General features: G+C 56.7%; 90 protein-coding genes and 1 tRNA gene. 31 read left to right on the forward strand and 60 right to left on the reverse strand.

The features are described 5' to 3' along the window. Window positions 1–171: 171 nt before the first annotated feature. The 18 genes from JRJ26_03385 to JRJ26_03470 all read left to right on the forward strand — a co-directional run bounded on the left by JRJ26_03385 (window position 172) and on the right by JRJ26_03470 (window position 22,638). Window positions 172–1,305 carry an ABC transporter ATP-binding protein gene (locus JRJ26_03385; GenBank protein MBW2056520.1) on the forward strand — a complete coding sequence of 378 codons (1,134 nt, stop codon included), beginning with the start codon at window positions 172–174 and terminating at the stop codon, window positions 1,303–1,305. A gap of 8 nt (window positions 1,306–1,313) precedes the next feature. Next, entirely contained in the window at window positions 1,314–2,750 is a 1,437-nt protein-coding gene (locus tag JRJ26_03390; protein ID MBW2056521.1) for a monomethylamine:corrinoid methyltransferase, read from the forward strand. A gap of 87 nt (window positions 2,751–2,837) precedes the next feature. Continuing rightward, window positions 2,838–3,878: an ABC transporter substrate-binding protein gene (locus tag JRJ26_03395; protein MBW2056522.1), complete on the forward strand. Its 1,041-nt coding sequence runs from the start codon at window positions 2,838–2,840 to the stop codon at window positions 3,876–3,878. A gap of 149 nt (window positions 3,879–4,027) precedes the next feature. After that, the gene (locus tag JRJ26_03400) at window positions 4,028–4,858 is read left to right on the forward strand and encodes an ABC transporter permease (GenBank protein ID MBW2056523.1); all 831 of its coding nucleotides are present in this window, start codon (window positions 4,028–4,030) and stop codon (window positions 4,856–4,858) included. 29 nt (window positions 4,859–4,887) lie between these two features. Further along, on the forward strand, window positions 4,888–5,709 hold the full coding sequence (locus JRJ26_03405) for an ABC transporter permease (GenBank protein MBW2056524.1): 822 nt from the start codon (window positions 4,888–4,890) through the stop codon (window positions 5,707–5,709). 64 nt (window positions 5,710–5,773) lie between these two features. Next, window positions 5,774–6,352, forward strand: coding sequence for a cupin domain-containing protein (locus JRJ26_03410; GenBank protein MBW2056525.1), 579 nt, complete (start codon window positions 5,774–5,776; stop codon window positions 6,350–6,352). Window positions 6,353–6,445: 93 nt separating this feature from the next. Further along, window positions 6,446–7,924, forward strand: a complete 1,479-nt coding sequence (locus tag JRJ26_03415; protein MBW2056526.1) for a trimethylamine methyltransferase family protein — start codon at window positions 6,446–6,448, stop codon at window positions 7,922–7,924. A 53-nt stretch (window positions 7,925–7,977) separates the two neighbouring features. Further along, a complete protein-coding gene (locus JRJ26_03420; GenBank protein ID MBW2056527.1) occupies window positions 7,978–8,640 on the forward strand; it encodes a corrinoid protein in 663 nt (220 codons plus the stop codon). Window positions 8,641–8,703: 63 nt separating this feature from the next. Further along, a complete protein-coding gene (locus JRJ26_03425; GenBank protein MBW2056528.1) occupies window positions 8,704–9,594 on the forward strand; it encodes a xanthine dehydrogenase family protein subunit M in 891 nt (296 codons plus the stop codon). Then, window positions 9,575–10,048, forward strand: coding sequence for a (2Fe-2S)-binding protein (locus JRJ26_03430; GenBank protein MBW2056529.1), 474 nt, complete (start codon window positions 9,575–9,577; stop codon window positions 10,046–10,048). The genes JRJ26_03425 and JRJ26_03430 overlap by 20 nt, the downstream gene beginning before the upstream one ends. A 15-nt stretch (window positions 10,049–10,063) precedes the next feature. Continuing rightward, window positions 10,064–12,379, forward strand: coding sequence for a xanthine dehydrogenase family protein molybdopterin-binding subunit (locus JRJ26_03435; GenBank protein ID MBW2056530.1), 2,316 nt, complete (start codon window positions 10,064–10,066; stop codon window positions 12,377–12,379). 56 nt (window positions 12,380–12,435) lie between these two features. Then, on the forward strand, window positions 12,436–14,892 hold the full coding sequence (locus tag JRJ26_03440; GenBank protein MBW2056531.1) for a molybdopterin-dependent oxidoreductase: 2,457 nt from the start codon (window positions 12,436–12,438) through the stop codon (window positions 14,890–14,892). After that, a complete protein-coding gene (locus JRJ26_03445; GenBank protein ID MBW2056532.1) occupies window positions 14,889–15,644 on the forward strand; it encodes a 4Fe-4S dicluster domain-containing protein in 756 nt (251 codons plus the stop codon). Before JRJ26_03440 ends, JRJ26_03445 begins: the two co-directional genes overlap by 4 nt. Before the next feature lie 130 nt (window positions 15,645–15,774). Further along, window positions 15,775–17,880: a molybdopterin-dependent oxidoreductase gene (locus JRJ26_03450; GenBank protein ID MBW2056533.1), complete on the forward strand. Its 2,106-nt coding sequence runs from the start codon at window positions 15,775–15,777 to the stop codon at window positions 17,878–17,880. A 35-nt stretch (window positions 17,881–17,915) separates the two neighbouring features. After that, window positions 17,916–19,004, forward strand: a complete 1,089-nt coding sequence (locus JRJ26_03455) for an ABC transporter ATP-binding protein (protein MBW2056534.1) — start codon at window positions 17,916–17,918, stop codon at window positions 19,002–19,004. Between the two features lie 51 nt (window positions 19,005–19,055). Further along, the gene (locus tag JRJ26_03460) at window positions 19,056–20,081 is read left to right on the forward strand and encodes an ABC transporter substrate-binding protein (protein MBW2056535.1); all 1,026 of its coding nucleotides are present in this window, start codon (window positions 19,056–19,058) and stop codon (window positions 20,079–20,081) included. 87 nt (window positions 20,082–20,168) lie between these two features. Continuing rightward, complete coding sequence (locus tag JRJ26_03465; protein MBW2056536.1) at window positions 20,169–22,052, forward strand: ABC transporter permease subunit; 1,884 nt, start codon at window positions 20,169–20,171, stop codon at window positions 22,050–22,052. A 157-nt stretch (window positions 22,053–22,209) separates the two neighbouring features. Beyond that, entirely contained in the window at window positions 22,210–22,638 is a 429-nt protein-coding gene (locus tag JRJ26_03470) for a PilZ domain-containing protein (GenBank protein ID MBW2056537.1), read from the forward strand. A gap of 6 nt (window positions 22,639–22,644) precedes the next feature. Here the strand turns inward: JRJ26_03470 and JRJ26_03475 are convergent, their stop codons facing one another. Next, window positions 22,645–23,376 (reverse strand): radical SAM protein, encoded by a 732-nt coding sequence (locus tag JRJ26_03475; GenBank protein MBW2056538.1) that lies wholly within the window; start codon window positions 23,374–23,376, stop codon window positions 22,645–22,647. Window positions 23,377–23,703: 327 nt separating this feature from the next. Here JRJ26_03475 and JRJ26_03480 point away from each other — a divergent pair, with 327 nt between their 5' ends. Next, the gene (locus tag JRJ26_03480; GenBank protein ID MBW2056539.1) at window positions 23,704–25,437 is read left to right on the forward strand and encodes a glutaconyl-CoA decarboxylase subunit alpha; all 1,734 of its coding nucleotides are present in this window, start codon (window positions 23,704–23,706) and stop codon (window positions 25,435–25,437) included. On the opposite strand, the gene JRJ26_03485 is transcribed toward JRJ26_03480, so the two are convergent. From JRJ26_03485 to JRJ26_03545, 13 genes are all read right to left on the reverse strand, one after another. Next, a complete protein-coding gene (locus JRJ26_03485; protein ID MBW2056540.1) occupies window positions 25,427–26,047 on the reverse strand; it encodes a helix-hairpin-helix domain-containing protein in 621 nt (206 codons plus the stop codon). The genes JRJ26_03480 and JRJ26_03485 overlap by 11 nt on opposite strands. A 28-nt stretch (window positions 26,048–26,075) precedes the next feature. Beyond that, on the reverse strand, window positions 26,076–27,644 hold the full coding sequence (locus JRJ26_03490) for a citramalate synthase (GenBank protein ID MBW2056541.1): 1,569 nt from the start codon (window positions 27,642–27,644) through the stop codon (window positions 26,076–26,078). Next, window positions 27,631–28,884, reverse strand: coding sequence for an aspartate kinase (locus JRJ26_03495; protein MBW2056542.1), 1,254 nt, complete (start codon window positions 28,882–28,884; stop codon window positions 27,631–27,633). Before JRJ26_03495 ends, JRJ26_03490 begins: the two co-directional genes overlap by 14 nt. A 3-nt stretch (window positions 28,885–28,887) precedes the next feature. Next, entirely contained in the window at window positions 28,888–29,373 is a 486-nt protein-coding gene (tsaE, locus tag JRJ26_03500) for a tRNA (adenosine(37)-N6)-threonylcarbamoyltransferase complex ATPase subunit type 1 TsaE (protein ID MBW2056543.1), read from the reverse strand. A 200-nt stretch (window positions 29,374–29,573) separates the two neighbouring features. Beyond that, window positions 29,574–30,053, reverse strand: coding sequence for a bifunctional nuclease family protein (locus tag JRJ26_03505; GenBank protein MBW2056544.1), 480 nt, complete (start codon window positions 30,051–30,053; stop codon window positions 29,574–29,576). Between the two features lie 184 nt (window positions 30,054–30,237). Continuing rightward, a complete protein-coding gene (locus JRJ26_03510; protein MBW2056545.1) occupies window positions 30,238–30,624 on the reverse strand; it encodes a holo-ACP synthase in 387 nt (128 codons plus the stop codon). Continuing rightward, on the reverse strand, window positions 30,621–31,970 hold the full coding sequence (locus tag JRJ26_03515) for a phosphoglucosamine mutase (protein MBW2056546.1): 1,350 nt from the start codon (window positions 31,968–31,970) through the stop codon (window positions 30,621–30,623). The genes JRJ26_03510 and JRJ26_03515 overlap by 4 nt, the downstream gene beginning before the upstream one ends. 258 nt (window positions 31,971–32,228) lie before the next feature. Beyond that, on the reverse strand, window positions 32,229–33,092 hold the full coding sequence (folP, locus tag JRJ26_03520) for a dihydropteroate synthase (GenBank protein ID MBW2056547.1): 864 nt from the start codon (window positions 33,090–33,092) through the stop codon (window positions 32,229–32,231). Window positions 33,093–33,745: 653 nt separating this feature from the next. After that, window positions 33,746–35,548, reverse strand: a complete 1,803-nt coding sequence (gene ftsH, locus JRJ26_03525; protein MBW2056548.1) for an ATP-dependent zinc metalloprotease FtsH — start codon at window positions 35,546–35,548, stop codon at window positions 33,746–33,748. A gap of 84 nt (window positions 35,549–35,632) precedes the next feature. Further along, entirely contained in the window at window positions 35,633–36,568 is a 936-nt protein-coding gene (locus JRJ26_03530; GenBank protein ID MBW2056549.1) for a Ppx/GppA family phosphatase, read from the reverse strand. A gap of 261 nt (window positions 36,569–36,829) precedes the next feature. Continuing rightward, on the reverse strand, window positions 36,830–37,723 hold the full coding sequence (menA, locus tag JRJ26_03535; GenBank protein MBW2056550.1) for a 1,4-dihydroxy-2-naphthoate octaprenyltransferase: 894 nt from the start codon (window positions 37,721–37,723) through the stop codon (window positions 36,830–36,832). Beyond that, entirely contained in the window at window positions 37,724–38,662 is a 939-nt protein-coding gene (locus JRJ26_03540; GenBank protein ID MBW2056551.1) for a hypothetical protein, read from the reverse strand. A gap of 11 nt (window positions 38,663–38,673) precedes the next feature. Further along, window positions 38,674–39,261, reverse strand: coding sequence for a D-sedoheptulose 7-phosphate isomerase (locus JRJ26_03545; protein MBW2056552.1), 588 nt, complete (start codon window positions 39,259–39,261; stop codon window positions 38,674–38,676). 115 nt (window positions 39,262–39,376) lie between these two features. On the opposite strand from JRJ26_03545, the gene JRJ26_03550 reads away from it, so the two are divergent. From JRJ26_03550 to ruvB, 5 genes are all read left to right on the forward strand, one after another. Continuing rightward, window positions 39,377–39,448, forward strand: a tRNA-Val gene (locus tag JRJ26_03550). A 303-nt stretch (window positions 39,449–39,751) separates the two neighbouring features. Continuing rightward, the gene (locus tag JRJ26_03555) at window positions 39,752–40,504 is read left to right on the forward strand and encodes a YebC/PmpR family DNA-binding transcriptional regulator (protein ID MBW2056553.1); all 753 of its coding nucleotides are present in this window, start codon (window positions 39,752–39,754) and stop codon (window positions 40,502–40,504) included. Window positions 40,505–40,547: 43 nt separating this feature from the next. Further along, window positions 40,548–41,045 carry a crossover junction endodeoxyribonuclease RuvC gene (locus JRJ26_03560; GenBank protein MBW2056554.1) on the forward strand — a complete coding sequence of 166 codons (498 nt, stop codon included), beginning with the start codon at window positions 40,548–40,550 and terminating at the stop codon, window positions 41,043–41,045. 61 nt (window positions 41,046–41,106) lie between these two features. Beyond that, a complete protein-coding gene (locus JRJ26_03565) occupies window positions 41,107–41,745 on the forward strand; it encodes a Holliday junction DNA helicase RuvA (GenBank protein ID MBW2056555.1) in 639 nt (212 codons plus the stop codon). Continuing rightward, entirely contained in the window at window positions 41,742–42,800 is a 1,059-nt protein-coding gene (ruvB, locus tag JRJ26_03570) for a Holliday junction branch migration DNA helicase RuvB (GenBank protein MBW2056556.1), read from the forward strand. Before JRJ26_03565 ends, ruvB begins: the two co-directional genes overlap by 4 nt. Before the next feature lie 103 nt (window positions 42,801–42,903). Here the strand turns inward: ruvB and JRJ26_03575 are convergent, their stop codons facing one another. The 11 genes from JRJ26_03575 to JRJ26_03625 form a co-directional block, all read right to left on the reverse strand. Further along, window positions 42,904–43,755, reverse strand: coding sequence for a helix-turn-helix domain-containing protein (locus JRJ26_03575; GenBank protein MBW2056557.1), 852 nt, complete (start codon window positions 43,753–43,755; stop codon window positions 42,904–42,906). Window positions 43,756–43,942: 187 nt separating this feature from the next. After that, on the reverse strand, window positions 43,943–44,833 hold the full coding sequence (gene era / locus JRJ26_03580; protein MBW2056558.1) for a GTPase Era: 891 nt from the start codon (window positions 44,831–44,833) through the stop codon (window positions 43,943–43,945). A gap of 110 nt (window positions 44,834–44,943) precedes the next feature. Next, a complete protein-coding gene (gene lon, locus JRJ26_03585; GenBank protein MBW2056559.1) occupies window positions 44,944–47,190 on the reverse strand; it encodes an endopeptidase La in 2,247 nt (748 codons plus the stop codon). Window positions 47,191–47,902: 712 nt separating this feature from the next. Further along, window positions 47,903–48,835 (reverse strand): phosphotransferase, encoded by a 933-nt coding sequence (locus JRJ26_03590; GenBank protein ID MBW2056560.1) that lies wholly within the window; start codon window positions 48,833–48,835, stop codon window positions 47,903–47,905. 68 nt (window positions 48,836–48,903) lie between these two features. Beyond that, on the reverse strand, window positions 48,904–49,740 hold the full coding sequence (locus tag JRJ26_03595) for a M55 family metallopeptidase (protein ID MBW2056561.1): 837 nt from the start codon (window positions 49,738–49,740) through the stop codon (window positions 48,904–48,906). A 16-nt stretch (window positions 49,741–49,756) separates the two neighbouring features. Then, complete coding sequence (locus JRJ26_03600; GenBank protein ID MBW2056562.1) at window positions 49,757–50,725, reverse strand: ATP-binding cassette domain-containing protein; 969 nt, start codon at window positions 50,723–50,725, stop codon at window positions 49,757–49,759. Window positions 50,726–50,744: 19 nt separating this feature from the next. Then, complete coding sequence (locus tag JRJ26_03605; GenBank protein ID MBW2056563.1) at window positions 50,745–51,719, reverse strand: ABC transporter ATP-binding protein; 975 nt, start codon at window positions 51,717–51,719, stop codon at window positions 50,745–50,747. 26 nt (window positions 51,720–51,745) lie between these two features. Next, window positions 51,746–52,615, reverse strand: coding sequence for an ABC transporter permease (locus tag JRJ26_03610; GenBank protein ID MBW2056564.1), 870 nt, complete (start codon window positions 52,613–52,615; stop codon window positions 51,746–51,748). Between the two features lie 36 nt (window positions 52,616–52,651). Next, on the reverse strand, window positions 52,652–53,590 hold the full coding sequence (locus JRJ26_03615; protein MBW2056565.1) for an ABC transporter permease: 939 nt from the start codon (window positions 53,588–53,590) through the stop codon (window positions 52,652–52,654). Window positions 53,591–53,685: 95 nt separating this feature from the next. Next, on the reverse strand, window positions 53,686–55,122 hold the full coding sequence (locus JRJ26_03620) for an ABC transporter substrate-binding protein (GenBank protein MBW2056566.1): 1,437 nt from the start codon (window positions 55,120–55,122) through the stop codon (window positions 53,686–53,688). A gap of 733 nt (window positions 55,123–55,855) precedes the next feature. Further along, window positions 55,856–56,797 carry an acetamidase/formamidase family protein gene (locus JRJ26_03625; GenBank protein MBW2056567.1) on the reverse strand — a complete coding sequence of 314 codons (942 nt, stop codon included), beginning with the start codon at window positions 56,795–56,797 and terminating at the stop codon, window positions 55,856–55,858. Window positions 56,798–57,795: 998 nt separating this feature from the next. Between JRJ26_03625 and JRJ26_03630 the strand changes: the two genes are divergently transcribed. Continuing rightward, on the forward strand, window positions 57,796–58,206 hold the full coding sequence (locus tag JRJ26_03630) for a single-stranded DNA-binding protein (protein MBW2056568.1): 411 nt from the start codon (window positions 57,796–57,798) through the stop codon (window positions 58,204–58,206). Between the two features lie 137 nt (window positions 58,207–58,343). On the opposite strand, the gene JRJ26_03635 is transcribed toward JRJ26_03630, so the two are convergent. The 7 genes from JRJ26_03635 to JRJ26_03665 form a co-directional block, all read right to left on the reverse strand. After that, window positions 58,344–59,255, reverse strand: coding sequence for a LysM peptidoglycan-binding domain-containing protein (locus JRJ26_03635; GenBank protein MBW2056569.1), 912 nt, complete (start codon window positions 59,253–59,255; stop codon window positions 58,344–58,346). Next, on the reverse strand, window positions 59,252–60,508 hold the full coding sequence (locus tag JRJ26_03640) for a serine/threonine protein kinase (protein MBW2056570.1): 1,257 nt from the start codon (window positions 60,506–60,508) through the stop codon (window positions 59,252–59,254). The genes JRJ26_03635 and JRJ26_03640 overlap by 4 nt, the downstream gene beginning before the upstream one ends. Before the next feature lie 344 nt (window positions 60,509–60,852). Continuing rightward, complete coding sequence (gene rodA, locus JRJ26_03645; GenBank protein ID MBW2056571.1) at window positions 60,853–61,959, reverse strand: rod shape-determining protein RodA; 1,107 nt, start codon at window positions 61,957–61,959, stop codon at window positions 60,853–60,855. After that, complete coding sequence (gene mrdA / locus JRJ26_03650) at window positions 61,943–63,814, reverse strand: penicillin-binding protein 2 (GenBank protein MBW2056572.1); 1,872 nt, start codon at window positions 63,812–63,814, stop codon at window positions 61,943–61,945. Before mrdA ends, rodA begins: the two co-directional genes overlap by 17 nt. Window positions 63,815–63,827: 13 nt before the next feature. Continuing rightward, window positions 63,828–64,304, reverse strand: coding sequence for a rod shape-determining protein MreD (mreD, locus tag JRJ26_03655; protein MBW2056573.1), 477 nt, complete (start codon window positions 64,302–64,304; stop codon window positions 63,828–63,830). A 36-nt stretch (window positions 64,305–64,340) separates the two neighbouring features. Then, window positions 64,341–65,171 carry a rod shape-determining protein MreC gene (mreC, locus tag JRJ26_03660; GenBank protein MBW2056574.1) on the reverse strand — a complete coding sequence of 277 codons (831 nt, stop codon included), beginning with the start codon at window positions 65,169–65,171 and terminating at the stop codon, window positions 64,341–64,343. Between the two features lie 3 nt (window positions 65,172–65,174). Beyond that, the gene (locus JRJ26_03665; GenBank protein MBW2056575.1) at window positions 65,175–66,212 is read right to left on the reverse strand and encodes a rod shape-determining protein; all 1,038 of its coding nucleotides are present in this window, start codon (window positions 66,210–66,212) and stop codon (window positions 65,175–65,177) included. A gap of 426 nt (window positions 66,213–66,638) precedes the next feature. Between JRJ26_03665 and JRJ26_03670 the strand changes: the two genes are divergently transcribed. Next, window positions 66,639–68,549, forward strand: a complete 1,911-nt coding sequence (locus tag JRJ26_03670) for a SurA N-terminal domain-containing protein (GenBank protein ID MBW2056576.1) — start codon at window positions 66,639–66,641, stop codon at window positions 68,547–68,549. Between the two features lie 18 nt (window positions 68,550–68,567). On the opposite strand, the gene JRJ26_03675 is transcribed toward JRJ26_03670, so the two are convergent. Together JRJ26_03675 and JRJ26_03680 are read right to left on the reverse strand one after the other, a co-directional pair. Beyond that, window positions 68,568–68,912, reverse strand: coding sequence for a PilZ domain-containing protein (locus tag JRJ26_03675; GenBank protein MBW2056577.1), 345 nt, complete (start codon window positions 68,910–68,912; stop codon window positions 68,568–68,570). Window positions 68,913–69,288: 376 nt separating this feature from the next. Continuing rightward, window positions 69,289–70,011 carry a sulfite exporter TauE/SafE family protein gene (locus tag JRJ26_03680; GenBank protein ID MBW2056578.1) on the reverse strand — a complete coding sequence of 241 codons (723 nt, stop codon included), beginning with the start codon at window positions 70,009–70,011 and terminating at the stop codon, window positions 69,289–69,291. 367 nt (window positions 70,012–70,378) lie between these two features. Between JRJ26_03680 and JRJ26_03685 the strand changes: the two genes are divergently transcribed. The 3 genes from JRJ26_03685 (at window position 70,379) to JRJ26_03695 (ending at window position 72,021) form a co-directional block, all read left to right on the forward strand. Further along, the gene (locus JRJ26_03685; GenBank protein ID MBW2056579.1) at window positions 70,379–70,825 is read left to right on the forward strand and encodes an Hsp20/alpha crystallin family protein; all 447 of its coding nucleotides are present in this window, start codon (window positions 70,379–70,381) and stop codon (window positions 70,823–70,825) included. A 26-nt stretch (window positions 70,826–70,851) separates the two neighbouring features. Next, the gene (locus JRJ26_03690) at window positions 70,852–71,259 is read left to right on the forward strand and encodes an Hsp20/alpha crystallin family protein (GenBank protein MBW2056580.1); all 408 of its coding nucleotides are present in this window, start codon (window positions 70,852–70,854) and stop codon (window positions 71,257–71,259) included. A gap of 87 nt (window positions 71,260–71,346) precedes the next feature. Then, the gene (locus tag JRJ26_03695) at window positions 71,347–72,021 is read left to right on the forward strand and encodes a J domain-containing protein (protein MBW2056581.1); all 675 of its coding nucleotides are present in this window, start codon (window positions 71,347–71,349) and stop codon (window positions 72,019–72,021) included. Here the strand turns inward: JRJ26_03695 and JRJ26_03700 are convergent. Then, on the reverse strand, window positions 72,018–73,406 hold the full coding sequence (locus JRJ26_03700) for an aspartate aminotransferase family protein (protein ID MBW2056582.1): 1,389 nt from the start codon (window positions 73,404–73,406) through the stop codon (window positions 72,018–72,020). The two genes, JRJ26_03695 and JRJ26_03700, sit on opposite strands and share 4 nt — an antisense overlap. A 655-nt stretch (window positions 73,407–74,061) precedes the next feature. Between JRJ26_03700 and JRJ26_03705 the strand changes: the two genes are divergently transcribed. Continuing rightward, complete coding sequence (locus tag JRJ26_03705; protein MBW2056583.1) at window positions 74,062–75,264, forward strand: MFS transporter; 1,203 nt, start codon at window positions 74,062–74,064, stop codon at window positions 75,262–75,264. Here JRJ26_03705 and JRJ26_03710 read toward each other — a convergent pair. The 25 genes from JRJ26_03710 to JRJ26_03830 all read right to left on the reverse strand — a co-directional run bounded on the left by JRJ26_03710 (window position 75,191) and on the right by JRJ26_03830 (window position 104,560). Beyond that, window positions 75,191–76,102 carry a 4-deoxy-4-formamido-L-arabinose-phosphoundecaprenol deformylase gene (locus tag JRJ26_03710; GenBank protein MBW2056584.1) on the reverse strand — a complete coding sequence of 304 codons (912 nt, stop codon included), beginning with the start codon at window positions 76,100–76,102 and terminating at the stop codon, window positions 75,191–75,193. The two genes, JRJ26_03705 and JRJ26_03710, sit on opposite strands and share 74 nt — an antisense overlap. Next, the gene (locus JRJ26_03715) at window positions 76,072–77,178 is read right to left on the reverse strand and encodes a bifunctional UDP-4-keto-pentose/UDP-xylose synthase (GenBank protein MBW2056585.1); all 1,107 of its coding nucleotides are present in this window, start codon (window positions 77,176–77,178) and stop codon (window positions 76,072–76,074) included. Before JRJ26_03715 ends, JRJ26_03710 begins: the two co-directional genes overlap by 31 nt. Further along, on the reverse strand, window positions 77,175–78,110 hold the full coding sequence (locus JRJ26_03720; protein ID MBW2056586.1) for a formyltransferase: 936 nt from the start codon (window positions 78,108–78,110) through the stop codon (window positions 77,175–77,177). Before JRJ26_03720 ends, JRJ26_03715 begins: the two co-directional genes overlap by 4 nt. Next, a complete protein-coding gene (locus JRJ26_03725; protein MBW2056587.1) occupies window positions 78,107–79,072 on the reverse strand; it encodes a glycosyltransferase in 966 nt (321 codons plus the stop codon). The genes JRJ26_03720 and JRJ26_03725 overlap by 4 nt, the downstream gene beginning before the upstream one ends. Before the next feature lie 113 nt (window positions 79,073–79,185). Beyond that, on the reverse strand, window positions 79,186–80,382 hold the full coding sequence (locus JRJ26_03730) for a DegT/DnrJ/EryC1/StrS family aminotransferase (GenBank protein MBW2056588.1): 1,197 nt from the start codon (window positions 80,380–80,382) through the stop codon (window positions 79,186–79,188). Between the two features lie 120 nt (window positions 80,383–80,502). Then, complete coding sequence (locus JRJ26_03735; GenBank protein MBW2056589.1) at window positions 80,503–81,741, reverse strand: DegT/DnrJ/EryC1/StrS family aminotransferase; 1,239 nt, start codon at window positions 81,739–81,741, stop codon at window positions 80,503–80,505. A gap of 10 nt (window positions 81,742–81,751) precedes the next feature. Further along, window positions 81,752–83,179, reverse strand: a complete 1,428-nt coding sequence (locus tag JRJ26_03740; protein ID MBW2056590.1) for a radical SAM protein — start codon at window positions 83,177–83,179, stop codon at window positions 81,752–81,754. A gap of 14 nt (window positions 83,180–83,193) precedes the next feature. Continuing rightward, window positions 83,194–84,180, reverse strand: coding sequence for a flippase-like domain-containing protein (locus JRJ26_03745; protein MBW2056591.1), 987 nt, complete (start codon window positions 84,178–84,180; stop codon window positions 83,194–83,196). Between the two features lie 60 nt (window positions 84,181–84,240). Continuing rightward, window positions 84,241–85,917, reverse strand: coding sequence for a glycosyltransferase family 39 protein (locus JRJ26_03750; GenBank protein ID MBW2056592.1), 1,677 nt, complete (start codon window positions 85,915–85,917; stop codon window positions 84,241–84,243). Between the two features lie 12 nt (window positions 85,918–85,929). Continuing rightward, the gene (locus JRJ26_03755) at window positions 85,930–86,661 is read right to left on the reverse strand and encodes a polyprenol monophosphomannose synthase (protein MBW2056593.1); all 732 of its coding nucleotides are present in this window, start codon (window positions 86,659–86,661) and stop codon (window positions 85,930–85,932) included. Next, on the reverse strand, window positions 86,612–87,862 hold the full coding sequence (locus tag JRJ26_03760; protein MBW2056594.1) for a glycosyltransferase family 9 protein: 1,251 nt from the start codon (window positions 87,860–87,862) through the stop codon (window positions 86,612–86,614). Before JRJ26_03760 ends, JRJ26_03755 begins: the two co-directional genes overlap by 50 nt. Before the next feature lie 338 nt (window positions 87,863–88,200). Continuing rightward, entirely contained in the window at window positions 88,201–89,544 is a 1,344-nt protein-coding gene (locus JRJ26_03765) for a phosphatase PAP2 family protein (GenBank protein MBW2056595.1), read from the reverse strand. Window positions 89,545–89,590: 46 nt separating this feature from the next. After that, window positions 89,591–90,271, reverse strand: coding sequence for a DedA family protein (locus JRJ26_03770; protein MBW2056596.1), 681 nt, complete (start codon window positions 90,269–90,271; stop codon window positions 89,591–89,593). Window positions 90,272–90,382: 111 nt separating this feature from the next. Then, a complete protein-coding gene (locus JRJ26_03775; GenBank protein ID MBW2056597.1) occupies window positions 90,383–91,573 on the reverse strand; it encodes a flippase-like domain-containing protein in 1,191 nt (396 codons plus the stop codon). Between the two features lie 898 nt (window positions 91,574–92,471). Then, window positions 92,472–93,203 (reverse strand): isoprenylcysteine carboxylmethyltransferase family protein, encoded by a 732-nt coding sequence (locus tag JRJ26_03780; GenBank protein ID MBW2056598.1) that lies wholly within the window; start codon window positions 93,201–93,203, stop codon window positions 92,472–92,474. Between the two features lie 324 nt (window positions 93,204–93,527). Beyond that, window positions 93,528–93,950 (reverse strand): hypothetical protein, encoded by a 423-nt coding sequence (locus tag JRJ26_03785; protein ID MBW2056599.1) that lies wholly within the window; start codon window positions 93,948–93,950, stop codon window positions 93,528–93,530. Next, the gene (locus JRJ26_03790; GenBank protein ID MBW2056600.1) at window positions 93,917–95,611 is read right to left on the reverse strand and encodes a glycosyltransferase family 39 protein; all 1,695 of its coding nucleotides are present in this window, start codon (window positions 95,609–95,611) and stop codon (window positions 93,917–93,919) included. The genes JRJ26_03785 and JRJ26_03790 overlap by 34 nt, the downstream gene beginning before the upstream one ends. Before the next feature lie 87 nt (window positions 95,612–95,698). After that, window positions 95,699–97,129, reverse strand: a complete 1,431-nt coding sequence (locus tag JRJ26_03795; GenBank protein ID MBW2056601.1) for a heavy metal sensor histidine kinase — start codon at window positions 97,127–97,129, stop codon at window positions 95,699–95,701. Further along, the gene (locus tag JRJ26_03800; protein ID MBW2056602.1) at window positions 97,107–97,781 is read right to left on the reverse strand and encodes a heavy metal response regulator transcription factor; all 675 of its coding nucleotides are present in this window, start codon (window positions 97,779–97,781) and stop codon (window positions 97,107–97,109) included. Before JRJ26_03800 ends, JRJ26_03795 begins: the two co-directional genes overlap by 23 nt. 74 nt (window positions 97,782–97,855) lie before the next feature. Continuing rightward, the gene (locus JRJ26_03805) at window positions 97,856–98,821 is read right to left on the reverse strand and encodes a dipeptide ABC transporter ATP-binding protein (GenBank protein MBW2056603.1); all 966 of its coding nucleotides are present in this window, start codon (window positions 98,819–98,821) and stop codon (window positions 97,856–97,858) included. Window positions 98,822–98,828: 7 nt separating this feature from the next. Beyond that, window positions 98,829–99,803, reverse strand: coding sequence for an ABC transporter ATP-binding protein (locus JRJ26_03810; protein ID MBW2056604.1), 975 nt, complete (start codon window positions 99,801–99,803; stop codon window positions 98,829–98,831). 89 nt (window positions 99,804–99,892) lie between these two features. Next, window positions 99,893–100,795, reverse strand: coding sequence for an ABC transporter permease (locus JRJ26_03815; protein MBW2056605.1), 903 nt, complete (start codon window positions 100,793–100,795; stop codon window positions 99,893–99,895). A 15-nt stretch (window positions 100,796–100,810) separates the two neighbouring features. Next, complete coding sequence (locus JRJ26_03820) at window positions 100,811–101,827, reverse strand: ABC transporter permease (protein MBW2056606.1); 1,017 nt, start codon at window positions 101,825–101,827, stop codon at window positions 100,811–100,813. A 178-nt stretch (window positions 101,828–102,005) separates the two neighbouring features. Beyond that, complete coding sequence (locus JRJ26_03825; GenBank protein ID MBW2056607.1) at window positions 102,006–103,574, reverse strand: ABC transporter substrate-binding protein; 1,569 nt, start codon at window positions 103,572–103,574, stop codon at window positions 102,006–102,008. 125 nt (window positions 103,575–103,699) lie between these two features. Further along, the gene (locus JRJ26_03830) at window positions 103,700–104,560 is read right to left on the reverse strand and encodes a carbon-nitrogen hydrolase family protein (GenBank protein ID MBW2056608.1); all 861 of its coding nucleotides are present in this window, start codon (window positions 104,558–104,560) and stop codon (window positions 103,700–103,702) included. Window positions 104,561–104,807: 247 nt separating this feature from the next. Here JRJ26_03830 and JRJ26_03835 point away from each other — a divergent pair, with 247 nt between their 5' ends. After that, on the forward strand, window positions 104,808–105,383 hold the full coding sequence (locus JRJ26_03835; protein MBW2056609.1) for a flavodoxin family protein: 576 nt from the start codon (window positions 104,808–104,810) through the stop codon (window positions 105,381–105,383). Window positions 105,384–105,867: the final 484 nt, after the last annotated feature.

The raw sequence follows: 105,867 nt of genomic DNA on the forward strand, positions 1-105,867 counted from the left end.
AAATCCGGCTCTTGACAAACGACAGAGGATACATTATAAGAAGCATACTTCCGAATTTGTTCTATATATCGAACAATCCCTATATCCCATCTTGGGGGTAGGCTTGAGTCCAGCCGGAAAGCCCCGGAGTCTTTCTCAAGGGGAAGGGCCGATCGCTGTGACGGGGGGTCGATGGGCGGAAAGGAAGACAGGAAAGATTCTCCCAGGGAGGTCGTGGCCAGCAAGGCTTCCGCGATCGAGATAAGGGGCCTGACAAAGGAGTTCGGCAGTGTAGTTGCTGTGGCCAACATTTCTCTGGAGATCAAAGAGGGTGAGTTCATTACCCTCCTGGGGCCGAGCGGATCGGGAAAGACTACGACACTGATGATGATCGCAGGATTTCTCTTTCCGACCGCCGGGGACATAAGGATCGGCACCGAGTCGATCCTCTCCAGGCCCGTCCATAAGCGAAATCTCGGGATCGTCTTTCAGAACTACTCTCTCTTCCCCCACATGACCGTATACGACAATATCGCTTTTCCCCTGAAGATGAGGAGGCTGGCTCCAGGAGATATCGAGCGACGTGTCAAGGGTTTTCTGGAACTGGTAAAACTCTCAGGTTTTGAAGAACGCTACCCCAAACAGCTTAGCGGCGGACAACAGCAGCGTGTGGCCTTGGCACGGGCCCTGGTCTTTGATCCGCCCATTGTGCTCATGGACGAACCCCTGGGGGCGCTGGACAAGAATCTGAGAGAGGCCATGCAACTGGAGATCAAGGACATCCAGGAACGCCTCAGGATTACGACCATCTATGTGACTCACGACCAGAGTGAGGCGCTTACCATGAGTGATCGAATCGTTGTCATGAACAACGGGAGCATAGAGCAGGTGGGATCGGCCGAAGAACTCTACGAAAGCCCCGCCAACCGATTCGTGGCAGGCTTCATCGGAGAGTCGAACTTTCTGGAGGGGCAGGTAACGGGTCGGGATGGAGACTCCCTGGAGGTCACCTCGGATAGGGGGATCACGTTCAATACCGTTGCCAGAGGGTTTGAGGCCGGGATGGGGAAGAGGGTCTGCACGGTTCTGAGGCCGGAAAAGCTGACCTTTCTCGCCGGGGGTGAAACCCCTAGAGGCTGGAACATGGTCGAGGGAATCATAGAAGAGGAGATCTATCTGGGCGAGATCCGTCGATACAAGGTCAAGACGGTCGAAGGTCAGGTCCTGTCACTGAAGATCTCCAACATGACAGGGATCGAGCACCACCGCAGGGGCGACAGGGTGAGGGTCGGATGGCGCTGGACTGACGGAATCGTCGTGGAGTAGTTGGGGCCATGAACGGCAATGAACAGGAGTGTGTGGCTGTCGGAGAGAGGGGGCTTGACGAGATGATTGACTTCTGGGATGTGGTGGAACGTTGCGATAAGGGCCAGAGGATGAAGGAGTCCGACTACGATCTTCTTCTCTGGCAGAAGGTTTCAGACCTCATAAAGCGGTACGATATCCATTTTGATCGGGATCGAATAGTTCCGAGCGATGACGGGCTCGCCGACAGGGCTTTTGAGGCAGCCATGGATCTCTTCGTCGACCTCGGCTTCTATTGCCTCGATACGGGGAGAGTGGCCCGATTCAGCCGGGAGGAGGTGGAAGAGGTTCTGAGCAATGCCCCGGATTACTATGTCTGGGGTGAAGGTAAGGACCAGAGGGTTTCCAGGGCAAGGAAAGTGGAGGACGGTCGTGATCCCTCCTGCACTTTTTCCGCATTGGGTGTCCCGGTGCCGGAAGAGCTCTTTGTCAAGGTCTGCCAGAGTCTGGCCATGGAACCCCTGGCCGACAGCTTCTGTGGCCCTTCCCTGCTCTCTTCCTTCCGGGGGATTCCCATCAGGGCGGGACATCCTATCGAGGTGGCAGCCGCCATCTGGGACGTCTCCAAGAGGCGTGAGGCGGCACGGCTGGCAGGGAGACCCGGGCTCGGCATATACGCCCTTATCTCCTGTGCGGAGAGTACGGCCGCCATTCTTGCGGCTGCTCGGCGGGAGTTCGGGGCCCTGAGAGGCGATGTCACTCAGAACGGGGTCATCGCAGAGCTCAAGGTCGATTTCGCGAGAATGAACAAGGTTCCCTTTCAACTGGAAATCGGTGCCGGCATTGCAGGCCTCTATGGTCCGCTGATGGGCGGATACGCAGGTGGACCCGAGGGAACGATGGTGACCCTGATCGCCCATTTCTTCCTGGGGTTGCTCGCCTTCAGAGCGGACTACCATATACCCTTTCCCATCGACATCCACCAGGTGTGCAACACCAGCGCCGGGATGCTCTGGCTGGTCAGCGTCTATTGCCAGGCGATCGCCAGGAACACCCATCTTGTCAACCTCTCTGTGGCCATGGCCGCTGCCGGCCCGGCGACGGACATGCTCTTTTATGAGATGGCCGCCCACGCCCTTGTTTCCACGGTTTCCGGAGGTAACCTCGTGCTGGGAGGAATCGCCAGGGACAAGTACCCGGAGCGGGTCTCCTCATTGGAGATAAGAACGGGTGCCGAGGTGGGGCACATAGCGGCACGAATGGGCATGTCCAGGGATCAGGCCAACCGGATCGTGAAAGACCTCTTGTCCAGATACGAGAAGGAAATACCCCGGGCCCCTCTGGGCAAGAAGTTCGGGGAGATCTACGACCTGGAGCGGGTCAGACCGACCGAGGAGTACCAGGAGATTTACGAGAGAATAAGGAAGGAGTTGGTGGAACTGGGGTTGGATTACTCTCTGTTGTGATCCGGCGGCTGAAGGGGCTGCAAGGAAAGGGGGTGAGAGACAAGAGGAGCGACTCCTTAATAGATCTGTAGGAGAAAGGAGGATGAAATGAAGAGAGATGCGAGAAAGTGGGTTGTTTGTCTTTTCGTGGCTGGGGTCTTCCTGGTTGCGGGATCTGCCTATGGGGCGGCCAAGCAGATCGTCCTCTCATCGTGGGGGGGAACCTACGAGAAGAACGTGATCAAAGCCATGGTAGAACCTTTTGAAAAGGAGACGGGCATCAAGGTGGTCGTGACGTCCTATCCCAATTTCGCAAAAATAAAGGCCATGGTGGATACGGGGAATATCGAGTGGGACGTGGTTGACATCGAGGACAGGATGCTGCGGCGGGGGCTGAAGGCAGGCCTTTTCGAACCTCTCGACTACTCGGTGATCGACAAGACCGACTTACTCCCAGGGGCGGTTCATCCCTATGCAGTGGGCATAGAGTTCTGGGCAGGGGCTCTGGCATACAGCACCGAGAAGTACCCTGGAGACAACCACCCGAGGAACTGGGCGGATTTCTGGAATGTGAAGAAGTTCCCAGGCGCACGGGCCCTTTTCAACGGTCCCTACGACATGCTTGAGATAGCCCTGCTGGCCGACGGGGTGCCCATGGACAAGCTCTATCCCCTGGACGTGGACAGGGCTTTCCGGAGCCTGGACAGAATCAAGAAGTACGTCACGGTCTGGTGGAAGAAAGGCGCCCAGCCGGCACAGCTCTTGACCGACGGCGAAGTGGACATGACCTATGCCTACAGCGGGCGGATAGCAAACATCATAAAGGACGGGGCCCCGGCAGGCCTCAGCTTCGACCAGGCGAGCGTGAATATCGAATGGCTCGTGATTACCAAGGGCACCAAGAAGGTCAAGGAAGCCATGAAGTTCCTGGCCTTCTGCACAAGGCCGAAGCCGCAGGCCATGTTCAATGCGGCCATGCAGTACGGTCCCATCAACAGGAGGGCCTTCGACTATATCAAGCCGGAGGTGGCGGCCCTGCTTCCCACGGCTCCCCAGTACGAGGGGATGACCTGGATACCCGATGCGGAGTGGTGGGCGGATCGAGCCGAGGAACTCCAGCAGAGATGGGAGAGCTGGCTTCTCAAGTAGGTCGTGAGTAGAGAGGCAACCCTTCGGGCAGTTTCCCTCCGGCCGTCTGCCGGATGCTGCCCGAAGAGAGCCTCCTGGAGGTCGAAACCGGTGTTGTCTCTTTCTGATCGGCCAGAGCCCTCGGGCCCGGCAGGCAGGTGATCTAACGGATGGGGACTTCAAGAGAGCCGACGCAATACGGATGGGCCTTTCTGTTGCCGAGTGTCATTCTCCTCGGCCTGGTCTTTTTCTATCCGATCGTCGTTTTTCTTTCAAAGACCTTTCTCGATCCTGGTCCTACCCTGAAGAACGTTATCGATCTTTTTCGCACAGACGTCTATCTCAAGGTGCTCTGGATCACCTTCAGGATAAGTTTTACGGTGACCGTGGTCTGCGTTCTCTTGGGTTATCCTATTGCCTACCTTCTCTGTGAGGTTTCGGAGGGAACTCGAAATCTCTTGATGATCATGGTCATTATTCCTTTCTGGACCAGCCTCCTGGTCAGGACCTATGCCTGGATGGTCCTGCTGGGGAGGCGCGGGGTGTTCAACAGTATACTCATGAGTCTCGGGATTCTGCACTCCCCGGCTAGGTTGCTCCATAACTCTTTTGCCGTCAACGTGGGAATGATACAGATGATGACCCCCTTTATGGTCTTGGCCATGTACAGCGTCATGAAAGGAATCGATCGCGGACTGCCCAGGGCTGCCGAAAGCCTCGGAGCCAATAAATTCCAGGCCTTTATTCGTGTTTTTCTACCTCTCAGCCTACCTGGAGTGGGCGCGGGCTCGCTCCTGGTTTTCATATACTCCCTCGGTTTTTTCATTACACCGGCTCTTCTCGGGGGAAGAAAGAGCATCATGATCTCGATGGTAATCGAGCAGCAAGTCAGCACCCTTCTAAGGTGGGGGTTTGCATCGGCTCTGGCCCTGTTGCTCCTCGCGGCAACACTGGTTTTTTTTCTGATATACAGTCGATTTTTCAAGATCGAGCAACTCTGAGGGTGCGGAGGCTCGAAAGGGCTCAGGCCATGATGGGTAGTGCAACAGGAAGGCATCGATTCTTACCGGGGAAGTGGGTCTTCTACTTTCTCTGCGCTTCGATCTTCACTTTTTTGGTCCTCCCTGTCTTCGTGATCATCCCCATATCCTTCAGTGCGGCGAAATTCCTCCAGTTCCCCCCGAGAAGCTTCTCTCTCCAGTGGTATGCTGACTACTTCGGGAGCCGAAACTGGATCTACGCAACCATAAAGAGTTTCCAGGTGGGTATCCTGACAATGATCGTGGCCACGGTTCTCGGAACGCTTGCCTCCTTTGCCATCGTCCGGGGTGATTTCAGGGGCAAGAGGTTGGTCTATGGGCTGCTTTTGTCTCCTCTTATCATTCCCGTCATCATAACCTCGGTAGCCGCCTATTATTTCTTCGCGAGACTTCACCTTGTCGGAACCGTTTGGGCCCTGGTTCTTGCCCACACCGCGCTGGCCATTCCCTTTGTGGTGGTGAATGTGACGGCTACGCTCCAGGGCTTCGATATCACCCTTGAGCGGGCCGCGCTCAGCCTGGGCGCCAACCGGTTGGTCACCTTCATCAAGGTCACCTTCCCATTGATATGGCCGGGCATCGTGAGCGGGTCCCTCTTTGCCTTTATCACCTCCTTTGACGAGGTGGTCGTTGCCATGTTCTTGTGCGGAAGCAAGCCGACCTTGCCCAAACAGATGTGGGACGGCATTCGGATAGCTATAAACCCGACGATCTCTGCGGTGGCCTCGCTCCTCATAGCCTTCTCCGTCTTGCTTTTGCTGTCGCTCCACTTCCTGACGAGGCGGACCGAGAGGATAAGGGGGGCAGGATAGCCGGTCCGGGACCCGTGATGTGCGGCATGCGGACGTGGTCGACGGGTGGAAACGGAATGGAGAGATGAAGATTGGCGAGAAGGTGAAAGCTCTGCGCAGGGAGAGGCGAACGACCCTCAATGAACTATCCCAGAGGTCAGGGGTTTCCAAGAGTCTCCTGAGTCAGATAGAGAGGAATATCTCGGTACCTACCGTGACGACCCTCCAGAGGATAGCCGATGCCTTCGGCATTCCCATATCGAGAATGTTTGCTGAGAACGACACCGACGCCTCTGCGGCGTCCATAAACAGAAACGACGTGAATTCGGGTGGAGTCATGGTCGTTCGTCAGGGGCGCCGGAAGAAGCTGATCATGCCCTGGGGGGCCAACTATGAGATGCTGTGCCCGGATCTGCAGCACAGGATCGAGTTCATCTATCTTCGCTATCCGGTGGGTGCAAAGGCGGAGGAATCCTATTCGCACAAGGGCGAAGAATGCGGGATCGTGTTGGAGGGTAGATACAAGGGTACGATCGGCGGCAAGGAGATTATCCTGGAAGCAGGAGACAGTATCTACTACGACAGCTCGATTCCCCACCGGTGGGAAAACGTGGGCGATACAGAGGTGAGGGCGATCTGGGCGATTACACCTCCCTCTTTTTGATTCGGGAATCGAAGGTCCGGCGGTACCTGTGTTGGTGTTGCTCTAAAGTCGAAGAGGAAATCCTGTTTGAACGAAAAGCGAGAAGGAGGCACTATGATGAAGGGCTTTACGGGAAAGCTGGTGGGATCGACGTATCCCATCACGGATGACGAGTGCAAGATGATCCATGCGGCAGCCGTACGTGTGCTGGAAGAGGGGGGGATGCGCTGCGACGATCCCAGGGCCGCAAAGATGTTCGAGAAGGTGGGCTGCAAGCTGGAGCAGGGCGGGAAGATGGTCAAGATCCCTGAAAAGGTGGTGATGAAAGCCTTTGAAACCTGCCCGAGCCAGTTCACCATCTACGGCCGGAATCCCCAAAATGACGTGGTCATAGGCAACGGTGAGGTGCACTTCGCGACAGTCACCGGGCGCTACCTCCGGGATATCCGGACCGGGGAGAGGCGAAAGGCCACCCGCAAGGATGCGGTGGAGGGGGCTCTGATGGCGGACGCCCTTGAGAACGTCCACGGCCTCTACAAGTCGGTCATGTGGCTCTTTGACGAGCCCAAGATATGCAACTCCCAGATGCTGGTGGGGGAGATGCTGAAAAACACCGAAAAAGGGATGACATGGGTCTACAATACCGGAGCAGAGCATGAGGTCTCGGATCTGATCAGGCTCTGGGAGATCGCTGCTGGCGGGGCCGACCAGCTGAAGAAGAAACCCCACGTTCTCGGCCATGTAATCATCAACCCTCCCCGGGTTGTGGACGTGAATTACACAGACTGGCTTATAGGATTCTGTGATGCCGGTATTCCGGTGACGGTTTACAGCGCTCTCATGGGTGGGGCTACCGGCCCCGCCACCCTGGCCGGGATGCTGGTTCAGGCTGTGGCGGAGACCCTCTCCTTGGTCGTCCAGGTTCAGGCTTACCGGCCCGGCCACCCTCTGTGTTTCTGCAGCTTCAATCCATCCATGGACATGCGGACAGGCCTCTGGTCCTTTGGGAATCCCGAATACGGGACCGTGGGGGGCGGGATCGCCGCAATGGCGAAGTACTACGGGGTGCCCTGCGTGGGTTTCACCATCAACGACTCGTGCGAGGCTGACGAACAGGCGGCCTATGAGAGCGCCCTCAAGAACTACAACTATGCCTTGAGTGGAATCAGTCTGATTTGGGACATAGGCGGGATGGCCGGGTTCAATTTCGTGGACTGGGCCCATATGTGCATAGACAACGAGGTGGTCTCCTTCATCGGCCAGTATCTCAAGGGCATCAGGGTGGATGAGGAGAGGATGGCCGTGGATGAGATTCTCAAGGTGGGCCCCCTGCCTGGCAGCTACCTCAAAGAACCCCATACCCGGAAATGGTACAGGGAGGAGTTTCTGATTCCCGAGCTCAGCAACAGGGATTTCTTTGAGACCTGGGAGCGGGGGCACACCGAGCTGCTGGAGAAGGCCAGGCAGAAGGCTCTCGAGATTCTCGACACCCACCGGTCTCCGGTGCCCGTGGAGGTGAGAAAGGAGATCGACGATTATCTCGATTTCGTCAAGAAGCGGGATGTGGGAAACTCGGACAATCCACCAGAATAGCGATATGACCGACGGACTCCCGAGAAGGGGAGTTGCGTACCAGGAGGACTGAAATGGCTGAAGCAGTGGGAAAGGAGTATTTCGACAGACTCGCCGAAACGATTGTGAATGGAGAGAAGGACGAATGTATCCGCCTGGTCAACGAGGGCCTGGCCAAGGGGATGGATCCCATCGAGGCGATCGAGAAGGGTCTTGGAAAGGGGATCATCCAGGTTGGAGACGATTTTGGCGAAGGCCGGGTCTTTCTCCCGGAGCTGATCATGGCGGCGGATGTCATGAAGGAGGGCGTGGCCATTCTGGACGAAAGGATCAAGGCCCAGGGGGGCGTGAGAAAGAGCCTCGGCAAGATCGTTATGGGAACAGTGAAGGGAGATATCCACGATATCGGCAAATCCGTGGTTGCTGCGGTTCTTCAGGCCAACGGATACGATGTGATAGACCTGGGCATCGATGTGGATGAGGGGACCTTTGTCAAGGCCGCCAGGGAGCATGATGCCGACTGTGTGGGCATGTCGAGCCTTCTCACCCTGGCCATTCAGGAGATGGGCACGGTGATAGAGAAACTCAAAGAGGAGGGGCTCCGTGACAGAGTCAAGGTGATTGTCGGTGGATGCCCTGTGACCCAGGAATTTGCCGATGAGATCGGGGCCGATGCCGTGGGATTCGATGCAGCAGATGCGGTGAGGAAGATGGAGGCCCTTCTCGGAGGGAAATAGATGAGACCGGAAGTTAAGATCTCAGGGGGGGCCTAGGCCTCCCTGGGGAAGGGGAAGATCGCTATGACAGAGGTACTATATTTCGGGCCGAGAGGCGTGAGAGAGGCGATCGAGGTCATGGGCAAGTGGAAGGGACGTGCCCGGCTGATCGCCGGCGGAACTAATCTCATACCGGACATGCGTTCGGGCAAGGTGGAGCCGGAGGCCATTGTCGATTTGAGCGGGTTGGACGGTGACCTCAGAATCATGGGTGAAGAGGACGGCCGGGTGAGAATCGGTGCCCTCGTTACCATATCGGAGATCGCCTCATCCGGGTTCATTCGGCTCGTAAGCCCGATACTCTCATCGGCTGCCCGCCGACTGGGCAACCCCCTGACCCGCAATCGTGCAACCATCGGGGGCAATCTGGCCGACGCCTCGCCTGCTGCCGACACGGCACCTCCCCTGCTGGCCCTGGGGGCTTCGGTTCGCACAGAGGGCGGGAGGTCAAAGGGGAGAGAGATCCCTCTGGACCGTTTTTTTCTTGGACCGCGCAAGACCGCGTTGGATGAGGATGAGCTGATCACGGAGATCTCTTTTCCCAAGCCGGAAGACCCCGGCAGGGGGAGTTTCATAAAGCTGGGTCTCAGAAACGCCATGGCCATATCAGTGGCGAGTGTGGCCGTGATGATGGAGATGGACGGCAATGTCTGCCGGAGGGCCCGTGTGGCCCTGGGAGCCGTGGCACCTACGCCGATTCGGGCCTCTCGAGTGGAGGAACTGCTTTCGGGCAAGAAAGTCGACACCGAGGTGATCAACCGATGCTCTGAACTTGCCAAGGAGGAGATCTCCCCGATCAGCGACATTCGGGCCTCTGCCAGGTACCGGGAGATGGTCGTTTCGGTGCTGATCAAGAGGGCGATCGAGCAGGCCCTGTTACAAGGAGGAAGAGGCGATGAAAACCTATCCGATTGAGATTGAACTCAACGGCGAGCAACACCGGCTGGAGGTGGAGGCCGGGGAGACCCTGTTAGAGGTCCTCCGTGAGAAGCTCGGGGCAACAGAGGTGAAAAACGGCTGCGGAAAGGGAGACTGTGGGGCCTGTGCCGTCCTGGTGGACGGCAAGGCGGTAAACGCGTGCCTTACCCTGGCCATCCAGGCGGACGGAAAGCGGGTCACCACGGTTCGAGGGATCGGCACGGAGCAGAACCCCCACACCCTCCAGAGGAGTTTCGTTGAACACGGGGCCATTCAATGCGGGTTCTGTACACCGGGCATGATCATCTCGGCCAAGGCTCTTCTCGATCGAAATCAGAGGCCGAGCCGGGAAGAGGTTCGAGAGGCGATTTCAGGAAACCTGTGCCGTTGCACGGGATACAAGAAGATCGTTCAGGCAATCGAAGATGCCGCCCTCAAAGGGCAGCCCTAACCGGGGGGGAGGACCATGTCGGATATACGCGTTACAGACAGGCCGTTCCGGTCTGATTACGAGATTATCGGTAAACCTATGCCTCGGCATGATGCCTGCGACAAGGTCTATGGAAAGACGAAATACGCCGAGGACTACGCCTTGGCCGGGATGCTCCATGCAAAGGTCCTCAGAAGCCGCTATCCTGCGGCACGGATTCTTTCCATAGACACGACCGAGGCCGAGAAGCTCGAAGGCGTCGTGGCCGTGATGACGGCCAAGGACGTGCCCAACAACGAGACGGTTACCCGTTTCGGACAGACCCATGAGGTGGGCGGGTTCGAAGGGCTTTACCGGGTGCTGGCGGACAAGAAGGTCAGGTTCATGGGCGAGGGTGTGGCCCTGGTAGCGGCGGAGACCCTCAAGACAGCGGAGGAGGCCGTCAGGCGGATCAAGGTCGAGTACGAGCCTCTGCCCGGGGTGTTCGACCCGATCGAGGCGATGAAACCCGGCGCCTACCAGGTGGGTGAGTCGGAGAACAACGTTATCTGCAGCTACAAGGTGAGAAAGGGGGACATCGAAGAGGGGTTTTCCAAGTCGGATGTCATCGTAGAGAACACCTACCGGGTTCCCTTTGTTGACCATGCCTTCCTGGAACCGCACTCGGGTGTCGCCTGGATGGACGACAGCGGCGTCATCACCATCCGGGCTGCCACTCAGGTCATAGAGCACTTCCGGGGCATAGCCGAGGTGCTGGGGCTCCCCCACAACCGGGTCCGGGTGATAGCGCCAATGGTGGGGGGTGGATTCGGCAACAAGGAGGACATCACGGTGGAGACCTATCTGGCCCTTCTCGTGTGGAAGACACAGAGGCCGGTGAAGCTCACCTACACGAGAGAAGAGGCGATTCTCTCCACGAGCAAACGCCATCCCTATGTCATGAGATACAGGACCGGAGCGACAAGGGATGGGAAGCTCATGGCCCTTGAGGCGGATCTCGTCTCCGACGCGGGAGCCTATGTCTATCTCAGTCCCTGGGTGTTGCTCTATTCCACGGTCAGTGCGACGGGACCTTATGACATACCCCATGTGAAGGTGGATACCACGACGGTATTGACAAACAACACCTTCACCAGTGCCAACCGAGGATTTGGATGTCCCCAGATCTGTTTTGCCTATGAATCGCAGATGGATGAACTCGCCCACCGGCTCGGTCTTTCCCCCCTGGAATTCAGGAGGAGGAACTATCTCAAGAAGGGGGAAGCCATGGCCACAGGACGGGTGTTGGATCACTATGTGGCGTTTCCGGAGACCGCGGAAAAGGCCCTGGAAGCCCTGGGCAAACCCTCCGAGCCGGCGTCTCCCACCGAAAAGATCGGCCAGGGAATAGCCTCGGGCATGATGAGCTACGGCAGGATGGTCTTCCTCCATGATACCTCCAGGTCTTACGTGAGCATCGAAATGGACGGGAGCGTCACGGTCCGCTGCGGCGTTCAGGACATAGGCGGAGGGCAGGCCTCCTCTCTGGCGCAGATTGCGGCCGAGGTCCTGGGTGTTCCCATGGAAGAGGTAGAGGTGTTTATCGGCGATACGGCCCTGACTCCCATAGCGGGCACCACCACGGCTACCCGCCAGCTTTACATGTCCGGAAACGCTACCTTGAAAGCCGCCACAGAGGTGAGGAAAAACCTGCTCGGTAAGGCGGCGGAGCTGCTGGAGGCTAGACCCGAGGAGCTCGATCTCAAAGAGAAAAAGATCTTTGTAAAAAACGAGCCGGACCGGTCTCTCGCGCTGGCCACGGTGGTCAAGGCATGTGCCGCCGCAGGGATCCCCCTCTTCAATGCAGCCCAGTTCAACGCTCCCTTCAGAGAACTGATGGATTTCAAGACTGGCCAGGGCCAGGTATTCCCCGACTTCACCTTCGGGACGCACGGAGTCGAGCTTGCAGTCGATACGGAGACCGGGAAGGTGAGAGTGCTCAAGCTCGTCTCGTGCTACGACGTCGGCCAGGCCATCAACCCCCTGAGCGTGGAAGGCCAGCTCGAGGGGGGTGCTCTGTACGGTTTGGGCTATGGGCTGACAGAGGAGATCATCCTTGAGAATGGTATCACCCTTACCCCCTCTTTTTCTGAGTTTATCATTCCCACTTCTCTGGATGCACCGGATGTGGAGACGATCGTTCTCGAGTCAGGAGACGGGGCCGGTCCGTTCGGGGCCAAGGGCATCGGCGAGCCTTCGTGTGTTTCCGTGGCGCCTGCTGTTGCCAACGCCGTTCGTGACGCCCTTGGTGTCAGGATCACGGAGCTTCCTCTGACACCGGAGAGAATCGTCAAGGCCCTGAAGAGAATTTGAAATGGAGTGGCTTTTCCCGGACCGGTTCGATTGATCGGCCCGCAGGAGGGAACTCGGTGGTGCCTGCCGACGGTGCGGCCTCGCTCAAGGGAGAAAGGGCTGTCTACACGACCTGCCTGTGCAACTGCGGCAGTACCAGTCAGTGTGTCTTCAAGGCCCATGTCAAAGACGGCGTGGTTGTTGCTGTTGAACCCGACGATCGGTACAACACGGGCATCGGCCGGGAAGACGAGGTCCTCTCCGAGGAGGATCTCGGGAGGGTCCGCCTCCAGCGAAGGCCGTGTACCCGGGGTCTGGTTTTTCACAAGTACATCTACTTCCCCGACCGGGTTCTCTATCCCTTGAAGCGCGATCCCTCGAGCAGACGGGGGGAGGGGAAGTATCTCAGGATCTCGTGGGAGGAGGCCCTATCGATCATCGCCCGGAAGATGACCGAGATCAGGGAGCGATACGGCCCTTACTCCATCATCACACCATACATGCCAAACGAGACCGCGGCGCGGCTCTTCTCCCTTTGGGGCGCGGGGGTGGACAGCTGGGGCTGGTGTTCCTTCGACGCCGCCAGAATGATGGCCCACGTCATGGCAGGAGAGAAGGGGTGGGACTATGCAGGGTATGCCTCCGGTTCGGCGCCTGATATGCTGGCCAACGCAAAGCTGATCGTGATCTGGGGGTTCGACCCGGCGGTGGGTTCGTGCGGCCCTGGTTATCAGTTTGCCTGGTTTTTGAAGCTCGCCCGGGAGAGGGGCAAGCGCGTGATCGTCATCGATCCCAGATACACGGTGGCCGCTGCGGTCCTCGCCGACCAGTGGATACCGATCAAGCCCGGCACGGACGGCGCCATGTACATGGCCATGGCCCATGTCCTGTTCAAGGAAGACCTGTGGAACAGGGAATTCGTGGAGAAGTACGTCGAGCCTTTCGGGTTCGAAAAATGGCGGGATTACATCCTGGGACGGGAGGACGGCGTGGAGAAGGCGCCGCGGTGGGCGGAGACGAAATGCGCCGTCCCTGCCGAGACGATCGAAGCCCTTGCCCGACTGGTGGGCAGGGTGAAGCCCTCCTGGCTCTACAGCCACTGGGGGGTGAGCAGAAAGAGCCGGGGTGAACAGACGGTGAGAGCCTTTGTGGCGCTGCAGGCCATGATGGGATACTGGGGTGTGCCGGGTGCGGGGCCGCCGATTCACATGGGCCCTTACCGGGCGATTCCATGGAGGATCCCATGGGGGCCGAGCGGAGAGTACACGGCTCCCACCATGTACCGCAGCCACTACTGGGCCCAGGCCGTCCTGCTCCTGGACAAGGTGAAGGAGGGCGAACTCACCGCGGAGCAATACATGAGGATGGTGGGCTACAGAGCGGATCCTTCTCTCCTGAAGGATTTCAATCCCAAGATGCTCTTCTGGGGCGGGGGAAACAAACCTCACGCCTCCGACCACCTGGTTACTGCATGCGACGCTTCCAAGGCCCAGGTGGAGGCCATGGAGCGCATGGAATTCGTCGTCACCATGCACAGCAGGATCACCCCTACGGCGAGCTACGCCGACATCATCCTCCCGGCGCGGGACTGGATGTGGGAGGAGAAGAACATCACCCAGAGCCAATACGGCGGTTTTGAGTCCATAAATTACTGCCCTGGAGTGGTCGAGCCGCCCGGTGAGGTCAGACCGTGGGTGTGGGTCTATACCAAGCTGGCCGGGAAACTCGGCATAGAGCCGAAGAGATTCTTCAAATACTATACGACGGATGAGAGCTGGGACAGGGATTGGGAGAGGTATCTGAGAGACTGCTACCACGTGATCGAGAGCTACTACAGGGAACGGAACAAACAGGTCCCATCTTGGGAGGATTTCACGAAGGGGAGGTTTATCAACTGCGATGAGCTCGATGACGAACCCTTCACAGGGTGGGATGAACAGATAAAGCAGGGCAAGCCTTTCAAGACCGGATCAGGGAGGATAGAGCTTTACTCCACATACATTGCAGACCGGGCGAACAGGGGCAAAGGCACGCACTACGACTCCTTTGGCCGTCTCTACGACAACCTGCCCAGCGACTGGGGGGATCTTACCCCCTCCGCAGTCTACCGGTCTCCTGTGAGGGGGATGGACGACCCCCTTGTAAAGCGCTATCCTCTTATGCTCGTGTGCCCCCACTGCCGGTACCGGGTCCACTATCTTTTCTGGGATCACCCATGGCTCAGGGGCCACCTCTACCAGCACAGGATTTGGATTAGCCCGGCCGACGCAAAGGCCAGGGGCGTAAAGGACGGAGACCTCGTCGAAGCTTACAACGACCGGGGCAGAGTGATCATGGCGGCCTACGTGACCTCGAGAATGATGCCCGGGGTGGTTGCAATACGCCACGGCGGGAAATTCATACCCCACCGGTCGGGCGCGGACATTGGCGGATCCCCCTCCACGCTGCTTGGCGGCGATTTTGAGAGCTGTATCACTCCGGCCAAGGCGAGTGGTCTCGTCCAGGTACGGAGATTCCGAGGAACACTGGAATGACCCAGTACGGCTTCTTCATTGACCAGAGCCGTTGCATAGGTTGCAACAGTTGCACCATCGCCTGCAAGGAGTGGCATGATATCCAGCCGGGTCCGGTCAAGTGGATGCGGGTCCATCAGTGGGAGAGGGGGACCTTTCCCAGAGTGAGGCTGTATATGCTCCCCGTCATGTGCTACCACTGTGAAGACCCCGTCTGCGTGAAGGCCTGCAAGGAGGGAGCGCTCCGCAAGGAGGAAAGGTACGGCGCGGTCCTGGTAGATACCGACAGATGCCGGGGCTGCAGGAGGTGCTGGCGGGCCTGTCCGTACGGGGCTCCCCAGTATGCAGACGATAGGCCGGGCACGACAATGTCGAAGTGCAACATGTGCGTCGATCGGCTCGATCAGGGGTTGAAGCCCATCTGTGTGCTCAGCTGTTCGATGAGGGCCCTCGAGTTCGGTCCTCTGGATGAGATCACTAAGAAGTACGGTAACCTGAAGAGACTTGACGGTATGCCGGAGGATTCCATTACCAGACCGGCAGTGGTCTTCAAGCCAGCAGACCCGCCCAGAGAGGTCGTTCCCTGGGATCCGGACAGGGCCCTAGCCCTGTGGAGGAAGAGAGAATCAGAAGGGGGTGAACCCCTGCCCGACCTGTTCGCGGAGGCGTCTGATGTGAAAGAGGTGCCTGACGGAATGGTGGGGAGGGGGAGGCTGGTTCTGAAACCGAAGAATACGGTGGAACTCATGTACTATACCATGGACGATGAATAGAGAATCGGTTGTTTGAGGGATGGCTGCTTGAGGATCAGACCTGACTTACTGGTTTTGAGTGTGGGAGAGGAGATATCTTCCCTTCACTGGCGCCTGAATCGACGCTACCGGAGCATCGGAGGGATTTTCTATGACAGAGGTCTTGAAAAACGGTGTGGTGAGAAGCACGTGTCGGATCTGTTACAACAGTTGTGGTGTGCTCATACACCTGAAGGGCGGGAAACCGGTCAAGGTGGAGGGGGACCCCGAAAATCCCATGAGCAAGGGGAGGCTGTGCCCCAAGGGATTGGCATCCCTGGAATACCTGGATCATCCGGGGCGCCTCAGGTATCCCCTGAGGAGGACCGGCAGGAGGGGGGAGGGCAAGTGGCGGAGAATCGGATGGGATGAGGCCCTCGGGCTGGTGGCGGAGGGACTGGAAAAGACAAAGGAGAGATACGGGGTCCTTTCCGTGGCCTTTCTCAGGGGGGCCTCAAAAGGGCTTTCCGACGACTACATGGCCAGGTTTGCCAACATATTCGGGTCGCCCAACATTTCATCGCCTGCTCCTGTCTGTTTTGTCCCGGGGGTCAATGCATCGAGGCTCACCTACGGTTTCTATGCGTACCCTGACTATGTGTTCAGGCCCCGGTGCATCATGCTCTGGGGTACAAACCCGGAGGCCACGAACGTGGCCGAGTACGAGGAGATCTCGAACGCAGCCCAAAGGGGCACGAAGATTATAGTCGTCGACCCCTTGGAGAACGGATTGACAAAGAGAGCCGACCTCTGGATCCGGCCCAGACCCGGTACGGATCTGGCCCTCTGCCTGGGGATAATCAACGTGGTGATCAACGAGGGACTGTACGACAGGGATTTCGTGGATACGTGGACGACGGGCTTTGCGGAACTGGAAGCCCATGTTCAGGAATATCCGCCCCGGAGGGTCGCGGAGATCACCTGGGTGGCTGAAGAGGCGATTCGGCGGGCAGCACTCCTCTATGCAAAGGAGAGGCCGGCATACATCGCCTGGGGAAACGGAATAGAGACGACGCTCAACAGTTTTCAGACCTGCCGGGCCATCGCCATACTGAGGGCGATTACCGGCAACCTGGGTGTTCCAGGGGGAGAGGTGAAGTGGTCTCTACCCGGGGGTCTGCCCAAGGGCGACCCTGTGTTTGTCTGCCAGGACAACATCCCGCCCGAGGTGAGGGCACAACGGCTCAGCATGAGCGACAACCTCATGCCCATCATCTACTACGCTCTCCCCCAGAGAGTCACAAGGGCGATCCTGGAGGATGACCCGTACCCGGTTCGCGCGGTCTATCAGCAGGGAGGCAACCTGCTCACCGCGTATACCAACGCGAAAAGAACTTACGAGGCGGTCAAGAGGTTGGATTTTCTTGCCGTGGCGGACATGTTCATGACGCCCACGGCCGTGCTCGCCGATGTGGTTCTGCCTGTGGGGTCCTACCTCGAGTTCGACAGTGTGGAGCAGCCATGGCACTTTCCCATCGCCTCGGTCCAGCAGAAGGTGGCCCAGGTGGGTGAGAGCCGGTCTGACGGAGAAATCCTCAACGAGCTCACCAGGAGGCTCGGATTTGCCCGATATGCCTGGGGAGACATGGAGGAGGCCCTGGATTACGTGCTCAAGCCCGCGGGGGTGACCTTCGAGGAATTCAGGAAAATCGGAACCTTTGTGGGGACCAGAATATACAGGCATTACGAGAGGGATGGGTTCGACACCCCTTCGGGTAAGGTGGAGATCTACTCGAAAAGGCTCGAAGACTGGGGGTTCGATCCCCTTCCAAGGTACTATGAAGCCCCTGAGACGCCCCTGAGCGAACCTGGGAGAACCAGTGAATACCCCTTTGTGCTTACATCGAGAAAGGCGGAGGTCTACCGGCATTCCGGAGGCAGGCAGATCCAATCGCTCAGGAGTGCAAAGCCCGAACCTGTAATGAAGATACATCCTGAGCCGGCCAGGAGACTGGGAATCGAGGACGGAGACTGGGTTCGTATCTCCACGGATAGGGGGGAGATAAGACAGAAGGCGAGCCTTGCCGACACCTTGGATCCCCGGACCGTGGAGGTAGACTATGCGTGGTGGTTTCCCGAAAGGGAGGAGGCGGATCTGTTCGGTTGGGATGAATCGAACATCAACGTTCTCACCGACGACGGCCCACCCTTCAACCGGGAGATGGGTTCGGCTATAATGAGAGGGATGTTCTGCAAGGTCGGGAAAGAGGAGAGATAGGAGCAAGACAACAGGGGAGCCGAAACGGGGGAATTATGGGTGCCCATGTTTCTCTGGAGAGAATAAGCAAGCGGTACGGGGAGGCTGTCGCGGTGGATGATGTCAGCCTGGATATTGCCGAGCATGAGTTCGTGACTCTCCTCGGCCCCTCCGGGTCCGGCAAGACGACCACCCTCATGGTGGTTGCCGGGTTTGTAAGGGCTGATAAGGGACGGGTTTTGATCGGCGGGAAAGATGTTACGGAGATTGCCCCGTATCGCCGCAACATAGGCATGGTGTTCCAGAACTACGCCCTCTTCCCCCATATGACCGTCTATGACAACATAGCCTATCCCTTGAAGATGAGGCGGGTCCCCAGGGCAAAGGCCCGGCAGATGGTGGAGGAGATCCTCGAGGTTGTACAACTCCGGGGTCTGGGTTTCAGGCGGCCCGCTCAGCTTTCCGGCGGACAGCAGCAGAGGGTCGCCCTTGCCAGGGCACTGGTTTTTCAGCCGCCGATCCTGCTGATGGACGAGCCTCTGGGCGCACTGGACAAGAAGCTTCGGGAGCACATGCAGCTTGAGCTCAAACACATCCAGGAAAAGCTCGGGATAACCATTCTCTACGTGACCCACGATCAGGAAGAGGCCCTCACCATGTCGACTCGAATCGCCGTGATGAAGGACGGCCGAATCGAACAGATCGGAACGGCGCTCGCTGTCTATGATCGTCCGACCAACGAGTTCGTGGCTGACTTTGTCGGGGAAACTAATTTCTTCGAGGCCGAGATCCTCGGTGTCGAGGAGGGGGCTGTCTATGTCTCCGGTCCCTGCGTCCGAAGAATCCGGGCTAATGCAGCCAGGCGGTTTGAACCCGGACAGAGGGTTCACCTTGCAGTCCGGCCCGAGAAAGTGATGTTCGTCGAAGAGGGGGTTCGGGGCATCTGTTCGTATGAAGGGACCGTTGTGGACACAATATTTCTGGGTGACATAACCAAGTACTATGTCCGCCTATCCCACGTCACCCATGACCGGAGGGAGGGGGTGATCGTCATGAAGGTGCAGAACCGCCTCGGAAGTGTGAGACACGGACGAGGCGACCATGTCAGGATCGGTTGGAATGAGATGGATGGAACCGTCGTATGACGGGCTGGAAGGAGAATGCCAACAACCCTGAAAAGGAAAGGAGGTACGGGAATGAGACGCAGTATGTTTTTCTTGTTTTTTCTATGCATCGTATTTGCTGCCACGAGCGCCGTGGCGGGGACTACGATCACCGTCTGCAGTTACGGTGGAACCTACAACAAGGGTCTTGAGGAGACCATCGGGAAGCCCTTTACCAAGGCAACCGGGATCAACGTGATTTTCACCACCTTCCCCACCTATGCCCAGATGGAGGCCCAGGTAAAGAGCGGTAACATCGAATGGGATATCGTGGAGTGCGAGAGCCGGATGTACGCCAGAGGGGTGAAGAACGACATTTTCGAGCCGCTGGACCTGAGCATGATCAAGAAGGACGATTTCGTCGAGGGATCGGCGACCCGGTACGGGGTGGGCTTGATCTACTATTCTTACAACATCAGCTACAACACCGAGAAGTGGCCTGCAGGGAAGGGACCGAGGTCGATGAAGGACCTCTGGGATGTCAAGAGGTTTCCGGGGCCGCGTACCATGAAACTCACCGCCGTCTCGAACCTCGAGGCCGCCCTTCTTGCCGACGGCGTTCCCAGGGACAAGGTCTACCCCATCGACGTTGATCGTGCCCTGAGGAAGATGAGCGAGCTCAAGCCCAATATCCGCGTATTCTGGAAGAGCGGAGGGCAATCACAGCAGATCATGCGGGAAGGAGAGGCGGACATAGGCCTGGTGCCGGGAGGCAGGATGATCCAGCTGGCCGACCAAGGCGTCCCTGTCACCTGGGAATGGAACGACCAGCTCGTGGTTTTGGATTACTGGACGATTCTCAAGGGATCCAAGAACAGGGATGCGGCGATGAAGTTCATCGCCTTTGCATCTGATCCGAAGCGGCAGGCGGCCTTTGCGGAGTGGACCAACTACGGCCCTGCAAACAAGAAGGCCTATGACCATATCCGTAAGGAAAAGGCCGTTCTCATGCCTACCTACCCGGAGAATCTGGCAAAGGGGCTGATCGTTAGCGGAGAATGGTATGCTGAACACGAGAAAGACGTGGAGCGCAGGTGGGAAGCCTGGAAGATGGAGTAGGGGACGTCGAGATGGGGCCGAGGTCGGTTGCTTCTCGGAGACGGCCTCGGCCTGCTGTGTCCCTGAAAATGAGAAAGGGATTCTGAGATGGATGGCCTGGTAGCTGGGCTGGCCGCGGTTTTCCGGTCAAGGAGGGGTAGGTGGGGCCACCTGCTTCTCCTTGGGCCGCTCGTGGGGTATTTGCTGGTTTTTTTCCTTTACCCCCTCTGGGGCGTGCTTATTGAGAGCGCATTCGACCCGGAGTTGACCGGTGAGCACTACCTCGCCATCCTGAAATACCCTGTCTACATGAGGGTCTTGTGGAACACCTTGCAAATAAGTATCCTGGTCACGTTGCTCTGCGTCCTTCTTGGTTACCCCATTGCCTACTATCTCAGCTCCTCCAAATCGAATTGGGCCGCGGTTCTCCTGATTGCGGTGGTACTTCCCTTCTGGATCTCGGTCCTGGTCAGGACCTATGCATGGATGATGATACTCGGCAGGTACGGTGTGATCAACAACATGTTAAAGGGCCTGGGCCTGGTTGATCATCCCATTCGCTTGATGTACAACCGTATCGGCGTATGCGTGGGAATGGTATATGTGATGCTTCCCTATGCAATCCTCCCCATGCTGAGCGTGATGCAGGGGATCGACCGGCGTCTTGTACAGGCGGCCGATAATCTGGGGTCTACTCCCTGGCAATCCTTCAAGAATGTTTTCTTTCCTCTGAGTCTTCCAGGAGTCGGAGCGGCACTTCTGCTCACCTTTATCGTCTGCGTGGGTTTCTTTGTGACCCCGGCCCTCATGGGTGGACCCAGGGATACGATGATCGCAATAAGTATCCAGACCCAGTTGGAGGAAGTGTCCAACTGGGGATTTGCCAGTGCACTGAGTGTCGTGCTCCTCTGCGTGGTTCTGATCCTCTTTTTCATATACAACCGTTTTCTCGGTCTTGATATGCTGCTCGGGGGGAAGGGAGTGGTAGGTTCCGGCACAGGCCAGGCGGATTCGGTCGAGGAGAGGGCAGAGGCGGCGGGTTTTTTTTCGCGGGCGTGGGGCTCTTTTTGGACCGAGGAGCGGGCTTCGGCCTTCGAGCAGGGATTCTGGAGACTTGAGGATCGACTCGCGCGGATTTGGGGCCTCGTCTCGCGCATGAGTCCCGGATTTCTGAGGAGACTCCGGTGGAGCAATCTCGGAATCCCGGGGATATGTTCACTGGTATTCGTATTCATGATCATGCCTGTGGTGATTGTAGTGCCCATCGCCTTTTCCAATGAATTCGTTCTCCACTTTCCCCCACGAGAGTGGGGATTGGCTCTTTTCAAGGGGTATTTCTCCTCAGAGGCGTGGATGCGTGCGACGTGGAACAGTTTCCGTGTGGCCGTCCCTGTGATGATACTGGCAACTTTCCTGGGGACCCTCGCCTCTCTGAGCCTGGTTCGGGGTCATTACAGGGGCAAGCAGCCCCTGTACGCCCTCTTCCTCCTACCCATGATCGTGCCCTGGATCATAAGTGCCGTCTCCTTCTACTTCTTTTTCGCCAGGCTCAAGATGATCGGGACGGTCTGGGGACTTGTTCTTGCACACACTGTTCTGGCAGTTCCCTATGTGGTGGTTGTCATGACCTCCACACTCAAAGGGTTTGATGAGCGTTTGGAACAGGCCAGCATGAGCCTTGGAGCAGGAAGGGTACGGACGTTCCTCAACGTGACCCTCCCCATAATCAGGCCGGGTATCCTTACGGCCGTACTTTTTGCCTTTATAAGGAGTTTCGACGAATTGATCACCGCCATGTTCATTTCAGGCGTTCAAGCAAAGACTCTGCCGAAGCAGATGTGGGACGGAATCCGGGACGAGATCAACCCTACGATCGCCGCCGTGGCTGCACTCTTGATCTTTCTGACAGTCTTGCTCATGGTGGTCATGGTCCTTTTGCGGCGGCGGCAGGAGAGACTCTATACCCGGGGAAGTGAAGCAGCCCTCCCCTGAACCGCCCCCCACGGGATCGTGCCTGGCAGGTCCTGGGTGTCTTTACCGTTTCGCAAATCAACCGTTTGACTGATTCCCTGATTTAATTTATAGTTCCCTTGACGGCACGGGAGCCGAAGGCCTTCGCGTCTCGGGCCGATTCGGAGGGAGAGAAGGCATGTCTGAAAAGGATTTTTGCGAGCGGAGGAAATATCCCAGATACCCTGTATCCCTGAATGTTTCTTTCTCCTTTAGAGCGGGCAGGAGGAAGAGCCTCGAAGATCGGAAGATCTCGGGAAAGGGGAGAAACATAAGTGGAAGGACAGGGGACATCTCTTTTGAGGGCCTTCTGGTAAAGGCGACACCTCTCCACGCTGAACTCTCTCCCCTCTTTGCAGACGGCGAGAGTGAGAGACCGGAGTTCGGGGTGGACCTGGAAATCGAAGCCGATGGAAAGACCATCCGGGCCGAAGGAGAGATGCGATGGTTCAAGCTCTGGTTCACCGGTCAGGAGCCGTACCAGATGGAGGCTGGAGTATTTGTCAGCAGAATGGGGTCTGAATCGAGGAAACTGTGGGACGAATTTTTCGAGAAGCTGAAACTCTGAGCTCGATCAGCCAGGCCGATACCCCCAGCTCTCCGTTACCTTCAAGCCGGCTCTCTCCAACTCTTTCTGTACTCTCGGATAGCAGATGACCTCCTCTATCTCGAGATCGCAGAAATCGGGTTCGAGAAGCTCGAGCCGTCTTCTCAGGGCCTCGATGTTTCTACGAGTGGAGAAGCTGGCCATTACTGCCGGGTAACACCTCACTCCCCACCGGAGGAGATTTTCCAAGGCTCTTAGCTGGAGGTCGAAGGCCTCGGGCCTTGCTCCTGTCAGCTTCTGAAATTCCTCGCGTGTGGCTCCTTTCAGGCTCACCCTCACCTCGAGGTTGGAGAAGTGGGCGAGCATCTCCGCGTATCCAGGATCGGCTCCGATGGGGATTCCATTGGTTTCGAGGACAAATAGCAGGTCCTGAGGCACTGCTTCGAGGATTCCCCGGAGGTGGTCGGGGCAGAGGGTGGGTTCATTCCCGCTCACCCGGACCTGGTGGTAGTCCTTGCTGCGGGCGATGCGGACGAGACGGGCGGCTACCTCTTCCGGAGAGTAAAGGCGGCCGACCTTTCCGGGGCGGTCCGTGATATTGAGAGCCCAGCAGAAGCGGCACCTGAGGCAACACCCCACACAGTCCGCAGTTGCTATACCGCCGTAGAATCCGGCGGGGCGGTAGCGATAGTATTTGCGAAGGCTTCCCCTGCAGACTGCCGATTCGATTTTCCCGGCGAGACGTATCGGGTCGTACATAGCAGGATTCAAGAGTCAGTTCCGTATCCCTCCGGCTGCGCGGCTTTGGCGAGCGAAGGGATGGGGCTGTTGCCCGGAAGCGGAGGGGCCCAGGGTCTTATTCTTGCTTCCTGGATTCGGGTTCCCGTTTCGTTTCGAGTGATCGGGAGATGCCGGGCGCCGGAGGTTCTGCAAGTGCCGCTCATTCTGCTTGAAGTTTCGGTTCAGGTATGATAAACGGGTTTGTGACAAATGTAACAAGCTTCTTAGAGCCTGTCAACGCTGCGAGGGTTTTGGGAAGGATTTTCCAGCAAGACCGGGCAAGAAGCCGGAGGGGAGGAGTGTCAGATGAGACCCTATTTTGAACGGATGAAGGAGTTTGGAAGGCCCCTGAGCGATGCTCAGATCAAACAGAGCGAACAGAGTGTGACGCAGATCAGAGAGGTCGAGAAGTCTCTTGCAGGTGAGGTGGATCGGGTCAGAAAGGCCGGCCTTCCCGAAGAGAGACTCCACGGGAGGGGAGAATGGACTGTCTACGAAAGACTGGAATATCTCGTTGATCCCGGCACGTGGTGTCCCCTCCATACCCTATTTGATCCCATGGAAGAGGAATCGGGTACCACAGGGGTGGTTGACGGATTGGGAAAGGTCAGTGGGAGGTGGGCCGTGATTATCGGCTTTGATAACAAGGTCATGGCAGGGGCATGGATTGCGGGCCAGGCCGAGAACATCCTCCGCGTGACCGATCTGGCCAAGCGCCTCCATATCCCCCTGGTCTGGCTGGTCAACTGCAGCGGCGTGAAGTTGACCGAACAGGAAAAGGTCTATGCGAACCGGAGGGGAAACGGAGCTACCTTTTTCAGACACGCCGAGTTGGAGAAGCTGGGCATCCCGGTGCTTGCAGGGATCTGGGGTACTAACCCGGCTGGCGGCGGGTATCAGGGGATCAGCCCGAGTCTGCTCATCGCCCACAGCAGATGCAATATCGCCGTGGGAGGCGGCGGTATTGTGAGCGGCATGAGCCCGAAGGGCTATTTTGACGAGGAGGGTGCGGAACAGATCATCGAGGCGACCAAGAAATTCAAGGCTGCCCCCCCGGGGCGAGTGGAGATCCACTACAATGAGACGGGGTTTTTCAAGGAGGTATACGAGACCGAGGAGGGGGTTCTCGATGCTTTGAAGGAGCACATGAAGGATCTGCCCGCCTACAACCCCAGGTTTTTCAGGGTGGCCGAACCGAAGGAGCCGAGATTCTCGCCAAACGAGATAGAGCGGCTGGTTCCGTTCAATCAGAAGGCGGCCTACGAGTTCGAAGAAGTGCTAGCCAGACTCACAGACAACAGTGAGCATATGGAGTTCAGGCCCGACTATGGTCCAGAGGTGTATACGGGTCTGGCAAAGCTCGACGGCTTCCTCGTGGGGATCATCGGAAACCGGCAGGGGTTCCTTCCTCGTGGTTACCCGGAATACGCCCCCTATCCGGGCATAGGGGGAAAGCTCTATCGCCAGGGTCTCATCAAGATGAACGAATTCGTGACCCATTGCGGCCGGGATCGAATTCCCATTATATGGTTTCAGGACACCACGGGGATCGATGTGGGCGATCTCGCTGAGAAGGCCGAATTGCTGGGCCTTGGCCAGTCCCTCATCTATTCCATAGAGCAGACCGACGTGCCTATGATGCTCGTCGTCTTGAGAAAAGGAACGGCGGCGGCTCATTACATAATGGGAGGCCCCACTGCGAACAACCACAACGCCTTCACGCTGGGGACGCCGACTACGGAGATCTATGTCATGCACGGGGAGACCGCAGCGGTGGCTTCTTTCTCGCGGAGGCTGGTCAAGGAGAGGGAAGCCGGTCGTCCCATTGGGCCCATTATCGTGAAGATGAATGCCCTGGCAAAGGATTACTACGAGAAGTCCAGGCCGGTCTACTGTGCCAAGAAGGGCTTTGTGGACGAGATCGTCTCCTTTGCCGATATAAGGAGATATATGGCCGCCTTCGCAGGCGCGGTCTATCAGAATCCGAAGTCCATCTGCCCCCACCATCACATGATGCTGCCCAGAATTATCAGGGGATAGGAGGTTGAACCCTCGTAACGGAGAGGTATGGCCGGAGTGCCTCGAGTCTCTTTCTGCCCACGCCCGATACATTGAGCAACTCCTCGAGGTCCGTGAAATTCCCGTGCAGATTCCTGTAATGGAGGATTCTCCCGGCAATGGTGGGGCCGATACCCGGAACCAGTGTCAGCTCGTCGGCCCCGATGGCGTTGAGGTCGATGGGGATCCCGTAGAGAATCCTCTTCTCCGGACCCATAGGTTTCGTCCGAATCGTGAGTCGGTCGCCGGATCGGGACACAGCGACGGTGGTGCCGGTTGCCAGCGGTATGGATCCGGGTAGCATGGGAACGAACTCTCTTTTCATTCCTGCAGTGACGAGGGCTCTTTCAAGGGTAACGGGGGAAGGAAAGGTGTAGATGCCGGATCGTACGAGGGGTCCCTCGATTTCGAGAACAAAAGGATCGGGCCGCACACCTGGATCGACCCGATCCTGTCGCCACGGGAGAAAGCCGGGTCGACCCCTGGTCCACCAGAAAAGGGCCAGGACGATGAGGAGGGCGGCGAGGAGACCCTTCTGTTCCGGCAGCAGAGTCCAAGCCGACCTTTCCGTGCCGTGCAGAGGGCCTTTCACAGACTGAACCTCTCTGTTTGTCGGTTCTCTACTTTTCTTCCTTCAGCAGTTTGTATTCGATGCTGTCTACCAGAGCCTGCCAGCTGGCCTGGATGATGTTTTCAGAGACACCGACCGTCCCCCACTTGTCCCGGCTGTCCTGGGATTCGATGAGAACCCTTGTGGCGGCTCCGGTTCCCTGAATGCTGGAGAGGATCCTCACCTTGAAATCCACGAGCTTTACCTCTTTGAGCTCTGGATAGAGCTTCTCCAGGGCTTTGCGAAGGGCGTTGTCAAGGGCATTCACCGGGCCGTTCCCCAGGGCCGCTGTGTGTTCGATTCTGTCACCCACCCTGATCATGATAGTGGCCTCTGAGATGGGGGGTTCGTCTTCCGCTCTCTTCTCAACGATAACGCGGAATCCGACCAGCTCGAAGAACCGCCTGTGCTTTCCGAGGGCTTTTTTCATGAGGATCTCAAAAGATCCCTCCGCTCCCTCGAACTGAAACCCCTGGCTCTCCAGTTCCTTGAGTTCGGAGAGTATTTTCCTGATGACCGGCTCCTTGCTCTTCAGGTCTATCTTGAATTCTGCCGCCTTGGCGAGGATCGTGCTCTGTCCCGCCTGATCGGAGATGAGAACGCGCTCCCGGTTTCCCACCAACTCAGGACGGAAGTGTTCATAGGCTCTTGGGTTTCTCCGGACCGCGCTTACATGGATACCTCCCTTGTGGGCAAAGGCACTGTCTCCCACATAGGGTTGGTGCTTGTCATGAGGAATGTTGGCGAGTTCATTCACAAACCTCGAGACCTCCCTCAACCTCCTGAGTTGGTCGTCGGATATACATTCATAGCCGAGTTTCAACTTGAGGGCCGGGATGATGGAACAGAGGTTGGCGTTGCCGCAGCGCTCACCGTATCCATTGATCGTTCCCTGGACGTGGGAGATGCCGTTTCGAACCGCCAGGAGTGTGTTGGCCACGGCGGTTTCGGAATCGTTGTGGACATGGATCCCCAAGGGGACCGAAATGTGGGGTTTGATCTCCCTGATGATCCCTTCCAGCTCCCAAGGTAGGGTTCCCCCATTCGTGTCGCACAGAACGATACAGTCAGTTCCGGCTTCCTGGGCACGCTTCACCGTGGACAGGGCATAGGTCGGGTTGGACTTGTAGCCGTCGAAGAAGTGCTCGGCGTCGTATATGACTTCTTCGACTCTCTTCTTCAGGAACTCGACAGACCGGGAAATCATGTCGAGATTCTCCTCAAGGTCGATTCTCATCACCTCCCTCGGGTGGATGTCCCAGGACTTTCCGAAGATCGTGATGACCGGTGAATTCGTTTGGAGGAGGGTCTGAATATTACTATCCTCTTCGGGCCGCTTCCCGGGCCTGCAGGTACTGCCAAAGGCGGCGATTCTTGCTCCGGTGAGTGAAACACGACTGATTTCGCGGAAGAACTGGAAATCCTTGGGGTTCGCTCCTGGCCACCCCCCCTCGATGTAATGGATGCCGAGTTCGTCGAGTTTCCTGGCGATCCTGACCTTGTCCTCCACCGAAAAGGCTATGTCTTCGGCCTGGGCCCCGTCGCGCAAGGTGGTATCGTAGATCCTAATGGCTTCCATCGGGTGGGATCTCCTCTCTTACCTGTCCTTTATCAAGCTCGAAGGCGTCGTGAAGAGCCCGAACCGCCAATTCCGTGTATTTGGACTCGATGACGCAGGAGATCTTGATCTCCGACGTGCTGATCATCTGGATGTTGATGTTCTCCCTGGCAAGTGCATTGAACATCAAGGAGGCCACTCCCCAGTGGGTCCTCATCCCTGCACCCACTATGGAGACCTTGGCGATATCCGTATCGAGAAGTACATCACCTGCCCGAATCTCTCGGGCCACGTTCTTTGCAACCGTAAGGGCCTTGGCCGCTTCGGTCTTCAGGACCGTAAAGGTCACGTCCGTGTAACCTTCCCGGCTCACGTTCTGGATGATCATGTCCACCAGAACGTCTTCCTTTGCCAGGGCTCCGAAAAGCCCGGCTGCGATCCCGGGTCTGTCGGGGACCCGGGTGACCGTGATCTTGGCCTCCCCCTTGTCGTAGGTGACCCCTGATACGAGTACCCTCTCCATCTCTTTGTCCTCCCTGCAGACCCAGGTTCCCTCATGATGGTTGAATGATGACCGGACATGAAGCGGCACACCATATCTCATGGCCAGTGCCACGGAGCGAATCTGCAGAACCTTGGCGCCGAGGCTCGCCATCTCCACCATCTCTTCGTAGGAAATTCTATGTAGTTTCCGGGCCTTTTCACAGACCGCAGGGTCTGTGGTATAAACCCCGTCTACATCCGTGTAGATTTCACATACGTCCGCTCTCAGGGCTGCCGCGATGGCTACGGCGGTCGTATCCGAACCGCCCCGGCCGAGAGTGGTGATGTTGCCCCTGTCGTCTATTCCTTGGAACCCGGCCACAACGGGAACCTTTCCCGCCTCAAGGGCTGCCGTGATTCTGTCCGCCTCAATCTCCCTGATCCTCGCCTTCCCGAAGAAACTGTCGGTGAGGAGCCTTATCTGAGATCCCAGGAAGGATTGGGCCTCCTGGCCCATCGATTTGAGAGCCATGGCCAGAAGGGCAACGGAGATCTGCTCTCCCGTGGAGAGGAGAACGTCCTGTTCCCTCTTGTCGGGGGAGTTCCCGATCTGTTGGGCGAGGCTCAAGAGCCGGTCGGTTTCCCCCGCCATGGCAGAGACCACGACAACGACCCGGTCCCCCTTTGTCCTGGTCCCCATCACCCGGCGAGCCACACTTCGGATCCTTTCCGCATCACCCACAGAGGTCCCACCGTATTTCTGGACAACCAGAGCCATGAGTCATATTCTCCTTCGGAAACGGACCGGCCCGAGTCCTCCGAGGGCAGCCCTGAGAATCTCCGCGTTCGCCTTTCCCGATGCCTTGAAGACCAGCCTTCGGCCGCTTGGGCCGGCCCACTCGATGTCGATCCAGATATGCTGGGGCGGCAGAAAAGGGCCAGCCTTCTCCGCCCATTCGATGACGGTCACGCCGCTTCCATAAAGGTATTCGTCCAGTCCTATCTCTTCCAGGTCTCGACTCCCGGACAGCCGGTACAAGTCGAGGTGGTAGAGGGGAAGCCTGCCTGGATACTCATTGACCAGGACAAAAGACGGGCTCGAGACGGGAGAGCTCTTCTCGACACCTAGTCCGCAAGCCAGCCCCTTGACAAACTCGGTCTTTCCTGAGCCCAACTCTCCCCGGAGTGCAACCACACATCCCGGCTGGAGCAAGCGGCCTAGGAGTCTCCCGATTTTGCGGGTCTGTGCAGCCCCATGAGACTCGATAACGAACTTTCGCTTCAAAGGATCGTGTCTTTTTGCTCGTCCGACCTGTAGAGACCCTGAACGAGAGATAATGCTTTTACCACGAGAGCGGAGGGAAATCAAGCCTCTCCAGCGGAGCAGGCAAGAATCAAGGAGCCAGCCTGGGAAACAAAAGAGAGGCAGCGCTTTCAAAGAAGGGTTTTCAGGAGGGGGCCTGGCGGTCAAGCCTTGTACTTGAAGTCTTCAGGATTGAGACTCTCGAGCCACTCTTTCAACTGGTCCTCCTCCATGCCTCGATCCAGTTCGATCGTCCTCGCCTTGGAAAGGACCTCTTCGGTTACGAAAATCGGTGCCCCTGCTCCCAAGGCCACAGCAATAGCATCGCTCGGCCGGGAGTCTATGGTTATTTCCTTGCCCTTCGCCTTCAGGTGAATCAGGGCGTAGTAGGTGTTGTCCTTGAGATCCATAACCTCGATCTTCAGGACCTCGGAATGAAAGAGCTTCAGAATGTTTCGAATGAGGTCATGGGTCATGGGCCGGTGAGAGTATACGTCCTTCAACTTCAGGGCGATGGCGTTAGCCTCAAAGGGGCCGATCCAGATGGGCAGAGCATGTCTGTTTTCGAGATCGGCCAGCAGCACCACGAACCCGTTTGAGGAAGGATCAAAAGTCAGAAACTTTACCTTCATCTCTATAGCCATTTGCAACCCCTCTCTCGCGTCTATTATAACAACTCGATTTGTTCATATCAACCGGCATATCTGTTGAGTTCCCAACCTTCCGATCGAGGATGCTTGCGAGTTGTCGCCTCCTCCTCGACGGGCGGGTGCGCCACGGCTGCCGTACCGGCGAGTCTAACCACTCAGCGCAGGAATCCACGGACCTTCAAGAGGACTCTTTCTCCAAGACGACCTGGGCAAGCCCACAGGTTCCGTCATGGCTCATGGAGACATGGGTCCTGGTGATTCCATACCGCTTGCAGAGCGCCTTTGCGTGGTTCCGGAGTCGAATCACCGGCCGTCCGGAGGGGTGGCGTGTGACCTCGATATCCTTCCAGCGGATTCCTTGGCTGTAACCCAGGCCCAGAGCCTTCAAGAAGGCCTCCTTCGCAGCGAAGCGGACTGAAAGATGGGGCGACGGATTTCTCTGTGACCGGCAGTACTCGATCTCCTCTTCAGTAAATACTCTCCGGACAAATCGCTCTCCCCAGCGCTTCGTGATGGAATCCATTCTCGGGATGTGAACCACGTCGACTCCTATCCCAAAGATCACCCCAGGTTCCTTTCGATGGCTTCAGAGAGATCACGGCCCATCTCTTGGATCCGATCCTCCCTTTCTCCTTCCAGCATGAGTCGGATGACCGGTTCTGTGCCGGAATAACGAAGGACCATCCTCCCGTTCTTCCCAAGCTCCTGTTCGATGGCTTTGATTTTCCGGTCTATCTCCGCTATCTCAGACAGATTCTCCCTCTTCCTGACACCTATATCGAAGCTAACCTGTGGGAAGGGCGTCATAATGGTGGCAAGATCGGCCAGGGGTTTCCCCCTCTTGACCATGATGGCGAGCACCTGCAAGGCTGTAACCACACCATCGCCGGTCGTGTTATGGTCTAAGAAGATGGTATGGCCGGATTTTTCCCCCCCCATATTGTAACCGCCCCGTCTCATTTCGTCGACCACATAACGGTCGCCCACGGCGGTTCTCACGACCCTACCTTCATAGACCTCGAGGGATTTCTCCAAACCCATGTTGCTCATGATGGTGGTTACCAGAGTCTTCTTTTTCAGCCTTTTTTCCTGGATCATGTCGGTTGCGCATATGGCCATGATGTGGTCGCCGTCCACCACATTTCCCCGGGCATCAACGAAGACGATCCGGTCGGCGTCTCCGTCGAGGGCCATTCCCAGATCAGCGCCGCTCTCGAGGACCCGTCCGGCCGCCACCTCGGGGTGGAGGGATCCGCAGTTGAGGTTGATGTTTTCACCGTCTGGATCCACACCGATAGGGATCACCTCGGCGCCAAGTTCCTCCAGAACAGTCGGAGCGACCCGGTAGGCCGCTCCATTGGCGCAATCAAGGACGATCTTCAGGCCGTCCAGGCTCAGGTGGGAAGGAAAGGTGTTCTTGAGATAGACGATGTATCTGCCCCGTGCGTCGTCTATCCGGAAGGCCTTGCCCACATCCCTTGCCGTCGGCCGCAGTGAACCGATCGAATTGGAAGAGATCAGAGATTCGATCCTTTCTTCAACCTTGTCGGGGAGTTTGAACCCGTCATGGGAAAAGATCTTTATCCCGTTGTCATAGAAAGGATTGTGGGAGGCTGAAATCATTACTCCTGCATCCGCCCTCATCGATCGGGTGATAAAGGCTATAGCAGGGGTCGGCATGGGTCCGACCAGGAGTACGTCGACCCCCATGGAACAGATGCCCGAAGCAAGGGCGGTTTCGAGCATGTACCCTGATACACGGGTGTCTTTTCCTATGACGATGCGGTGGCGTCCGCCCTTGTTCTTGAAAAGGTGAGCCGTCGCCCTCCCGATCTGCATGGCCATCTCTCCTGTCATAGGATGGACATTGGCGACACCCCTGACTCCATCTGTACCGAAGAGCTTTTCCATTGCCCTCTCCCCTTGGAACACCTCGTCCTCCCCCGTTCTCCGGTGTCACTTATGATATCCCCTCATCTCTGTTTGTCAAGCAAAGGGCAGGCCAACACTCGCTGAAGCCCCGTGAGGGAATGCACCACATTGAAAGGTACTGCACCACAAAGGCTGGCCCGGTGCAAGAGCCGGAACACACAGGACGTGTGCATTCAAGAACTCGGCAATGGAGTGAGCGAGAAGGACTTCTCGGTGACGAGGAATCGAGACCCTGTGTCATGCTTCCGTGAGAGAGACCGCTTTTACGGCGTCTGTGATACGTGCGGCTCTCACGGCGTTTCTCACGTTATGGACGCGCACTATATGTGCTCCGCTGAGAATCGAGGCTGCAACAGAGGCGATGGTTCCCTCTTCACGCTCTTTGACATCCAGATCGAGGATCTTTCCTATAAAAGATTTTCTGGAGGTTCCAATAAGGATGGGCCTGCCCAGGACCTTGAAACGGGAGAGATGTTTTATGATGGCCAGGTTATGCTCCACGGTCTTGCCGAAGCCGATTCCCGGGTCGACGATAATCCGCTCGGGATCGACTCCGGCCTTTTGCGCGATATCCATGCTCTCTCTAAGGTACTCCATGATTTCTGAGAAAAGGGAGACATAGTGTATGTGCTGTTGCATGGTTTCCGGCGTTCCAAGCATGTGCATCAGCACGACAGGTGCACCGTAGGCGGCTGCAACCGGCCCCATCTCGGGATCGAAACGCAGTGCGCTCACATCGTTGACGATTCTTGCACCGGCCTCGAGTGCTTCCCGGGCGACCCGTGCCTTCCTCGTGTCCACGGAGATGGGGATATCGGTCCTTGAAGCTACCTCTTTGACAACGGGAATCACACGGGCCAGTTCCTCTTCGATGTCCACGGGCCTTGATCCAGGCCTGGTGGATTCTCCTCCGATGTCGATCAGATCCGCTCCCTGGTCGACCATTTCCAGAGCCCGGGCCACGGCCCGCTCGGGTTGCAGGAAGGTGCCCCCGTCCGAAAAAGAGTCGGGCGTCACGTTGACGGCTCCCATGACCAGGGTTCTCTCCCCGAGATGGAGCGTCGTGCTCCCGCATGGGATGGCGAATCGGGTCTTCCCCATATTGTGCAGGAGGTTTTGGATCTGTCTGGATATCCCACGGAGTTGGGGCGATTCCTCCTCAATCTCCCCTGCGAGCCTCTTTATCTGGGAGATCGATCCTGACAGGAGAATGCCGTATCTTCCCGGATGGCCCGATGAAACAGGGGGAACGGCCAGGCGCATGCCGAGAGAACGGGCCGAGCGCTCCAGGGAGGGCACGGCCTCACTGTCCAATTGTTCGATCTTGAGATGGAGATAGGTCGCCTCACGGGCAAACCTATCCGCGTCGGAAGAGGGGACGCCGATCTTCTTCAGCTCGGTGACCGCCTCTTCCAAGGCGGCGATTGAAACTGGACTCACACAGACCATCGTTTTTTCTCCTCGGCCTCGGTCGCATCCCCCTGTCCAAACGCCATCCCGAATGGCCCTTCCGTCACAGGGCCGTAAATGCGACCCGATAAGCGGATGACGCCGACAATGGTCTCTCTCGCCTTGATACGTCTGCAGGGTGTCGGGGGTATTCGAGAATGGACCGCCCCGCTGCCGACCGGGCAGCTAGGTCCTTCGACTAACAAATCAGGGGCCAAACCCGTTCACTCAGGACTCACTGCTGAGTGAGCATCGGCATTCATGATGATTCTAGGAATCGGTCACGGTATTTACAAATCGACGTGCTAAGCCTGGGCAGTGCTCTCCTTGATAAGGAGTTGAATTTGGTGGCCGTCGAGGACCTCCTTCTCGAGCAGGGTGCCGGCCAGTTTGTGAAGGAGGTTGATATTCTCCTTGAGGACCTCTCTTGCCCTTGCGTAACACTCGGAGACGATGTTCTTGACCTCCTTGTCGATCTCCTGAGCGGTATTTTCGCTGTAATCCCTGTGTTGCGATATTTCCCTGCCGAGAAAGATCTGTTCCTCTTTCTGTCCGAAAGTCAGCGGCCCCATCTTCTCACTCATTCCCCACTCGCAAACCATTTTCCTGGCCAGATCGGTGGACTCTTCAATATCCTGCTTGGCCCCGGTGCTCTGCTGCTTCAGCACGAGTTCCTCGGCGACCCTGCCTCCCAGGAGGATGGAAATCTTCTTGATCAGGTAGTCCTTGGAATAGTTATACCTATCGTCTATGGGAAGCTGCTGGGTGAGACCGAGGGATCTTCCCCTGGGGATAATGGTCACCTTGTGGATGGGGTCGGTGCCCGGTGTCAGCATAGCTACAAGAGCATGGCCAGCCTCGTGGTAGGCCGTGTTCCTCTTCTCCTCCTCGGTTATGAGCATGCTTTTCCGCTCGGTTCCCATCAGGACCTTGTCCTTGGCCTCCTCAAAATCCTTCATCTCGATCTTCGACTTGCCCGAACGAGCCGCGAGAAGTGCGGCCTCGTTCACCATGTTTTCGAGATCTGCCCCCGTAAAGCCCGGGGTCCCACGGGCCAGGATGTCGAGCTGCACGTCCTTTGAGACCGGGGTTTTCCTTGTGTGAACCCGGAGGATCGCCTCCCGCCCTTTGATGTCAGGGATCGGGACCACAACCTGCCGATCGAACCGTCCCGGACGGAGAAGAGCCGGATCCAGCACGTCAGGACGGTTGGTTGCAGAGATGAGGATCACCCCTTCATTGGACTCGAATCCGTCCATCTCAACGAGCAGCTGGTTCAGGGTCTGTTCCCTCTCGTCGTGTCCCCCCCCGAGACCGGCTCCCCGGTGCCGCCCCACCGCATCGATCTCGTCGATGAAGATCAGACAGGGGGCGTTCTTCTTTCCCTGGATAAACAGATCACGGACCCTCGATGCACCGACTCCGACAAACATCTCCACGAAATCGGATCCGCTGATGCTGAAGAAGGGCACATCAGCCTCTCCGGCAATGGCCTTGGCCAAGAGGGTCTTTCCGGTCCCCGGAGCCCCCACCAGCAGAACACCTTTGGGAATCCGCCCTCCGAGTTTAGTGAATTTCTTGGGGTCTTTGAGGAAATCGATGATCTCCTTGAGTTCTTCCTTGGCCTCGTCGATACCCGCAACGTCCCTGAAGGTGACCCGATTGTGTTCCTTGTTGAGGATCCTGGCCCGGCTCTTACCGAAGGCCAGTGCTTTTCCTCCCCCAACCTGGACCTGACGCATGAAGAAGATCCAGACACCGATGAGGAGGATCATGGGAAACCACGAGATCAGGATCGACTGCCAGAAAGGGGACTCGGCCTTTGGCCTTGCCTCGATGCGGACCCCGGCCTCTCTCAGGGTCTTGACCAGATCAGGATATTCGGGGGCGTAGGTCTTGAACCGAGGGCCCTCGACATACTGGCCCGTAATACTATTTCCCTGGATGCTCACCTTCGCCACATTTCCATTCTCCACTGCCTGTAGAAAGGTGGAGAAGTCGATCTCCTGTTCTCTCTTTATGCCCGGTCCCTTTACCAGCTGGAACAGTAAGACCATGATCAGGCAGATAACAAGCCAGAAGGCAAGGTTTCGATAAAAGGGGCTCAAGACACGATCTCCTGGATTTCCAAATTTCTATACCTGTGCAGATTACCTAAAGAATGTTTAACACGATTCTCCCGTTTTTTCAACTCAGTGTCCCTGGAGAATCGCATATACAAGGCCATACCGCAGGCCGTGGCAGCTCACTTTGAAGGATGCAAACCCCAGGAAACGCATTGCCTCCAAAAGAATCGCCGCTCCTGCCAGGATTATATCGGCCCGCTCCTCGGGAAGACCCGGGATCCCAAGTCTTCCCTCCCGCGTCATCATCCTGTAGAGAGAGACCTGGCGGGCCACTTCCCTATAGGACAGGAGGGAACCGTGAAGAAGTGATGGATCGAATCCCCGTGCTCCGACTCGAACGGCAGCAAGGGTGGTTGCCGTTCCTCCGAGGCAGACCACGTCTTCTGGGGGAGTAAAGGTGAGACGACGAAGGTTCGAGGCGATATGGTCCGTCATCTGCCGGAACTCCTCTTGACTCACCGGATTGGAAAGGAGGAAGGTCTCGGTCAACGCCACCGCTCCCAGGTGGAGGCTCTCAAGGTGGGAAATCCTTCCCCCTTCTCCCAGGACGAATTCGACGCTTCCGCCACCGATATCGATAACCAGGATAGGGGCGCCTCTGCCCATTTCCTTATCAACCGCCAGAAAGGAGAGCCTTGCCTCCTCAAGACCCGAGATGATCCGAATCTCAAGCCCGTAGAGATGCTCCACGGAATCGACGAGATCGCCGGCATTGTCGGCCTGGCGCAAAGCACTGGTACCGACAATGAGAATCCGGTCCACCCCCAGGACCTTGCTCATTGCCAGATAATCATCGATCACCCCGAGGCTTTCCTTCAGGGCCTCTGGATGGAGGTGTCCTGTCTTGGCGAGCCCGCGGCCGAGCCGGGTGGTTCGTTCCACCTCCCTGACAGGATGGACTCTCCCATCCTCACCCACATCGGCTACCAAGAGGAGAATGGTGTTGCTTCCGATGTCGATGGCTGCAATACGGGTTCCCTGTTCTGCTTCTGTGCGGTCCAAGACAGACGACTTTTGGGCTCAGCAGAACCGAGCCGCTCCAGGAGGCGGTGGTTCGATATGACTTCCGGCTCCTGGTGCACCGGTGGATGCACGAGAGTTAAAGCGCCCCACGATACATGAGAGTTCATCAGGGAGGTCCCTGATTTTCCCCTCCGGTAAGACCCATCCTCGGAACAAATCGCAGCTCAGGGCCGCCGTCCGAGATAAGGATCGCAATGAGAAGGCTGGGTCGTCAGGACCAGGCATTGGCAGAGGATACTCTCATAGCAACGAGGAAACCATCAGCCCGGCAATCATGAGCCCTCCCACCTGGAGGTGGAGCTGAGCGCTCACCACGTCGATGGCAGCCAACTCATCGGCCTTCTCCTCCTTGACGCTCAGGACTCGGCGAAGGGCCTTATGGGCTGTGGGCAAAGCGAGAAAAGCCGCAAGCAGAAAAGGAAAGCCGAGCCCCGAGAAGACCAGGACGGGGAGGACGGAAAAGGCACCTATAACCAGATACTCCCATTTTGCCCGCTCGAAACCCAGCAGGGTCGACAGGGTCTGTATGCCGACTCCCCTGTCGTGCCTGGTGTCCCGTATGTTGTTGGATACGAGGATGGCTGCAACCAGAAATCCCACGGGGAGTGAGAAGATCAGGGGATAGAAACGGTATAGTCGGGTCTGTACGAAATACGCCCCCCAAACCATGAGAGGTCCCATGAGAAAGAAGACGAAGAAATCACCCATGGCATGGTACTTGTACTGGAAGGGCCGAGCCGTATAGAAATAACCGCCTAAGATCCCAATAATTCCCAGGATCAGTATGGTGATCCCGATCTCGACGACGAGGTAGAGGCCTATCGCCGTGGCCATGCAGAAACAGAGAATCCCTGCCCTATGGACCTGCCTTGCAGTCAGGATTCCTCCGGTGATCATCTTGCTCGAGCCGTATGAGGCCGGGGTATCGACGCCTCTGAGAAAGTCGAAAGAATCGTTGACCAGGTTGGTTCCGGTGTGCAGCAGGACCGATGAGACCAGAGCCAGGACAAAGAGGAGCCAGTCGAAGCTGCCTTCCTGAAAGGCGAGCACGGTACCCAGGACCACCGGGACAACTGAGGCGGAATACGCAAAGGGGCGCACTGCAGTGAGCCAGATCCTGAAGGGGGAGCTCATTTACAGGCCTACCTCCTCTAAAATCGCCGCCGCCAGAAGGGGGAACATGATCTCGTGGTGGCCTATGAGGGTTATGCCCTTGCCACCCATCCGGGTGGGTCTCTCCACCACATTGACCGTCGGGCGGTAATGGCGGATAAAATCCATGTTGATGGCGGTAAAATGTTGGACCTGGTGGCCAAGGTTTCGTACAACGGCCAGGGCTTTGAGAAAGACCTCTGGCAGGATCACGGCAGAGCCCAGATTGAGATAGACGCCTCCTTCCAACCGGGAGACGACACCGGCAAAGATCCTGAAGTCCAGGTGGCTGCCCGCGCCGATGGCCGCTCCGTCGGCTGAGGGATGCATGTGGTTGATATCGGTGCCGATGGCAACGTGGACCGTGATGGGAATACCCAGCCTCTGCCCGGCTGCAAGGATACTCATACCGGCAAAGGGATAATCTCCATTGAGAATTTCCATGCCCAGGGATTTGCCTATTCCCCACCCTCTGGTTATGCCCCTGGCTATGGCCCTGTTGATGACCGAGGAAGTCTCCTCCACCATCCCGAAGGTTCCCTGATCAAGCTCCCTTTCCACGTCTTCGGAGGTCTCTCCCACCATGGCGACCTCCAGGTCGTGGATCGTTCCGGCGCCGTTCATGGCCACGGCGGTCAGGATCCCCTTTTCCAGGAGCTGGATGATAACCGGATTCAGCCCCACCTTGACGGGATGGGCTCCCATGGCGAGGACGGCCATCCTGCTCTCTCTGTGGGCCCTCGCGAATTCCCCAGCCGCCTGCCTCAGTTCGGAAGAGGCGAGGATGCGGGGAAGAGACTCGAGAAAATCCCTGAAAGAACCGCCCACTACGAAAGGTCTTCCAAAGACCCGGCTTTTGACCCTTCTTTTCTGGGTGTAAAGAGAAGTCGTTTTGATACGGGTCAGATCGATGGGGTCCATTCCTCTTGCCGCTATGTTGGGAGCCTGAAAAGGAGATGCTCCACCATCTCGCAGATCACATGACCGACGGTGATGTGGGCTTCCTGGATTCTAGGAGTCTTATCAGAGGGCACGATCAGGGCATAATCGACCATTTCGGCGATGGCCCCTCCGTTGTTCCCTGTAAGAGCGACGGTGACGAGTCCGATTTCCCGCGCGGCCTCAAAGGCACGGACCACGTTGAGGGAGTTTCCGCTTGTACTGATGCCCATGGCGATGTCTCCACTCCTGCCCAGGGCCTTTATCTGTTTTGCAAAGACCTCGGCGAAGCTGTAATCATTGGAGATGCTGGTAAGGACCGACGCATCCGTCACCAAGGAGACTGCGGGCAGCGGAGGTCGCTCCATGGAGATACGGTTGACAAACTCTGCTGCTATGTGCTGGGCGTCCGCAGCGCTCCCCCCGTTGCCGAAGAGGAGAATCTTGTTTCCCGCCTCAAGAGCCTGGGCTATTGCACGGATAACCGCTGTCAGAGGGACGAGACTCTCCCTCACGAACCGCTCCTTTATCTCACCGCTTTCCCTAAAGAAGTTGAGGATTTGCTCTTCCACGCCGTTCATCTTATATGGTCTCACCAGGCGTGTCAAGGCGGCAGGGGCGGCCCACTCCAGGGAGGGGAACTCCCCGGTTCAGGGCCATTGACATTTCCACAAAACTGTTATAAACATCGAATGCGGGCTCATAGTTCAGGGGGAGAACGCCTGCTTCACACGCAGGAGGTCACTGGTTCAAATCCAGTTGAGCCCACTCTGATCTGTATCGGGTATATGAAGGAGAGATTTGAGGCCACTTCGCGTGGCTTTTTTCTTATTTCCGGCAGGGGGAGACCGCGGTCCCGTGGATGTCCGTGAAAGCGGAGGAGCTCGGCCGCGGAGGAGTTGTCGAAGCGGTGAGAATCCTTTATACTCCACTTGGGCATCGGCCCGGCCCGCCCGGGAGTTGGGCCGGTGGGCGGATTCTGCAGGGAGAGAGGGGCTGTATGTTGTAAAGCTCTGCTTGAAAAACACCAAATATAGCGTTAGATTAGGATTGTTTCGGAGGATACGGGATATGTCGGGTCATTCCAAATGGAGTTCCATCAAACACAAGAAGGGCGCAGCCGATGCAAAAAGGGGAAAGATATTCTCCAAACTCATCAAGGAGATCATGGTTGCGGCCCGGTTGGGCGGGGGTGACCCGGCGGGCAACCCCAGGCTCAGGCAGGCGATCCTTGCGGCCAAGGCCGAGAATATGCCCAAAGAGAACATTGAACGAGCGATCAAGAAGGGCACGGGCGAACTCGAAGGAGCCCGGTATGAGGAGATTGCCTACGAGGGGTACGGCCCTGGGGGAGTGGCTGTCTTGGTGGAGACACTGACGGACAACAAGAACCGGACAACGGCCGATGTGCGACATATCTTCTCCAAACACGGCGGCAACCTGGGGGAGTCTGGTTGCGTCTCATGGCTGTTTGATAAGAAGGGGCTCATCGTTTTTGACAAAGAGAAGGTGGAGGAGGAGGCCCTCATGAACGTCGTTCTCGATGCAGGGGCCGAGGATATTCACGAGACAGACAGGGAGTTCGAGGTGATCACCCCCCCCGAAGCTCAGGAAGAAGTCAGAGAGGCCGTGGAGAAGGCCAACCTGCCGTACAATCTGGCCGAAATAACCATGTATCCCCAAAACACGGTGAAGCTCGAAGGCCGGGATGCGGAAAGGATGCTCAAATTGATGGAGGCCCTCGAAGATTCCGAGGATGTTCAGAAGGTCTATGCCAATTTTGACATCCCCGATTCCGTGATGGAGGAACTGGAAGGCTCCTGACCGGGGGAGATGGGGATGTGATCTGTGGGGAAAGAATCCAGGGATGGCTGATACGAGAAGGGCCATGGGTATCGATCCCGGCCTGGCAGCGACGGGGTTTGCCGTGGTCGAAACGCTCGAGAGGGGGGGGCACCCCTGTGAGTGGGGAGGAATCAGAACCGATTCTCGTGACTCCATGCCCTCTCGTCTTTGCAGGCTTTTCGACGGGGTGAGCGAGATCATGAGGAGGTGGGCCCCGGATCTGGTGGTTCTTGAGGATGTTTTTGTGGTACACCGATTTCCCCGGACCGCCATTCAGCTTGGCGCGGTGCGGGGAGTGGTCTCACTGGCTGCCTGGAAACAGAACATCCCCATAGCCGAGATCAAACCCACGGAGATCAAGAAGGCTCTGACCGGTAACGGCCGGGCCCCAAAAGACCAGATAGAGAAGTGTCTTAGACGAATCCTCGGAATCGAAGGCCGGATCACTCCCAACCATGCCTCCGATGCCATGGCTTTGGCGTTGACAGGCCTAACGAGAAGCGGCTGGCTCCGGTTGTAACAGGAAGCAGGGTTCGCATCGGAGAGACCGGGTCGGCCATCGAAGTCCTGGGTGCGGCGAGTTGATTTGTTACATAGAGGGGAAACTCCTAAAAAAGGAAGATGACCGGGTCGTCGTGCTCGCCCATGGGGTGGGCTACGAGATACTTCTCCCCTCCATCGTTCGGCAGAGCTTCAACGGGACCAGAGCAGGCGAGGAAGGAGAGACGGTCCGGCTCCACATCTCCTACCAGCAGAGCGAGCGCCAACCAAGACCCCTGTTGATCGGTTTCAATACCGAACCCGAGAAGGAGTTCTTCGAGAAGCTCATTACCGTGGGCGACATAGGCCCCACCACTGCCGTGAAGGCCCTGACGGTGAACATATCCTACATCGCGGCAGCCATCGAGAACCGTGACGCAGGCACGATTCAACGGCTCAAGGGCATAGGTCCCAGGACTGCGGAAAAGATTATCGCCGCCCTCCACGGCAGGGTGGGGAAATTCGCCCTCATGCGGGAGGAGAGGGGGCGCCCGGTGGTGGAGACCGAGGACCTGAGCAGTCAGGTAGAGAAGGTTCTGGTGAGGGATCTGGGGCACAGAGTGACCGAGGCCCGCCGGATGGTGGAGGAGGCCCTCAGGCGAAATCCTTCGATCACGACCCCTGAAGAACTCTTCGAGGAGGTCTACAGGGGAGAGAAACGACCAGGAGAATCTTCATGAGCCGGAACACCCCGGAGGAGAAGACGTCTGGCCATGGGGCTGACGAAGGGGCAGAGGAATTCCAGGACCTGCGGCCGAAACGTCTGTCCGAGTATATCGGCCAGGCCCGTGTTCTGGAATCTCTTCGGATCGCCATAGAAGCCGCCAAGGAGAGAGATGAACCTCTGGATCATGTGCTTCTGCATTCCCCTCCGGGGTTGGGCAAGACGACGCTTGCCCATATCATTGCAAGGGAGATGGGGGTAAACATCGTATCCTCGTCCGGACCGGCAATAGAGAGAGGGGGGGATCTCATCAGTATCCTCACCAACCTGGAGCGGGGCGATGTCCTGTTCATCGACGAGATCCACCGCCTGCCGAAAGTGGTCGAGGAGTTCTTCTATCCCGCCATGGAGGATTTCTCCATCGATTTCATCTTCGACAAGGGTGCCCACGCGCGCAGCCACCGTTACCGTCTGGAGCCGTTCACTCTTGTGGGGGCCACGACTCGATCAGGGCTCCTTTCCGCTCCACTCAGGGAGCGCTTTGGAATCTTCAGAACACTGGAGTTCTATACGCCGGAGGAGTTGAGCCGGGTGGTGGCCCGTTCGGCACGGATTCTCAATGTCTCCATCGATGACGGAGGCAGGGACGAGATCGCGAAACGGAGTCGTGGGACTCCCCGGATCGCCAACAGACTCTTGAAACGGGCCCGTGACTATGCTCAGGTCATGGGGGACGGGGTAATCCGCCGTGAGATCGCCCGAGAGGCCATGGCTCTGGAGGGGGTTGACGAAATCGGTCTGACCGATCTCGACCGCCGACTCATAGAAGCCATCATCCGGTTCTACGACGGAGGGCCCGTGGGTATAGAGGCGATTGCCGCCACCCTCCAGGAGGAATCAGACACCCTTGTCGACATGGTGGAGCCGTATCTGCTGAAAATCGGGTTTGTGACCCGAAGCCCGAACGGCAGAAAGGCAACCGAGCAGGCGTACCGACATCTCGGCTTGCAGAACCATCTGGGCCATAGGAGGCAACTCTCTTTCGGGAAGCTCAAGAAGATGGACCGCTAGTCTTTGTCGAGTCCAAAGCGGAGAGTAGGGCGATGTCTGTAGGGCCTGGGGGGAGGGAAGGCTGGAAGGGGCCTTTTGATTCTGGTCCGCTGCGGGGTTGCTCTCATGGTTCTTGGGCAGGCGGGTTCCGCGGCCGGCCCAGCTTGGCGCCTTCCGGGGTGAGGGAGAGATAGACTACCCTCCCCGATTCTCCGAGCTTCCCCAGATTCTTGCCGTTGTGGACTATCTCGACGCCCCCCGCATTGCCGATCTTCATGAGGATGTCCCGTTTCCCCTGCCTCGAAACGGTCTCCCCGGCTCTGAGGAGCATTTCTCTGGGCTCTCCCTGGTCGACCTGGATTCGAATCCATGCATCTTCAAGAGCCGCGATCCGTACTCTGACACCCGCTGTCTCCTCTGCTGGGCCACGTGGCTGGGGGGGCAGCGGAAAGGGCGGCGGAGCATAGACAGGTATCTTGGTCCGGTCAGGGTGATTCGGATAGTAGGAAGCCGCCTCCCCTGTCGGACGGTCCGGGGTGGAGAGAGCCCGTGGCGGCTCCTGCTTGCGGGCATGAACGACCGGTTTCTCTCCCCTCTCTTGCCGGTTTTGTTGAGGCTGGTGAAGAACCAAGGAGAGAAGGATCCCGGAAGCGAGTAGAACACCCACGGGGAGGACGATGTATCGGAGAGTCCGTTGTCTGGGAGTCTCTCTCTGGGCATTCCCTCCTGGGGGCTCCTCCTCTTTCAGGGATGCCTCATACCGGAGGACCAGATCGTCAGGGTCCAGGCCCACGTAGGAAGCATAGGCCCTCAGAAACCCTTTGATGAAGACCGGTGAGGCCAGCGAGTCCAACTGGTCCTCCTCGAGACGGATCAGGATATCTTTCCGGATTTTAGTAGTCCGGGATATCTCCTCGAGAGAGACCTTGCGGAGTTCCCTTTCCCTTTTGAGATAATCCCCCAGCGATCCCATCATGGTCTTACTCTAATTCGGAGATTGTGGGTGTTCAAGGCCTGCAAGCTTTTAGCATTACCACCAGATGGAGTAAGAGTCAAGATCGAGCCGCCGAGCATTCCCAACCCGGCAGAGCCACTGCATTGAATCACCGAGGATCGGGAACGGTCCCAGAATGGGTTCATGATTGCCGTCACCAGCCCCGGTCTCACCCGTATCCCATCTCACCGAGCAGCCTGGGGTTCTCGCTCCACCCCTTTATGACCTTTACCCACAGCTGAAGGAATACACGGGTGCCGAAGAAGAGCTCCATCTCCTGTCTGGCCTCGGTGCCTATCCTCTTCAACATCCCGCCTCCCCTCCCTATGAGAATCGCCCGCTGAGAAGCCTTCTCGACCACGATCACGGCGGAGATGGAGAGAATCCCCTTGTCTGGTTCGTCCCTGAAGCTCTCAACGGTGACCCCCACAGAGTAAGGGACCTCCTGGTAGGTGTGTTGAAAGATCTTCTCCCGGATCATCTCAGCGGCCAGGAACCTCTCGGATTGATCGGTGGTGATGTCTTCGGGGAAATACCTGGGGCCCTGGGGGAGGTATTTCTCGATCGTTTCAACGAGCCGATCGACCCCCTCCCCGTTGAGTGCCGAGATAGGGATGGTCTCTTCAAACCGGTGAATCCCCTGGTATCTCTCTATGAGGGGGAGGAGTTCGGCCTTCTTCACGAGGTCGATCTTATTGATGATCAGGAAGAGGGGAGTATGACAGGACCGCAGGCGTTTGACGATCCCCTCGTCCTCCTCCATCCTGGGACGGTGTGCCTCTGTCAGAAGGAGGAGGAGATCCGCGTCTCTTCCCGCCTGGAATGCGGCACGCACCATGGATTGGTGAAACCTCGAAAGGGGGCGGTGTATACCCGGGGTGTCGTAGAAGATGAGTTGGGCGTTTTCCAGATTCTTTATGCCCAGGACACGGGTACGGGTCGTCTGAGGCTTGTCGGAAATGATGGCGATCTTTTCACCGAGAATTCGGTTGAGGAGGGTTGACTTTCCCACATTGGGTTTGCCGAGGATCGATATGAACCCGGATTTAAAAGAATCCATTGAGAGGCAGTGAATCGTTCAGTCGGTTCTATTCGGGGCTCCGGAAGACCGCCGAGCCGGTTTATTCAAGGACCCGGGCAAACGCCGAGCCCCTGAGCCCACCTGATCCACTAATCTACCAGAGCCTCTTTCAGAACCTCTCGGATGTGGCTCGCGAAGACGATCTCGATATTCTTGAGAAGCTCCCCGGGCATCTCCTCCAGGTTGGCCTGATTCTTCTTGGGAAGAATCACCTTCTTGACCTCTGCCCTCAGAGCAGCGTGGATCTTCTCCCTTATTCCTCCTACAGGAAGGATCTTCCCCGTAAGGGTGAGCTCCCCTGTCATGGCAACATCGTGTCTCACCGGATTCCCTGTCAGGAGCGAGATCAGGGCCACGGCGATTGTCGCCCCTGCGGAAGGGCCATCCTTGGGCACGGCGCCTGCAGGGAAATGGACATGAAAGCCATGGTTGGGGAAAAGGCTCTGCGAGATGCCGTGATCTCCTGCATGACTCCTGATATAGCTGAGAGCAGCCTGAGCGGACTCCTTCATGATGTCTCCCAGGGATCCGGTCAGAAGGAGACCCTTTTCCCCTTTTATTCTGGATACTTCCACGAACATGATCTCCCCGCCGTTTTCCGTCCAGGCGAGACCGGTGGCAATGCCGACACAGTTCTTTTCCTCCTTCACCTCGCAGAAGATCCGGGGGGGTCCGAGGAATTCTTCCACGGTATTCTCGTCGATGACGTCCCTCTTTTCCTTTCCCTGAGTCAGCTCGCGGGTGACCTTGCGGCAGATCGCGGCGATTTCTCTCTCCAGGTTCCTAACCCCTGCCTCCCGTGTGTACTCGCGTATGATTTTCTGGATCGCCCCGGGCCTGAAAGTTATTGGGTTTTGGCTCAACCCGTTCTCTTCGATCTGATGGGGAATGAGGAAATCACTGGCGATCCTCTCTTTCTCTTCGTCGATGTAGCCTGGGATGTGGATCACTTCCATCCTGTCCCTCAGGGCAGGAGGGATAGGAGAGACGCTGTTTGCCGTGGTGAGGAACATGACCCGCGAGACGTCGAAGGGGACATCAAGATAGTGGTCGGTGAAAAAGGAGTTCTGCTCGGGATCCAAAACCTCAAGGAGAGCGGCTGCCGGATCTCCACGGAAATCCTGGCCGATCTTGTCGACTTCATCCAGCATAAAGACCGGGTTGCTCGTTCCGCTCCGCCTGATCTCCTGTATGATTCTTCCGGGGAGGGCCCCCACATAGGTTCTCCTGTGCCCCCTGATCTCGGCCTCGTCTCTCATGCCTCCCAGAGATATGCGAACGAACTTCCTTCCCAAAGCCCTGGCAATCGATTTGCCGAGGGATGTCTTGCCGACCCCTGGAGGGCCCACAAAGCAGAGGATAGGACCCTTCATGGTCTTTTTCATTTTCTTGACAGCCAGGTACTCGAGAATCCGGTCTTTCACTTTCTTGAGATCGTAGTGGTCTTCATTCAGAATCGCTTCAGCGCGATTGATGTTGAGGTTGTCCCGGGTGCTTCGACTCCAAGGGAGGGTGACCAGATAGTCGACATAGGTTCTGGAGACGGTGTATTCAGCCGACGTGGGATTCATTCGCTCCAGGCGGCTGATCTCTCTCTCGGCAACCTCTTCGACCTTCTTGGGCATCTCGGCGGACCGGACCTTTTCCCTCAACTCGTTGATCTCGGCCGCATGAGGATCCTCCTCCCCGAGCTGCTTTTGGATCGATTTGGTCTGCTGCCAGACCATAGGGTTTTTCTGGGTTCTTGCCGGGTCTCTTGCTGATCCGGACCCGGGAGCAGTACGGGCTTCGAGGTTCTTAATCTCCTTGCTGAGAATGAGAAAGACCTTCTTGAGCCTTTCCAGAGGATCAAAGCATTCGAGGATCTCCTGCCTTTCCGCCAATCCCAGGCTGAGGTGCGTAGCGACAAGATCGGCCAGCCGTCCCGGGGTGTCCACCTGATCGAGAAGCAGGTCCGCCTCTTCAGAAAAGGGCTTTCCCAAAGAGACCGAGAGTCTGAAGAGAGAACGAGTGCTTTCCAGGAGGGTGTCTGAGATCATCGACTTCCTGTCGTGGTCCTTTACTTCTTCCACATGAGCCAGGAGAAAGGGTTGGTGGGAGACCAACCTGCCCATGAGGATGCGGCATAGACCTTCGACCAGGACCTGGGCACCGCCTCCAGGCAGCCTGACTACCTGGAGTATGGTTCCCGCCGTTCCCACAGAGTAGAGATCATTGAAGTGCGGGCTTCCCAGGGTCTCTATTCTCTGAGAAAAGAAGCCCCCCATATAGTTGGGTGAGATCGTCTGGAGGAGATCAACGATACTGTCGGACCGGAGGAAAATGGGCAGGACCATGTTGGGGAAGAGGACGAGCCCCTGCAGTGGAATAACAGGAAGCTTCTTCGGAATGGGAAACACCTTTGCCTTGGTTGCGTACCTCACGTGGAGATCCTCGGCTCCATACGTCCTCTCAGCACAATGGATGTTGAATCTTATATGATAATGGTTTTTCTGTCAACATACCGGGACGTGGAGTTTCCCGAGTTTTCGGCCGCGGATTCTTGCAAGTATATGACTTCACGATTTTTTTTCTGTTTCGGCAGGAGAACACCCTTGTCCCCTCGCTCCTGAGCTCACGGGGTGGCCCTATCGGGGTTGGCGGGTGGGCAGTTCCTGCCCCCTCCCCACGAACACGACCCACGAGCACGAACACGCCCCACGAGCACGACTCACGAATCACGAATCACGACCACGCCCCACGACCACGACTCACGAATCACGACCACGAATCACGAACACGACTCACGAATCACGACCACGAATCACGAACACGAATCACGCCTCACGACCACGACCTTTCCCCTCCCCGCTCACCCCTGATGGGTACCCCACCGCTTCCGCAATGTCGCCCGGAGGCAAGGGTGTTTTCCAAAAGTCAGGAAACTCCACACCGGGAGGGGAGTCCCGCCCCTCACGTGAAGCATCTCTGACCCTGATCCGGACCGGTTTGGTAAGTCCGTGGGAAGGCGGCCGACGAGGATCGTCCTCCCACGGGCTGCTCGAACGTCTAGGACGGCAGGCTCAGGCCGTAGCGCTCCCTGAGATACCGGATATTCTTCTGGGCGTTGTCGTACTTGGCCTTACCGTAGCTGTAGAAATCAAAATCGATCTTCGAAACCCTTGATTGTATCAGACTCCAGAGAAACCAGTAGATGTCCGGAAAGGGCTTGAAGAGATCCGTCATGTAAATGTGATGGTCGGTGTTCGCTCCTTGCCAATAGAGATCCAGAATCCTCGCCTCCGTCTCCCTGGGGACAAGGATCTCTTGAAACATATCGGCCAGATCGTAGTAGGGGGTACTCATCCCCGCGTATTCCCAGTCAATCACGTAGATTGAGCGTCCGGATTCGTCTCTTTTCTGGCCGAGGATGAAGTTGTCGGCCAGAAGGTCGTTGTGACAGGAAACATACTGGGCCGGCGTGATTCGGGCATGATTGGAGATCTTCTCCAGAGAGGAGATGGTCTTTTCAAATTCGAATTCCCAGTAGGAGGCATCTATCCCCTGGAGAATCCGATAGAGCCGTCTTACCTGGACGAGAGGATCGAAGACAAAGGGAAGGGTCACGCCGCTCTGGTGAATGGTTCGAATCGAACGGACGATCTCTTCCCAGAGGTCTTCTCTCAAGAAATCTTCGTTCTTCAGAACGTATCCGGGGATGAACTCCACAACGGTCACCCTCTGGTCGGGCAGGTATTTGATAAGTCTCGGAGTGATACCTGTCGATGCGATCAGTTTGAGGTTTTCCACTTCCACGTCCCGGTCGATGAACAGTTCGGTCTTCTCCCCGTACAACCTTACGACAAGGTCCTGGCCCTTGGATGACCGGACCCGATACAACCTGTTGGTGATCCCGCCTTTGAGTTCTTCGATCACCACTTCCGAACCTTCCAACTCGGGCATGAGTTCCAGCAAGCCTTCGCGGGTGAGCTCTTCGTCCATTTCCTGTTCCTCATGATCCAGGCTTGAGCCCTCGTGATTTCGACAGGGCCCTCTCCCGGCGGTTTCGCCTATCCGTACAATTCATCGCTGGCTGTCCAGCCGAGAAGCATGCACCCGAGAAACGCCTTGAAGGCTCGAATGAAGTCGGTGTCTGTCACCGAGACCGTCCGTGAGTCTTCGCGGACCACACCGGGGAAGAGAGTAGGCAGGGCAGCCTCGCTGGTTGACATAAACTCGATCTCCAGCTTGACCTCCCCCTCGACCTTGAGGGGTTTGAATTGGTTTAGTTTCTTGAGGGCGTTCCCGGCGGCTTCCCTTATGCGGCGCCCTGTCTCCTTCGGGGGGTAGCATCTGGCCGTCCACCTGTCGATACCTTCCTTCACCACGGCGGTCTCGACGTTCCCCAGTACCGACTTGGCTTCTCTGGTAACCTTGTCGTCTCCTGCAACCATGACGACAGGTACATCGTAATACCCGGCAATGGCGGCATTGAGCTGGGTTTCCCCGATGGGCTCTCCGTTCAAACGGACGCTGATGATCTCACGGCCCAGGAGAGTATGATTCGCCACGGCCTCCCCTGTTCCGGCCTTTGCGTGATATCCAACAAAAAAGGCCGCGTCGAAGGTGCTGTCAATCCCCTCCATCATGCAGAGGGGCTTGTGGATACCGGAGATGAGGCTTGCCCTGGAATCCAGTTCTTCGAGCAGTATGTTTCGCATGGTGTAGTGGGAGTCGTTTACGAGGACCTCGGTGGCTCCCCCTTCAAATGCCCCGTCAATGGCGGCGTTGACATCGCCTGTCATCATCTTTCGGAACCGTTCGTACCCGGGTTTGCCCTCTACTACATCCAACATGTTGGTGACCCCGGTTGCTCCTTCCATATCCGCTGAAATAAAGACCTTCATGACCGTATCCTCCTTTTCATTGGTAGAGTATGCAACTCACGTAGTGTCCGGGCTCCTTTTCCACGAGCTGTGGAGCCGTTTGGGAACATTCGGGCCTTGCGAGGAAACACCTGGGGTGGAAATGGCAGCCCTCCGGTGGATCCACCGGGCTGGGAATCTCCCCCTTGAGGATGATCCTCTCCTTTCTCCGGGCCTTTATTGACGGTGAAGCCGAAAGCAGCGCCTTGGTGTACGGGTGAAGGGGGTTTTCAAACAGGATCTCTTCCCTTGCCAGTTCGACGATTTTCCCCAGATACATGACTGCGATTCGATGAGAGATATGCTCTACCACGCTCAAGTCGTGGGATATGAATATGTAGGCCAGCCGGTGGCTCCCCTGAAGGTCTTTCAAAAGATTGATCACCTGCGCCTGGACCGAGACATCAAGGGCTGAGACGGGTTCGTCGCATACGATCAATCTCGGCTCCACAGCCAGGGCCCGGGCGATGCAGACCCTCTGCCGCTGTCCTCCGCTGAACTCATGGGGGAGGGATCTGAGAAAAGAGGGGGAGAGGCCGACCTCCTCCAGCAGTTCCTCTATCCGTTCCCGCCTATCGGTACCACTGGAAAGATGGTGAACCTCGAGCGCCTCTCCCAGGATATCTTCGATAGTCATCCGGGGATCCAATGAAGAATAGGGATCCTGAAAGATGATCTGCATCTCCTTTCTCAGTTCCTTGAGTCTTTTCTTGCCCAGGGCGGTGACATCTTCTCCTGAGAAGAAGACCTTCCCGGAGGTCGGTTCGACAAGTCTCAAGATGCTCCGGCCTACCGTGCTTTTTCCGCAGCCGCTCTCTCCCACCAGTCCCAGGGTTTCGCCGGGTTCCAAGGCGAAGCTCACGCCGTCCACAGCCCGGACAACAGCCCGGGACTTCGAAAAAAAGGAGCCCCCCAAGGGGAAGTATTTGACGAGATCAACAACCTCCAGGATCGGTTCTCCTCCCATCGGACAGCTCTCTACACCCCTAATTCGCGAGTCGGTCAATATGGTGGCATCTCACCCAATGGCGTTTTCCGACCTGCACCATGTCAGGAACCGCCGCAGTACAGATTTCGGTGGCCCGGCTGCAACGGGGATGGAACTTGCAGCCCCGGGGAAGAGCAAAAAGACTGGGTACGGAACCCGGTATGGCTGAGAGCCGGGACGTCTTGAGACCGATCATTGGAACAGAACGGATCAGCCCCAGAGTGTATGGATGAAGGGCTTCCCTCTCCAGTCCAGAGGTATCCAGAACCTCCACCACATGACCGCAATACATTACCACCACCTGCCTGGTAGACTCACTGATCACGCCGAGGTCGTGAGTCACCAGAATCACGGCCATCCCGTTTCTCTCCTGGAGGCGGGCGAGAAGCTCCAGGATCTGGGCCTGAATCGTCACATCGAGGGCTGTAGTAGGTTCATCGGCGATGAGGAGGCTCGGATTGCAGGCGATGGCCATGGCAATCATCACTCGCTGTCTCATCCCGCCGCTCAACTGGTGTGGATAATCCTCGGCCCTCCTGTGGGGGCTGGGTATTCCCACCTGGGAGAGTAGTTCGATGCTCGTTTTCTTTGCCTCGGCTGCTGAGACTGCCTGGTGGGCACGGATAATTTCGGCAATCTGGTACCAGATCTTGTAGACCGGGTTGAGATAGCTCATCGGCTCCTGAAAGATCATGGAGATCCGGTTGCCCCTGATGTCTTGGATCTCCCGGTGACTGCAGGAGAGAAGATCCTTGCCCTCAAAATAGATACTTCCCCCTGCGTAGTACCCCGGAGGCCGGGCGACCAGACGGAGGATGGAGAGGCATGTCACCGATTTCCCTGACCCGGACTCCCCCACCAGTCCCACCGTTTCTCCCCGGTTTACGGTGAAACTCACGCCGTCCACGCTCTTGAGGGAGCCTTTCCCGACCCTGAAATAGGTTTTCAGGTTCTCGACTTTCAAAAGACACAATGGCGGCTGCTCCTGCGGGTGGGACCTCAGTCTTTGGGTCGTAGAACATCGGCCAGACCATCTCCGATGAGGCTGAAGCCGATGCCGATCAACATGATAGCCAAACCGGGAAAAGTGGTCATCCACCAAGCTTGGTAAATAAATATTCGTCCTTCACTGATCATGGCTCCCCAGTCCGGGGTAGGGGGTTGCACGCCGAGTCCTAGAAAGCTTAGGGAGGATGCCAGGAGAATACAAAGAACCACATCTGTAACAGAGAAGACAAGAGCCGGAGTAATGGCGTTCGGAATGATGTGGCGCCGAATGATGTAACCTGTGCTGCAACCAAGAGCCCTTGCGGCCTCGATGAATTCCATCTCTTTCAGGGAGAGGATCTCCCCGCGGATGATCCTGGCGTATGCTGTCCAGCCCACCAGCCAGACCGAAATGAAAACGTTTCTCAATCCAGGCCCGATAATGGCGAGAATCGCTATTACCAGAACGAGATAGGGCAGGGCGATTGTCACATCCACCAGTCTCATGATGATGTCGTCCAGGCGGCCTCCGAAATAGCCGGCTATGGAGCCCAGAATGGTCCCCACAACCAGTGGAACAATGACGCAGCCGGTGCCTATAAGCAATGCCGTCCGCCCGCCGTAAAGAATCCGGGTGAGAATATCTCTTCCGAAGTTGTCGGTGCCGAGCCAGTGGAGACGGGACGGGGGCTGAAGGGCCTCCAGGAGGGAGGTCTTGATGGGGTCGAACTTGGTCAAGAAAGGGGCGAGAAGGGAGGCCCCAGTGATCAGACACACGATGAGAAAGCCGATCAGGAAGGTCTTGCTGCGAAAGACCCTCCTGATCAGATTCTTTTCCCTCTGTGTAACCTCTATGAGAACCTCTGCGGTTGTATATTCCATTGCCCTTCCTCGGACCTGCTACAACAGGGCGAATGCCTATTCCCCCATACGGATTCGAGGGTCGAGATAGCTGTAAAGGACGTCCGTAACAAAATTGATCGTAATGATCAAGAAACCGAAGACGAATGTCACCCCCTGGACCATGGGATAATCCCGCTTGAAAATGGAACCGACCAGAAGCATTCCGATTCCCGGAAGCGAAAACGTCGCCTCGATGACAACCGTGCCGCCGAGCAGCCAACCGATGTTGACCCCGAAGATGGTGACGCTCGGGATCAAGGCGTTGCGGAAGGCATGCCTGAATGTTACTTCCCACTCCTTCAGGCCCTTTGCTCTGGCGGTTGTCACGAAGTTTGCCTGCAGTGACTCGAGGATACTCGCGCGCAAGGGACGGAGAATGACTGGTGTAAGGTACAGGCCCAGAACAAAGGAGGGCAAAACCAGGTGCCAGAGCCTCTCTCCAAAGGTCTTTCCGAACCCGGAGACAGGGAAGATCCCCCACCTGACCCCGAGAAACATCATCAGCAGCAAGGCCACCCAGAAAGAGGGCATCGTGAAGCCGAAGAGCGTGCCGAGACGGATCATATTGTCCCGTAAACCCCTGGGCCGGAGCGCTGAAAGGACACCCAATGGGACGGCAAAGGCGATCGAGATGACAGCGCCGAGGCAGATCAGCATGAGTGTGGCCGGAAGCCGCTGGAGGATTACCTCGAGGACGCCGGTCCGGTAGGCTATGGAGGTCCCCAGGTTTCCTTTGAGGAGATTTGCCAGGAAGGTGACGTACTGGACTATCAGAGACCTGTCCAAACCGAGGGCGTGCCTCAACCTTTCGATATTCTCGGGCGTTGCCCGGATTCCCAGCATTATGCGGGCCGGGTCTCCGGGAATCAGGTGGATGATGAGAAAGACGAAGACCGTGAGCCCTAACAAGACGGGGAGGAAATGGAGGAGCCGGCGGAGTACATATCTACGCATGGTTCAACGATCTTTTTCAGAGAGAGTGAGACGACGGTCAGGGGGTGGGACCCGGCTCGGCGACGGTTGCCCTGTCTCACCGGGCCCCTTTCTTGTCACTCCTCGAGCCAGACCTCCTCGAGACGGTAATTCCCAGTGGGAAGGACCTTGAAATTGTGGACCGTCTTAAGCACGGCACATCTGCTGGGGCTCCGATACAGCAACAAGAGCTGCGCATCGTCCACCTGCATCTGCTGGAGTCGACTGTACATCTTCATCCGTTTCTCGTGATCCGTTTCCGTCTGAGTGGCCCTGGCGAGCTTATCGAACTCCTCGTTTCGCCAAGAGGTGAAATAGGCCTTGCTCCCCCCTCCGTACACGCAGGCGAAGAAAAGCAACTCGTCTGGGTCGACGATATCGGTTGTCATATAGGCATCGGATATCTCGTAGTCGAGCTGAGAGATTCGGTCCCACCAGGTCCCTTCTTCCACCATCTCTATGTTGACATCGATTCCTATCTTGGCGAGCTGCTCTTTGAGGATCACGGCCCTCTGCGTGTACTCGGCACTCCCCGCGATGTTCAGAAGAGTGGTCTTGAAACCGTTTGGCCGGCTGGATTCCTTCATAAGCTGTTTTGCCTTTTCGAGGTCATAGGTGTACCCCTTGATCGATCTGTCCAGACCAAGCATGTTGGGCAGGAAGGTGTTGGCCACCTCGCCATAGCCGAACAGGACGCTCTTGATAATGGCCTTTCGATCGACCGCATAGTTCATTGCCTGGCGGATCTTGAGATCGTTATACGGTTCCTTGAGGTGGTTGAACAGGAGAAAATCGATCTTGGTCAGGGGGTTGATTTGCATGTCGATATCCGGATTCGCCTTGAGCTGGGCGATCATGTTGTAGGGGATGAAGTTGGCCACATGGATGTCTTTGTTCATGATGTTGAGGATCCGTGTGTTGCTTTCAGGAATGATCTTCAGGCGGACCGCATCGAGGTAAGGCATCCCCTTGCGCCAGTGGTCCTTGAACCTCTCGAGAACGATCTCATCTCCCCGTCTCCATTCCACGAATTTGAAAGGGCCGGTTCCCACTGGATGGGTTCCAAAATACTCTTCCCCTTTTGCCTCCATGTACTTCTTGGGAACTATGGAAGCGCTGAAAAGAGCCATGGTGGAGAGGAAGGGAACGTACTTCTTTTTCAACGTCACCTCGAAGGTGTAGGGGTCAATGATCCTCGTTCCCTTTATGATTTGGAACATGTCTGAGAAGAAAGAGCGGGGATGTTGATAGAGGCGATCGATGGAGAACTTCACGTCTTCAGCGGTCATGGGTGTCCCGTCATGGAATTTGACCCCTCGCCTGAGGTGGAAAGTGTAGACCAGCCCGTCATCCGACACATCCACACTCTCCGCCAACCCGGGTTCGGTCCCTGTTCCCTCCCGGTTCATTCGAACCAACTGGTCAAACATCAGGAGAATGTCCCAAATGGCGGGGTTATCGATGGGGATGACAGGGTCATAGGTCGTCGGGTCCATGACCTTGCTTACTATCAATGTACCTCCATACCGCGGGCCACCCGCCTGAGCCTGAGGAACAGACCCACGGCAAAAGAGAAAAACAGAAAGAACCACCAAGCACAGAGCGACAATCTTACCTTTGGAATTCGAAATCATCGTCTCCCTCCTTCAGGTTCTGACTTTCCAAGTCGGTACCCCCAGAACCTCCTGATCATCTCCTCATCGCCGGGACATTGATTATTCCGGGTCATGACCGACTCGTTCTTTGATAGCACATGGGGTATTTTGTTGTCAACCTCTTAAGAGGCGTGGAGTTTCCCGGGTTTTCGGCCGGGGATTCTTGCAAGTACGTGACTTCATGATTTTCTTCTGTTTTGGCAGGAGAACACCCTTGTCCCCTCGCTCCTGAGTTCATGCGGTGACCCTATCAAGGCTCGCGGGTGGACAGTTCCTGCCCCTTCCCCACGAACACGACCCACGACTCACGACCACGAACACGACTCACGAACACGAACACGAACACGACTCACGAACACGAACACGAACACGAATCACGACCTTCCCCCTCCCCGCTCACCCTTGATGGGTACCCCACCGCTTCCGCAATGTCGCTCGGAGGCAAGGGTGTTCTCCAAGAGTCAGGAAACCCCGCCTTCAGAGCGGGGATCCGCCCGGTTCTGAGGGGACCTCTGGCTTGAGACGGACCCTGCCGGAGCGGCGGAACTCCCGTCAGGAGTGAAACAGATCCCCATCCCCCAGATGACATCCGTCACCGGTGGTGGAAGAAGTCCCTCCTGATCTTTACCATGGCGGCTTGGAAGTCTCCGACCAACTGGCACGCCCTGACCTCACCCACTTGGCCGAGGAGGTGATAGGCGTCCATGAGGGAGAAGCCGTGAAACCTGTTGAGCCGGTGGATCAGGTCGAAATAGGCGTGTTTGATGTTCTCGGAGAGGGGCTCTCCGAAGTGACACCCTATGGAACCGATGAAGTCTCCTCCGTTGATCTGGGGACAGCCAACATACTCTGCCAGGTCATGGGGGATCACCTCCACTCTCACCTTGACCCTGGCCGAGACCTCTATGGCCACACCCGTTATCTCTCCGTCTCCCTGCACGGCGTGGACGTCACCCATTCCGAGCAAGGCCCCCTCGGTATTGACCGGAAGGACGAGCCTGTTTCCCGTGGTTATTTCTCTGCAGTCCACGTTGCCGAGGTGCTCGGCACCAAACTTGAAACTCCCTATTCTCTCGGCTCTGGGAGAGACCGAGATCGTCCCCACCATGGGTGAGACGGGGATGGCGATCTCCCCCCGGCTGACGGGCAGATAGGCGAGACCGTTTTGAATCCTGCAGATCCTCGTGTCGGGGCCGAGATCATCACCGAGCTGGTAAGCAGAAGAGAGCATTCCCAGTCTGGGGACGTAGGTCGTACAGCCACTGTCGGGCAGATCTATATCCAGTATGTCAATCGCCAGCAAGTCGCCCGGGCGGGCCTCCCTTACGAAGACCGGTCCAGTAATAGGGTTCCACCCTGGAAGCACCTCAAGGCTCTGTGCAAAGGAGGTAAACGTGTCTCCTTCACTCTTGACCATTTCACTGAAACAATCGACCGTTTCAAAGATCACCTCTGTTCCGGAAGGAATCTCCATGGCAGGTTTTACATCCGGACCCACGAAATAGCTCAGCCTTTGTTTGGATATGGTAACCATCGCATGCCACCTCCGGTCTGTTTGGTGTTTCACTTCGATCGACAGAAACCCGGCAAGCCATGGTGTGCATGATGCCACTCCCCCTGAAAAACTGCAACCTTCGGCGCCTCTGACGGTCCGGGTTTCCTGTTCCGGCCTCTGCGCCGGAGGGAGTGGCCGGGTGGTCTCTGGATGTTTCCACCAGAGTCCTGCTCCGCCGTTGTGAGGAGGCGTTGACACCTCAGAGGCTTTCTTCTATACTCCTCTCAGAGCTCGGACAGGCCGGGCCGTGGAGATGTCACAGAAGGGGTCCTGTAAAGAGTCGAGGCCCTCGGTCGGAAGGGCTGTTCGGCCGAAGCCAGGCAGGAAGGGGGGAGGGCGGTGAGATATCTCATAGCCGTTCTGGCGTCCGTGTTTTTGATGGTTCTTTGGCTTGTGACAGGTGGTGCGGAGGGGCAGAGTTCGGCCTCTTCTAAAACCACGCCCGGTACCCAGACCGTCGAGGAGGAGGAGCGGGTCTATCCTATTGCCCCAGGGGTTTGGTATCCCGGTGAACCTCTTCCCGAGAAAGCAATGCGATATTACAGGGTGAGGTGTTGGCCCGGTTGCCATCGGGGAAGCTCCTACGGCAAGTATCCGGATAGGCCCTTGAACATGAAACCCATATTCCCGACAAGTTCGTTGGATCTCTGTCCCTCTGGCAAGGGTGAAGGCGGATGAGGGGCGAACATCCCCATCCGTCGCCCTCAGGCTCTCGCGAAGACTCTTTCGGGGTGTGCGAGTAGAGGGGATCTCGCCCCTTGTCTTGGACTGCCTGAGGAAACCGCGCATCACCGTGGATGGGTAGCCCGCCGCTTCGGCAGCATTGCTCGGGAACGAGGGTGTTCTCCAGGATTCAGCAGCTGCCTTTTGTTCCTTGCAAAGTGCCCTTTCCCGTGCTAACCTGTTCCACCTGGGACCGGAAAGGCCTTTAGAAAGGGGCTTTGCCTCGATTAATGAAGATGATAGGGGGGAGAGTCATGGCTGGGGTGAATAAGGTGATTCTTATCGGGCGGTTGGGAGCCGATCCTGAGATCAGATACACCAATACCGGGACGGCGGTGGCGAATTTCTCGCTGGCCACCAGTACCAACTGGGTGAACAAGGACGGGGAGCGTGAAGAGAAGACCGAGTGGCACCGGGTGGTGGCTTTCGGACGGCTTGGCGAAATCTGCGGTGAGTATCTGAGCAAGGGCAAGCAGGTCTATGTTGAGGGCCGGTTGCAGACACGGTCCTGGGAGGATAAGGACGGCAACAGGCGGAAAACCACCGAGATTGTGGCCCTCCAGTTGCAGATGTTGGGTGCTCCCTCAGGGGACCGCCCACCGATAGAAGAGGAGACTGTGCCCCGCCCCGAAGAACCCGTGGGTGAAGATGATATTCCTTTCTGATCGGTGGTTGGATCAGGCTTCAGGGACCTTCCGGTTTTGCCACGAGAAATCGGGTCCGGCCGGCAGGGACGGGGAAACCAGCGACCGCGGCACAAGAGGCCTTTTGCTCGCCTTCCGGTCGTGGCCTCGAAAGTGTCTCACCGTTTTTTTCTCTTCGCCGCCTTTTCGAAAACCTGGATGATCTTGGGTGAGACGTAGACGGGATCGAGCTTCATGTGGGGGTTCACCTTGAGGGCTTCCAGGAATGAGTCCTCGGCTTTGGTGCGTTCGTCGAGGGCCACGTAAGCGTATGCAAGAAAGCGGTATGCCTTGGCAACGTCCTGCTTGCCTTTCAATCCGGACTCGAGGGCCTTTTGCAGGTTTCTGACCGCACCGGAATAATCACCCGTGAAGTAGTTCTTTACGCCCCTTTCCAGGAATGCCTCTGCCCTGTTCGTTGCGGCTACGCTCCCCGGTAGGGGAGTGTTGACGGCACGGCTCTTTCTCTTCACGATTCTCAGGTCTCCAATGGGCAGGATCAAGTGGGTGCCGGGCCTGAGTGTGAAAGGATACCCGATACGGTTGTACGAGGCTATGAGATCGAAGGCGGCGGTGTCACCGTAGTACCGCTGCGCGATCTTCGAAAGGGACTCTCCCCTTCTCACGGTGTGAGGTATTTCCACGGGCAAAAGGATGTTCATGCCCGCGGTAAGGTTTCTGGGATCCTTGATCCCATTGAGCTTTGCCAGCCCCCGAGACTTTCCGGGATCATTGAGATACTTCTTGGCGATGAGAGACAGGGTCTCCCCTTTTCTCACGCGGTGCGTCCTGACCTCGGGTATGACAATGGTCCAGCCCGGCTTGATCCTTCGGGGATTATTGATCCCGTTGTACTTCATCAGGAGGAAAGCCTTGGCGGGATCCCCGTAATAGTGCTTTGCCACTATGGCAAGGCTTTCCCCCTTCTGGATGGTGTGACGGACGAAAGCCTGGCAAGGTACGGCCTGGAACAGGAGAAAGACGGTAACCGCCGCGATTCTTCTGACTGTCCTTGGTATGTCGGGTCTCATGATCCCATCTTCACGATGATGAGGCGCTCCTCCCCGGGGTTCAGGTCGATCTCCATGGTCTTGGAACCGAATGTGGAATGTGTGAAGCGGAGGCTGTGTCTCCCTGGAACGAGTACGACCGGGTCTGCCGTGGGTGTTGTGGTTACGTACTTGCCGTCCACATAGATCCTGGCCCACGGGTAAGCCACTATCTTGATTCGCCCGTAATCTGAGGGGCTGTAGCGGGCCTTCTCACCCTGTACGTAGGAATCCTGTTTTTCATGAGGTCTTATCCCGTGGTTCCTCAGCCCGTAGTAGCCGAGGAGAAGCGCCGCGATAGCAGCCGCGGGGAAAGCCCATTTCCATGTCTTGGAGAGAAAAAGAGACTCCCTTGGTGTCTCTTCCCCGTTTGAGAAGACCGTGTCGATGAACTGGGAAAGGACCTGGTCTCTCCGATGGCTTGTTCTGGGCAGGAGTTTTTCCAGGGCTATCTTGAGATCTCCCATGTTCTGAAATCTTCGCCTGGGGTTCTTTCTGATGCATCGGAGGATGATCCACTGGAGTCGCCAGGGCACCTCTTTGTTGATCAGCTTAGGCCACCTGGGCCGGTTTTGGAGGATCTTGGTGATCACGCCTTCGAAGTCGTCTGCTATGAAGGGGCGGACCCCTGTCACCAGTTCGTAGAGAACGATGCCGAGGGAAAAGATGTCGGACCTGCCGTCTGGCCGTTCGCCCTTGACCTGTTCAGGTGACATGTAGGCTGGCGTCCCAATGGCTATCCCCTTCTGGGTCAGCGTGGGTTCCTGAGGGGTATAGGCGATCCCGAAATCTGTCAGCTTTACCTCGCCTCTGCGGGTAACGAAAATATTGCTGGGTTTAACGTCTCTGTGGACGATGCCCCTTTGATGTGAATAATGGAGGGCATCGGCGATTTTTGCCGTAACCGCCACAGCCGCCGGGACCGGCAAATGCCCTCTGGCGGCGATAATCTCGTCGAGGGTCTTTCCCGCGAGATATTCCATAACGAGATAGAGGGATTTCTGGTCTTTCCAGAAGTCGTAGACACTGACGATCCCTTCGTGGGTGAGAGAAGCCGAAGCCTTGGCCTCTCTCTTGAACCGCTCCACCATCTCCTCATCATTTATGAGGGAGGGCAACAGTTCCTTGATGGCCACCTCTCTTTCCAGGGACTTCTGTATCCCCAGGTAGACCGTTGCCATTCCACCCTGTCCCAGTTCTTTCAGGATCTTGTAGTTGGCGATCTTCTTTTTCACAGTTCCTCGTCTGGACAGACCGGCCTCCCGATCCCCGCCTCACTCAGAAAGCACCCGCAGTCCCTCTCTCCTCACCGGATTCATATCGGTTACGACCCGAACCCGCCGCCCGAGTTGCTCTGGAAGATGAGGATCCGCCTCGTGAGGTGGTGGGCATGCCCGAAGAGAGTCAAACCCCTTTGATCTTTCTTGAGAGAACCCTCCTGGGAGACACGTCTCAATGGTGCCCGGACCGCCCTTGGAGATGCAAATTCTGTTCCCAAAGCTCGAGGGACGCCCGAGACCAAAGGGGCAACCTTCGTGACAAAGATCCTTTTGTGCAGAGGGGAGATGGTTGGACCGGTTCAGAAGACGTACCGCCTCATGCTGATGTTGAGAAGCAGGCCGATTCCCACCATGACTGTTATCGTGGATGAGCCCCCATAGCTGAGGAAGGGGAGGGGGATTCCCACAACAGGCATCATTCCGAGAACCATGCCCACATTGGTGAAGGTGTGCCAAAAGATCATCGCCACCACTCCGAAGGCCGTAATGGCTCCAAACCGGTCTTTGGAACGGAGGCTAATCTGAAGGCCGAGGAGAAGGACGAGGAGGAAGAGAACCAGAAGTACGACAAGGCCTACGAATCCCCATTCCTCTGCCAGGTTGCAGAGCACGAAATCCGTGTGGCGGGCAGGGATAAAGCCGAGTTTGGTATAAGCCCCCCCCAGAAAGCCTTTTCCCGTCAGTCCGCCTGATCCAATGGCGATTTTCGCCTGTTGGATATGATAGCCCGAACCAAGGGGATCCAGACCCGGATCGAAGAAGGCCAGAATCCGGTCTTTCTGGTAGCCTTTCAGTGAGTTCCAAACAAGAGGCAAGGTAGCCAGCCCGCTCAGGGTCAAAAAGAGAAAGGATTTCAATCGGATCTTGACGAAGAAGAGTATGGAAAAGAGGATAAGGAAGAGCACCATTGCCGTTCCAAGGTCTGGCTGGAGTAGAATAAGGGCCGCTGCCACAGCGGTCCCGAAAAAGGGAATGATCAGGTCCCTGAGCAGATATCCGTCTGCCTTGACATTTTTGCTGAAAAACCTGCTTAGGGCGAGAACCAGGGAGATCTTGACGGGTTCCGAAGGCTGAAAGGAGATGGGGCCTATCCGGATCCAGCGATGCACCCCGCCCGTCATGAGGTGATAGGCGAGTAGAATCAGCAGGGGAACCAGGGAAGCCGGAAATATGACATAGGCAAATGTCTGGTAATGCCGGTAATCCACAAAAGCCACCAGGAACATGACCAGAAAACCCAGAGAGAACCAGATGGCCTGCCTGAGGTAGATGGGGACTCCGTTCAGGGTCTCACCCAGGGTCGTACTGTACAGATTCAGCAGACCGATGGTCATAAGGGAAGATACCAGAAGAATGAGGGACCAGTCGAGATGGTCTATGAGTCTTCGGTCAATTAGATTCAGCACTGCTTCTCTCCCCCAAGGCGATCCTTTTGTGGAGGGGATGGTCTTGATGAAGGACCGCCTCGATGATTCTCCGTGCTACAGGGGCTGCGGCGGAGGCCCCGTGTCCTCCGTGCTGGATCAGGACCGCCACGGCTATGGATGGGTTCTGCCGGCAGGCGTAGGCCACGAACCAGGCATGATCCCGGTACCGGATCGGAAGATCCTGCTCGTTTTCCATTTCTTCAAAAGTCTCGAGCTTCACGACCTGGGCGGTTCCTGTTTTTCCGAACACCGGAACACCCTCTATTCTCGCGGCCTTTCCCGTACCTCTGGGATCTTCGACCACTCCTCTCAAGGCCTGCCGGATGATTTGAAGTGTCTTTTTCGACACCGAGACCCGGCTCATCACCGTGCTCGGGTACTGCTCAATGACGTTTCCGTTCACGTCCTCCACACGCTGCACCAGCTGAGGGCGGTAGAGTATTCCACCATTGGCAATGGCCGAGATCATGTTGGCCATCTGGATGGGTGTGACCAGAATCGCCCCCTGCCCTATACCCGAGACAAGGGTCTCTCCGTCATACCATGCTTCGTGGTATTTTCTCTGTTTCCACACGGTGGTCGGCATCAGGCCGGGTTTTTCGCCACCCAGCCTGATCCCTGTGGGCTTGCCGAACCCGAACTGCCTGGCATACTTGGCGATGGTGTCGATTCCCAATCGGAGAGCAACCTGGTAGAAGAAGACGTCACAGGATTCGACCAGAGCCCTCCGGAGGTTTACGGTTCCATGGCCGCCCTTTTTCCAGCACCGGTAAGTTTTCCTGCCAAGGGTAAAGAAACCGGGGCACTCCAGAGTCTCATCGGGCGTGAGGAGTCCTTCTTCGAGCGCTGCGGCAGCGGTGATGATCTTGAAGACAGAGCCTGGGGGATACTGTCCCTGAATTGCCTTGTTTTGGAGAGGATGAAAGGGTGTGTTCAAGAGGGTGATCCAGTCTTCCCTGCAAATACCCGAGGCGAACAGGTCGGGATTGAAAGAAGGGGAACTCGCCATGGCGAGAATCCTTCCCGACATCGGGTCGATGGCAACAGCCGCCCCGATCTTACCCACCAGGAGATCCTCCACGGCTTTCTGAACTTCGAGATCGATGGTGAGGACCACGTTGTTTCCCGGTCTGGGGGGCACGCTGCTGAGGATTCTGACTTCTCGACCGACGGAATCGACCTCGATCTGGCGTCCTCCATCGACCCCTCTGAGGCTGGATTCCCACTGCTTCTCGACGCCGGTCTTGCCGATGAAGTCACCCTGGCGGTATCCGCTGGATTTCATCTCGTTCAACTCGGTCTGATCGATTTCCCCCAGGTAGCCCACCAAGTGAGAGGCCAGGGAATTGTAGCTGTATGACCTTCGAGGGATCACGTCGACGACCATCCCTGGAAGGTCCATCTTATGGGTTTCGAGAAAAGCGAGCTGCTCTCTCGAGATGTCGGACTTGATCAAGACGGGATAGAAGGGCTGCCGGCCGTTGTGACGGGTTATGCGCAGCCTCAGCTCTTTCTGGTCCATGTGAAGGATTCGGCTCATCTCCGGCAGTACCTGATTCAAATCGTCGATATCCTCGGGGACGAGGGAGACCTGGAAAGAGGGGCGGTTGTCCACAAGGATGTTTCCGTTGCGGTCGAGAATCATCCCCCTTGAAGCGGGTACCCTGCGGATTCGGATGCGGTTGTTTTTTGCCAGTTGCAGGAATTCGTCCCCTCTCACGATCTGGAGATACCATATGCGGGACAGGATAAAGATGAAGAAAACAGAAATCGCGATGACGAAATACCGGTATCTCACCTTGAGATCATCGCTGTGGCTGGAGGAGAGCTTCATCCGTGCTCCTCATCTACGAGAGTGCGAGTCCGATCCGTGTGAGTGCCGTAAAACACAAGGGCGCGGCCAGTGTTGTGGAAAGAACAGACCCGATAATCATCCAACCGAGAGAAGAAATGAAGACCGGCTGTCCCGAGGTGAATCGGACCAAGGCGAGTGTCATGGCCGACTCCATGAGTGCGGCCATGAAGACGAGGCCTGTCCTCGCCGGAAGCGATTCGAAGTTGAGGCGGCCCCTTGTGGTATAGACGACGAAGAAGACGGCCGTCTTGGTCAGGGCGAAAAAGCCGGGGGTACTTCCGGCAAACACGTCCATGAGACATCCCATCAGGAATGCGATGATAGCGCCGGCAAACGTGACAGGGGAGAGAGCCAGATAGACCACCAGGACGAGGACGAGGTCCGGTTTGGAAGGCAGGGAAGAAAGGATGGTCGTCTGGAGCAGAAGAGCCCCACCCCCCGCTGCCAGACAGGTTAGCCAGATTTTCATGATCCAATTTCTCTGGTGCGGCTTTCCGCCGGACGATCAGTCCTTATCGAGGATGACGAAAACCTCTTCCAACTTTCTGAAATCCACAGCCGGTGTAACCTCGACCTTCTGGAAGACGCCGTATGGCTTCTTTTCGACGGCTGTCACGGTCCCGATGACCAATCCCTTCGGGAAGCGCCCCCCCAGACCTGACGTGATTATCAGGTTTCCCACCGATACGTCTTCGCGCCGTGAGACGTAGTTGAGATCACAGAGATCCCCACCTTTTCCCTGGACGATGCCCCTGGCCCGGCTGTCTTGACAAATCGCGTCGACAGAGGAGTTATAGTCGGTGATGAGGAGGACTTTCGACACGTCACGGGAGGTATGGACTACATGACCCACGAGTCCCGCCGCAGCGACAACCACCATTCCCCTCTGGACACCGTCAACTTTACCCTTATCTATAAGAATCGTGCGGAACCAGTTTGACGCATCCTCTCCAATGAGTTCCGCCGGCAGGGTAGGTTTCGGGATCTCCTTCTTGAAGTTCAGGAATCGCCTGAGTCGTTGGTTGGCGATAGCCATTTCGGCCAGTTCGGCATTCTTCCTTCGCAGTTCGGCCACCATCCTTTTCAACGTTTCGTTCTCTTCCCTGAGATTGACGAGAAAAACGTAGTTCTTGATGACGTCTCTGATCGCCCTCACTCCACCGTAGTAGGCCTGTTGGAATGGGAAGAGGATCTCCATGACAAGACTCGGAAACAGCGAAATACTGAACGTCTGACCCGGGCTCGATGATATCATTAGGAAAGAGAGAAAAAGGAGTACCAAGGCCAGGAGGAACAGTCGATATTTTCTTGCGAAGGTGCCGTTTCTCGACCTCATGGCCTAAAACGCGATGGTTGCATTCTTGAGCAGCTCGATGTCGTCAAGGACCCTGCCCGCACCCATGACCACGGCGGAGAGGGGATCGTCTGCGATCGTTATGGGGACACTGGTCACCTCCCTCAGAAGGACGTCGAGGTTCTTCAAAAGGGCTCCTCCACCCACCAGGACGATTCCCTTGTCTACAATGTCAGCCGCCAATTCGGGAGGTGTCTTTTCCAAGGTGATGCGGACCGTCTCGACGATTGTGTTGATCGGCTCCACCAGAGCTTCTCTCACCTCTTCAGCACTGATTTCCAGGGTTTTGGGGATCCCTGTCACAAGGTCCCTTCCCTTGACCTCCATGGATTGGGGTTCGTCGTCCGGGTAGGCCGTTCCGATTGTCATCTTGATGACCTCGGCGGTTCGGTCGCCGATAAGAAGACTGTACTTCCTCTTCACATACTGGACGAGAGCCTCGTCCATCTTGTCCCCTGCCACCCGAATGGATTGACTCGTGACCGTCCCTGACAGGGAGATGACCGCCACCTCTGTGGTTCCGCCGCCGATATCGATGATCATGTTTCCCGTAGCGTCCTTAATGGGGAGATCTGCCCCGATGGCTGCGGCCATGGGCTCTTCGATGAGGTATATCTCCCTGGCACCGGCGGACTCGGCCGATTCTCGAACGGCTCGCTTTTCCACCGGGGTTATACCTGAAGGAACACCTATGACCACACGGGGGCGAACGAAGGTCTTTCGATTATGAGCCCGGAGGATAAAATAGCGAAGCATCTCCTCGGTGATTTCAAAATCGGCGATCACGCCATCCTTCATGGGTCGAATGGCAATTATGGATCCCGGAGTTTTCCCCAGCATGTCCTTGGCCGCCTTTCCGACGGCGACAACGTTCTGTTCTCCTCTGGAGTTCTTCTGGACGGCCACCACGGAAGGTTCCCGGAAGACAATGCCTTTCCCCTTCAGATAGACGAGAGTGTTGGCGGTACCGAGGTCTATGGCCAGATCGTTGGAGAAAACCCCGAGCAGTTGGTTGAAGACCATTGGATTCTCCTCATGCTAAAGCCCAGCGATGGGCTTGGCTTGGTGCTCTTTCCCGGCGCGCCGGGCCATCGCCGGGGGATTCGGCTTCCTCTCGGGTGGCTCCCGTTGTCCCGGCTGGTGATCCAAGATCCCCGCGCGTCTCGTATAAGCGTTCTTTCAGTGGACTCGTCAAACACTTAGCCAGTGTGGTCCGGATGTGCTATACTATCAGAGGCACCGGAAGAGATCAAGACTGTTGCCGCGGGGTTCCCGGACCTACCTGAGGGGAGTTTCCGCGTTCGGGATGCCCGAGGGAGCCCGTCTTGCTCCTCCAAGTCGGTACCTGTCTATTATGCCGCGGGGAGATTCCTTTTTCAAAACCAAGGGCCCGTGCAACGGGGGGCGGACAATTTCTATCTGCAAATTTTGGACCAAGGAGAGTAGTAAATGCTGGGGCTGATGAGAAAAAAGGCGCAATCCTGGATGATTAAGGTGCTTTTCGGGGTTATCATCATCGTCTTTGTTTTTTTCTACGGTTACGGCCGAAGAATGGGCAGGAAAAGGGTCATAGCAGAAATCAATGGAACAGAGGTTACAGATACCCAGTTCAGGACCAAGTACCAGAAAGCATACCAGAATCTGGTCAGATTGTACCAAAGCATGTATGGAGACCAATTCGACGAGGGCATGATCGACCGCCTCGGCCTGAGGGAGAGGGTCTTGAAGGACATTATCGACGAGACTCTGCTGGTCCAGGAGGCCGGGAGACTCGGTCTCCGTGTGACCCCTGAGGAGATTCGGGCCGCGATTCGCTCAAATCCCGCCTTCCAGGTGAACGGTAAGTTCAATGAGGGCAAGTTCATGGCCGTGCTCCAAATGAACGGGATGGGGGAGGATGAATTCGAAAAGAGAGAGGAGCGGAATCGTCTCATCAGGAAGGTCGCAGATCTGATAGGAGTGGGGGGGGTTGAGGTATCGGACCAAGAGGTTTTTGATGCCTATGCCCTGGCGAACGAGAAGATCAACCTCCGGTTTGTCAGGTTCAATGCTGCTTCCTTTGAGAAATCCGTTTCTACGGAGGAGAGTGAGGTCGAGGCTTATTACTCTAAGAACGCCTCCCTTTTCGAGGTGCCGCCCAAGGTGGAGGTGGAATATCTGGTCTTTTCCCCGGATGATTACCTGGAGTCTGTCAGCGTGGGTGCGGAAGAAATCCGGGAGGAATACGAGTACAATCTGGACCGGTACCGGGTTCCGAGAAGGGTAAAAGTCAGCCATATCTTCATAAAGGCCAAAGGGGAGAAGTCGGTCGAGGAGGCGAGGAAGAAGGCCGAGCGGATTCTTGAGGAGGCGAGAAAAGGCGGCGACTTTGCGGCACTTGCAAGGAAGTATTCGGAGGACAAAGACTCGGCCGGGAAGGGAGGCTCCATCGGTTGGGTTACAGAGGGCGGAAGTCTTCCAGACTTTGCCGAGGCGGCCCTCTCTCTGAACAAGGGCGAGGTTGCTCCCCTGTTTGAGGGCAAGGACGGTTTCCACATCGTGAAGGTGGAGGACGTACAGGAGGAGGGAGTAAAGAGCCTGAAGCAGGTAGAGGAGAAGATAAGGGCCGAGATAGCGCGTACCAAGAGCGAGAAATTGGCCGGAGAGGAAGCCCAGGAGGCCTTCTTCTCCGTCTATGATACAAAGGACCTGGAGGGCTACGCGGCCCAAAGGGACAAGACCCTCATGAAAACAGGGCTTTTCTCGAGGAGGGAACGGCTCAAGGAGGTGGGGGGGAATCTCGAGTTCAATGATCAGGCCTTTTCTCTCCAAGAGGGTGAGGTATCCTCACCTCTGGAGATCGGGGGCAAGATCTACCTGATCAAGGTGGTCAAGAGGGAGGATGCTCGGATACCGGCCTTCGAAGAGGTGAAGGAAAAGGTCAGAGAGGAGCTTGTTCGGGATAAGGCCGTAAAGAAGGCCGAGGCCGAGGCTCAGGCGCTCTTGGAGGAGGCGAAGAAGAGCGGGTCTCTGGCTAAAGCTGCCGCCTCTCGGGGATTGAAGGTTGACGAGACGGGCCTCTTTGAAAGGGGCAGCGGCTTCATTCCGAAGGTGGGTCCCGCCCAGGCTCTTGGGGACGGGGTATTCTCGATGTCACCTGAAAGGAGGCTGCTCGACAGAGTGGTCGCCTATGGTCAGGCGTTCTTTGTCGTGGAGTTGAAAGAGGAACAGACGGTGGACATGAAGAGATTTCAAACCGACAAGGAACGGTACAGAAAGAGGCTCTATGCCGAAAAGAGAGGCTACCTCCTCCAACAGTGGCTTGAAGATCTGAGAAAGAAGTCGGAGATCAAGGTCCTGGAAGAGAACATACACATTTAGGGCGAACCGGATGCCCGGTCAGAGGCCTTTCTCCTGTCTTATTCTAAGCTTGGGAATCCACACGCCAAAGGCCAAACGGTGAACGGATCGGCCTCCAGAGAAATCTATGTGGTAATGCTTTATGATCCCCCTTCGGCTGTACGATTTCCCCTCGGCAAGGTAGTTGACCCGTACCTGGCAGTCCTGGTTCTTGAGGAGTCTTCTGAGGACCTTTTTCATGTTGTCACGGGCAAAGGATGACTCGACCAACATTCCATCATCTGAAAGGTTGGCCGTGGTTCCGAAGAAGGTCTTTCTTCCCAGTTCAAAGGTAACGGGAATCTCGACCCTTGCCCTTTGTGAACTCCTTCTCTCCTCTTCCACAGGCAGACGCCTCCACGGCCCTTGTTTCCCTCCTCTCCCCTGAGGGAAAGCTGCTGGTGTGGCCTGATTGTTACCGCCATTAAATCAGATCCAGCGGCAAAGTCAAGGTAGTGCCTTCCGGAGTTTACTGAATTTTCGATCGAGGATTCCCGCGAGTTTTCGACTCTTAGATCGTTTGCCTCCTTGGCGTGAGCAGGTCCTTATGCCTCCCCGGCCACGGATGCCCTATTCCGGGTTTGCATGGAGCCCCTGATCATTTGGGTGGGGCTTCATCAGGCCACGGTGCAGGTGCAAGAGACCTCGTCCCGTGTGTGGAAGGGATGTCCCTTCCATCGGCCGAGGTGGATTCCTCCGGGGACCGAGAGTCAGGGAAGGCTCATAGGGTCTTGTAGATCATGAGGCTCCCCAAGAAGGCGAGCAGAATCAGGATGATCTTTCGGTACCAAACCTCTTTTATTATTCCGTAGACATGGGAGCCGAGGTAAGTACCGAGAGTCAGGGCTGGCAAGGAGATCAGGAAGAATCCTACGACAGAAAGGGTGGTCACGCCTGCGGCAGCCTGGGCTGCCACGACCATCAGGTCCGAGGTGACAAAGAAACCCTGCAGGGTCACCTTTATCTGATCTTTGCTCCACGGCTGTGCGGAGGTATAGACGATTACCGGAGGACCGGCGGCCCCGATGGCCCCTCCGCAACAGCCTCCCAGGAAGCCGAACACATAGGACCACGGCCCTCTCAATCCGGGTAGAGTTGAAGGTCGCAGGAGGGCGTAAGCTGAATAGGAGATCAAGAAAAATCCCACGACACTTTGGATCACCGCGCTGTCGACCTGTTTCAGAAAGAAGACGCCGACAGGGATACCGAGGGTAGCCCCTGCAACCAGGGGATAGATCTTTCTCCAGTCGAGAAACCTCCGAAGCCCGATGAGCAGAACAACCGTGATGGACAGACCGCACAGAGCCACAAGGGGAATCACCGTCTTCACATCGAGGAAGAGTGCAAGCAAGGGAAGGGCGACCAGAACGGAACCGAAACCGGAAACTCCCTGTGTAAACCCGGCAAAGAAAACAATGCAGCATATCCAGAGGTAGGTCGCCACCTTCGTTCCACCATGGATAGGTCTCAACCTCGAACCGGGTCCAGCCCCCTGAAAAAAGGAGCTCACCCATCGGAGCCACTCCACACGCCAAAGGGAGTCACCACGGAAACCCTGTAATTTCCTTTCCCCGGCCGTTCTTCGGTGCCGACTAGATATATACCTGCTTTTGAGAAGGGGAGGCAACACCCCCGGGCAATTGACGGTTTCCGATTGAGACCGGCCGTGCCCGCCCGGGGCGAAATGGGAGAAGGAAGGACGAGGCAGGGCATCGATTGGAGGCCGAGGCCTCTGCCTCAGGGCCTTGAAATCCGGGGAAAGGTGTTTACTAGAAGAATAGGCAGATCAAACCGGAAAGGAGGAGATGGAGATGGCGATTGTTCGGTGGCAGACCGAATCCAGTCCCTTCAGTGAACTCGAACGGCTTCGAGCGGAAGTTGAGCGGCTGTTCGACGATTTTGGAAGCGAAAGCGCGCCTTTTCTGAGCCGGGCATATCCGGCGGTAAACCTCAGCGAGGACGAGGAGAATTTCTACGTGAGAGCGGAACTTCCCGGTGTCAAGCCGGAGAATCTTGACGTGACCGTTGTGGAAGGTCGCCTCATGATCCGGGGTGAGCGGAAAGTCACCACCGAAGAGGAGGGTACGAGTTACCACCGGCAGGAGAGAGAAGGCGGAATCTTCAGGCGTGTCATGGCTCTCCCTGAGAAGGTGGATCCCGGCAGGGTCTCGGCGGGGCTGAGAAACGGTGTGTTGACCGTCACCCTTCCCAAGAGCCAGGAGGCCAAACCCCGGAGGATAACCGTCAGCGCGTCGTGATCGATTACCCCAAGGAGGATGTTGCCATGACGACAAAAAAGGAGATGGCAGTGAAGCAGAAGAAAGAGTTGGACAGGAAAGGAGGAGAGACCACCCGGCCCGGTCCGGTCTTCATACCGGCCGTTGATATTCTAGAGAATGAGAACGAAATCACCATCCTTGCCGATATGCCCGGTGTTGACGGCAAGAAGGTGGATATCGACTTGAGGGACAGTACCCTCACGATCTATGGCAGGATCGATCGTGTGGAAGGAGAAAAGGAGGTTTCCGTACATAGAGAATTCCAGTGGGGGGACTATCTCAGACAGTTCACCATCTCCGACGTGATCGATCAGGAGAAGATCACGGCCAAGATGGAGCAGGGGGTTCTCAGGCTGATCCTGCCAAAGGCTGAGAAGGCGAAACCTCAAAAGATACAGGTGACGACCAGTTGAGAGGGATCAGGGGGCTCCGGAACATGAGCCCCCTTTCCCAATGCCCTGGTGCCTGGGACAGATCCGGTTTCCCCTGGAAGGGTCGAGATGAAGAAGGACTACTATGAGATCCTCGGTGTAAGTCGGGAAGCGGATTTGGGGGAGATCAAGAAAGCATACAGAGCTGCTGCAAAGCGGTCTCATCCGGATGTCTCACACGAAAATGAGGAGAAGTTCAAGGAGATTCAACAGGCCTACGAAACCCTTTCCGACCCTGCAAAAAGGAAAGACTACAATCAGCAGCTGAGCCGTCAGGGTTCCTCGCCTGTCGGGCATTGGCATGACGTTCCCTTCGCGGGTTGGGCGCCGAGCATATTCGATTATGTAGAGCATCTCTTTTCGGGTTTGAATCCGCTCCTTGGCCGCTGGTGGGCGGATTCAGGGCCAAAAGAACGGGAGGGCCCGACCCTGGAGATAGTCCTTACCCCTGAGGAGGCGAGAAGAGGAGGAGAGATGGGGCTGGATATCCCGTGGCAAGGGCCGTGTGTGCGGTGCCATGGGAGTGGAAGAGTGGGAAGGTTGATCTGCGGGCGATGCCGGGGGCGGGGTATAGAGGAGTCGATCCGGAAAACCCGGCTCAGGATCCCCCCGCGAGTCCGTGATCGCTCTCGGGCAAAGGTTCGTATCGATTTCCCAGAAGGGGGAGGGATCGAGCTCGCAGTCCTCATCAGGGTCGGGGGCCGTCAGGAGGATGTGAATTCGAGGCAGGGACCAGCAGGCTAATAGAGCAGTTCCGGGCAACTCTTCTCGATCAGGGGCCTCAACTGATCCAGGGAGTCATCGAAAGCCTCCAGAGCACGGTGAATCTCTTTCCCTGTCATGGGAGACGAGATACAGAGCATGATCCTTGCTGGAGTGTAGATGCCCCTGTTCCTCAGAGCAAGGCAGAGGAGATCGTTTATGGGAAGAGTCGAGTCCCGGTCTGCCCGGGCTGTTCTCACGTCCGTCACGGGCCTGGTCGAAAGATGGAGGTTCATGAGAGAACCCACACCCGTGAGTTGCCCCTTGATCCCCTTTCTGTGCATGATCTCCTCGATGCCCGTTCTCAGGCGGTCTCCGGTCTGATTGATCCCGGAGATCAGGGACTCCTGCACTTCCTCCATGGCGGCGAGTCCCGCTGCCATGGTGAGGGCGTTCCCATTGAATGTTCCTGAGTGGTGGAGGGGGTTTTCCCTCTTTGGAGAGAAGATATCCATGATATCCTCCCTACCGCCGAAAGCCCCGATGGGCAGGCCTCCGCCGATGATCTTTCCGAAGGTCGTGAGGTCCGGCCGGACTCCATAGAGTTGCTGTGCACCCCCGGTGGCGAGCCGGAAGGAGATGATCTCGTCGAAGATCAAGATGATTTCATACTGGTCGGTGATCTCTCTAAGAAACTCGAGAAAAGACCTTTGGGCGGGTATCATCCCTGCTGCCCCCATTACCGGTTCTATGATGACCGCTGCGATCTCTTCCCTGTTTCCCCGGATAATTCTCTCCGTGGCTTCGATGTTGTTGAAAGGTGCGATCAGTACATCTTGCAAAACCCCGGGGGAGATACCTCCCGTGTCGGGGAGGGGGACGGGAGCGTCTGCGGGACCGGCCTGGGAGAGATCCGGGGAGACACTGATCTCCATCTGTTCGGTGGTACCATGGAAGCCCCCTTCCATTTTGACCACCTTGTTTCTCCCGGTAATGGACCGGGCTGCCCGAAGGGCGAACATGACCGCCTCGGTCCCCGTATTGCAGAATCTTATTCTATCCACGGAGTCGACACGCTCACACAGGCACTGGGCCAATTCATATTGGCTCTGCGAAGGAGCCCCGAGGATTACGCCTTTCTCCATCTGTTTCGAAATGGCATTATTCACCCGAGGGTGGGCATGCCCTAGGATGAGTACCGTGAAGTTGTTCATGAAATCGATGTATTCGTTCCCGTCCACATCGGCGAGGAAGCACCCCCTGCCCATCTCCATATAGATAGGGTAGGGCCGGGTGTCTGTGGTAGACCGAGTGCTTCCCCCGGGCAGGTACAGACAGGCTGTCTCGTCGAGTATTCGCGATTTCTCTGTTCGAGAAAGATACTCCCTCTCTATCTCAGTCTCTCCGGTGAGCACTGGCTTCCCCATTTTTCTCCCCCTCTTCACTGGTTGATTGAGCAGGCCGTTCGTGAGAACCGGAGAAGAACTCCCATATTCTTCTCCCCCTCTCCTGCCACAAAGGCGGCTTGACCGGCAGGATCAGCCGGATCGGATTCTAAAGGAAAGAGGCTTCCTTTTCAAGGGCCGTGCGGGCCGAGCTATTTGCGCTGTAGCCTTCCGGCGTAACCTCGTGCTCCAGACCAACGGCCGCATCCGGTCGGACCGGCCGATCTCGACACTGCCAAGGGCCATCGATGACATCACCACAAGGCCCTTGTCTTGACCGGGCCGGTGGTTCCTGGTAGCCTAGCTAGTCGTCACCGAGAAGCGTCCCCGTGAAGATCGCCTGGATTGGGGAATCCGGTGGTCTTCGCCGGGAGAGCCCCTGCTGGGAGGCAAAGCCCGCTGCAGTGGTGCGGGGGACCGTGGGAGGAACGGGGTCTCTTGCCCGGCGGGGCTCTCACCATTCAAGGCGAGCGTCGGAGGGGCTGAACCGTGATGATCGCCCGGAGACAGAGAGCCGACCGGTTCCGGTATGGGCTCGGGGGAGTTCCCTGGTTCTGGGAATGTTTCTTCGACCCTTCAAGGATGCCGGCAGGCGGTATGGAGCCGGGCAAAGCCCCGTGGCGCTCGAGACACTCCCATGATAAAGAAGGCCTTTCCCGTTCTGGCTCTTTCCGTCTTCTCCTCCATGCTGGGAGCGGGGATCATCGCTCCTCTGCTGCCCCTTTACGCCGAGAACCTGGGAGCATCCGGCATCTGGATAGGGATAATCTTTTCGAGCTTCTCCATCACCCGCGCGATATTCATGCCCCTTTTCGGCTGGCTTTCCGATCGCAACGGCCGGAAGTTCTTCATCTGTATGGGCCTTCTCTCGTATTCGGTCGTCTCCCTCGGATACATATGGGCCGACGGTGTTGTGCGGCTGACCCTGGTCCGCCTCCTCCATGGGACCGCGGGCGGCATGATATTCCCCATAGCCCAGGCCTATGTGGGAGACATCTCCCCCGTGGATGAAGAGGGGAGGTGGATGGGCTATTTCAACGCCGCCTTCCTGCTGGGATTCGGGTTCGGCCCTCTTATGGGAGGGGCCGTGACGGAGCACTTCGGCATGAATGTCGCCTTCTCCGCCATGGGAGGGCTTAACCTGCTCGCCTTTCTGATAGCCGCCTTGTTTCTCCCAGACAGCAAGAGAGGAAAAATGAGGGCAGGTCATGTTTCCTCTTTCAGGCAGATGAGCACCAGCGGCACGAGTAGGGGGCTGTTCTGTTACCGGTTGGCCTTTGCCCTGGGAAGAGGAACCTTCACCGCCTTCCTGCCGATCTTTGCGGGCCTCTCCGTGGGTTTGAGCCCGGGTCTCATCGGAACGGTCCTGGGGGTCAACATTCTGCTCATGTCTCTGTTCCAGGTCTGTGCAGGCAGGATCGCCGACAGGTTGAGCAGGAGACTCCTCGTCGTTATCGGAGGCCTTATCCTGGTTCCCTTCCTGGCGTTTATCCCCTCGACTCGGAGTTTCTGGCAGCTGCTGGGGCTCTGTGCCCTGGGGGGGCTCGGGGGTGCCGTTTCCCTGTCGGCTGCCTCGGCCCTGATGGTTGAGGAGGGCAGGAGATTCGGTATGGGTTCGGCTGCGGCCATGTTCACGGTGGCCATGAGCATCGGCATGGCCATCGGGCCGATTCTTTCGGGCCTGATCGTTGATTTGTCTGGGGTCGAATGGGCCTTCTACCTTGCCACCATCCTGACATTTGCGGGGACGGTCCTGTTTGCCTGGTTCAGCCGGAATCACCCACAGGAACCGCAACGCGTCCGCTCCGTCCCGGAAGTTGACGGTAGGCGATCTCCCTGACCGGCAGATCCTTTTTCTTTGCAAGGCTGCAGACCCGGTCAAGAGGCAGGAAGCTGAAGCCCCGGCCCAGGGCCACCTCCAACAATCGGGAAAAGGCGTCGGTGTAGAGTCTTCCTTCCACTTCGGCATGAATGGCCAACACGTTTGGCTCTCTCTCTTTCAACCTGGCGATTTGGTAGGCTACAAGGCCGGCCCGGCTCATGCCGTTGAGGCCGATGATTTCTTCTATGCACGGTTGGTTTGAGGGGATCTGGAGAGTCTTGAAGACCCTCTTCCCTATACGGGGATAGAAGGGGCCTTCTCCACGGGTGTCGCTCGAGTAGTCCAGGCCGAGGCTCTCCTGGACTTCGAGGCTGTCCCGGGTGCAATACCATGCCGGAGCGGCGGTGGCCTTTGGATCCCGCCCCAGGATTTCCCTGTATGCACGGAAGGATTTGTCGAACTCCTGTCCAATCTCCTGTCTCGAGAGCTGGTCGAGGTGGTCCTGCCATCTCCGGTGATCCCAGGCATGGACCCCTATCTCGTGTCCTTCCCGGTCGATCTGCCTTACCGTCTCGGGGAAGGCAAGGGCGATATGGGGAGCCGGCAGGAGGGTCCCATAGAAAAGGGTCCTCAGCCCGTAAAGACGGGGAGCCCTCGTGCGGATCATCTTTGAGAGGAAACCCCGTCTTCGCAGGAGATTCCAAACCGCCTTTCCCGAGTTGTCAGGACCAAAGGAGAGGAAGAAAGTGGCCTGAATTCCGAAATCCCTCAGAATGGCCAACAGGGTGGGCACTCCGAGCTTCATGCCCTGATGGGTGTCCACGTCTATTTTGAGGGCGATGACACGCTCTTCCATGGGCTTACACTCTCGGGTGACTTCCCCGGTTCCTGAGCGGGTAGTTCCAGACCGTTGGCCTTGCTCTCCTGGATGAAGAATTCCAGGGTCTTCTTCAGGGCATCGTCCAGACCGGTCTTGGGTTCCCAGCCAAGGAGCTTGCGTGCCTTATCGATGTTGGGTTTCCGCAGAAGAATGTCCTGGTACCCCTTGCCGTAGTATTCGGATGAGGGGACCTCTATGATCTCCGATACACCGGACCGCCCGGCCCCCTCCGGGTGCTCCACGAAGAGCTTCCTCAATTTTAGGGCGAGTTCCTTGATGCTGCATTCGTTGTCCGGATTGCCGATGTTGAATATCTCGCCCCGGCATATGCCTTGACGGTTCTCTATGATTTTCATCAGACAGTCGATCCCGTCCTCTACGTAGGTGAAACAGCGCCGCTGTTCCCCCCCGTCGACCAGCCTGATCGGCTGGCCCTGGACGAGGTCGATGATGAACTGGGTCACCACACGGGAGCTGCCCTCCTTGGCTGCATAGATGTCATCAAGGCGGGGGCCGATCCAGTTGAAAGGGCGGATCAACGTGAAATCGAGCTGCCCTGCAGCCCCGTAAGCCCATATCACACGGTCGAGGAGTTGCTTCGAACAGGCGTAGATCCAGCGCTGCTTGCAGATGGGTCCCATGACCAGATGGGTCGTGTCCTCTGAGAAATCGGAATCCCGGCTCATGCCGTAGACCTCCGAGGTGGAGGGAAAGACGATGCGCTTTCGGTATTTGACACAGAGCCTGACGATCCTCAGATTCTCCTCGAAATCGAGTTCAAAGACCTCGAGGGGACGCCTCACATAGGACATGGGCGTGGCGATCGCCACCAGGGGAAGAACGATGTCGCACTTCTTGACGTGATACTCGACCCATTCCTTGTGGATCGAGATATCCCCCTCTATGAAGTGGAACCTCGAATGGCCCATGGAGTGGGCCAGCTTCGAGTCGGAGAGATCCATCCCGTAGATCTCCCAGTCGGTCTCCGCCAGGATTCTCCTCACCAGGCTGTTGCCTATGAAGCCATTCACACCGAGAATCAGTATTTTCATGAGACTGTCTCCTCAAGGTCGAATCGGTCCGCCCCGCCGAAGGCCTCCCTCAGATCATCAAAGCCGCCGAGTTCAGGGCCACCTTCGAGCTGGCATTCAATGACTCTTATCGCTCCGTCGCCGGTTGCAACCAGAAGGCCCTCCTCGGTAGCCAGGATACTGCCCGGAGGTGCCGCTTCCCTCACATCGACAGGCCTGGCTTTCCAGATGAAGACCTTCCTTCCTCCAAGAAAGGTGAAGGCTCCCGGGTAAGGGCGAGTCACGGCCCTGACGAGGTTGTGAATCTCCATGCTGGTTCTGGTCCAGTCGATCAGCCCGTCCTCGGGGCGCCTTCCCCCGAAATACGATCCTTCAGAGGGGTTCTGGGGGATCCTCGGATTGGTTCCGGCCAGGATCCGGGGAAGTGCGTCTTCCAACAGGCGGGCAGCGGCTCTCTCCATCTTGTGATGGAGGGTGAGGGCGGTATCCTCGAAGTCGATACCGACCCGTGCTTGGGCGATTATGTCTCCCGCATCCGGGCGCTCCACCATGTAGTGGAGGGTGACACCTGTCTCCTTTTCCCCTTTCACAAGAACCCAGTTGACCGGGCACCTTCCACGATACCGGGGCAGGTATGAACCATGGAGATTGATCGCCCCCTTGGCAGGGATCTCCAGGATCTGTCTTGAGAGCATCTGGCGGAAATAGAAGGAGAAAATCAGATCCGGCCGGAGGCTCTTCAGCAGATCGACCCAGTGAGGGTCGTTGATGTTGCCGGGAAAGTGACAGGAGAGTCCGTGGGCCCGTGCAAGATCTGCCACCGAATCGAACCAGATGTTCTCTCCCGGATCGTCCCTGTGGGTGAAGACCCCTACCACGTCCTGCTTCTTTCGGATCAAGACTTCCAGGCACCGGCATCCGATGTTGTGGTAAGCCAGAACCGCGATTTTCACTGGGCTCTTCCCCTGTGGCCATAGACCTCCTTGATGACGAATCTCGGCCGGTGTCTCACCTCTCCATAGATACGCCCGACATACTCGCCCAGGAGGCCGAAGGCGAGAAACTGGGCCCCCACAAAGAAAAAGAGAATAGCAAAGAGGGTGAACGTCCCCCCTACAGCCCATTCGCTCCCTTTGATGAGCCTCATAATCAGCAGGAAAAGGCCGAAGCCCATACCGGCGGCGCAGATCCCTGTTCCGAGGACCATGAGCATCCTCAAGGGCCAGAGAGAGAAACTGGTGAGGAGGTCGAACTCCAGAGCGATCAGGCGGGTGAGGCTGTACTTTGACGTCCCGCCATGTCTCGACTCATGCCTCACTTCTATCTCCGCGGTCCTAGCCGCATAGGTTGTAGCCAGTGCCGGTATGAAGGTCGAGAGCTCCCTGGAAGCACACATACTCTCCACCACGCTGCGGCTGTATGCCCGTAGCATGCATCCATAGTCCTTCAGATCGACCCCTGTTATCCGAGCGGTGATCCGGTTGATCAGACGGGAGACAACCCTTCTGAAGAGGGAGTCCTGGCGGTTCTCCCGGACCGTGGCCACCGCGTCGTAACCCTCTTCCATCTTGGAGACCAGTTTTGGGATCTCCTCCGGGGGATTCTGGAGGTCGGCATCGAGGGTGATGACGATCTTTCCGGAGGAGTGCTCGAAACCCGCGAACACGGCGGCGTGCTGCCCGTAGTTTCGGTTAAAGGCGATGACCGTGATCTCCCTCATCTTCTCCCGGGCCTTTTTCAGGAGTTCGAGAGAAGCGTCACTGCTCCCGTCATCCACGAAGATGATCTCAAAGGGTTTGCCCAACCCCCTCAGAACCGTTGAGAGCCGATCCACGAGATTCTCGATGTTCTCCTCCTCGTTGAAGACGGGGATGACCACCGAAAGATACGGAGCCCTCTTCCGTGCGGCTGTCATAGAAGACCTCGGTCTGGTTCCTTCCGTGTCAAGGACTTTACCGGCCAACCTGTTTCCTCAACCTCCGTCCGGCAGCAGCGCGGCTTGCGGCCTTTGCCTATGCGTGCCGCTGTTCACGGTCCTCCAGGAGCACCGGGTCGATCTCGCCGTCCATAGGTCCGGACGACATCCTGAATGGCGGAAACCACGTCCCTCACGTCTTCCTCGGTCATGTCGGGGAACAGGGGCAGGGACATGATCCTCTCTGAGGCGTCTTCGGCAACCGGGAAGCTTCCCCGGCCGTATCCGAGGGTTCTCTTGTAGTAGTCGTGGAGGTGGACCGCCTTGAAATGGAAGCCGGTGCCGATGTTTCTTGCCTTCAGTTCCTCCATGAACCTGTCTCGATCGATGGTCAGCCTCTCGGTCCTCAACCTGACCACGTAGAGGTGCCACCCGTGCCGGTGGTCATACGAGGGCCTTCCGGGCAGATCGACCACCTCTACAGAGGCGAGCAGACGATCATAGAGGGCTGCCAGCTCTCGTCGCCGCTGGTTGAAGGTATCGAGTTTGGCTAACTGGTGGATACCCAGAGATGCCTGGAGATCGGTCATGTTGTACTTGTAGCCCGGCATCAATACGTCGTAGTGAGAAACACCACTGCGGCGATACCGTTGCCATGCCTCCCCGCCGAGACCGTGAAACTTCAGGATGCGGACCTTCTCGGCCAGGTCGTCGTCGTCTGTGACAAACATCCCGCCTTCGGCTGTGGTGATGTTCTTTATGGGGTGGAAACTGAACACCCCTCCGTCTCCAATGGCACCTATATGGCGGCCCTTGTAACGGGTCCCAAGGCCGTGGGCCGCGTCCTCGAGGACCTTGACGTTGTGTTTCTCCGCCACTTCCAGGACTGCATCCATATCGGCCGGGGCTCCGGCAAAATGGACGGGGAGAATCAGGGCCGTCCTGTCGGTGATCCGCTCCTCGAGCCTCCGGGTGTCCATCATGAGGGTCTCGGGTTCCACATCGACGAGAACCGGGAGGGCTCCGAGAAGGACTATCTGGTTGACAGTAGCGGCGAATGTCATGGGGGAGGTGATCACCTCATCCCCCGGACCGATTCCCATGGCCATCAAACCGATGTGGAGCCCCCCTGTTGCAGAGGCAAGGGCCACGGCGTGTTTGCAGCCCACATAGGCCCTGAAGGCCTCCTCGAATCTCCGGGCCTTGAGGCCGGTCGTGATCCAGCCCGATTTGAGGGTATCGATCACCTCTTCTATTTCTTCAGGGCCGATTGAAGGTCTTGAGAAGGGTAGGAATCCTCGGTCTCTCATCGTGGCTGCTCCGAAGGAGGGGCACGAAACCTCCCGGCAAAGAGAGAGCATGTCCCGCTCGGCAGACTTTCGTTCCGGGAAGCCTTGCCACCTCCAGCCGTGGGTATGTGTTTTGCCGGGCTACCCACTCGCCTCTTTTATCGATCTGGCCATATAAAGAATATCCTCCTCGCGCAGGTCGGGGTTGTTGGGAATCTCCATGATTCTTTCCGGTAAGGCCCGGGCCACGGGAAGATCCACCTGGTAGTGGCTGAAAGCCGGGAGGCTTGAGCAATCGGACATATCATCAGGGGCCGTGTCCACACCTCTGCGGAGAAGCTTTCTGCGCAACGACTCCCTGTCAGGGACCTCGATCCTGTAATAGAGAAAGGTATGGGTTCTGCCCCGGGGGATTCGGGGGATCTTGATCCTGGGTCGTCCCTTCAACTCCCTGTTGTAGAGACGGGCGTTCTCGTTGAGCTTCGAATTGATCGATTCGATTCGTTTGAGTTGCCGGAGACCGACGGCTCCCTGGAGGTTGGTCAGCCGCGTCTGATACTTCCCGTGGACCTCCGATGGAGAAACGGTCTCCTGCCCGGGTTTCCTGTCGAAGGCCGACAGCCCTGCGGCGTCCAGGATCCGCATGATCGGATAGATGAAGAGGGGGAATATCCTGGGGCGGGTGCAGAAGTAGTTGACGGAAGTGACCATGACCTCCTTCCAGAGGCTCTTGTGCCTGCTCCGGCCGGGAGGCCGGACCAGTTCGGCAAGGCGGCGGTAAAGGGCGGGATCGTTTGTAGTGATCATGCCCCCTCCAAAACACGGCATGTTTTTCGCCATGGCGAAGGTAAAGACCCCCAGGTCACCGAAGGAGCCCACCTTCTTGCCCTTGTAAGTGGCTCCACAGGCATGGGCGCAGTCCTCGATGACTTTCAATCCCCTCCTGCCCGCTATATCCAGGATCGGGTCGAGATCGCATGGCTGACCGTACATGTGGGTGGCGAGAATGGCCCTTGTCTTTTCGCCGATATTCTTCTCGATCAGGGAGACATCCAGGTTGTATGTGGCAGGGGACACGTCGATGAAAACCGGCTTGAGGCCGCACGCCCTGATCACCAGCGGGACTATGTGAAAGGTGTAAGCCGGCATGATGACCTCATCCCCCTCACGCAACTCCAGGGCTCTGATGGCCAGGTAGATGGCCGCCCTGCCCGAGGAGGACCCGATGGCATGGCGGGTGCCGATAAAATCCGCGAAGTCCTGCTCGAATCTTTCCACGTGAGGACCCCTCAGGACTTTTGCCTGAGCGAGTACCTTGGCTACGGCCCAGTAGCACCCCCACGAGAGGTTGACGCTGTGCCTTGGATAGGCTTTCCACATGGTCGAGCTCCTAGAGAATGCCGGTCACCTTGGACAGCTGCCGGAAGACCTTCGGATTCTGGATGTAGAAGATCCCGTAGTGATAGATATGCTTGAGGACGAAGGAGGGTCTGAGAAAAAACCTCTTGTAAAAGAGGCTCCTCAACTCCCACAACTCCTCTTGGCTCAGGCGGCTCAGGTTGACCAGGGGAAGGTTGTAGTGATGCATCTTCGATATCTCGTCCCGGGGGAGGCGGTCCTTGTACTCGTCGTAGGCGGGTGATCCCGGGTAGAGGGTGAAGAAGTGGACCTGGATCAGGTCCGGGTCGAGAGCCAGGGTAAGGCGAATCGTGGCCTCCACCTCTTGTCGTGTCTCCCCAGGGCTGCCGATGATGACCAGAGCGTTGGTGGCGATCCCCAGCCGTCTGGCCTCGGCAAAGACCGCCTTGCACGTCTCCTCCCAGTTCTTTCCCCGGGGGTTCTTGCGAAAGAGTTTGAGAACCCGCTCGGAACCCGTCTCCACACCGAGCCTGAGAAGTATGCACCCCGCTTCTTTCATCTCCTTCATGAGGGGCGGATCGAGCTCGTCGATCCTCGCATGGCTGATCCAGTTTATCTTGAGCTTCCGCTTTCTTATCTCGCGGCAGAGGGAAAGGACATGCTCTCTTCTTGCCGTCAGGTCGTCGTCTTCAAAGGAGATGACATTGATGCCGAGGCTCATGAGATGCTCGATCTCGTCGGCCACGTTCTCGGCACTCCTGGTTCTGACCTTTGCCCCGTAAGTCTTCCTCATTATGGGCGAACAGAAATAACAGCCGTAGGGACAGCCCCGGCTGCTGAGAACGAACCCCCACCGAGCCTTCTTCTTCATCCTCAGGGGATACGAACTGAAGCAGTAGCTGTCGATTTCGCTTCTATCGTAAGTGGGAAAGGGGAGGCCGTCTGCATCGTTCACGGAGAAGGGCTTGAGACCGTTTGAAGAGGATCGATAGAGGGCCCTCACCTTCTCCGGCCCCCGTGAATTGAGTCTGTTTACAAGGGAGAGCACCTCGACCTCGGATTCTCCGGGCAGGGCCACATCGAAAGGGGAGGTGGCGGACAGGAAGCTCTCAAGATTCAATCCGACCTCCTGGCCGACGGCCACGAGGAAGCAGCCGTCCTCTTTCTTGATCTCTGTGCCGAATTCAAAAGCCGCCTGGCTGTCCACGGGGTTTGCCATGAGGATCGAAACGTCGGGGGACCAGGCCTTCACCTTTCCGACAAGATCTTCTCCCGCCTCGGAGGGAAGCCAAGAGTCGATCAACTTGACCTCGTAGCCGCCGTCCCTCCTGAGCAATGCCTCCATGTACTTCAGGGGCAGGGGTGGATAGACGTGGTGGGGGTGTTTCACCTTTCCGATGAGGGGGGAGTGCATTCTCATGAGGAGGATTCTTTGGTACTTCTTCCGTGTCTGAGCCATAGATACGGACCTCTCTACGAAGGTGCCAGGCTTTTTGTGGAGGAGGAGACGCCTTCCTCCTCGAAATGCCATATCTTGAGATTGACGGCCCTGCTGAAAAGAGCGAGAACCATGCCCAACACGATCTGGCTCCAGTGGGCGATCAGTCTGTCCCAGATAATGAGAGGATAGGCAGCAGAGGATGCGACTCCCACCAGAGCCAGGAGTTCGAGCATACCAAACTCGACGGCTCCGAGCCCAGAGGGCGTAAAGGGGATAGCCGTCAAGAAGACCGTGCAGAAAGTAACGAATAGCACAGAGACGACATCGATTTCAACCGCCATGGACTTGCAGACAAAAAAGAACCGCCCGGCTTCCAGGAGCCAGATCAGGCATGTGGTGACAAGCAGAGAGGGCACGATCTTTCCGTTCAGCTTGAGACCTCGGCGAAAAGAGTCGATCAGGCCCTTGAGCCTTTCCGATCTGAAGCGCAGAGGCAGCCACCGATGGTAGTGGAAGAAGAGCCCCATCAGGGCCAGGAGGGCCAGGAGAGAGGGAACGGCCACCTTGATGGCCAGGAGGAGTTCAGGAGGAATCCGGCTCCCAAAGAGAAAGACCGCTGCCGTTACCGCGAAAGCCATGACCACGGAGAAGTCGAAGATCCGCCAGAGGAATATTGAACCCAGAGAGAAGGAGCGGCTCAGGGAGAAGTTGAGTTTCATGAGGTGAGCCCCGTACAGATCCCCGAGTTTGGCCGGCAGTACGCAATCGATGCTCTGAAAAAGGAAGATGATCTTCGCCAGATCGAGGGTAGTCCCCGAAAACCCGCCTTGCCGGATCATCGTGCGCCACCTGTAGCCCCGGAAAAGATAAGCCGTGTAATGAGAGAGAAAAGCAAGGACCAGAAACAGGGGGTTCACATTTGTCAGATGGTGGACCATATCGCTGAAAGTCGTACGGGAGAGAAAGAGATAGACCAGGAAGAGAGAGAAGAGGAGAGAGAGAACGGTCCTTTTTCTCAAGAGTTCTCTTTTCAGGGAAAACTTCCTGTTGTTCTGTTGCAAGGGACGGCCCCCGGAGGATCAGGTCGGTTTCCTGTTCGATATTATCAGCTTGTCGCCTTCCTGGTCGATAACATAAGGCATCTGCCCGAGTTTCTCAAGCTCATCGAGAGACTCCTTCTCGATGATACAGAAGACTCTCTTGGGTGAAGCCAAATAATCCATCAACTGTTGGGGAGTGTCAAGGACAAGGGCCTTTCGATCGGTATAGAACAGGGCCGAGTCCTTGAGTTTTTCGAAGAATACCAGTTTTTCGCCCGGCGGGACGAGCCGATCCAACTCTTGGGCCAGTCCCCTGGTGGACCGATAGGGGTTGACCGATGGGAGTATCGCCACCACGATGAAGAGGAAGGCAAGGGCCATGAGTCCTGCCGAGGTTCCGAAGAAGGCCCTGTAGCTTCTTGTGAACAGAAGAAACAGCGCCGCCCCGGCCCCTCCCAACAGCAAGAGAAGCAGAGCGTTGAGACGATCCAGGTCAACCCCGAAACCGGATTGCAACTCCCCAAAGGGGTGAATCTGAAAGTAGAATACGGCCCCGAGGAGGATCCCTACAAGGGGGAGGAAGGAGAGGAGGACTCCCCTGTGGAGTGCCGGTGTGGGGGTCTCGAGCAACTCCTGCCAGAGCATTCCCACAAGCAGGGAGGCGGCTGGAAACAGGGGCAGGATGTAAGTGGAGAGCTTGGAACTGGCAGTGGAGAAAAAGACAAAAACCACGGCAAACCAGAGGGTGACGAAAAGGGTTCCCTCGGGCATGTTTCTGAGGCCTTTCCGAAAAGAACGGACCAGCGCCAGGGGCAGGGCCCAGGACCACGGGAGAAACCCTCCCAAAAGAACCGGGAAGTAGTAGTAGAAGGGCTGGCTGTGGTGGGCCTCTGGCGAGAGAAAGCGCATCAGGTTCTGCTCGATGAAGAAGTAGTAGCCGTAGTCGCTGTTTTTCAGGCTGATCAGGACGTACCACGGGGCGGCGACGGCGAGAAATACGAGGACGCCCCAACCCATCTTCATCTCTCTGATAAAGGCCAGTCTCCTCTTGATGATCAGGAAGAGGCCGATGACGAGGGCTGGCAGCAGAAGGCCGAGGGGCCCCTTGGCCAAGACGGCGAAGCCGCACGAGACATAGAAGAGGAGGAGTAGGGCCGTCCTTTGCTTCTCGCTTGCAAAGGCCCGATAGAAAGAGACAAGGGCCAGTGTGACAAAGAAGGCCAAGGAGATGTCGTGGATCACATTTCTGGAGAGTATGATGAACTCGATGTTCGTGGCCAGAGCCACACCGCTCAGCAGTCCCAGGGTCGGGCCGCCGATTCTTCTCCCCAGGAGATAGGTGACCATAACGGATCCCAAACCGAGAAGGGCCGCAGGCAGGCGGGCTGCAAAGGCGGTGAAGCCGAAGACCAGAAAGGAGACAGCTGCAAGCCAATTGTACAGTATGGGCTTGTCGTAGAAGTTCTCCCCGTTGAGCTTCGGGGTGATCCAGTCTCCGGTCAGGACCATATCCTTGGATGTGGCGGCATGCATCCCCTCGTCTATATCCCACAGGGGCCGGCTTCCGAGGTTGAAGAAGAAGAGGGTGAGGCAGAGAAAGGTCAGAATCACGAGATGAGGAATCTCGGTCCGCCAGACTCTTTCCCGTCCCAAGGGAGGGAGAGGTGCCCTCTGCTCGGTATCTTCGGTCGGAATCGTTGTGAGGGTTTCGTGCATAGTGCCTCCGGTCTACTGGGGCTGTGAGTTTTGGAGTCTACCGAGGAGATGAAGCCACCTCAGCTTGAGAACCATGAAGAAGCCCTGGAGGAGCCTCGAGAGATTCAGGTTTGACTTGCCCGCCTGCCTTTCCGAAAAAACGATGGGCATCTCGGCGATGGAAAAACCGTGTAGATAGGCCTTGTAGAGCAACTCCTGGACGATAGAGGGGCCGGTGGAACGGACCGAATCGAGGTTTATGGCTTCCAGTACCTCTCTTCGGAAGCACCGATACCCCGAGTTGCAGTCCCTGATGGGCAGGCCGAGCACAGACCTGGCGTAAAGAGACGAGAGGTAGGTGATGGCTTTCCGGAGACGTGACCTTCGCAGGTCTCGGCCTTGAGGAACAGACCTCGACCCGATGACTAGGTCGAAGTCTCGGATCCTTTCGAGAAAGGCCGGAATGTATTTCGGGTCATGGGAGAAGTCTCCGTCCATCTCGATCACCACGTCGGCCTGTTGCTTGAGGGCGAATCGAAAGGCATCCACACCCGCGGCCCCTCTCCCCTTGTTTTCCCTCCGCCTCAGGAGAAAAACCCGGGGATCACTCTTTGAGATCTTCTCCACGATCTTCCAGGTTCCGTCAGGGGAGTCGTCGTCGGCCACAACGATTCCCATCCTCTGGTTCCGGCCGCGGATCTCTCTGATCAGCCTTTCAATGTTGCTGCTTTCGTTGAATGTCGGGATCGTCACAAAGGCTCTCATGAGATTCGGTTTCCAGAAAACCCAGCTGCTCTTGCACGGCTCGGTAGACCCTGTCTACGGGGATGCTCTCCATGCAGTTCGGGGACTTGTCACATTCCTGCCGGTAGCAGCAGAGGCAATCCATGGGAGCGGATATCTTCGTCCCCAGCCCGTAGAGATCGACCTCGGCTTCTGAGGTGGGGCCGAAAAGGGCTACCACTCTTCTCCGCAGGGCAAGGCCCACATGAAGGGCCAGACTGTCACCGGTGACCACCACATCGCACAGATTTACCAAGCCCGCGAACCTCATGGGAGGGTTGAAACAGCCCCCGTCAACCGCTTCTCCACCGAGTCGTGACAGGATCTGTCTGTTGATTTCTGCCTCTGCGGGGCCTCCCAGGATAAGAACCTGGGTACCCGGGTCGCGCAAGAGCCTCCTTGCCAGCTCGGCAAACCCGTCAATCGTCCAGCGCTTCAGAGGCCAGCGGCCTCCGCCTCCTGTATTGATACCCACGACCGGCCTGTCTGTCTCGATCCCCGTGGTCGAGCGAAACTCCTCCGCAAACCGGATTTCGTCGTCCGTCAGGCGGAGAATCGGGGGGATCCTCTCGTAAGGCAAGCCGGAGAGCCGGCAGAGGAGTTCTTCGTACGTCTTCTCGTTGCTCCGCTTCAAATCGTCCATCAGCCCCATGTGAAAGATCTCTTCTGCCTCTGGGTTGAAGGGGAAGACCGATCCTTTCGGCGACAGGCCGAATCCTTTCTTCTCCTTAGCCCTTACGACGGAGGCCAGGGCCGCACTCTCCCTGGCCGCCTCCGGGTTGATCACCAGGTCGAACGCCTCGACCTGGATCCTTGCCAGGCTGCCCGTTCCCAGGCCCATCAGACTGTCCACCATGGGATTGTCCTTGAGAAGATCAAGAGACTCATCTTCAGTCACCCATGTGATGTGAGGCCCCCTGTACTTTCTGTCCAGGGCCGGGAGAATCGAGGTTGTCCTGAGAACGTCTCCCATGGCCCCCAGCTTGATTACCAGGATTCGCATCTTGACGGGGCTGTAATGGTCACAGTCCCCGCACGTAACGCCTTCGGCCTTATGAAAAGTGCAGGGCCTGTCCCCGATGAAATACCGGCAGTCGGGCTTGACGGTTCTTCTTTCCGGACCTCTGGGGGCGTTGCGATTCATGGTCGAGATCAGCCACTCCGACGGCAACGGAACAGACATTCACGTCTGATCCTGAGCCCTGGTGGAAAAGCAATATGGATGCCACAGGCCGAACCAATACAGGTCGAACCCGGCCGGTTGTGCAACTTTTCTTGAATACCAACTTTTCCGGGTCCAGTCAATGATACCCGAGCCCCTGATCCACGATCTGGAATATATCAGCCCAACTCAGACTATTCGGCTGTTGTGTCATTCCTTTGCCGGGCCGAGCGATCGAAATAAAGGCGAGATTCTTCGTCGCCGTGCTCCTCAGAATGTGAAGCTGATTAGACAATGTTCGCTCCACGGTGATTGTCCAGTGACGGCCAAACCTCCAATGATCATAGCCCATGGATGTATCATAGGCCCCCCGAGATTGATCCGTCGTGAAGGGAAGCTGAAGATTTCTTCATCTCCATGATCAAGAGCACGCGCCCTGTCCGGGCGGGAACCCCTGCGTCCCCGCGAAAGACCTCACGGACCAGGAACCTGCCATTGAGAGTCTTTGACAGGATTTGCAGTGGGCGTGCGTAGTCACCCGTGTTTCGCGGCAGAGTGATCAAGCCGGCGATTCTGTCCGCGCTCTGGATCTCCACGGTTCCGACCCAGACCGGTCCTCTGCCGCCTCTCAGTTGCATGTCTGTGGGCCACAACCTGAGAGCGAGCCGCTTCTGTCCTTCGTCACGGAGGAGGAGCATGGTTTCGAGGCGTCCATCGTGAAGACGGGGCAGAGAGGGGAGGTTTCGCATCTCTACATCGGGAGAAAGGGCGGCGAGCAGGATCCTCATGTTGAGAGGAGGTGGGTGGTGCCACCCTTTTGAAATCAGGTATCTAGCCAGTGATTCAGGTCGGCCGGCGAACTGGATAGTGAGGGGTTCCTCCCTGGCTCCCCCAAGGTCGATGCGCCAGGCAGGCAGTTGCTGCCAGGCCCAGGTGAGCCAAGCCTTGGAATCGATCACTTTTACCAGACGGCGAGGAGCGTAGAAGGCAAGGTCGTGGCTGTGGCGGTCCGCCACGTGCCACAGACCCACGGTCGCAACGACTCCGATGACGGCGAGACCGAGAAGCCGGGCAGGAACAGCCTCGGGCCTCCCCTTGAGGTAGCCAATGCCCGCCAGGGCTGTCCAGGCCGAGGCAAAGAGAATTCCACCGAGGACATCTGAAAGCCAGTGAACCCCGAGATAGAGGCGGGAAAAGGCGAGGGCAAAAGAGATCAGGAAAGCGGCTGCAAAGAACCACCTGCGCATCATGCCCCGGAGACTCCTTGCGATCACTATGGCGAGAAAACCGTACAGAATGAGGCCCATGGCCGCGTGTCCGCTTGGAAAACCAAAGGCGGAAATGCCGTGGTAGACCGGGGTGGGTCTGGGCAGGTGGAGTGCCCATTTGAGGATTCGGACGGCACATGCTCCTCCTGCCAGGACGGCGGCCCAGTATCCCGCGGACCGCCGGCACCGGTTCAGGAGCAGCACGAGGAATACGGCCGCGGCAACCGAGCCACTGACCAGCCAATCGCCCAACTCCGTTATGGCTACAAATACGGAGTCTCCCCATGGATTCCTCAGGGACTGGAGGAAATGGTAGACGGCCTGGTCGGCCCGTACCAGAGGATCCTTCATGACCACGTCTTGGAGGACTCCGAGAAATCCCCATACGGAAAAGACGAGGACGGCGGCGAGAATGACCAGGAGAAATTCTTCCACCCTCCGGCGGAGAAAGAGAGAAGAGAGAAAGGACCTCGCAAGGAGCTTAACCCCGCGAGCGGGTGTATCGGATAGGGCCCAGTCCTGGAGGGCTTGAGTACACCTGGGACCGAAATGCTCCAAGAGGATGATCAATCTCCTGAAGCTCCACACGAATCCCCACACTCCGGCCACTACAACAAGGGCAAGCACGGCCAGCCTGGCACTGATCGCCCCGGCAAAGGCCAGAGATGTACCGAAAAAACACTCCGGGCATGGTGTAGGCAAAAGCCCAGCCGATCGCTGAAATGACATTGACCAGGGCGAACTTCAGGGGCGGCATATCGAGCATGCCGGCCACGATGGGGATCACAGGCCTCAGGGGGCCGACAAATCTGCCGAGGAAGGCGCTTTTTGCCCCGTATCTGCGGAAGAAGGACTCGCCCCCGGTCAGCATTCGAGGGTGGCGCCTGAAGGGCCAGAGGTTTCTCAACCGTTCGCGGTAGTGTCGGCCCAACCAATAGCTCGCTCCGTCGCCTCCCACCGCTCCGATGGCAGCGGCGATCAGCGTGGGTTTGAGCGAGAGGGCGCCCGTCGAGACGACAGCACCGACCCCGAACATGATCATGGTCCCGGGGACCAGAAGTCCGACAAATGCCAGGGACTCGGAAAAGGATACGAGGAGGATCACGAAATACGCGGCATGAGGGTTGTTTGTGATGATGGTCAAGAGGTCTTGCAAGTGCATGATCCATGACCTTCGAGGTAACACCGGTGACAGGTCAAGATGATTCTTATGGATATCGGGACGATCCTGTATTTGCTGGACAAGACCGTGACAAAAGGAAATGCCCTTGACTCATGGAAAGGGCCGAGCGGGCCGTCCAGGATGATGGCCGGATCGGATAGATTCCCGGTCAGTTTTTCGCTTCTGGTAGCCTTTCCTGATTTCCATATAGAAGATTAATCCCCCGACTATCATTCCTATGTAAACCGTAAGAAACCTCCAGGCAAAGGTCAGGGATACGATATCCGACTTCTTGACGAAGTGAGAGAAGAGAAGGGCATAGCCCCCCTCTGCCACACCGGTGGCCCCCGGTGTAGGCGCAAAATACATGATGAATGCAATTACCACCTGGAATGAAATGACAGAAAAGGGAGATATCTCGTAGTGGAGACCGGAGATGAGCACGACCGAGAACATAAAAAGAGCAAGGAGAAACAAAAGGGTGGACAGGACAGCCGCAAAGGCGTAGCTCCGTTCTCCGCTGAGAAAGATCTTTATGCTCCGGGAAAAGGCGTTGATTTCCCTGAAAATCCGGAAAGCCACCCTCTGAGATGTCTCGGGGGAAATCAGGTTGGCATTCCTAAGCCTGCCCAGGAAACCATAGAGAAAGCGCTTTATCATCTTGTTCTGCAATGTAATCATGTACAGGGCAAATAGATATATCATCGGGAGGAGGGATAAATAGGAAAACAGACTTCTTGCGGGGAGTATGGCCGCCAGATTTTTCTCCGTCAGGATGACCACGGGGGTGATGGTAAACAAGAAGATCATGGCGAGGATAGTCCTTATCGTCGTCGCTGCCGTGGCCGCTCCAACCGAAACCCCTGCCTTGTTCAGGAAATATATCTGCGCGAAACCTCCGCCCGTTGCAAAAGGGGTAATGTTTGAAATGAATATATTGATGAATACCAGCTTGATCAGGTATCTGAACGGAACTCGGGCATTCAAGGTTTTCAGGATATATGAGAAGCGGAGAGCATCGAAGAGGTGGTAGAAAAACAGAAGAACAATGACCCGGATGATTGTGCTGCGCGGGAATATGTCGAGTTTCAGGAAGTAGCTTCTGCCGGCCACGTGGTGGTAGACAAACACAAGCGACAGTATGGAGATAGAGGCAAATGCCAGGGCTAGAAGCACGTAACTCAGCAATCTGGTAGGGAATCTGCTCTTTTGAGGGTGACCCAGGGAACCGGTCGGTTTCTTACCCTGCCCCGCCAGGTAGGCTCTCTCGGTTTCCTGGGGGAGTGGGTCCGGAAATGTCATCTCTCCGCATCTCTCTATCGGTCGATGCCCGCCTGAGCAGATATATTCAGATCCAGAACCCTGCAGAGTGAGCGGGCCGTGACAGGCCGCCTGCCTTCGATACATGGTAACAAGGTTTGCAGAGTATGCCATTGCCCGGGATTTGTCAATCCGGCAGGGCGGGGTTGGTCCAACACCTATCCTCGGATAGTCCGACTCAGACTGTCCCGCCGCTGTGTCGTCCGTTCGCTTTGCCCGGGGGGCACAAGGAACAGGTGAAGGGCTTTCAGACGAGAGCCGGCGTGTCCGGGGTCGTCTTGTGTCGCTTCCACGAGCATCTCGCAGAATGCTCCCGACTCTTGGTAGGGCATAAATACGACGGAATAGCGTTCGAACAACTACCGTTCCTCTGCAAACAGGCAACTGTCATTCTTCTGTATTGAAAAGCAAGCCTCATCTCACATAGAGGAAATCTCGCTAATGGATACTGTTTTGGAGACAGGGCCAATCTCCAAAATCAACCTTCTATTAGCAGACATATTCTTTTGGATAGCTGCACGATCTTGTCATATTTCAGAGTGTGGGCACGGAGTCCGAGCCGTAGAAGACATCATCTTGCGATGAGCTGCAAGAATGGCATATCCGTTATCCATGTAAAGGATTTATCAGATCGGGTCGTGTCCCCATGCATCTTTAGTGATACTAGTGATTGTCAACATGTTAGTCATCTTTGCATCGATCTTCCACGTTTATCGTGCTTTTGGATAGACTCATGGGGTACTAACCGGACGTGACCGTGATTTGCTTTACTCACGTGATCTTCGCTTGTTCGATGTGCTGGGTTGTATTTGACGAATATCGGTCTTCTCCTTATGGGCGGTTCCTGAAAAAGGCTCGTCGAGAGGCTTTTGCCCTGCATCTAGATAAGGCGTCTCTTTTTCTGCTGTCTCACCAATGTCCACAGGAGTGCGGCCAGGGCGGAAGCAACTAGGAAGACGACCACTTCTCCAAGATCATGGGTGTGGAATTGCACCCAGCCCTCATGGAGGATGTCTTCGTAGATCTCAATGGCAATCGGGGCCAGGGTGGCAGCCAGAAACAGGTCCTTTTCCTTCCTCACCACCTCGTTCCAGTCAAATCTGCGGGCCGGGCGATTCCTCTCTCCCTTACGGATCGCCGGGAGGAGTCGTGGTGTCCTGCGCTTGTATGCGAGACAGGTCTCCCCGAACTGCCTAGTGAGGTGATCTTCTTCGGCCCTTATGATCAGGTTGTAATAGATCAGATAGGCCAACAGAACCAGTACCAGCCATGGGTTCGAAAAGATGACCGTGAGCCCGAGAGCTATTACAAGGTTGCCGAGGTAGAGAGGGTTTCGGACATATGCGTAAAGACCGTCAGTGAGGAGTTCTGAGCTCTTGATCTCTCTGCCCCTTCTTTGACTGATCCCGGCCTTTCTGTAGCCGATTGCCCAAACCCGAATCCACACCCCGCCCAGCATGACCAAGTAGCCTATGATATCTGTGAATTCATCAAACCAATGGGAGCCGAGTGGATAGCGGGGCCGCAGTAGCACGAGTACCGCCAATATGAAGGGGATTTCCAGCTCCCCTCCTCGTCGAAAAAGCCACCGCCCGCATTTCTCAACATGCATTGAACATCCTCCCGGCGGGAAATCTTCTTCGAAGGCACTCGAGCCACCATCCTGATCCATATCTGTTTCCTCCTTTCATATTTCACTGCTCAAGGGCAAACGTGAATGCCATGGGAGAACGCCGGATGATATAGGACCCAGAAGGGGGAACTGGAGCCGATGATCACCCTTACGACTGAATTATAGAAGCTCCGCAATTAACCGGAGATGAAGGAGAGATGAAGATTTCTTCATCTTCGATCAGGCGTCCAGGAGGGCAACGATAGGGGGAAATGAAAGATGGGTGAAGAACATCAGGTGATAACCCCGATGGTTTCGGTCTCCTCAGGAGCTGCTCCTGGCCGGGTGTTGAGACGTCTCAGAGATATGTTGCAGAGGGCGAGGAGGAGGATTTCGAGAATAGGGGGCTTCGAACCGGTAACCGCATTGCCCCCCGGAGAGGGTCACTTCATCGATGTCCCTTTGATCGATCGGGAAGACCTTGCAGACCATTGGCCGGAATCTGTCATAGGAGCTGCAGAGCCCCTGCCGGGTCAGCATGGGACAGACAAAGAGAAAAGAGCAGCACCGGCCGCACTGATGGCACTTTCCCCTCCGGAGCGCCAGTTGTCTCTGAACGTACCCCTTCTTGAAATGAACCAGGTAAAACCGCCTCACCTTCCCGGCCAGATGGATCACGAAGGCCGACTGCCCAATGGTCCTGACCCTCCGGTCTACGGTCTCTCCGAAACGGTTGTCTCGATCCATGACGAATCCTTCTTTACACCCCGGTTCTTTCTGTTTGTAAAGAGCAGGCAGGTACGCCTGTCGCCTACCTTGCGATCGAGCAGGAGGTAAACTCTTCCACTGGAGAAAATCTCCCTCTCGCGGACACCCCTCTTGTCCATGGCGACGACAAATACCGGATCCTCCCTGCTGAGAGTATCCGCAAGAACACGATCGTCACCTATCTCTTCTATATACCTCCCCGTGTAGAAAGGGACAACCCCCCTGAGGGTCTCATCGGGTTTATACCCGTAAAGAGGGGTATCAGCCCCCACAGCCTCCTTGACCTCGCGGCAGAAGGAAGCAAAACTCTTGTAGCGGTCCACCGGCGGAAGGATCCATAAGAGGACGAAGATCAAGAGGGCAAGCACCGTACCGTGGGTACCGATCCAGAATCGGTCCATCTCGGCTTTCCGGAGGAATTTGAGGGTCACACCGGAAAGGCCGATGACCAGAACCGCATGGGCCGCCCAGAGGAAACCCATCTCACTGGAGAGGTAGAAGGTCATAGGACCGAGCACCAGCCCTGCGCCGAGGAGAACCAGGGCCAGGCCCCAGAGGAAGATTCTCTCTCCCCTGGAAGGCGGTCTCGATCGAAGGATGCTCTCGATCCACAAGGCCGTGAGGATCGAAAAGGGGGCGAGAATGGGCAAAAGATAGATTCCTCGCTTGGTTGAAGCCAGGCTCAGAAGGGCGAAACCGCTGACAGACCAGCATTTCATAAAGAGGAGCCCCGGGCCGGATGGAGCAGGGGAGCCCTGGCTCCTGCCAAAGGATCGATAGAGCACCGGCACCAGGAGGATGCTCCAGGGTAGAAAACTCCCCGGAAGGTGGGTGAAATAGTAATAGAACGGCTTGTGGTGTCCTGAGGTTCCTCCGGGAAGGAACCTCAGGAGGTTGTTCTTGAGAAGAAAGACGTCAAGATAAGGTCCCCCCCCTTGGTGCCACAAGGCCAGAAGCCATGGCAGGGAGAGAGCAGCCAGGATGGCAATGCCGATCCAGGGCTGCATCTTCCAGATCTCCTTCAGATCCTTCTCAAAAGCGAGGAATACGAGCACCCCCACCCCGGGAAAGGCGAGGCCTATGAGGCCCTTGGAGAGAAATGCCAAACCGCAGAAGAGATAGAAAAAGATGTAAAAGAGAAGTCTCCGTCCTCTTGCTTGCGAAAGATACGCCGCCATGAAAGAGGTCATGGCCCAAATGACAAAGCATGCCAGGGCACTGTCCACAATCAGCCAGTGGGCCGCCCTGAAATACTCGAAGCTTGTGGCCGTGACGAAAGCGGAAATAAAGCCTACTCTCGGACCGAAAAGCATCGCCGCCAAAAAGAAGACCCCCACCGCTCCTCCAATCCCGAAAACAGCAGAAGGTATCCTGGCCACCCTGTCCGACACGACGTGGAAGACCCTGAAGGTCAGAGCCACGGACCAGAAGTAGAGGGGGGGCTTCTCCAGAAAGGGCTTCCGGTTCAGGGTGGGGACGGCCCAGTTCCCGGTGAGAGCCATCTCCCGCCCGATCTCCGCCACCCTGGGCTCGTCCGGCGTCCACAGGCCGTGGTTGGACAGGCCGAGGGCGAAAAGGGGAACAAGTACCGCAATGAGAAGCAGCCCGTATGCAGTGGTTTTTTCCTTGTAGCCGAACACCGGGTCCCTCCGAGGTTTTTGGCTTCATCATAAGAACCTGGGGATTAATTGAAGATGAAGAGGAGATGAAGATTTCTTCATGTTGGATCAAGAATCGAGAACGGGGAGGGACACGGTAAAGCGGCTCCCCTTTTCCAACTCGCTCTCGACTTCGATCTTCCCATGGTGGGCCTCTGCGATCCAGTAGCATATGCTCAGTCCCAAACCCGTTCCTCCACACTCCCTGTCTCTTGATTTGTCCACCCGATAGAATCTATCGAAAATACGCTCCAGCTCATCCTGTGGAATGCCTATGCCCGTGTCTTTCACCGAGACCCTGGCAAACCCGTTGTCCCTTTGGAGTGAAATGTCGATCCGGCCGCCGGACGGGGTGAACTTCACCGCGTTGTCTATCAGATTGGTGAACAGTTGCTGCAACCGTGTCCGGTCACCCAGCACGCTTGCCTCGTCGATCCGCACCAAGGTGAATTCCACCTCCTTCTGCTCGGCCAGCACACCCAAGAACTCCCAGAGATTTACAAGAAGCTCATCGAGTTTGATTCGAGTCATCTCGAGGCCTGCTTCGTTGGAATCGAATTTGGAAAGGAGGATCAGGTCGTTGATCGTTCTAGTGAGGAGATCCAGCTTTTCTATATGGTTGGCCAATACCCTCTGATACTCCTCCTGGGGCCGCGGTTTGCAGAGGAGCAGTTCCGCCTCTCCCTTCATGGAACTGATGGGGGTCTTGAGCTCGTGGGAGGCATCGGCCGTAAACTGGCTGATTTTCTTGAAGGAACCCTCCAACCGGGATATCATGTCGTTCAAAGTGGTGATGAGGTGGTCCAGCTCATCACCGCTCTCTCCCGGTTTGAGCCTTTCTGCAAGGTTAGATGCAGTAATCCGGCGAGCGGTCTCCGTGATGTATCCTATGGGCGAGAGACTTCTTCTCGCCAGGAACCACCCCCCGACAGCCCCAAGTACCAGTACGATAGGGATTGCCGTAAGGAGGTTATGTGTGAAGTTCCTCAGAGTCTTTCTCATGGACCTCATCTTCATGCCGACCTGAATGATATAATCGGACCTCTTGTCCCTGGTAAGGGGGGAGCTGAGGATCCGAAAGGGGGTCCTCCGCCCGGGCGGGCGGACGGTCTCGAAGTATCCATTGTTCCTCTCAATACGTTGCAGCTTTTCTGGGTTCAAAGGATATAGGAGTTCCGCAAAATTCTTCGAAGCGGCAATGACCCTGCCCTCCCTGTTCAATACTCTGGAATAAATAGGGTAGTATTCCCTGGCAAAGATCCTTCCCTCGTATTTCATGAGCACGGAAGTGAAATCCTCAGGGCTTTCCGAGATTACAGCTGCAAGCTCCCTCGATTCATCGATCAGGAAGCGATCGATCTCTTTCATAAGGTGGTGTTTGAGTCGCAGGTACATGAAAGAGAAGATGATCAGGGTGGTCACCACAAAAGTAAAGATATACCAGAGGGTGATCTTGACATCGGTCCGCCTGTAGAAACTAACCCCTCGCTTCCAGGACATAGCCCACCCCCTTTATGGTATGAAGCAGTTTGGGCTCAAACCCTTTATCGATCTTGTTCCGGAGGTGATATACGTGTACATCGATGACGTTGGTGAGGCAGTCATAGTGATAATCCCATACGCTCTCGGAGATCATGGTCCTGGTCACGATCTCTCCCCTGTTTCGCATCAGGTATTCGAGCAGGGCGTATTCCTTTGGGGTGAGATCGATCCGCTTTCCCCCGCGGGATACCCTGTGGGTCGCGGGATCCATGGTTAGATCCGCGACTGTGAGCCTTGAACCGCCTTCTGCCTTCATCCGCCTGAGAACAGCCCTGACCCTGGCCAGGAGTTCATTGATAGAGAAAGGTTTGACCATGTAATCGTCCGCCCCCAGGTTCAACCCCTTCACGATGTCCCTCTCTCTGTCTTTGGCTGTCAGGAAGATCACCGGTGTGTCCTTGCCCGTCTCCCGGAGGGACTTCAAGATCTCGATCCCATCGATCTTGGGGAGCATGATGTCCAGAATCAGCAGATCATAGGCCTCATGAAGGGCCAGAAACATACCCTCTTCGCCGTCATAGGCCACGTCGACCGCCATGTAGTTTTCCCTCAGCCCCTTTCGGACGAAACGGGCGATGCTTTTGTCGTCCTCCACGAATAGGATTCTCATGGCAGCCTTCAGAGAGACAGGCCCTTGATTGTAAGCCCTGATCCTGTCATCTTCTCTCACCCATGGATTATTTATCACAGAAAGTGGCAGGCGGCAAAGTGATCCCTTTCCACCTCGATCATCTCTGGCGCCTCCCTGTGACAGATTTCCCTGGCCACCGGACACCGGGTGCGAAAGCTGCATCCTGATGGGGGGCTTGCCGGGTTCGGTATGTCTCCCCCAAGGATGGTCCTCTCTGTGGAGACCCTGGGATCCGGGATGGGGATGGCCGACAGCAGGGCCTGGGTATATGGGTGTCTTGCTGCGGTGTAGATCTCTCTACTGGGAGCGATCTCCACGATTTTTCCCAGGTACATGATGGCCACACGGTTTGAAATGTGTTCCACCACGGCCAGGTCGTGGGAGACGAAGATGTAGGAAAGGCGGAACTCTTCCTGGAGCTTCACGAGGAGGTTGATGATCTGGGCCTGGATGGACACATCCAGGGCTGAGACCGGCTCATCTCCGATGATGAGGCTGGGGTTCAGCGTGAGGACCCGTGCGATTCCGACCCGCTGGCGCTGCCCCCCGCTGAATTCATGGGGGAATCTGGTCATGTAGTCGGCTTCCAGCCCGACCTTTTCCAGCACCGCAGCCACTCTCTCTCTTCTTTCAGACCTGGTGCCCATGCCGTGAACAATGAGGGGCTCCTCAACAATGGCGCCAACCGTCATTCTAGGATTGAGCGAGGCAAAGGGATCCTGGAAGATGATCTGGGCTGTCCGGCGAAAGGCCTTTAATTCCTGTTCATTAAACCTGGCAACGTCTCGGCCCTCGAACTTGACGACACCAGAGGTGGGTTCGATGAGCCGTAGGATCGCTCGGCCCAAGGTGGTCTTGCCGCATCCGGACTCACCAACCAGGCCCAGGGTTTCTCCTCTCTTCAGGGAGAAACTCACGCCGTTGACGGCAAAAACGAACCGGGTCTCCTGAAAAAACCCTGTCTTCTTCAGGGGGAAGTGTTTGACCAGGTCTATTACCTCGAGAAGTATCTCTTCCATTCTCGATTCATCGGAAACAGGCAACCAGGTGCCCTTTCTCTACCTCTCTGAGCCGGGGTCTTTCCCTTTCACATCGGTCCATCGCCTCGGGACATCGATCCGCAAACCTGCATCCCGGAATCGTCCGGTACGGGGCTGGAACGACCCCTTTGATCTCCTTTAGAAACCTCTCAGACCGCCCGAGAACCGGTATCGAGTTCATCAGGGCGATGGTATACGGGTGCCGTGGCCTTTCAAAAAGAGAGAAAACATCGGCCTCCTCAACTTTTTCTCCGGCATACATGACCACGACCCGTTGAGCCGTCTTTGCGATGATTCCCAGGTTGTGGGTGATCAGAATCATGGCCATCCCGAATTCCTTCTTCAATCGAAGGATCAGGTCGAGTATCTGGGCTTGAATGGTGACATCGAGGGCGGTCGTGGGCTCGTCGGCGATCAACACCCTCGGACTACAACCGAGAGCCATGGCGATCATGGCCCGTTGCCTCATCCCGCCGCTCAACTGATGGGGGTATTCCTTCATGATTCTTTCAGGAGAGGGGATTTCACAGGCATCGAGCATCTCAATAGACCGTTTTTTCGCCTCTTTCTTGGACAGGTTCTGATGGAGGGTGAATACCTTGGACAGTTGGCTGCCTATGGTGAACACCGGGTTGAGGGAGGTCATGGGCTCCTGGAAGATCATGGAGATCTGGTTCCCCCGGATCTCCCTCATCCTGTTCATGGGGAGATCGAGAAGATTCTGGCCCTCGAAAACGACCGAGCCTGACACGATTCTGCCCGGTGGTGACGGGATGAGACGCAAGATGGAAAGGGCGGTCACGCTCTTGCCACACCCGGACTCTCCGACAACGCCGAGTGTCTCCCCGCGAAACACATGGTAACTCACCCCATCCACTGCTCTCGCTACCCCCTGGTGAGTGTGAAAATAGGTCTTCAGGCCCTCTATGGATAGGACGGGGAGTGAATGGTCTGGTTTCATTGCTTCTGGGAGAAGGCCTCTGTCCTGGCCGGGGTCTGCTCTTTCTTTTGGAATCGCCGTAGAGTCAGACGGACCCGCGGCCCCGGTTCTTATGTCCTCTGAAATCTCCATCGTATCTTGGGATCCATGGCCTCCCGGATTCCATCCCCGAGCAGGTTAAACGCAAAAACCGACACAAAAATGGCCGCTCCTGAAAAGGTCGAGATCCACCACTGGTTCAGGAAGAAATCCCGTCCGTCGCTGACCATGACCCCCCAGTCTGCTGCGGGCGGTTGGGTTCCCAGACCCAGGAAACCGAGAGCCGAAAGGGAGAGAATAATATATCCCATATCGAGCGTCGCCTGGACAATGATCGGCGACAGGCAGTTGGGCAGGATGTGGCGGAACATGATGCGCCATCGGGAAGCCCCAATGGCTCTGGCAGACTCGACAAACTGCATCTCTTTGAGAGAGATCACCTGACTCCGGACGAGACGGGTGTACCAGGGCCACCAGGGTATGGAGATGGCAATCAGGGCATTGAGCAGGTTGGGCCCCAGGGATGCCACAATGGCAATGGCGAGAAGGAGCGATGGAAAAGCGAGAATCATGTCGGCCAGTCTCATGATGATCTCATCCACCTTTCCACCGGAGTAGCCGGCGAACAATCCGAGGGGGACACCAATGGCAATGACGATCAGGACCACGGCAACGGCGGCCTTCAATGAAATCCGCGCACCGAAAATGATACGGCTCAAGATATCCCGGCCAAGGTTGTCTGTTCCCAGAGGGTGCTTCAGGTTTGGAGCCACCAGTCTCTCTTTCAGGTTGGACATGCCCCTTCCCTGGTCCGGGTAGGGTGCCACATGGGGTGCGAGAAGGGCCGTTGCAACCAGAAGGATAATGATGCCCAGCCCAAAGGCGGTGAGCGGGTTCTTTAGAACCAGATTGATGCCCCGCCAGTAATCTCTGGCTCTCGTCAACCGGTTCTGCCTGTTTTTCTCGGTCTCCATGATCGTGATTTCCTGCTACCCAAGGCGGATGCGGGGATCGGCCACTGCAAGGAGCAGATCGACAACCAGGTTCACTACGACATAGAATATGGCGAGAAGAATCGTGACACCCATAATGATCGGATAATCGTTGAGAAAAATCGCGTTGACTGTGTATGTTCCCAGACCAGGCCAGAAGAAAATCAGCTCCACAAAGAACGTCCCTGTCAACATAAAGGCAAAGCAGAGGCCCGCAGTGGTGAGCGTAGGACCAAGGGCATTCCTCAAGGCGTGAACGAAGAGAATCTCCCCCTCGGAAACGCCGATAGCCTTGGCCGTGGTGATGTAGTCTTCCCGGAGGACCTCAAGCATGGTCGACCGGGTCATCCGTGCAATGAGTCCCATGGAATAAGCGGCCAGAGTGATCGATGGGAGGATCAGATGGGCCAGTGCGCTTTTGAGGGCCGGCCAGTTGGCTGTGACCAGAGCGTCGAACACGTAAAAGCCTGTGATCTCCTTGATGGGGTTCACCAGGCTAACCACCGTGTCTATACGACCTCCAATCGGAAAGAGAGCCAGCCATCTGAAAAAAACGATCTGGAGAATCATGGCGAGCCAGAAGGCAGGCAGTGACACATTGGCTACAGAGAACAATCTGCTCAGATGGTCCACCGGGGTGTTCTCTTTCTTCGCAGATATGACCCCCAGGGGAATACCCACCACAAGTGCAATCGTGATCGCACTGATCATCAGTTCCAGGGAAGCCGGTAGATGATCCCATATACCCCGGAGCACGGGGCGATGTGTACGAAGCGATTCCCCGAGATCCCCGTGGACCAGGTCTCTCATATAGTAAGCGAATTGGATGGGGAGCGGCTTGTCAAGACCGAGCTGGACCCGCACTTTTTCCACCTGTTCCGGCCTTGGACGGGGCCCCAGATAGCTCGCTGCCGGATCCGAGGGGACGACCCTCGAGAGCGTGAAAGTGATGACACAGAGCCCCAAAAGGACGAAAACGAGCCAGATCAGGCGTCTTACCACGTAGCGTAACATCAGCCTCTATTTCCTGCAGAAAGACGAAACACTTGAGCAATCCGATCGGCTACCGATCCGGGCACGGCTCCTGAAAGCATGAGAGAGAATCCGGTCCAATCTGTTCTGACCATTTTGAAATAAAGGATGGAGAGCGCTCTTGGAGGTGGCGGGCTTCTCCACCACCTCCTTGCTCGCCTTACTCCTTGTACATATTGTAAAAGAAGGGGACCCGGGGGTAGTTGGGGTTGATGACATAGCCTTTGAGCTCGGCCCTTTTGAATACCCCTCTCTCGATGTCGAAGAGAAAAATCGAGGGCGCATCCTCAATCAGCATCTCTTGGGCTTTGGAGTACAGAGCCTTAGCCTGCTTTGGGTTCGGCGTGCTATAGGCTTCCAGGATCGTCCGGTCAAACTCCGGATTCTTGTAATAGGAGAAGTTCCAGTAGGGTTTCTCCTCGACGTGCCAGAGGCTGTAAAGGGTTTCGTAAGGATCGCTGAAGGTCGGCCACCACATAACCGCTGCCATGTGATGGGCCTTTTCCGGCCCTCCCTTCATCAACTCCCATTGGGCTGTCCAGATCATGGGCCGGATATCTACTTCGATGCCGATCCTGCCGAGCGCCTCTTTGACCAGGGGAGCAAAGGCTTTTTCAGCCGGGTTCTCCGAAGCATAAGTGAACATAAGCCTGTCCTTGATCCCGTTTGGATAGCCGGCCTGAGCCATCAGGCTTTTGGCCTTGTCCAGATCATAGGTGTACTGAAACAGGGTGTCGTCATGTCCGAACTGGCCGTTGGGGACAGGCCCCACAGCCTGCCTCCCAAACCCTGCCACGGAGACGTCGATGATGTCCTTGTAAGGTATGGCATAGGAGACGGCCTGTCTGATCAGCTTGTTGTTGAAGGGGAACTTTGCCGTATTCAGGTGGATGTAGTAGTTCATGAAGCTCGGACCTTTCAAGAGCTCGCAGCACTCTTTGGCGTCAAAGGTCCGGAAGGATTCCGTGGGGATCCTGGTTGCAAGATCAGCCACACCCGCCTCGAGCATCTGCTCGGCCACGGTTGCCTCCTTCACGATCTTGACGACGATTCGCGTGAAATGAGGCCCTTCCCAGCCCTTCCAGTAATCATCGAATCTCCTGAAGATGATCTCCTCATCCGGCTTCCAGCTCTCCAGCATGTAAGGGCCGCATCCGGCCTCCCGGCCCTGATCGAACCACTTCCGGTCGTTTCCGACTGCTTTCGGGCTTATGATCCAGGCTGCGTTTGCCGAAGCGATGATCCGGTCGAACGGGGCCGGCTCTTTCAAGATGAACTGGACCGCATAGTCGCTGAGGGTCTTGATCTCCTTGAGAGGAGAAAAGATGAAGGCAGCCCCCTTGCCCATCTTCATGGTTCGCTCGATGGAGTCCTTGACAACCTGAGCGGTGAGCATGCCCCCGTCGTGAAATTTGACCCCCTTTCTCAGGTAAAAGGTCCATTTCAGACCGTTGTCATCGACACGCCAGTCTTCGGCAAGGCCAGGCTGAAAGGGCTTGTCGCTCCCAGGAGGGCTGACCCAGATCAGGGTTTCGTAGATGTTCGGCATGTAAGAGGATTCTGTTGAATAGGCCGCACTGGGGTCCCATGTGGTGATGCTGTCGGTCGATGCAAATACCAGGATATCCTTGGGCAGTTTGGCTGCCTCGCCGGGAAGGGCCAGACCCATCACAAACAGGGCCGCCACTGCCAGAATAGAGACGGGTTTCAGTATCCTTCTCTTATCCATTTTGTCCTCCTTTCCTGACCAACCGATCTCAGTTTGCCTCGATCGTCAAACCCGGTACGGGGCATATTGAACTCATGGATCACCTCCTTTCTCACACGCAGCCTTGGCGATTCTTCGGGTCTTCTTCAGTCTCCCAACTTCCGATGGAGCTTGAGGGGCCCCAGGGATTCATAGATCCGTCCTTTACGAATCTCTTCCCCATATACGGGGAATCTCTGTTTGAAGTTGCCGAGGTCCTTCCACAGCTGGGAGAGCCCCAGGGTGCCGTACTCCCGAACCCTGGAGACCAGGTCGAGGTCTATCACCTCTGTCATGATCACCTCACGTTGCCCGGAGGCTTGGAGGACTCGTCCTTCAGGATCGACAAAGATCGATTGGCCGATTCCTCCGCCTCCCACCCCATTGACGCTGAGAAAATAGACCTGATTGCTGATAGCATTGGCCTGGGCCAGGACGAGCTCCAGGGATCGATCAGAGGTGTAGGTGGCCGTCGGATTGAAGACCGCCTCGGCCCCCATCCAGGCCAGGGTCCGGACCAGCTCGGGGAACCACTGGTCGTAGCAGATGCAGAGGCCGAATCGTCCCTTGCCCGGGATATCGAATATGCAGAACTCCTCGCCCGCCTCGCTCTGCTCAAGAGGCGCCCATGGGAAGAGCTTCCTGTACCTGGCTTTGATCGCCCCCTCAGGAGAGATGACAATCGAGGTGTTGAAGATCTTTCCCCCGTCTCTCTCGTACATGGATCCGGGAATGAGCCATTTCTCTTCTCTTCTCGCCCATTCACAGAATCGATCGACAGTCGGGTTGGGTATGGGCTGTGCGAGCTCACGGTTCATCCCGGAGACGCATAGTTCACTGAAAAAGACCAGGTCGGCCCACGGGAAAGAGGCGGCCACGCGATCGAGTCTCTCCATCATCTCCGCTGTGTTGTCCTGGCCGTGGACGACCTCCATCTGAATTCCGGCAATTCCTAGGTATCTCGCCATCCTATCTCCTTAATCCGTTTCTTCATTTTACGGAACCTTTTACCAGTCGCCGCTCAACAGGCATCTCACCCCCATATTAGCAGGTCCAGAAATAAAGTCAATTTTTCTTCTTCATTACGGTAACGTTCGAGTGACTTCGGAAGAATTTCTATGATATAAATACCGGTGGACCGGCGGAGAGTTTCGATTCTGCGGTCGATAGCACAACAGAAGGGATCCACGATATTTTTCGGAAGGAGGAGAGTCAATGGGAGGCAAGAGAATCATGGTCGTGGTGGGGAGCCCGCGAAAAGACGGCAACAGCGCGACCCTGGCCAAACAGGTGATCGCAGGTGCCGAATCGGTCGGGGCGGAGGTGGAGAGCTTCTTTCTCCATGGGATGAATATCCAGCCCTGCACCGGTTGCGACGGCTGCCGCGGGGAGAGAGAAAAGGACTGTGTGATCGACGACGACATGGATATCCTGTATCCCAAGCTCCGCGAGGCGGATGGATTGGTGATCGCCACCCCGGTTTACTGGTTTACGGTTTCTGCACAGACGAAGCTGTTCATGGACCGATGGTACGCCTTCGGAGGTGACGACGAGTACGCCGCCCTTTCGGGCAAGCGGATAGGCATCGTTCTCACCTACGGGGATGTCGATCCCTTTGCCTCCGGGGCGGTCAACGCCCTGCGCACGTTCCAGGACGCCTTCAACTATGTCGGCGCCGAGATCGTGGGTATGGTTTACGGAAGCGCCACCGAGGCAGGCGAGATAAAGAACAATCAGGAGCTGATGGAAAAGGCATATGCCCTGGGAAAGCAGCTCGGCTCAGGAGCCTAGAGTCCCGGGGCTGCCTCTGGCTGGGTCTGCAGCAAAATCCCCGAATAATCTTTCCCTAATAATCCAGAGATGCTTGCACCGGCCCTCTCCAGTCGGGAAGTGTGAGACCAGGCAATGTGCATCCCTATCTTCTTTGTCTCTTTACTCTGTTCCACCAAGCCTCAAAGTCCTGATCCCTATTCCACAAGTTATCAAGGTCCTTTTGTGAGTTCAGCCAACCCGGATGGTTCCATCTCCAGCTGTGCTTGCCCTTCCACTCCGTGATGGTAGTCCTTGCACTTCCGTTAAAATGCTTTCCGTCTTTGAGCTCTCCTGAAACGACTACCTCATACTCCTTGCCAGGGGCCGTCTCCAAGGAGGGGGTGATGTCCTATACTTGCTGTAAAAGTGGTTTTAGGGGTTGAGCCTTAGCCAGGATGCGATAAGCTCTGGCAGGCAACAAAGACAAACAAAGGAGGCCCAACCCCATGAAGAAGGTACCACG

This window comes from Deltaproteobacteria bacterium (genome assembly GCA_019308905.1).
Classification (GTDB): domain Bacteria; phylum Desulfobacterota; class BSN033; order WVXP01; family WVXP01; genus JAFDHF01.

Excerpts from the sequence above, each read along its gene's own strand:
- JRJ26_03700 (MBW2056582.1), bottom strand. The coding sequence starts at position 73,406 with ATGGGGAAGCCAGTGCTCACCGGAGAGACTGAGATAGAGAGGGAGTAT.
- JRJ26_03460 (MBW2056535.1), top strand. The coding sequence starts at position 19,056 with ATGAGACGCAGTATGTTTTTCTTGTTTTTTCTATGCATCGTATTTGCT.
- JRJ26_03795 (MBW2056601.1), bottom strand. The coding sequence starts at position 97,129 with ATGTCCTGGAAGCGAGGGGTTAGTTTCTACAGGCGGACCGATGTCAAG.
- JRJ26_03410 (MBW2056525.1), top strand. The coding sequence starts at position 5,774 with ATGAAGATTGGCGAGAAGGTGAAAGCTCTGCGCAGGGAGAGGCGAACG.
- JRJ26_03750 (MBW2056592.1), bottom strand. The coding sequence starts at position 85,917 with ATGCACGAAACCCTCACAACGATTCCGACCGAAGATACCGAGCAGAGG.
- JRJ26_03670 (MBW2056576.1), top strand. The coding sequence starts at position 66,639 with ATGCTGGGGCTGATGAGAAAAAAGGCGCAATCCTGGATGATTAAGGTG.
- JRJ26_03495 (MBW2056542.1), bottom strand. The coding sequence starts at position 28,884 with ATGGCTCTGGTTGTCCAGAAATACGGTGGGACCTCTGTGGGTGATGCG.
- JRJ26_03625 (MBW2056567.1), bottom strand. The coding sequence starts at position 56,797 with ATGGTTACCATATCCAAACAAAGGCTGAGCTATTTCGTGGGTCCGGAT.
- JRJ26_03395 (MBW2056522.1), top strand. The coding sequence starts at position 2,838 with ATGAAGAGAGATGCGAGAAAGTGGGTTGTTTGTCTTTTCGTGGCTGGG.
- lon (MBW2056559.1), bottom strand. The coding sequence starts at position 47,190 with ATGGTCCTGCCCATTTTCCTCCGGTCCGACAGTATCGTTGATCTCCTC.
- JRJ26_03450 (MBW2056533.1), top strand. The coding sequence starts at position 15,775 with ATGACAGAGGTCTTGAAAAACGGTGTGGTGAGAAGCACGTGTCGGATC.
- JRJ26_03805 (MBW2056603.1), bottom strand. The coding sequence starts at position 98,821 with ATGGAAGAGATACTTCTCGAGGTAATAGACCTGGTCAAACACTTCCCC.
- JRJ26_03760 (MBW2056594.1), bottom strand. The coding sequence starts at position 87,862 with ATGTCTGTTCCGTTGCCGTCGGAGTGGCTGATCTCGACCATGAATCGC.
- JRJ26_03590 (MBW2056560.1), bottom strand. The coding sequence starts at position 48,835 with ATGGACGAAGAGCTCACCCGCGAAGGCTTGCTGGAACTCATGCCCGAG.
- JRJ26_03825 (MBW2056607.1), bottom strand. The coding sequence starts at position 103,574 with ATGGATAAGAGAAGGATACTGAAACCCGTCTCTATTCTGGCAGTGGCG.
- JRJ26_03505 (MBW2056544.1), bottom strand. The coding sequence starts at position 30,053 with ATGGCTATAGAGATGAAGGTAAAGTTTCTGACTTTTGATCCTTCCTCA.
- JRJ26_03830 (MBW2056608.1), bottom strand. The coding sequence starts at position 104,560 with ATGGCGAGATACCTAGGAATTGCCGGAATTCAGATGGAGGTCGTCCAC.
- JRJ26_03835 (MBW2056609.1), top strand. The coding sequence starts at position 104,808 with ATGGGAGGCAAGAGAATCATGGTCGTGGTGGGGAGCCCGCGAAAAGAC.
- JRJ26_03815 (MBW2056605.1), bottom strand. The coding sequence starts at position 100,795 with ATGGAGACCGAGAAAAACAGGCAGAACCGGTTGACGAGAGCCAGAGAT.
- JRJ26_03390 (MBW2056521.1), top strand. The coding sequence starts at position 1,314 with ATGAACGGCAATGAACAGGAGTGTGTGGCTGTCGGAGAGAGGGGGCTT.
- mreC (MBW2056574.1), bottom strand. The coding sequence starts at position 65,171 with ATGAGGTCGAGAAACGGCACCTTCGCAAGAAAATATCGACTGTTCCTC.
- menA (MBW2056550.1), bottom strand. The coding sequence starts at position 37,723 with ATGAGCTCCCCCTTCAGGATCTGGCTCACTGCAGTGCGCCCCTTTGCG.
- JRJ26_03615 (MBW2056565.1), bottom strand. The coding sequence starts at position 53,590 with ATGCGTAGATATGTACTCCGCCGGCTCCTCCATTTCCTCCCCGTCTTG.
- JRJ26_03555 (MBW2056553.1), top strand. The coding sequence starts at position 39,752 with ATGTCGGGTCATTCCAAATGGAGTTCCATCAAACACAAGAAGGGCGCA.
- JRJ26_03430 (MBW2056529.1), top strand. The coding sequence starts at position 9,575 with ATGAAAACCTATCCGATTGAGATTGAACTCAACGGCGAGCAACACCGG.
- folP (MBW2056547.1), bottom strand. The coding sequence starts at position 33,092 with ATGGGGAAGACCCGATTCGCCATCCCATGCGGGAGCACGACGCTCCAT.
- JRJ26_03715 (MBW2056585.1), bottom strand. The coding sequence starts at position 77,178 with ATGAAAATACTGATTCTCGGTGTGAATGGCTTCATAGGCAACAGCCTG.
- JRJ26_03710 (MBW2056584.1), bottom strand. The coding sequence starts at position 76,102 with ATGGAAGAGCGTGTCATCGCCCTCAAAATAGACGTGGACACCCATCAG.
- JRJ26_03780 (MBW2056598.1), bottom strand. The coding sequence starts at position 93,203 with ATGCATGTTGAGAAATGCGGGCGGTGGCTTTTTCGACGAGGAGGGGAG.
- mreD (MBW2056573.1), bottom strand. The coding sequence starts at position 64,304 with ATGAAAATCTGGCTAACCTGTCTGGCAGCGGGGGGTGGGGCTCTTCTG.
- JRJ26_03455 (MBW2056534.1), top strand. The coding sequence starts at position 17,916 with ATGGGTGCCCATGTTTCTCTGGAGAGAATAAGCAAGCGGTACGGGGAG.
- JRJ26_03735 (MBW2056589.1), bottom strand. The coding sequence starts at position 81,741 with ATGTGGAAAGCCTATCCAAGGCACAGCGTCAACCTCTCGTGGGGGTGC.
- era (MBW2056558.1), bottom strand. The coding sequence starts at position 44,833 with ATGGATTCTTTTAAATCCGGGTTCATATCGATCCTCGGCAAACCCAAT.
- JRJ26_03560 (MBW2056554.1), top strand. The coding sequence starts at position 40,548 with ATGGCTGATACGAGAAGGGCCATGGGTATCGATCCCGGCCTGGCAGCG.
- JRJ26_03435 (MBW2056530.1), top strand. The coding sequence starts at position 10,064 with ATGTCGGATATACGCGTTACAGACAGGCCGTTCCGGTCTGATTACGAG.
- JRJ26_03490 (MBW2056541.1), bottom strand. The coding sequence starts at position 27,644 with ATGGAAGCCATTAGGATCTACGATACCACCTTGCGCGACGGGGCCCAG.
- JRJ26_03690 (MBW2056580.1), top strand. The coding sequence starts at position 70,852 with ATGACGACAAAAAAGGAGATGGCAGTGAAGCAGAAGAAAGAGTTGGAC.
- JRJ26_03685 (MBW2056579.1), top strand. The coding sequence starts at position 70,379 with ATGGCGATTGTTCGGTGGCAGACCGAATCCAGTCCCTTCAGTGAACTC.
- JRJ26_03475 (MBW2056538.1), bottom strand. The coding sequence starts at position 23,376 with ATGTACGACCCGATACGTCTCGCCGGGAAAATCGAATCGGCAGTCTGC.
- JRJ26_03755 (MBW2056593.1), bottom strand. The coding sequence starts at position 86,661 with ATGAGAGCCTTTGTGACGATCCCGACATTCAACGAAAGCAGCAACATT.
- JRJ26_03695 (MBW2056581.1), top strand. The coding sequence starts at position 71,347 with ATGAAGAAGGACTACTATGAGATCCTCGGTGTAAGTCGGGAAGCGGAT.
- JRJ26_03540 (MBW2056551.1), bottom strand. The coding sequence starts at position 38,662 with ATGGACCCCATCGATCTGACCCGTATCAAAACGACTTCTCTTTACACC.
- JRJ26_03610 (MBW2056564.1), bottom strand. The coding sequence starts at position 52,615 with ATGGAATATACAACCGCAGAGGTTCTCATAGAGGTTACACAGAGGGAA.
- JRJ26_03705 (MBW2056583.1), top strand. The coding sequence starts at position 74,062 with ATGATAAAGAAGGCCTTTCCCGTTCTGGCTCTTTCCGTCTTCTCCTCC.
- JRJ26_03635 (MBW2056569.1), bottom strand. The coding sequence starts at position 59,255 with ATGAGACCCGACATACCAAGGACAGTCAGAAGAATCGCGGCGGTTACC.
- JRJ26_03630 (MBW2056568.1), top strand. The coding sequence starts at position 57,796 with ATGGCTGGGGTGAATAAGGTGATTCTTATCGGGCGGTTGGGAGCCGAT.
- JRJ26_03820 (MBW2056606.1), bottom strand. The coding sequence starts at position 101,827 with ATGTTACGCTACGTGGTAAGACGCCTGATCTGGCTCGTTTTCGTCCTT.
- ruvB (MBW2056556.1), top strand. The coding sequence starts at position 41,742 with ATGAGCCGGAACACCCCGGAGGAGAAGACGTCTGGCCATGGGGCTGAC.
- JRJ26_03800 (MBW2056602.1), bottom strand. The coding sequence starts at position 97,781 with ATGAGAATCCTATTCGTGGAGGACGACAAAAGCATCGCCCGTTTCGTC.
- JRJ26_03575 (MBW2056557.1), bottom strand. The coding sequence starts at position 43,755 with ATGATGGGATCGCTGGGGGATTATCTCAAAAGGGAAAGGGAACTCCGC.
- JRJ26_03785 (MBW2056599.1), bottom strand. The coding sequence starts at position 93,950 with ATGGATCGAGACAACCGTTTCGGAGAGACCGTAGACCGGAGGGTCAGG.
- JRJ26_03600 (MBW2056562.1), bottom strand. The coding sequence starts at position 50,725 with ATGGGAGGAGAACCGATCCTGGAGGTTGTTGATCTCGTCAAATACTTC.
- JRJ26_03595 (MBW2056561.1), bottom strand. The coding sequence starts at position 49,740 with ATGAAGGTCTTTATTTCAGCGGATATGGAAGGAGCAACCGGGGTCACC.
- JRJ26_03725 (MBW2056587.1), bottom strand. The coding sequence starts at position 79,072 with ATGACAGCCGCACGGAAGAGGGCTCCGTATCTTTCGGTGGTCATCCCC.
- mrdA (MBW2056572.1), bottom strand. The coding sequence starts at position 63,814 with ATGAAGCTCTCCTCCAGCCACAGCGATGATCTCAAGGTGAGATACCGG.
- JRJ26_03665 (MBW2056575.1), bottom strand. The coding sequence starts at position 66,212 with ATGGTCTTCAACCAACTGCTCGGGGTTTTCTCCAACGATCTGGCCATA.
- JRJ26_03730 (MBW2056588.1), bottom strand. The coding sequence starts at position 80,382 with ATGAGAGACCGAGGATTCCTACCCTTCTCAAGACCTTCAATCGGCCCT.
- JRJ26_03420 (MBW2056527.1), top strand. The coding sequence starts at position 7,978 with ATGGCTGAAGCAGTGGGAAAGGAGTATTTCGACAGACTCGCCGAAACG.
- JRJ26_03445 (MBW2056532.1), top strand. The coding sequence starts at position 14,889 with ATGACCCAGTACGGCTTCTTCATTGACCAGAGCCGTTGCATAGGTTGC.
- JRJ26_03465 (MBW2056536.1), top strand. The coding sequence starts at position 20,169 with ATGGATGGCCTGGTAGCTGGGCTGGCCGCGGTTTTCCGGTCAAGGAGG.
- JRJ26_03415 (MBW2056526.1), top strand. The coding sequence starts at position 6,446 with ATGATGAAGGGCTTTACGGGAAAGCTGGTGGGATCGACGTATCCCATC.
- JRJ26_03400 (MBW2056523.1), top strand. The coding sequence starts at position 4,028 with ATGGGGACTTCAAGAGAGCCGACGCAATACGGATGGGCCTTTCTGTTG.
- JRJ26_03470 (MBW2056537.1), top strand. The coding sequence starts at position 22,210 with ATGTCTGAAAAGGATTTTTGCGAGCGGAGGAAATATCCCAGATACCCT.
- JRJ26_03515 (MBW2056546.1), bottom strand. The coding sequence starts at position 31,970 with ATGGAAAAGCTCTTCGGTACAGATGGAGTCAGGGGTGTCGCCAATGTC.
- JRJ26_03740 (MBW2056590.1), bottom strand. The coding sequence starts at position 83,179 with ATGGCTCAGACACGGAAGAAGTACCAAAGAATCCTCCTCATGAGAATG.
- JRJ26_03425 (MBW2056528.1), top strand. The coding sequence starts at position 8,704 with ATGACAGAGGTACTATATTTCGGGCCGAGAGGCGTGAGAGAGGCGATC.
- JRJ26_03775 (MBW2056597.1), bottom strand. The coding sequence starts at position 91,573 with ATGACATTTCCGGACCCACTCCCCCAGGAAACCGAGAGAGCCTACCTG.
- JRJ26_03770 (MBW2056596.1), bottom strand. The coding sequence starts at position 90,271 with ATGCACTTGCAAGACCTCTTGACCATCATCACAAACAACCCTCATGCC.
- JRJ26_03810 (MBW2056604.1), bottom strand. The coding sequence starts at position 99,803 with ATGAAACCAGACCATTCACTCCCCGTCCTATCCATAGAGGGCCTGAAG.
- JRJ26_03385 (MBW2056520.1), top strand. The coding sequence starts at position 172 with ATGGGCGGAAAGGAAGACAGGAAAGATTCTCCCAGGGAGGTCGTGGCC.
- JRJ26_03545 (MBW2056552.1), bottom strand. The coding sequence starts at position 39,261 with ATGAACGGCGTGGAAGAGCAAATCCTCAACTTCTTTAGGGAAAGCGGT.
- JRJ26_03480 (MBW2056539.1), top strand. The coding sequence starts at position 23,704 with ATGAGACCCTATTTTGAACGGATGAAGGAGTTTGGAAGGCCCCTGAGC.
- JRJ26_03405 (MBW2056524.1), top strand. The coding sequence starts at position 4,888 with ATGATGGGTAGTGCAACAGGAAGGCATCGATTCTTACCGGGGAAGTGG.